The organism is Bacillus sp. DHT2 (assembly GCF_026241455.1).
Classification (GTDB): domain Bacteria; phylum Bacillota; class Bacilli; order Bacillales; family Bacillaceae_G; genus Bacillus_A; species Bacillus_A pseudomycoides.
Genome location: NZ_JAPHWH010000005.1, coordinates 57,672 through 173,014, shown reverse-complemented (window position 1 = coordinate 173,014; position 115,343 = coordinate 57,672). Strand labels below are relative to the sequence as shown.

111 protein-coding genes, 2 pseudogenes and 5 other annotated features (2 of these 118 cut by a window edge) are annotated in these 115,343 nt (G+C 36.9%); of the genes and pseudogenes, 91 read left to right on the top strand and 22 right to left on the bottom strand.

All coding sequences use genetic code 11. From position 1 onward, the window contains the following. The 7 genes from ystJ to ORL93_RS14295 form a co-directional block, all read left to right on the top strand. Positions 1–1,086 carry the 3' portion of an NADP-dependent malic enzyme gene (gene ystJ, locus ORL93_RS14325; RefSeq protein WP_162473037.1) on the top strand. It extends 123 nt beyond the left edge of the window, so only the last 1,086 of its 1,209 coding nucleotides appear in the window; the start codon falls outside the window, past its left edge; the stop codon is at positions 1,084–1,086. Positions 1,087–1,100: 14 nt separating this feature from the next. After that, the gene (locus ORL93_RS14320; RefSeq protein ID WP_018781622.1) at positions 1,101–1,745 is read left to right on the top strand and encodes a FadR/GntR family transcriptional regulator; all 645 of its coding nucleotides are present in this window, start codon (positions 1,101–1,103) and stop codon (positions 1,743–1,745) included. A 254-nt stretch (positions 1,746–1,999) separates the two neighbouring features. Further along, positions 2,000–2,869 (top strand): acetyl-CoA carboxylase, carboxyltransferase subunit beta, encoded by an 870-nt coding sequence (gene accD / locus ORL93_RS14315; RefSeq protein WP_006096170.1) that lies wholly within the window; start codon positions 2,000–2,002, stop codon positions 2,867–2,869. Further along, positions 2,857–3,831 (top strand): acetyl-CoA carboxylase carboxyl transferase subunit alpha, encoded by a 975-nt coding sequence (gene accA, locus ORL93_RS14310; RefSeq protein ID WP_018781623.1) that lies wholly within the window; start codon positions 2,857–2,859, stop codon positions 3,829–3,831. Before accD ends, accA begins: the two co-directional genes overlap by 13 nt. Before the next feature lie 128 nt (positions 3,832–3,959). After that, positions 3,960–4,919 (top strand): 6-phosphofructokinase, encoded by a 960-nt coding sequence (gene pfkA, locus ORL93_RS14305; RefSeq protein WP_006096172.1) that lies wholly within the window; start codon positions 3,960–3,962, stop codon positions 4,917–4,919. A gap of 53 nt (positions 4,920–4,972) precedes the next feature. Then, entirely contained in the window at positions 4,973–6,730 is a 1,758-nt protein-coding gene (gene pyk / locus ORL93_RS14300) for a pyruvate kinase (RefSeq protein ID WP_006096173.1), read from the top strand. A gap of 230 nt (positions 6,731–6,960) precedes the next feature. Then, the gene (locus ORL93_RS14295; protein ID WP_018781624.1) at positions 6,961–7,350 is read left to right on the top strand and encodes an FxsA family protein; all 390 of its coding nucleotides are present in this window, start codon (positions 6,961–6,963) and stop codon (positions 7,348–7,350) included. A 231-nt stretch (positions 7,351–7,581) separates the two neighbouring features. On the opposite strand, the gene ytvI is transcribed toward ORL93_RS14295, so the two are convergent. Continuing rightward, complete coding sequence (ytvI, locus tag ORL93_RS14290; protein ID WP_018764463.1) at positions 7,582–8,700, bottom strand: sporulation integral membrane protein YtvI; 1,119 nt, start codon at positions 8,698–8,700, stop codon at positions 7,582–7,584. A gap of 407 nt (positions 8,701–9,107) precedes the next feature. Here ytvI and ORL93_RS14285 point away from each other — a divergent pair, with 407 nt between their 5' ends. From ORL93_RS14285 to ORL93_RS14265, 5 genes are all read left to right on the top strand, one after another. Next, positions 9,108–9,569, top strand: coding sequence for a DUF441 domain-containing protein (locus tag ORL93_RS14285; protein WP_003200968.1), 462 nt, complete (start codon positions 9,108–9,110; stop codon positions 9,567–9,569). A 385-nt stretch (positions 9,570–9,954) separates the two neighbouring features. Beyond that, entirely contained in the window at positions 9,955–11,103 is a 1,149-nt protein-coding gene (gene citZ, locus ORL93_RS14280) for a citrate synthase (RefSeq protein WP_003200970.1), read from the top strand. Between the two features lie 161 nt (positions 11,104–11,264). After that, on the top strand, positions 11,265–12,557 hold the full coding sequence (icd, locus tag ORL93_RS14275; protein WP_018764461.1) for an NADP-dependent isocitrate dehydrogenase: 1,293 nt from the start codon (positions 11,265–11,267) through the stop codon (positions 12,555–12,557). A 20-nt stretch (positions 12,558–12,577) separates the two neighbouring features. Continuing rightward, positions 12,578–13,516, top strand: a complete 939-nt coding sequence (gene mdh, locus ORL93_RS14270) for a malate dehydrogenase (protein ID WP_003200975.1) — start codon at positions 12,578–12,580, stop codon at positions 13,514–13,516. 216 nt (positions 13,517–13,732) lie between these two features. Further along, positions 13,733–14,206 carry a MaoC/PaaZ C-terminal domain-containing protein gene (locus ORL93_RS14265; RefSeq protein WP_006096177.1) on the top strand — a complete coding sequence of 158 codons (474 nt, stop codon included), beginning with the start codon at positions 13,733–13,735 and terminating at the stop codon, positions 14,204–14,206. 246 nt (positions 14,207–14,452) lie between these two features. Here the strand turns inward: ORL93_RS14265 and ORL93_RS14260 are convergent, their stop codons facing one another. Together ORL93_RS14260 and ORL93_RS14255 are read right to left on the bottom strand one after the other, a co-directional pair. Beyond that, complete coding sequence (locus ORL93_RS14260; protein ID WP_003200980.1) at positions 14,453–14,593, bottom strand: hypothetical protein; 141 nt, start codon at positions 14,591–14,593, stop codon at positions 14,453–14,455. A 97-nt stretch (positions 14,594–14,690) separates the two neighbouring features. Continuing rightward, positions 14,691–15,014: a YnfA family protein gene (locus tag ORL93_RS14255; protein WP_006096178.1), complete on the bottom strand. Its 324-nt coding sequence runs from the start codon at positions 15,012–15,014 to the stop codon at positions 14,691–14,693. Positions 15,015–15,185: 171 nt separating this feature from the next. Here ORL93_RS14255 and ORL93_RS14250 point away from each other — a divergent pair, with 171 nt between their 5' ends. The 19 genes from ORL93_RS14250 (at position 15,186) to ORL93_RS14160 (ending at position 36,614) form a co-directional block, all read left to right on the top strand. After that, positions 15,186–15,902: a response regulator transcription factor gene (locus tag ORL93_RS14250; RefSeq protein WP_003200984.1), complete on the top strand. Its 717-nt coding sequence runs from the start codon at positions 15,186–15,188 to the stop codon at positions 15,900–15,902. Beyond that, positions 15,895–17,658, top strand: coding sequence for a two-component system histidine kinase PnpS (gene pnpS / locus ORL93_RS14245; RefSeq protein ID WP_018781625.1), 1,764 nt, complete (start codon positions 15,895–15,897; stop codon positions 17,656–17,658). The genes ORL93_RS14250 and pnpS overlap by 8 nt, the downstream gene beginning before the upstream one ends. Before the next feature lie 955 nt (positions 17,659–18,613). Further along, a complete protein-coding gene (polA, locus tag ORL93_RS14240) occupies positions 18,614–21,247 on the top strand; it encodes a DNA polymerase I (protein WP_265959150.1) in 2,634 nt (877 codons plus the stop codon). 12 nt (positions 21,248–21,259) lie between these two features. Then, positions 21,260–22,090, top strand: coding sequence for a DNA-formamidopyrimidine glycosylase (gene mutM, locus ORL93_RS14235; protein WP_097795339.1), 831 nt, complete (start codon positions 21,260–21,262; stop codon positions 22,088–22,090). Between the two features lie 83 nt (positions 22,091–22,173). Further along, positions 22,174–22,806 (top strand): sporulation membrane protein YtaF, encoded by a 633-nt coding sequence (ytaF, locus tag ORL93_RS14230; RefSeq protein ID WP_003200991.1) that lies wholly within the window; start codon positions 22,174–22,176, stop codon positions 22,804–22,806. 52 nt (positions 22,807–22,858) lie between these two features. After that, positions 22,859–23,461 carry a dephospho-CoA kinase gene (coaE, locus tag ORL93_RS14225; protein ID WP_097795340.1) on the top strand — a complete coding sequence of 201 codons (603 nt, stop codon included), beginning with the start codon at positions 22,859–22,861 and terminating at the stop codon, positions 23,459–23,461. A 109-nt stretch (positions 23,462–23,570) separates the two neighbouring features. Next, positions 23,571–24,599 carry a glyceraldehyde-3-phosphate dehydrogenase gene (locus tag ORL93_RS14220; protein WP_018764454.1) on the top strand — a complete coding sequence of 343 codons (1,029 nt, stop codon included), beginning with the start codon at positions 23,571–23,573 and terminating at the stop codon, positions 24,597–24,599. Positions 24,600–24,987: 388 nt separating this feature from the next. Then, positions 24,988–25,371, top strand: a complete 384-nt coding sequence (gene speD, locus ORL93_RS14215) for an adenosylmethionine decarboxylase (RefSeq protein WP_006096185.1) — start codon at positions 24,988–24,990, stop codon at positions 25,369–25,371. A gap of 264 nt (positions 25,372–25,635) precedes the next feature. Beyond that, positions 25,636–26,097 carry a transcriptional regulator NrdR gene (gene nrdR / locus ORL93_RS14210; RefSeq protein ID WP_016116577.1) on the top strand — a complete coding sequence of 154 codons (462 nt, stop codon included), beginning with the start codon at positions 25,636–25,638 and terminating at the stop codon, positions 26,095–26,097. Between the two features lie 115 nt (positions 26,098–26,212). Continuing rightward, a complete protein-coding gene (locus ORL93_RS14205) occupies positions 26,213–27,619 on the top strand; it encodes a replication initiation and membrane attachment family protein (protein WP_097795341.1) in 1,407 nt (468 codons plus the stop codon). Between the two features lie 33 nt (positions 27,620–27,652). Beyond that, entirely contained in the window at positions 27,653–28,591 is a 939-nt protein-coding gene (gene dnaI, locus ORL93_RS14200; RefSeq protein ID WP_003201005.1) for a primosomal protein DnaI, read from the top strand. Positions 28,592–28,823: 232 nt separating this feature from the next. Continuing rightward, entirely contained in the window at positions 28,824–29,705 is an 882-nt protein-coding gene (gene ytxC, locus ORL93_RS14195) for a putative sporulation protein YtxC (RefSeq protein WP_006096188.1), read from the top strand. A 31-nt stretch (positions 29,706–29,736) separates the two neighbouring features. Next, positions 29,737–29,965 (top strand) — a binding site (T-box leader). 47 nt (positions 29,966–30,012) lie between these two features. Beyond that, the gene (thrS, locus tag ORL93_RS14190) at positions 30,013–31,944 is read left to right on the top strand and encodes a threonine--tRNA ligase (protein WP_097795342.1); all 1,932 of its coding nucleotides are present in this window, start codon (positions 30,013–30,015) and stop codon (positions 31,942–31,944) included. A 206-nt stretch (positions 31,945–32,150) separates the two neighbouring features. Beyond that, positions 32,151–32,272 (top strand) — a sequence feature (ribosomal protein L20 leader region). Between the two features lie 61 nt (positions 32,273–32,333). After that, positions 32,334–32,837 (top strand): translation initiation factor IF-3, encoded by a 504-nt coding sequence (infC, locus tag ORL93_RS14185; protein WP_000973214.1) that lies wholly within the window; start codon positions 32,334–32,336, stop codon positions 32,835–32,837. A 21-nt stretch (positions 32,838–32,858) separates the two neighbouring features. Next, entirely contained in the window at positions 32,859–33,059 is a 201-nt protein-coding gene (gene rpmI / locus ORL93_RS14180; protein WP_001125945.1) for a 50S ribosomal protein L35, read from the top strand. A gap of 37 nt (positions 33,060–33,096) precedes the next feature. Then, on the top strand, positions 33,097–33,453 hold the full coding sequence (gene rplT / locus ORL93_RS14175; RefSeq protein WP_003201011.1) for a 50S ribosomal protein L20: 357 nt from the start codon (positions 33,097–33,099) through the stop codon (positions 33,451–33,453). 197 nt (positions 33,454–33,650) lie between these two features. Continuing rightward, positions 33,651–34,667, top strand: coding sequence for an alcohol dehydrogenase AdhP (gene adhP, locus ORL93_RS14170; protein WP_097795343.1), 1,017 nt, complete (start codon positions 33,651–33,653; stop codon positions 34,665–34,667). Positions 34,668–34,967: 300 nt separating this feature from the next. Then, positions 34,968–35,459 carry a dUTP diphosphatase gene (locus ORL93_RS14165; RefSeq protein WP_003200923.1) on the top strand — a complete coding sequence of 164 codons (492 nt, stop codon included), beginning with the start codon at positions 34,968–34,970 and terminating at the stop codon, positions 35,457–35,459. A 69-nt stretch (positions 35,460–35,528) separates the two neighbouring features. After that, on the top strand, positions 35,529–36,614 hold the full coding sequence (locus ORL93_RS14160) for a M42 family metallopeptidase (protein ID WP_016116571.1): 1,086 nt from the start codon (positions 35,529–35,531) through the stop codon (positions 36,612–36,614). A gap of 40 nt (positions 36,615–36,654) precedes the next feature. On the opposite strand, the gene ORL93_RS14155 is transcribed toward ORL93_RS14160, so the two are convergent. Further along, entirely contained in the window at positions 36,655–37,125 is a 471-nt protein-coding gene (locus tag ORL93_RS14155; protein WP_097795344.1) for a DUF2691 family protein, read from the bottom strand. A gap of 82 nt (positions 37,126–37,207) precedes the next feature. Further along, on the bottom strand, positions 37,208–37,825 hold the full coding sequence (locus tag ORL93_RS14150) for a TetR/AcrR family transcriptional regulator (RefSeq protein WP_006096191.1): 618 nt from the start codon (positions 37,823–37,825) through the stop codon (positions 37,208–37,210). A 295-nt stretch (positions 37,826–38,120) separates the two neighbouring features. Between ORL93_RS14150 and ORL93_RS14145 the strand changes: the two genes are divergently transcribed. Together ORL93_RS14145 and ORL93_RS14140 are read left to right on the top strand one after the other, a co-directional pair. Further along, the gene (locus ORL93_RS14145) at positions 38,121–38,774 is read left to right on the top strand and encodes an HlyD family secretion protein (RefSeq protein WP_018764448.1); all 654 of its coding nucleotides are present in this window, start codon (positions 38,121–38,123) and stop codon (positions 38,772–38,774) included. A 14-nt stretch (positions 38,775–38,788) separates the two neighbouring features. After that, complete coding sequence (locus ORL93_RS14140; protein ID WP_097795346.1) at positions 38,789–40,573, top strand: DHA2 family efflux MFS transporter permease subunit; 1,785 nt, start codon at positions 38,789–38,791, stop codon at positions 40,571–40,573. A gap of 37 nt (positions 40,574–40,610) precedes the next feature. Here ORL93_RS14140 and ORL93_RS14135 read toward each other — a convergent pair whose 3' ends face one another. From ORL93_RS14135 to ORL93_RS14125, 3 genes and pseudogenes are all read right to left on the bottom strand, one after another. Next, positions 40,611–40,976 carry a hypothetical protein gene (locus ORL93_RS14135; protein ID WP_033799148.1) on the bottom strand — a complete coding sequence of 122 codons (366 nt, stop codon included), beginning with the start codon at positions 40,974–40,976 and terminating at the stop codon, positions 40,611–40,613. A 51-nt stretch (positions 40,977–41,027) separates the two neighbouring features. After that, positions 41,028–41,278, bottom strand: a pseudogene (locus ORL93_RS14130) (CPBP family intramembrane glutamic endopeptidase); the annotation flags it as partial. A 167-nt stretch (positions 41,279–41,445) separates the two neighbouring features. Then, positions 41,446–42,159, bottom strand: a complete 714-nt coding sequence (locus ORL93_RS14125) for a CPBP family intramembrane glutamic endopeptidase (RefSeq protein ID WP_006096196.1) — start codon at positions 42,157–42,159, stop codon at positions 41,446–41,448. 123 nt (positions 42,160–42,282) lie between these two features. Here ORL93_RS14125 and ORL93_RS14120 point away from each other — a divergent pair, with 123 nt between their 5' ends. Both ORL93_RS14120 and ORL93_RS31280 read left to right on the top strand, forming a co-directional pair. Continuing rightward, the gene (locus tag ORL93_RS14120; protein ID WP_176549040.1) at positions 42,283–42,429 is read left to right on the top strand and encodes a hypothetical protein; all 147 of its coding nucleotides are present in this window, start codon (positions 42,283–42,285) and stop codon (positions 42,427–42,429) included. A gap of 17 nt (positions 42,430–42,446) precedes the next feature. Beyond that, positions 42,447–42,551, top strand: a pseudogene (locus tag ORL93_RS31280) (sigma-70 family RNA polymerase sigma factor); the annotation flags it as partial. 122 nt (positions 42,552–42,673) lie between these two features. Here the strand turns inward: ORL93_RS31280 and ORL93_RS14115 are convergent. Both ORL93_RS14115 and sspI read right to left on the bottom strand, forming a co-directional pair. Then, entirely contained in the window at positions 42,674–43,258 is a 585-nt protein-coding gene (locus ORL93_RS14115; protein WP_265959149.1) for an HD domain-containing protein, read from the bottom strand. Between the two features lie 227 nt (positions 43,259–43,485). Next, the gene (gene sspI, locus ORL93_RS14110; protein WP_017153966.1) at positions 43,486–43,695 is read right to left on the bottom strand and encodes a small acid-soluble spore protein SspI; all 210 of its coding nucleotides are present in this window, start codon (positions 43,693–43,695) and stop codon (positions 43,486–43,488) included. Positions 43,696–43,809: 114 nt separating this feature from the next. On the opposite strand from sspI, the gene ORL93_RS14105 reads away from it, so the two are divergent. The 3 genes from ORL93_RS14105 (at position 43,810) to pheT (ending at position 48,383) form a co-directional block, all read left to right on the top strand. Continuing rightward, positions 43,810–44,574, top strand: a complete 765-nt coding sequence (locus tag ORL93_RS14105; RefSeq protein ID WP_018764445.1) for a TrmH family RNA methyltransferase — start codon at positions 43,810–43,812, stop codon at positions 44,572–44,574. A gap of 63 nt (positions 44,575–44,637) precedes the next feature. Further along, positions 44,638–44,866: a binding site (T-box leader), on the top strand. Positions 44,867–44,909: 43 nt separating this feature from the next. Continuing rightward, a complete protein-coding gene (gene pheS / locus ORL93_RS14100; protein ID WP_003200942.1) occupies positions 44,910–45,944 on the top strand; it encodes a phenylalanine--tRNA ligase subunit alpha in 1,035 nt (344 codons plus the stop codon). An 18-nt stretch (positions 45,945–45,962) separates the two neighbouring features. Further along, positions 45,963–48,383 carry a phenylalanine--tRNA ligase subunit beta gene (gene pheT, locus ORL93_RS14095; RefSeq protein WP_097786647.1) on the top strand — a complete coding sequence of 807 codons (2,421 nt, stop codon included), beginning with the start codon at positions 45,963–45,965 and terminating at the stop codon, positions 48,381–48,383. Between the two features lie 86 nt (positions 48,384–48,469). Here the strand turns inward: pheT and ORL93_RS14090 are convergent, their stop codons facing one another. Then, a complete protein-coding gene (locus ORL93_RS14090; RefSeq protein ID WP_265959148.1) occupies positions 48,470–49,156 on the bottom strand; it encodes a hypothetical protein in 687 nt (228 codons plus the stop codon). A gap of 41 nt (positions 49,157–49,197) precedes the next feature. Then, positions 49,198–49,450: a binding site (T-box leader), on the top strand. Between the two features lie 52 nt (positions 49,451–49,502). Between ORL93_RS14090 and asnS the strand changes: the two genes are divergently transcribed. The 3 genes from asnS to ORL93_RS14075 all read left to right on the top strand — a co-directional run bounded on the left by asnS (position 49,503) and on the right by ORL93_RS14075 (position 52,248). Then, positions 49,503–50,894 (top strand): asparagine--tRNA ligase, encoded by a 1,392-nt coding sequence (asnS, locus tag ORL93_RS14085; RefSeq protein ID WP_097795348.1) that lies wholly within the window; start codon positions 49,503–49,505, stop codon positions 50,892–50,894. Positions 50,895–51,073: 179 nt separating this feature from the next. Beyond that, a complete protein-coding gene (locus tag ORL93_RS14080; protein ID WP_265959147.1) occupies positions 51,074–51,991 on the top strand; it encodes an SDR family oxidoreductase in 918 nt (305 codons plus the stop codon). A gap of 122 nt (positions 51,992–52,113) precedes the next feature. Next, complete coding sequence (locus ORL93_RS14075) at positions 52,114–52,248, top strand: YuzL family protein (RefSeq protein WP_006096204.1); 135 nt, start codon at positions 52,114–52,116, stop codon at positions 52,246–52,248. A gap of 92 nt (positions 52,249–52,340) precedes the next feature. Here ORL93_RS14075 and rnhC read toward each other — a convergent pair whose 3' ends face one another. Beyond that, positions 52,341–53,279, bottom strand: a complete 939-nt coding sequence (gene rnhC, locus ORL93_RS14070) for a ribonuclease HIII (protein WP_018781638.1) — start codon at positions 53,277–53,279, stop codon at positions 52,341–52,343. Between the two features lie 124 nt (positions 53,280–53,403). Between rnhC and zapA the strand changes: the two genes are divergently transcribed. The 8 genes from zapA (at position 53,404) to ORL93_RS14030 (ending at position 63,597) form a co-directional block, all read left to right on the top strand. Further along, positions 53,404–53,673: a cell division protein ZapA gene (gene zapA / locus ORL93_RS14065; RefSeq protein ID WP_000082702.1), complete on the top strand. Its 270-nt coding sequence runs from the start codon at positions 53,404–53,406 to the stop codon at positions 53,671–53,673. 1 nt (position 53,674) lies between these two features. Further along, complete coding sequence (locus tag ORL93_RS14060; protein WP_003200894.1) at positions 53,675–54,214, top strand: CvpA family protein; 540 nt, start codon at positions 53,675–53,677, stop codon at positions 54,212–54,214. A gap of 55 nt (positions 54,215–54,269) precedes the next feature. Further along, on the top strand, positions 54,270–55,988 hold the full coding sequence (gene polX / locus ORL93_RS14055) for a DNA polymerase/3'-5' exonuclease PolX (protein WP_097795350.1): 1,719 nt from the start codon (positions 54,270–54,272) through the stop codon (positions 55,986–55,988). A 21-nt stretch (positions 55,989–56,009) separates the two neighbouring features. Next, positions 56,010–58,370, top strand: a complete 2,361-nt coding sequence (locus ORL93_RS14050) for an endonuclease MutS2 (RefSeq protein ID WP_097795351.1) — start codon at positions 56,010–56,012, stop codon at positions 58,368–58,370. A 209-nt stretch (positions 58,371–58,579) separates the two neighbouring features. Continuing rightward, the gene (locus ORL93_RS14045; RefSeq protein ID WP_098018561.1) at positions 58,580–59,269 is read left to right on the top strand and encodes a 23S rRNA pseudouridine(2604) synthase RluF; all 690 of its coding nucleotides are present in this window, start codon (positions 58,580–58,582) and stop codon (positions 59,267–59,269) included. A 96-nt stretch (positions 59,270–59,365) separates the two neighbouring features. Further along, positions 59,366–59,617: a binding site (T-box leader), on the top strand. 120 nt (positions 59,618–59,737) lie between these two features. Then, positions 59,738–61,063 (top strand): branched-chain amino acid transport system II carrier protein BrnQ6, encoded by a 1,326-nt coding sequence (gene brnQ6 / locus ORL93_RS14040; protein ID WP_098018560.1) that lies wholly within the window; start codon positions 59,738–59,740, stop codon positions 61,061–61,063. A gap of 318 nt (positions 61,064–61,381) precedes the next feature. Next, the gene (locus ORL93_RS14035; RefSeq protein ID WP_006096209.1) at positions 61,382–61,969 is read left to right on the top strand and encodes a prolyl hydroxylase family protein; all 588 of its coding nucleotides are present in this window, start codon (positions 61,382–61,384) and stop codon (positions 61,967–61,969) included. 428 nt (positions 61,970–62,397) lie between these two features. Further along, on the top strand, positions 62,398–63,597 hold the full coding sequence (locus ORL93_RS14030) for a class I SAM-dependent rRNA methyltransferase (protein WP_265959146.1): 1,200 nt from the start codon (positions 62,398–62,400) through the stop codon (positions 63,595–63,597). A 93-nt stretch (positions 63,598–63,690) separates the two neighbouring features. Here the strand turns inward: ORL93_RS14030 and ORL93_RS14025 are convergent, their stop codons facing one another. Further along, complete coding sequence (locus ORL93_RS14025) at positions 63,691–63,885, bottom strand: YwbE family protein (protein ID WP_035431676.1); 195 nt, start codon at positions 63,883–63,885, stop codon at positions 63,691–63,693. Beyond that, positions 63,886–64,059 (bottom strand): hypothetical protein, encoded by a 174-nt coding sequence (locus ORL93_RS14020; RefSeq protein WP_006096212.1) that lies wholly within the window; start codon positions 64,057–64,059, stop codon positions 63,886–63,888. A 169-nt stretch (positions 64,060–64,228) separates the two neighbouring features. Between ORL93_RS14020 and ORL93_RS14015 the strand changes: the two genes are divergently transcribed. From ORL93_RS14015 to ORL93_RS13980, 8 genes are all read left to right on the top strand, one after another. Beyond that, entirely contained in the window at positions 64,229–64,921 is a 693-nt protein-coding gene (locus ORL93_RS14015; RefSeq protein ID WP_097795355.1) for a response regulator transcription factor, read from the top strand. Between the two features lies 1 nt (position 64,922). Further along, a complete protein-coding gene (locus ORL93_RS14010; protein WP_097795356.1) occupies positions 64,923–65,858 on the top strand; it encodes a sensor histidine kinase in 936 nt (311 codons plus the stop codon). Positions 65,859–66,112: 254 nt separating this feature from the next. Beyond that, positions 66,113–67,036, top strand: a complete 924-nt coding sequence (locus ORL93_RS14005; protein ID WP_026008453.1) for an ABC transporter ATP-binding protein — start codon at positions 66,113–66,115, stop codon at positions 67,034–67,036. After that, complete coding sequence (locus tag ORL93_RS14000) at positions 67,029–67,712, top strand: ABC transporter permease (RefSeq protein ID WP_098160688.1); 684 nt, start codon at positions 67,029–67,031, stop codon at positions 67,710–67,712. Before ORL93_RS14005 ends, ORL93_RS14000 begins: the two co-directional genes overlap by 8 nt. A 94-nt stretch (positions 67,713–67,806) precedes the next feature. Next, positions 67,807–68,511: an ABC transporter permease gene (locus ORL93_RS13995; protein ID WP_033797318.1), complete on the top strand. Its 705-nt coding sequence runs from the start codon at positions 67,807–67,809 to the stop codon at positions 68,509–68,511. A gap of 55 nt (positions 68,512–68,566) precedes the next feature. Beyond that, positions 68,567–68,908: a DUF4097 family beta strand repeat-containing protein gene (locus ORL93_RS13990; RefSeq protein ID WP_265959145.1), complete on the top strand. Its 342-nt coding sequence runs from the start codon at positions 68,567–68,569 to the stop codon at positions 68,906–68,908. Between the two features lie 23 nt (positions 68,909–68,931). Next, positions 68,932–69,288, top strand: a complete 357-nt coding sequence (locus ORL93_RS13985) for a hypothetical protein (RefSeq protein WP_078211640.1) — start codon at positions 68,932–68,934, stop codon at positions 69,286–69,288. A gap of 54 nt (positions 69,289–69,342) precedes the next feature. Next, a complete protein-coding gene (locus tag ORL93_RS13980) occupies positions 69,343–70,035 on the top strand; it encodes an ABC transporter permease (protein ID WP_265959144.1) in 693 nt (230 codons plus the stop codon). A gap of 66 nt (positions 70,036–70,101) precedes the next feature. Here the strand turns inward: ORL93_RS13980 and ORL93_RS13975 are convergent, their stop codons facing one another. Continuing rightward, entirely contained in the window at positions 70,102–70,605 is a 504-nt protein-coding gene (locus tag ORL93_RS13975; RefSeq protein WP_097795360.1) for a DinB family protein, read from the bottom strand. 122 nt (positions 70,606–70,727) lie between these two features. Between ORL93_RS13975 and ORL93_RS13970 the strand changes: the two genes are divergently transcribed. From ORL93_RS13970 to uvrC, 16 genes are all read left to right on the top strand, one after another. Further along, entirely contained in the window at positions 70,728–71,030 is a 303-nt protein-coding gene (locus ORL93_RS13970) for an RNA polymerase sigma factor (RefSeq protein WP_224795977.1), read from the top strand. Positions 71,031–71,275: 245 nt separating this feature from the next. Then, positions 71,276–72,961 carry a long-chain-fatty-acid--CoA ligase gene (locus ORL93_RS13965; RefSeq protein WP_141556354.1) on the top strand — a complete coding sequence of 562 codons (1,686 nt, stop codon included), beginning with the start codon at positions 71,276–71,278 and terminating at the stop codon, positions 72,959–72,961. A 115-nt stretch (positions 72,962–73,076) separates the two neighbouring features. Further along, positions 73,077–73,664, top strand: a complete 588-nt coding sequence (locus ORL93_RS13960; RefSeq protein ID WP_018764425.1) for a fatty acid metabolism transcriptional regulator FadR — start codon at positions 73,077–73,079, stop codon at positions 73,662–73,664. An 11-nt stretch (positions 73,665–73,675) separates the two neighbouring features. Next, positions 73,676–74,452 (top strand): enoyl-CoA hydratase, encoded by a 777-nt coding sequence (locus tag ORL93_RS13955; RefSeq protein ID WP_097795363.1) that lies wholly within the window; start codon positions 73,676–73,678, stop codon positions 74,450–74,452. 79 nt (positions 74,453–74,531) lie between these two features. Beyond that, positions 74,532–75,305, top strand: coding sequence for an electron transfer flavoprotein subunit beta (gene etfB, locus ORL93_RS13950; RefSeq protein ID WP_018764423.1), 774 nt, complete (start codon positions 74,532–74,534; stop codon positions 75,303–75,305). A gap of 36 nt (positions 75,306–75,341) precedes the next feature. After that, positions 75,342–76,319 (top strand): electron transfer flavoprotein subunit alpha, encoded by a 978-nt coding sequence (gene etfA, locus ORL93_RS13945; RefSeq protein ID WP_097795364.1) that lies wholly within the window; start codon positions 75,342–75,344, stop codon positions 76,317–76,319. 210 nt (positions 76,320–76,529) lie between these two features. Further along, a complete protein-coding gene (gene trxA, locus ORL93_RS13940; protein WP_097795365.1) occupies positions 76,530–76,844 on the top strand; it encodes a thioredoxin in 315 nt (104 codons plus the stop codon). A gap of 169 nt (positions 76,845–77,013) precedes the next feature. Continuing rightward, positions 77,014–78,186, top strand: a complete 1,173-nt coding sequence (locus tag ORL93_RS13935) for a hypothetical protein (RefSeq protein ID WP_097795366.1) — start codon at positions 77,014–77,016, stop codon at positions 78,184–78,186. Positions 78,187–78,273: 87 nt separating this feature from the next. After that, the gene (locus tag ORL93_RS13930) at positions 78,274–79,221 is read left to right on the top strand and encodes an SDR family NAD(P)-dependent oxidoreductase (RefSeq protein ID WP_265959192.1); all 948 of its coding nucleotides are present in this window, start codon (positions 78,274–78,276) and stop codon (positions 79,219–79,221) included. A 16-nt stretch (positions 79,222–79,237) separates the two neighbouring features. Next, on the top strand, positions 79,238–80,116 hold the full coding sequence (locus ORL93_RS13925; protein ID WP_097795368.1) for a lysylphosphatidylglycerol synthase transmembrane domain-containing protein: 879 nt from the start codon (positions 79,238–79,240) through the stop codon (positions 80,114–80,116). Then, positions 80,104–81,579 (top strand): alkaline phosphatase family protein, encoded by a 1,476-nt coding sequence (locus ORL93_RS13920; protein WP_097795369.1) that lies wholly within the window; start codon positions 80,104–80,106, stop codon positions 81,577–81,579. The genes ORL93_RS13925 and ORL93_RS13920 overlap by 13 nt, the downstream gene beginning before the upstream one ends. Next, entirely contained in the window at positions 81,576–82,322 is a 747-nt protein-coding gene (locus tag ORL93_RS13915; RefSeq protein ID WP_097795370.1) for a glycosyltransferase family 2 protein, read from the top strand. Before ORL93_RS13920 ends, ORL93_RS13915 begins: the two co-directional genes overlap by 4 nt. A gap of 64 nt (positions 82,323–82,386) precedes the next feature. Next, positions 82,387–83,148, top strand: coding sequence for a hypothetical protein (locus tag ORL93_RS13910; protein ID WP_097795371.1), 762 nt, complete (start codon positions 82,387–82,389; stop codon positions 83,146–83,148). An 18-nt stretch (positions 83,149–83,166) separates the two neighbouring features. After that, the gene (locus ORL93_RS13905) at positions 83,167–84,045 is read left to right on the top strand and encodes an FTR1 family iron permease (protein WP_265959142.1); all 879 of its coding nucleotides are present in this window, start codon (positions 83,167–83,169) and stop codon (positions 84,043–84,045) included. 73 nt (positions 84,046–84,118) lie between these two features. Next, positions 84,119–85,528 carry a hypothetical protein gene (locus tag ORL93_RS13900; protein ID WP_097795393.1) on the top strand — a complete coding sequence of 470 codons (1,410 nt, stop codon included), beginning with the start codon at positions 84,119–84,121 and terminating at the stop codon, positions 85,526–85,528. Between the two features lie 15 nt (positions 85,529–85,543). Beyond that, on the top strand, positions 85,544–87,328 hold the full coding sequence (gene uvrC, locus ORL93_RS13895) for an excinuclease ABC subunit C (protein WP_265959141.1): 1,785 nt from the start codon (positions 85,544–85,546) through the stop codon (positions 87,326–87,328). A gap of 312 nt (positions 87,329–87,640) precedes the next feature. Here uvrC and ORL93_RS13890 read toward each other — a convergent pair whose 3' ends face one another. Then, the gene (locus tag ORL93_RS13890; RefSeq protein WP_097795372.1) at positions 87,641–88,090 is read right to left on the bottom strand and encodes a YslB family protein; all 450 of its coding nucleotides are present in this window, start codon (positions 88,088–88,090) and stop codon (positions 87,641–87,643) included. Between the two features lie 312 nt (positions 88,091–88,402). Between ORL93_RS13890 and ORL93_RS13885 the strand changes: the two genes are divergently transcribed. The 4 genes from ORL93_RS13885 to ORL93_RS13870 all read left to right on the top strand — a co-directional run bounded on the left by ORL93_RS13885 (position 88,403) and on the right by ORL93_RS13870 (position 92,335). Further along, positions 88,403–89,029, top strand: a complete 627-nt coding sequence (locus ORL93_RS13885; protein ID WP_003200710.1) for a succinate dehydrogenase cytochrome b558 subunit — start codon at positions 88,403–88,405, stop codon at positions 89,027–89,029. A 13-nt stretch (positions 89,030–89,042) separates the two neighbouring features. After that, on the top strand, positions 89,043–90,836 hold the full coding sequence (sdhA, locus tag ORL93_RS13880) for a succinate dehydrogenase flavoprotein subunit (RefSeq protein WP_003200712.1): 1,794 nt from the start codon (positions 89,043–89,045) through the stop codon (positions 90,834–90,836). Next, positions 90,829–91,590: a succinate dehydrogenase iron-sulfur subunit gene (sdhB, locus tag ORL93_RS13875; RefSeq protein ID WP_016116528.1), complete on the top strand. Its 762-nt coding sequence runs from the start codon at positions 90,829–90,831 to the stop codon at positions 91,588–91,590. The genes sdhA and sdhB overlap by 8 nt, the downstream gene beginning before the upstream one ends. Before the next feature lie 298 nt (positions 91,591–91,888). After that, complete coding sequence (locus tag ORL93_RS13870; protein ID WP_097795373.1) at positions 91,889–92,335, top strand: acyl-CoA thioesterase; 447 nt, start codon at positions 91,889–91,891, stop codon at positions 92,333–92,335. 34 nt (positions 92,336–92,369) lie between these two features. Here ORL93_RS13870 and ORL93_RS13865 read toward each other — a convergent pair whose 3' ends face one another. After that, positions 92,370–93,149, bottom strand: coding sequence for a M15 family metallopeptidase (locus ORL93_RS13865; RefSeq protein ID WP_018781662.1), 780 nt, complete (start codon positions 93,147–93,149; stop codon positions 92,370–92,372). Between the two features lie 217 nt (positions 93,150–93,366). After that, positions 93,367–94,194, bottom strand: coding sequence for a 5'-nucleotidase, lipoprotein e(P4) family (locus ORL93_RS13860; protein WP_097795374.1), 828 nt, complete (start codon positions 94,192–94,194; stop codon positions 93,367–93,369). A 350-nt stretch (positions 94,195–94,544) separates the two neighbouring features. Here ORL93_RS13860 and ORL93_RS13855 point away from each other — a divergent pair, with 350 nt between their 5' ends. The 3 genes from ORL93_RS13855 (at position 94,545) to ORL93_RS13845 (ending at position 97,207) form a co-directional block, all read left to right on the top strand. After that, a complete protein-coding gene (locus ORL93_RS13855) occupies positions 94,545–95,429 on the top strand; it encodes an ABC transporter ATP-binding protein (protein ID WP_003208657.1) in 885 nt (294 codons plus the stop codon). A 2-nt stretch (positions 95,430–95,431) separates the two neighbouring features. Beyond that, a complete protein-coding gene (locus ORL93_RS13850; protein WP_003200723.1) occupies positions 95,432–96,658 on the top strand; it encodes an ABC transporter permease in 1,227 nt (408 codons plus the stop codon). A gap of 117 nt (positions 96,659–96,775) precedes the next feature. Continuing rightward, a complete protein-coding gene (locus ORL93_RS13845) occupies positions 96,776–97,207 on the top strand; it encodes an Rrf2 family transcriptional regulator (protein WP_016116523.1) in 432 nt (143 codons plus the stop codon). Positions 97,208–97,266: 59 nt separating this feature from the next. Here ORL93_RS13845 and ORL93_RS13840 read toward each other — a convergent pair whose 3' ends face one another. Next, a complete protein-coding gene (locus tag ORL93_RS13840) occupies positions 97,267–97,932 on the bottom strand; it encodes an aquaporin (protein WP_097795375.1) in 666 nt (221 codons plus the stop codon). Between the two features lie 184 nt (positions 97,933–98,116). Then, the gene (locus ORL93_RS13835; protein WP_003200735.1) at positions 98,117–99,082 is read right to left on the bottom strand and encodes a DMT family transporter; all 966 of its coding nucleotides are present in this window, start codon (positions 99,080–99,082) and stop codon (positions 98,117–98,119) included. Positions 99,083–99,187: 105 nt separating this feature from the next. On the opposite strand from ORL93_RS13835, the gene ORL93_RS13830 reads away from it, so the two are divergent. The 8 genes from ORL93_RS13830 to ORL93_RS13795 all read left to right on the top strand — a co-directional run bounded on the left by ORL93_RS13830 (position 99,188) and on the right by ORL93_RS13795 (position 110,912). Next, positions 99,188–99,760 carry a helix-turn-helix domain-containing protein gene (locus tag ORL93_RS13830; protein WP_018781667.1) on the top strand — a complete coding sequence of 191 codons (573 nt, stop codon included), beginning with the start codon at positions 99,188–99,190 and terminating at the stop codon, positions 99,758–99,760. Positions 99,761–99,875: 115 nt separating this feature from the next. Continuing rightward, positions 99,876–101,585 carry a sensor histidine kinase gene (locus ORL93_RS13825; RefSeq protein WP_050780586.1) on the top strand — a complete coding sequence of 570 codons (1,710 nt, stop codon included), beginning with the start codon at positions 99,876–99,878 and terminating at the stop codon, positions 101,583–101,585. Then, on the top strand, positions 101,582–102,748 hold the full coding sequence (locus ORL93_RS13820; RefSeq protein ID WP_097795376.1) for a response regulator transcription factor: 1,167 nt from the start codon (positions 101,582–101,584) through the stop codon (positions 102,746–102,748). Before ORL93_RS13825 ends, ORL93_RS13820 begins: the two co-directional genes overlap by 4 nt. 187 nt (positions 102,749–102,935) lie before the next feature. Next, positions 102,936–104,186, top strand: coding sequence for an ABC transporter substrate-binding protein (locus ORL93_RS13815; RefSeq protein WP_097795394.1), 1,251 nt, complete (start codon positions 102,936–102,938; stop codon positions 104,184–104,186). 22 nt (positions 104,187–104,208) lie between these two features. After that, on the top strand, positions 104,209–105,153 hold the full coding sequence (locus ORL93_RS13810; RefSeq protein WP_018764406.1) for a carbohydrate ABC transporter permease: 945 nt from the start codon (positions 104,209–104,211) through the stop codon (positions 105,151–105,153). A gap of 23 nt (positions 105,154–105,176) precedes the next feature. Further along, entirely contained in the window at positions 105,177–106,004 is an 828-nt protein-coding gene (locus tag ORL93_RS13805; RefSeq protein ID WP_255262490.1) for a carbohydrate ABC transporter permease, read from the top strand. A 49-nt stretch (positions 106,005–106,053) separates the two neighbouring features. Next, positions 106,054–109,140 (top strand): beta-galactosidase, LacZ type, encoded by a 3,087-nt coding sequence (lacZ, locus tag ORL93_RS13800; protein WP_265959140.1) that lies wholly within the window; start codon positions 106,054–106,056, stop codon positions 109,138–109,140. A 50-nt stretch (positions 109,141–109,190) separates the two neighbouring features. Then, on the top strand, positions 109,191–110,912 hold the full coding sequence (locus ORL93_RS13795; RefSeq protein ID WP_097795378.1) for an amylo-alpha-1,6-glucosidase: 1,722 nt from the start codon (positions 109,191–109,193) through the stop codon (positions 110,910–110,912). 32 nt (positions 110,913–110,944) lie between these two features. Here ORL93_RS13795 and ORL93_RS13790 read toward each other — a convergent pair whose 3' ends face one another. Together ORL93_RS13790 and ORL93_RS13785 are read right to left on the bottom strand one after the other, a co-directional pair. Beyond that, positions 110,945–111,130, bottom strand: a complete 186-nt coding sequence (locus ORL93_RS13790) for a PspC domain-containing protein (RefSeq protein ID WP_003200751.1) — start codon at positions 111,128–111,130, stop codon at positions 110,945–110,947. A gap of 203 nt (positions 111,131–111,333) precedes the next feature. Further along, positions 111,334–113,157 carry an APC family permease gene (locus ORL93_RS13785; RefSeq protein ID WP_098160679.1) on the bottom strand — a complete coding sequence of 608 codons (1,824 nt, stop codon included), beginning with the start codon at positions 113,155–113,157 and terminating at the stop codon, positions 111,334–111,336. 354 nt (positions 113,158–113,511) lie between these two features. On the opposite strand from ORL93_RS13785, the gene gerE reads away from it, so the two are divergent. From gerE to ORL93_RS13770, 3 genes are all read left to right on the top strand, one after another. Beyond that, positions 113,512–113,736, top strand: a complete 225-nt coding sequence (gene gerE, locus ORL93_RS13780; protein ID WP_000659494.1) for a spore germination transcription factor GerE — start codon at positions 113,512–113,514, stop codon at positions 113,734–113,736. 190 nt (positions 113,737–113,926) lie between these two features. Continuing rightward, a complete protein-coding gene (gene racE / locus ORL93_RS13775) occupies positions 113,927–114,742 on the top strand; it encodes a glutamate racemase (RefSeq protein ID WP_003208646.1) in 816 nt (271 codons plus the stop codon). Between the two features lie 151 nt (positions 114,743–114,893). Next, on the top strand, positions 114,894–115,343 hold the start of the coding sequence (locus ORL93_RS13770; RefSeq protein ID WP_097795379.1) for a GerMN domain-containing protein. It continues 597 nt past the right edge of the window; the window shows 450 of its 1,047 coding nt (coding positions 1–450); the start codon lies at positions 114,894–114,896; its stop codon lies beyond the right edge, outside the window.

Genomic DNA, 115,343 nt, shown 5'->3' with positions numbered 1-115,343 from the left:
AAAAGTAAGGTATATGAATATACAATGAAGGGAAACATGGTAGCAGTTGTGACGGACGGAACAGCTGTACTTGGTCTTGGTAATATCGGACCAGAAGCATCTCTTCCAGTAATGGAAGGTAAAGCTGTATTATTCAAAAGCTTTGCTGGCGTAGATGCATTCCCTATTGCTTTAAATACAAACGATGTAGATAAAATTGTTGAAACTGTAAAATTAATGGAGCCGACATTTGGCGGTGTAAACTTAGAGGATATTGCAGCACCCAACTGCTTTATCATTGAAGAACGTTTGAAAAAAGAAACAAATATTCCTGTATTCCATGATGATCAACACGGAACAGCTATCGTAACAGTAGCAGGTCTTGTAAACGCACTTAAGCTAGTTGGAAAGAAAATGTCTGACATTAAAGTTGTAGCAAATGGTGCAGGTGCAGCAGGTATTGCAATCATTAAACTTTTATATCGCTATGGTGTACGCGACATTATTATGTGTGACCGAAAAGGTGCGATTTATGAAGGTCGTCCTGTTGGTATGAATCCGGTGAAAGATGAAGTTGCAAAATATACGAATAAAAATCGTGTAGAAGGTTCATTAGCGGATGTTCTGCAAGGCGCGGATGTATTTATCGGTGTATCTGTAGCGGGTGCATTGACTGAGGAAATGGTTCGTACAATGAATGACGATGCAATTATTTTTGCAATGGCAAACCCAGTTCCAGAAATTATGCCGGAACTGGCAAAAGCAGCAGGAGCAGCTGTTGTTGGAACTGGTCGTTCTGACTTCCCGAACCAAGTAAATAATGTACTAGCGTTCCCTGGTATTTTCCGTGGTGCACTTGATGTACATGCTACGCAAATCAATGAAGAAATGAAAATGGCAGCTGTACAAGCCATTGCAGAGCTTGTAGCGGCAGATGAGCTAAATGCAGACTATATCATTCCAGCTCCGTTTGACGCGCGTGTAGCGCCTCAGGTGGCGGCTTATGTTGCAAAAGCTGCGATGGAGACAGGAGTAGCTCGCCGTCAAGTAGATCCAAATGAAATCGCTGAGAAAACAAAAAATTTAGCGTTGATTGGTAAAGAGTAAGCGAGGAATTTCTATTGACATCATCAAATACAAAAGTATATCTCGAAATTGTAAAGAAAATCCGTTCCATTATGGAAGAGGATGGTTTAGTCGCAGGTGATCGTTTACCATCTGAGCGCGAGTTAAGTGCGCGTTTAAACGTTGGGCGTTCATCTGTACGGGAAGCATTGCGAGCTTTAGAACTCGTAGGATTAATTGAAACAAGACGCGGTGAAGGAACGTTTATTCGAAACTTCTATGACAATGGTCTTGTTCAATTAATCGCACCATTTTTATTACAAGATGAGAAAACAATTCGTGATTTGTTACAGACGAAACGCTTGCTTGAAAAAGATGTTATTCGAATCGTATGTGATTTACCGAAAGAAACGTTTTCTAGTGTATTAGGTATGTTGAAACAAGTTCTTAAAAAGGACGAAAGTTCAATTCAGGAGTTTCATCAAATGTTTTTCAAAACACTTATTGAACGAGTGGACAATTATTTACTATATCGAATTTGGAGAATTGTAAATGATTACGTTGCGACTCTTTCTTATGAAATTTCACTAGAATCTATAGAAATCTATAGAAAGCTTTATGAAATGTTATACGCGAAAAAAGAAGAAGAGGCGCTAAAAATTTATGATGAACTAATGGAAAACATACAGTTTCACTCGTAATGTATAAAATTTGTCGAAATGACCATGACACGTTATGACAAACAATCTATCGCATAGCGGTTAAAGTTAAACGTAAAGAGAGAGGTTATGAGTGCGTGTTCAAAAAAAGAGGATAAAGAGAGCTGAGTAGCTATCTTGACTGGACTGTTTGAACATCCTCTATTAGACAGATTGAGAAGACAAGGCTAACATCGATCTTTGGTGTTAGCCACATTTTCTTCCTAACCTTAGCTCTCAACAAAGGGGGTCAAATTGTGCTAAGAGATTTATTCGTAAAAAAGAAAAAGTACGCTGCAATTCCTTCAGAACAAGTACGAAGAGATGTACCGGACGGTGTTATGACAAAATGTCCGAAATGTAAGAAAATCATGTATACAAAAGAGCTTCTTAAAAATTTAAAAGTATGTGTAAACTGTGGCTATCATCATCCTATGAATGCATGGGAACGCCTTGATAGTGTATTGGACGAAGGTTCATTTCGTGAGTATGACAAAGAGATGGTTTCGTTAAATCCACTTGGGTTCCCAAATTATGAAGAAAAATTAGAGAGTGATCGCAAGAAAACAGAATTAAATGAAGCAGTTGTGACAGGTGAAGGAACAATTGATGAAATGCTTGTTGTGATTGCAGTAATGGATTCTCGCTTTCGAATGGGCAGCATGGGCTCTGTTGTAGGAGAAAAAATTGCACGTGCAGTTGAAAAAGCATACGAATTACAAGTTCCATTTATTATCTTTACTGCATCGGGCGGTGCGCGTATGCAAGAAGGTATTTTAAGCTTAATGCAAATGGCAAAAACGAGCGTAGCTTTGAAAAAGCATAGCAATGCTGGAGGGTTATTTATTTCTGTTATGACTCATCCGACGACAGGTGGTGTTTCAGCGAGTTTCGCTTCACTTGGTGACTATAATCTTGCAGAGCCGGGTGCACTTATCGGTTTTGCTGGTAGACGTGTAATTGAACAAACAGTGCGTGAGAAGCTGCCAGAAGACTTTCAAACGGCAGAGTTCTTACTAGAGCACGGTCAATTGGATGCGGTTGTGCATCGCGATGATATGAGAGAGTCGCTCCGTAAGATTTTAGAAGTTCATCAAGGAGGGGAAACGGCTATATGGCAGAGCTAGAATTTGAAAAACCAGTTGTTGAGCTAAGAAATAAGATTCGAGAACTGAAAGACTATACGAAAAACACCCAGATGGACTTCAGCGAGGAGATTCGTATTTTGGAAGACAAGCTAGAAAATTTAGAGGAAGAAATATACGGCAATATGAAAGTATGGGACCGCGTTCAAATTGCTCGTCATGCAGAACGACCGACAACGCTCGATTATATTGAGCACTTATTTACTGATTTTTTTGAATGTCATGGAGATCGTCTATATGGCGATGATGCAGCGATTGTCGGCGGCATAGCGAAATATGATGGCATGCCTGTAACAGTAATTGGGCACCAGCGCGGGAAAGATACGAAAGAAAATATTCGTCGTAATTTTGGAATGCCTCATCCAGAAGGATATCGAAAGGCGCTACGTTTAATGAAGCAAGCGGAGAAATTTAATCGTCCAATCATCTGCTTCATTGATACGAAAGGTGCTTATCCTGGTAAGGCTGCTGAAGAACGTGGGCAAAGTGAAGCGATTGCACGTAATTTATTCGAAATGGCAGGGCTTACTGTACCTGTGGTTTGCGTTGTTATCGGTGAAGGTGGCAGTGGTGGTGCGTTAGGTCTTGGAGTAGGAGATTACATTCATATGCTAGAAAATTCCACTTATTCGGTTATTACACCAGAGGGAGCGGCAGCGATTCTTTGGAAAGATGCAGGAAAAGCGAAAGAAGCTGCAGAAGCGATGAAAATCACGGCGGCGGATTTGAAAGAATTAGGTGTAATTGACGAAATTATTCCAGAAGCACGCGGCGGTGCGCATCGTAATATTTTAAAGCAATCAGAAAATATTGACTTAATGTTGAAAAAAACATTCGGGCAATTAAACGGTATTTCGAAAGATGAATTAATCGAAAAACGTTATGAAAAATATATGAAAATTGGGCAAGTTTCGTTTTCAAACGCTTCCATTTGGATAAAATAAGAAAAGCGTGCGTTCCATTTCGCGAATGCACGTTTTTATTGTGAAAAGACACATCTTCTCCATTGTATTTTTATATTTCTTCATGTTATTTTATTATAAGGTAAATAATCTTTATGAGGTGAGTACAAATGAAACGTATTGGTGTATTAACAAGTGGTGGAGATTCACCTGGTATGAATGCTGCCATTCGTGCAGTTGTTCGTAAAGCGATTTTCCATGATGTAGAAGTATATGGTATCTACCATGGATACGCTGGATTAATTTCTGGTCACATTGAAAAATTAGAACTTGGTTCTGTTGGCGATATTATCCACCGCGGTGGTACAAAATTATATACAGCAAGATGTCCTGAGTTTAAAGACCCAGAAGTACGACTAAAAGGTATCGAGCAATTAAAGAAATTTGGCATTGAAGGACTTGTTGTTATTGGTGGAGACGGTTCTTACCAAGGTGCTAAAAAATTAACAGAGCAAGGATTCCCATGTGTCGGTGTACCAGGTACAATTGATAATGATATTCCTGGGACAGACTTCACAATTGGTTTCGATACAGCATTAAACACTGTTATTGATGCAATTGATAAAATTCGTGATACAGCTACATCTCATGAACGTACATATGTTATCGAAGTAATGGGGCGTCACGCTGGTGATATCGCATTATGGGCTGGTTTAGCAGATGGCGCAGAAACAATCTTAATTCCAGAAGAAGAGTATGACATGGAAGATGTTATTGCTCGTTTAAAACGTGGTAGTGAGCGTGGAAAGAAACATAGTATTATCGTTGTAGCAGAAGGTGTTGGAAGCGCGATTGACATCGGTAAACACATTGAAGAAGCAACAAACTTTGATACTCGTGTAACTGTATTAGGTCACGTACAACGTGGTGGATCACCAAGTGCACAAGATCGTGTATTAGCAAGCCGCCTTGGCGCAAGAGCAGTTGAACTGTTGATTGAAGGTAGAGGTGGACGCTGCGTTGGTATCCAAAATAACAAACTTGTTGATCATGACATTATCGAAGCGTTAGCTCAAAAGCATACGATTGATAAAGATATGTATCAATTATCTAAAGAATTATCCATCTAATTGGCGTAATATCGAATATTTGGGAACGGTTTCATAATTTTCGGAGGTGCAATATGCGTAAAACTAAAATTGTATGTACTATAGGTCCTGCTAGTGAAAGTATTGAGAAATTAGAGCAATTAATCGAAGCAGGTATGAACGTTGCTCGTTTAAACTTCTCTCATGGTAGCCATGAAGAGCACGGAGCACGTATCAAAAACATTCGTGAAGCTTCAAAGAAAACTGGTAAAACAGTTGCAATCTTACTTGATACAAAAGGTCCAGAAATCCGTACACATGACTTCGTAGACGGACAAGCTGAGCTTGTAACAGGTGCAGAAGTAGTTCTCTCTACTGAGCAAGTATTAGGAACTGCAGAAAAGTTCTCTGTATCTTATGCTGGTCTTTATGAGGATGTAGACCCAGGTTCTCGTATTCTAATCGATGACGGCCTTATCGAACTAGAAGTAATCGAGAAAGCTGACGGAAACATCCGTACAAAAGTATTGAACAGCGGAACTGTGAAAAATAAAAAAGGTGTTAACGTACCAAACGTAAGCATTAAGCTTCCTGGTATCACTGAAAAAGACGTAAAAGATATCGTCTTCGGTATCGAGCAAAAAGTTGATTTCATCGCGGCATCTTTCGTTCGTAAAGCAGCTGATGTGTTAGAAATCCGTGAACTGTTAGAAGCGCATAATGCACAATTCATTCAAATCGTACCAAAAATTGAAAACCAAGAAGGTATCGATAACATCGATTCTATCTTAGAAGTTTCTGACGGTTTAATGGTAGCTCGTGGTGACATGGGTGTAGAAATTCCACCAGAAGAAGTGCCGCTAGTACAAAAACGTCTAATCAAAAAATGTAACGTATTAGGTAAACCGGTTATTACTGCAACACAAATGTTAGATTCTATGCAACGTAACCCACGTCCAACTCGTGCGGAAGCAAGTGACGTAGCGAACGCAATCTTTGATGGTACAGATGCAATCATGCTTTCTGGTGAAACTGCAGCGGGACAATACCCGGTAGAAGCGGTAACAATGATGGCGAACATCGCAGTACGTGTTGAAAAATCATTGCAATATGAAGATATGTTCAAAAAGCGTATTAAAGAGTTCACTCCAACAATTACAGATGCAATTAGTCAATCTGTTGCACACACAGCGCTTGCTCTTGATGTAGCTGCAATCGTAGCTCCAACAGAAAGTGGATATACTGCAAAAATGATCTCTAAATATCGTCCAAAATCTCCAATCGTAGCTGTAACAACTGACGAGCAAGTGGGCCGTCGTCTTGCACTTGTTTGGGGTGTACAAGCGTTTATGGCTGAAAAACGTGCAGCATCTACTGATGAAATGTTAGATACTGCAATTCAAACAGGTATGGATGCAGGTCTAATCGGACTTGGAGATACAGTTGTAATTACTGCTGGCGTACCAGTTGCTGAAACTGGCACAACAAACTTAATGAAAATCCATGTTGTTGGTGAAGAAATCGCTAAAGGACAAGGGATTGGTCGCAAAGCTGCAAAAGGTAAAGTAGTTGTAGCAAAAACAGCTGCAGAAGCTGTAGCGAACGTAACAGAAGGTGACATCCTTGTTACAACAAGCACTGATAAAGATATGATTCCTGCAATTGAAAAAGCTGCAGCTCTAGTTGTAGAAGAAGGTGGCTTAACAAGCCATGCGGCTGTTGTAGGTGTATCAATCGGTATCCCAGTTATCGTTGGGGTAAACGGTGTAACAACGACTTTAAAAAATGGCCAAGAAGTAACAGTTGATGCAGCGCGCGGAATTGTTTATAATGGACATGCGGAAGTGCTATAAGAAGTAATATGGAGAGAAGGATCGGAGTCCTTCTCTTTTTTTTTGCAATTTAAATACAAAAACCATTCTGAAAAAAGAAATCTTCGGTAGTGGGAAAGGGATTTCATTTTTTGTTTGATGTTTTGTGGGTTGTTTTGAGGGTGTGAGGAAATCGAGAGAGTCTAATTAGGCTGTTGGGTAGCATGAGTATCTTACTTCCTGTAAATAGTATGATGAAGGAGGATGAGGGAATGAAGTGGCTTCTTTTTCTTTTAATTTTAATCCCTGCTGTTGAAATAACAGTATTAATTGGATCTAGTCATTTAATTGGTATGTGGCCGACGTTTGCTATGATCGTGTTTACAGGTATACTTGGCGCTTATTTAGCAAAACGACAAGGGCTTATAGTGTTGAAGGAGATTCAATTTCGGTTAAATAGAGGTGAAATGCCAGGAGATGCTGTATTAGATGGTATTTTTGTTTTTATAGGTGGACTTCTTCTTTTGACACCAGGATATGTGACGGATGTAATCGGGTTTATTTTTATATTTTCGGTAACACGACAGCCGTTTAAGTTCATGATGATTAAATGGTTAGAGCGGAAAATAAGAAGAAACACGACAATTATTGTACAAAAATAACACTTGAAACAGAAATGTTTTAAGTGTTATTTTTTTGTCGAAATATAAAGTGTATATTTATTCATTTGTAGAAAAAGGAAGAAAAGGGATTGATATTTATGTTGAAAATAGAATAAAAATACAAAGATATTCTCAGTCGTATTATTTTATGCAAAAAACAAGGGAATCCCCCATTTATTATAGGGAATTCCCTTGCTTATTTTATTGCGAACAACGACTATTGTGGGAAATTTATTTTAATGGTGTGCCTTTAATAAACTTCCATAAATCATGAAATACATGAGCTTTGTGCAATGTGTTTAATAATACTAATGTAACTGGGCCAATAATTAATCCTAAGAAACCATATAGCTTAAACCCAACGAATAACGCAATAAGTGTTGGTAATGGATCGAGTCCGATGTTGGAGGATAACACTTTCGGTTCCATAATTTGTCTTTGAACAATGACAACAATATATAAAATAAGTAGACCAATTGTGAAAGCTGTGTCCCCTGTGAAAAATACATATATAATCCAAGGAACAAAGACTGCTCCCGTTCCTAAATAAGGAAGTAAGTCTACAATTCCTGTAATGATTGCGATTGTGATGGCGTATGGTACGCGCAAAATTAATAGTCCAATTAGTACGATGACGGTGGTCATAGATACAAGTGTGAGTTGTGCTTTTACAAATCCAAATAATGCTTTTCGTAAATCAACAAAAATAGTCTTTCCGTATCCGTGTATGCGATTTGGAAGTAATCGCTTTACTTTATGAGCGAGTGTATGCCAATCAAAACTAATAAAGAAAGTCGCTAATAGGATGAAGACGAGGACTGTTAAAGTTGTTGGGAGTGCACTGATGAAATTTGTTAATCCACTTATAATGGCGGTTAACAGCTCTTTCATTTGCTTTGTTGCTTCCGTTCCTAGATTTTGAATGTTTTGTGTAATTGTATATTGTTGTGATTCACCAAGATGATTAAATTTAGAAATTAAATCATCATATAAAGGCATAATATTATTGAGTGCAAATTGCTGTGCATACTGTACAATTGCTGGAAACTTTTCTGTGACGATTTGTAGTAAGTAAGTTGTGGCGGAAATCGCTTCTGTCACAAGATATGTAACAAGTCCGACGATGGCACCGAACACGAGAATTAAGCTGACGAGTACCGCTAAGGCACGAGGGAATTGTAGTTTTTGATTGAGAAAATTTACGACTGGATTAATCAAATAAGCAAAAGCTAATGCGATGATAAAAGGGTATATAAGACCTGAAACATACAAAAGCGCATAAAACCCAATTGTTGTTGCTAAAATGACAAATATAAGTCGCAATACGATATACAGTGAGTTTCGATTCAAAGGTGCTTACCTCCCATTCCAAATTGTATTTATGTTATAGTGGAATGATGGATTTATCCTGCTATTCACGGGCAGTATGAATTACTTCAAGGTGCGAAGTAATCGGCGCGTAAAAGCTTGACGGTGAAGGCTAATCAATAGTAAATGTTTTCTCTGTACTGATTGACGAGAGCTTCACTTTACCTACTTTTTATTTTACCGGTTTCTTATAAGAAAAGAAAGAAGTGTGCTTTTCTTTCTCGGTAAATATAAAAACAACTTATTTTGGTCTCGTTTAGAGCGTTTAAGGTCTGCTGTATCATCTATATTGATTGATGAATACTCTTGCCTATATCGTGTATAACGATATGTTTAACAGCGATTTACTTTGTAAACAGGTTCATTATTTTCAGAAAGGAAGTGTAATCATGATTAGTCAATCAACGTTATTTTTATTCATACTACTTATTATTGGACTTATTGCTAAAAATCAATCGCTCACTGTAGCGGTTGGCGTTTTATTTTTATTAAAGTGGACGTTTCTAGGGGAGAAAATTCTTCCATATTTACAAACGAAAGGAATTAATCTTGGTGTAACGGTTATTACGATTGCGGTTCTTGTTCCGATCGCTACGGGTGAAATTGGATTTAAGCAGCTTGGTGAAGCAGCTAAATCGTATTATGCATGGATTGCGCTCGCTTCAGGGATAGCGGTTGCTTTGTTAGCGAAGGGTGGTGTGCAGTTATTAACGAACGATCCTCATATTACAACTGCGCTTGTATTTGGAACAATTATTGCAGTTGCATTATTTAATGGAGTTGCTGTAGGACCATTAATTGGAGCTGGAATTGCCTATGCTGTGATGAACATTATACAGATGTTTAAGTGAAAAATTTTATAGTAATATAAAATTTTTGAATTCTTTCCATTCACAAAAGTCAGATAATTGTTTATAATAGAATTAGAAAACATGTAAAGGCTACATAGCAACGAAGACTTACACCAGATAAAATAAAAACAACATAAAATAATTTTCTGCTGACATTGTTTTATGTTGTTTTTATCATAAACTCTTCGAAACTAGTTTTCCTCACCATCTATTGTTCTAAGCGTGAGGATTCGGAGAGAAACTCACGCTCATGCTTTGATAAAGCAATGGAACAACGAGATGGGAACATCACAACAAATTTGCATGATCGTGCATTTTGCTTGCCTAAAGAGTGAACGGGCGTTCATAATTTAGGAGGGAAGCAAACAGATATAAGGGAGCAAGGTTGGGAGAATTTTCAGGAAAAGGAGAGAATGTCATGACTGTTATTCGAGGATTAGAAGGGGTAGTAGCAACAACATCATCTGTGAGTTCTATTATTGATGATACATTAACGTATGTTGGGTATAATATTGATGATTTAGCGGAAAATGCTACGTTTGAAGAAGTGGTATATTTATTATGGCACCGTAAACTTCCTAATGAAGAGGAATTAAATGAGTTAAAAGAAACTCTATCTGAATATTCTAAAGTTCCAAGTGAGATTTTATCATATTTAAAACAAGTAGATTTAAAGATTGCACATCCGATGTCTGTTTTACGAACTGCGATTTCCATGTTATCATTATACGATGAGAGCGCTGAATTAATGGATGAGAAGTCCAATTATTTGAAAGCGGTTAAATTACAGGCTCAAGTAGGGACTCTGGTTGCAGCGTATGCAAGAATTCGTAAAGGTTTAGAAGTGGTTGAGCCACGAAAAGATTTATCATTAGCTGCAAACTTTATTTATATGTTAAATAACCGCGAACCAAATGAAGTGGAAATTGAAGCTTTTGATAAAGCTCTTGTACTTCATGCGGATCATGAATTAAATGCTTCTACATTTACAGCTCGCGTTTGCGTTGCGACACTTTCAGACGTATATTCTGGTATTACAGCAGCGATTGGTGCTTTAAAAGGACCTCTTCACGGCGGAGCGAATGAAAATGTAATGAAGATGTTAAAAGAAATTGGCGAAGAAGAAAATGTAGAATCCTATATTCATAACGCACTTCAAAATAAGGTGAAAATTATGGGATTTGGCCATCGCGTATATGAGCACGGTGATCCTCGCGCGAAACATTTACGTGAAATGTCTAAGAAATTATGCGTGCTTTTAGGGGAAGAGAAATGGTATAATATGTCTATCAAAATCGAAGACATTGTCACAAAAGAAAAAGGTCTTCCACCAAATGTCGATTTCTATTCTGCTTCTGTTTACCATTGTTTAGGAATTGATCATGATTTATTTACACCAATCTTTGCAATCAGTCGTATGTCAGGTTGGTTAGCTCATATTCTAGAACAATATGAAAATAACCGCTTAATTCGTCCGCGTGCTGATTATAATGGACCAACGCACCAACGCTATGTTCCATTAGCACAACGATAAGTTAAAAACACTATTTAGATAGTGGAAATACACTTTCAAAAATCTGATTTTTTCGCAAAGATATAATGATTAGAATATTTTAATTTGACTAACGGTTTGAACTGAGGGTTTTATTCCCTCAGTTTCACACATATGAAATTTCAAACATGGGGGTTATCACAGTGACGACAGGAGAAAAAATTACTGTAACGAATGGTGTTATGAATGTACCAAACAATCCGATTATTCCTTTTATTGAAGGTGATGGAATTGGACCAGATATTTGGGCGGCAGCATCTCGTGTATTAGAAGCAGCTGTTGAAAAAGCTTATGATGGTGAGAAGAAAATCGTTTGGAAAGAAGTGCTTGCAGGGGAAAAAGCATTCAACCAAACAGGTGAATGGTTACCAGAAGAGACGTTAAATGAAATTCGCGAATATTTAATCGCGATTAAAGGCCCACTTACAACGCCTGTTGGTGGCGGCATTCGTTCTCTAAACGTAGCGCTTCGTCAAGAGTTAGACTTATACGTATGTTTACGTCCAGTTCGTTATTTTGAAGGTGTTCCTTCACCTGTAAAACGTCCGGAAGATACTGATATGGTGATTTTCCGTGAAAATACAGAAGACATTTATGCTGGTATTGAATATGCACAAGGATCTCCAGAAGCACAAAAAGTGCTTGAGTTCTTAAAAGAAACAATGGGTGTAAACAAAATTCGCTTCCCAGAAACATCAGGGATTGGTATTAAACCAATTTCAGAAGAAGGAACAAAGCGTCTTGTTCGTGCTGCAATTCAATATGCAATTAACGAAAAACGCTCTTCTGTTACATTAGTTCATAAAGGAAACATTATGAAATTTACAGAAGGTGCTTTCAAAAACTGGGGTTATGAAGTTGCGGAACAAGAATTCGGCGATAAAGTATTCACTTGGTCTGAATATGACCGTATTGTTGAAAAAGATGGTAAAGATGCAGCGAATAAAGCGATGACAGAGGCTGAAGCAGCTGGTAAAATCATTGTTAAAGATTCTATTGCAGATATCTTCTTACAACAAATTTTAACACGTCCACGTGAGTTTGATGTTGTTGCAACAATGAACTTAAATGGTGATTATATTTCTGATGCACTTGCAGCACAAGTAGGTGGCATTGGTATTGCACCTGGTGCAAACATTAACTATGTTACTGGACATGCTATTTTTGAAGCGACACATGGTACAGCTCCAAAATATGCAGGTTTAGATAAAGTAAATCCATCTTCTGTTCTTCTTTCAGGAGTATTATTATTAGAGCATTTAGGATGGAATGAAGCTGCGAAATTAGTAACTGCTTCAGTAGAAAAAACAATTGCTTCAAAAGTGGTAACATATGACTTCGCACGTCTTATGGATGGCGCAACTGAAGTGAAATGTTCCGAATTTGCTGATGCCCTTATTAACAATATGGACTTAGCGGTAATCAAAAACGCATAATTCAAAGTGGGGGAGAAATTATGACAATCAAACGCAAAAAAGTATCAGTCATCGGTGCAGGATTTACCGGAGCAACAACAGCGTTTTTATTAGCTCAAAAAGAGCTTGCAGATGTTGTATTAGTGGACATTCCACAACTGGAGAATCCAACAAAAGGGAAAGCGTTAGATATGTTAGAAGCAAGCCCTGTACAAGGTTTTGATGCTAACATTATCGGCACATCTGATTACGTAGATACTGCTGATTCTGACGTTGTTGTTATTACAGCAGGAATTGCACGTAAACCAGGTATGAGCCGTGATGATTTAGTAGCAACAAACTCTAAAATTATGAAAAGTATTACGAAAGATATCGCAAAACATTCACCAAACGCAATTATTGTTGTGTTAACAAATCCAGTTGATGCAATGACATATTCTGTATTTAAAGAAGCTGGATTCCCGAAAGAGCGTGTTATCGGTCAATCTGGTGTATTAGATACAGCTCGTTTCCGTACATTCATCGCACAAGAATTAAATCTTTCTGTTAAAGACATTACAGGATTCGTTCTTGGTGGCCACGGTGATGACATGGTGCCTCTTGTACGTTATTCTTATGCGGGCGGTATTCCATTAGAAACATTAATTCCTGCAGAACGCTTAGAAGAAATCGTAGAACGTACGCGTAAAGGCGGCGGCGAAATTGTAAGTTTACTAGGAAACGGTAGTGCATACTACGCGCCAGCTGCTTCTTTAGTTGAAATGACTGAAGCGATTTTAAAAGATCAACGCCGCGTATTACCAGCTATCGCATACCTTGAAGGTGAATATGGCTATAGCGACCTTTACCTAGGTGTACCAGTAATTCTAGGTGGTAACGGAATTGAAAAAATTATTGAATTAGAACTTCGTGAAGAAGAAAAAGAAGCGTTAGATCGTTCGGTAGAATCTGTACGTAACGTTATGAAAGTTCTTATTTAATACAAAATATATGTTAGAAAAAGATTCGGGGTCCCGAATCTTTTTCTACTATTTAGAGGATTATTTTTTTAAAATAATATGAAAACGCTATCATTAATTGTGTCCTACAATGGGAACATAGACTTATAATATACATTGCCCTCATTATAGTAGCGCTTCGGATAATATATTGCTTTTGGTAGGATAATAAAATAAAAATTGGAGGGGGATTGTAACATGTTAAAGAAAAAAATTCAAATTGGTCGTCGAATGGATGAGATTACAGTAGGAGAAAAGTTATCTATCACTGAAAAAATTGAGGATAAAGATCTGTTATTGTATTTAGGATTAACAAATGATTCAAATCCATTATATATTCAGCATGATTACGCATCCCAAACTCCGTATGAAAAACCAATTGTACCAAGCATTATGTTAACGGGTATGATTACAACGGCAGTTACGAAATATTTACCAGGTCCAGGCAGTCATGTTGTTAGGAAGGACCTGACTTTTGTGAAGCCTGTACATCATTATGAAACTTTGCAAATTCATTTTGAAGTTGTAGCAGTTGCGGGGGAAGAGCATACGATTGATATGCGTGTATTCGCTTATGATGAAAAAGAAGAAGTGGTTGTGAAAGGTGTACTAACAGTAGCGCCGCCTTACAAATCAGCTTCTATTTTAGAAAAAGCATTGGATAATTTTTAATAATGAGTTAGTAAGAGTGTAATGAAAAATAGTGCTAACCTATTATATGCTAGGTTAGCACTATTTTTTTATCCCGCATTAACGGACAGTAACACTCCCACCTCAAAATTCAGCGAAAGCAAAGAAGTTAGGTGGGAGATGAACTGTCCGTAAAAGCCCGATTGGTGAGGGCTAATAATCAGTGGGGGACGAAGAAAACCCCCACTGATTAAAGTTTTACTTTATAGGATCGAATGTAAGTATAACTTAACTGAAAAACCCTTCTGCAAACCCTTCTGAGAAATCAGAGATGCCAGTTTGTAATGTTTCCCAGTTTGAAAAGCCGGCAGTAAAACCAACTACAAATAATAAAGCGAAGCCAGATAATACCCAATTTTTACGATTCATTTTGAATTCGCTCCTTAATAGTTTAATCTTTATATTAAAATTTAATTATATTGATTATTACATTTTAAGGAGATATAAGTCAAATGGATACCTGTTTTTAGCCACGTGGCCAAAGAATAATAAACACACCGACAAGGCAAACAGCTGCACCAGCCCAATCGAACAAATCAGGTGTTTTCTTATCAACCATCCATCCCCATAATAAACTCATGAGAATAAATACACCGCCATAAGCTGCGTATACACGTCCGAAACTAGAAAATACTTGGAATGTGGCAATTACACCATATAAACATAAAATGATTCCTCCTATTAGACCGAACCAGATGGAACCACCTTCTCGTATCCATTTCCAGATGAGATATCCACCACCAATTTCAGCTAGTCCGGCAAGAATGAAAATAACAGCTGCTTTAAACATGAATATGTACCATCGCTTTCTATTAGATATATTTTCCTATATAACTATAGCACAATCAAACTTAGTGAATGGACAATTCTATTGAGAGGGGGATTGTTTTCTAGTATGATGGAAATAGTGGGGAAATACTAGGATGAAGAAGGTTTCAAGTCTATAACTTGGAGGAAGAGAATGAGCAATCGAATTTTAGTTGTTGATGATGAGGAGTTTATTTTAACTTTAATTGAATTCAATTTGCAGCAAGCAGGATTTGAAGTGATAACAGCGATGGATGGTGAAGTTGCGCTTCATAAAGCAACAACGGAACGTCCAGATCTGATTATATTAGATTTAATGCTTCCAAAAATGGATGGTATGGAAGTGTGTAAAGAATTACGTTTGCAGCGTATTATGACACCTATTTTAATGCTAACAGCGAAAGATGATGAGTTTGATAAAGTGTTAGGTCTTGAGCTTGGGGCAGATGATTATATGACAAAGCCATTTAGCCCAAGGGAAGTTGTTGCACGTGTGAAGGCAATTTTACGTCGTACGAAATTGCAAGATGAACCAGTTTCAGAAGTGCAGGATGAAAATAGTATCAATATCTATGATTTAAGAATTTTACCTGAATTTTATGAGGCGTATTTCCAAGGAGAAAAGCTAGAACTAACGCCAAAAGAATTTGAGTTACTTGTATATTTAGCAAGGAATAAGGGTCGTGTATTAACACGTGATCAGTTACTAAGTGCTGTATGGAATTATGATTTTGCCGGCGATACAAGAATCGTCGATGTTCATATTAGTCATTTGCGGGATAAAATTGAAAAGAATACGAAAAAACCAGCGTACATTAAAACAATTCGTGGATTAGGTTATAAATTAGAGGAGCCAAAGGGGGATGAATAAATTTCGCTCGAGGCTTCTCTTTACATTTGTTTCTCTTATTATTCTTATTTTAGTTGGACTAGGAGTACTTTTGGAAACGGTGTTTGAGAATTACTACATCGATCATGCGAAAGACAGAACGGTAAAAGAGGCAAGATATGTTGCTTCATTAGTAGAGGCGGAAGGTATTGATCATGTTCTAAAAGCGCCAAACGTATTTGAGAAATTAGAAGAACAAGTGCCGGTTTCGGTTATATTTACTGATGAAGCGAAGAAAGTCAAATATAGTAAAGGTAAGCAACCTATATTCGACCAAGCGACAATTGAGGAACTTTCCTCTGAAACAGCAAAACAAAAAAATAGAGTGATTACGAAGGAAACAGATGATAAAAATGTATTCCATCATGCGGTGTTTGTTCAAGATGCAGAGGGGAAGCAAGGGTACATCATTCTAAAAAGTACAATTGCTCCTTTGAAAGATGTTCATCAAAAAACGTGGGGATTACTCATTGTAGGGTTTGTGATTGCTTGTCTTGTTGTTGTTTTTCTTGGTGTGAAAATTACAGGTCAATATATTCGTCCGATAGAGTCTGTTACGAAAGTAGCGATTGAATTGGCGAAGGGGAATTATAAAGCGCGTGCTTATGAAAGTCATTCAGATGAAACGGGGATGTTAAGTAAGGCAATCAATATTTTAGCGCGTAATTTACAAGAAATGACGCTAGAGCAAGAAATGCAACAAGATCGTTTACATACACTGATTGAAAATATGGGAAGCGGTATGATTTTAATTGATAGCCGTGGTTATATAAGTCTTGTAAACCGTTCGTATAAAGAAATATTTCATGTAACGGATGAAGAGTATTTAGATCGTTTGTATTATGAAGCATTTCTTCATGCAGAAATCATTGAACTTGTGGAAGAAATTTTTATGACAGAAGTGAAAGTACGCAAGCAAATGCTACTGCCACTTGGTATTGAAAGAAAGCACTTTGAAGTATATGGCGCACCAATTATTGGGACAAATCATGAATGGAAAGGGATTGTTCTCGTATTCCACGATATAACAGAGCTAAAGAAACTAGAGCAAATGCGAAAAGACTTTTTAGCAAATGTTTCACATGAATTAAAGACGCCAATTACTTCTATTAAGGGATTTTCTGAAACGTTACTTGATGGTGCGATGGAAAATCAGCAGTTTTGCGAGCATTTCCTGAACATTATTTTAAAGGAAAGCGAGCGTATGCAAGGCTTAATCGAAGACTTATTGGATCTATCAAAGATTGAACAACAAGGATTTAAGTTAAATATGGGTACTGTTGAGATGAAGGAATTGCTTGAAGAAATTAAAATGGTGCTAGAGAATAAATCACAAGATAAAGAAATTTCCTTACAAGTTGATGTGTTGAGACACGTTTCAGTGATAGGAGATCCGAGCCGATTAAAACAAATCTTTATCAATTTAGTTAATAATGCAATTGTATACACACCAGCCGGCGGGACGGTTTCTGTAGAGTTGTTAGAGGATGAACATAACGCTTATATACAGGTATCTGATACAGGAATTGGGATTAGTAAAGAAGAAATCCCACGTATTTTTGAACGTTTTTATCGTGTAGATAAAGCGAGAAGCAGAAATACAGGCGGTACAGGCCTTGGGTTATCGATTGTAAAACATTTAGTAGAAGCCCATCATGGGACAGTTACTGTAGAGAGTGAAGTAGGGGAAGGAACAACATTTACAGTTGCTTTACCGAAATCGGATTTGGAGAAGTAATGATAATGTGCAACCTTTATCCCGCCCGCTATTCGCGGGCAGTAAGACCCCCACCTCAAAGTTCAGCAAAAGCAAAGAAGGTAGGTGGAGTCGGGCTGCCCGTAAAAGCCTGATTGGTGAGGGCTAATAATCAGTGGGGTATGGAAAAACCACTAATTAAAGTTTCACTTTATTGGATGAGAGCTATATAAATCTATTTTGATTTTTCGATATATAAGTCGTTGATATGAAAAAGGTGACCTACACTCGTTTTTTCTTTCTGCTTTAACTTGGCATGGAGCAGGAAGAGGGTCTGACCGCTTCTATGCATGGCCGGATACTCTCTCTCGCCTAAAAAGAAAGGGTTTATGTCGGTTTCTTAATTTGGATTTATATAGTAAACGTTTGAACGGGATATATTTACATTATATTAACAATAGCTTCATTAAATATTAATAAAGTCCTGTTAATATAATACATGAAAACCCCTTCATCCAAGGAGTAATTTTGGACGAGAATAGGTGCTCTATTCTCGTCACTTCCCTTTTTGTGAAACTATAATATCTTTGTTTTTGAAATATCTCTATGTAACTTATATCCAAGTGTTATATCAATACGATAAGGTTATTTTAATTCATGAGATATTGTGACAGCATCTCCATTTTACATTAAATATATGTAGTAGGAAGAACCGTTATTTTTCTTCTCTCTCTTAGTCGTGTTAATATAGAGAGAAGGAAAAGACGGTTTTTTCTTTCTATATAAATCCATTTTGATTTTTCAATATATAAGTCACTGCTATGAAGAACAAAAGGTGACCTGCGCTCGTTTTCTCTTTTTGTTTTAACTTGGCATGGGGTGACCGCTTCTATGCATGGCTGGATGCTCTCTCCCTCCTAAAAAAAGGGGTTATGTCGGTTTTTTAATTTGGATTTATATATAAATCGTTTTAAATTTGTATGGGGAGGTTTCTAATTTGGAAAAAAAGGTCGTATTAGTCGATGGAAATAATATCGCGTATCGTGCTTTCTTTGCACTGCCGCTTTTAAATAACGACAAAGGTATACATACGAACGCAATTTATGGTTTTACGATGATGTTAATGAGAATATTAGAAGAAGAAAAACCAACACATATGCTTGTTGCGTTTGATGCGGGTAAAACAACATTTCGTCACAAAACATTTAGCGAATATAAAGGAGGTCGTCAAAAAACGCCACCGGAGCTATCAGAGCAATTCCCATTTATTCGTGAACTGTTAGATGCGTTTCACGTACCACGCTATGAGTTAGAGAACTATGAAGCAGATGACATTATGGGCACACTAGCGAAAGAAGCGAACGAACAAGGTGCTCACGTAAAAGTTATTTCTGGAGATAAAGATTTACTGCAGCTTGTTTCTGATACTACGCTTGTATGTATTCCGCGAAAAGGGATTACAGAAGTAGATGAATATACGAAAGAAGCGTTATTCGAAAAATATAGTTTATCACCAAAGCAAATTATTGATATGAAAGGTTTAATGGGAGATCAATCGGATAACATCCCAGGTGTACCGGGAGTTGGTGAGAAGACAGCAATCAAATTGTTAACGCAATTTGAAACAGTAGAAGCAGTATATGAGAACTTAGACAAGGTGAGCGGAAAAAAATTAAAAGAAAATCTAGAAATGAATAAAGAGCAAGCGTTTATGAGTAAAGAGCTTGCCACAATTATTACCGATGCACCAATTACAGTGCATGTAGATGATATCGAATACAAAGGATATGAAGCAAGTGACGTCATTCCAATGTTTGAGAATTTAGGATTTACTTCGCTATTAAATAAGCTCGGTGCGACTCCTGAAGAAACAGCTCCAGCTGAATTAGATGATATTTCATTTGATATTGCAGAAGAAGTGACAGAAGAAATGCTGCAGCAAGATAGTGCAATTATTGTGGAAGTACAAGAAGGCAATTATCATAAAGCTGATATTCAAGGGTTCGGTATTCAAAATGAAAATGGCTGTTATTTCATTCCGAGCGATGTTGCGCTAAAATCTGAAGCTTTTAAGAAGTGGCTTGCAGATGATGAAATGAGAAAGTATACGTTTGATGCGAAACGTGCCATTGTTGCACTTAAGTGGAAAGGTATAGAGATTCAAGGGATTGACTTTGATTTACTAATTGCCGCTTATTTACTTGATCCAGCAGATACAGATAAAGATTTCCGTGCCGTAGCGAAAATGAAAGAAACGCATGCTGTTAAATCTGATGAAGAAGTGTATGGAAAAGGTGCAAAACGTGCGGTTCCTGCGCAAGATATAGTCGCGGAGCACGTAGCTCGAAAAGTACATGTATTATACGATGTGCAAAAAACATTTGTAGAAGAACTACAAAAAAATGAACAATATGAACTATTTACTGAGCTTGAAATGCCGCTTGCTCGTGTGTTAGCTGAAATGGAAGTGAAAGGTGTTACGGTTGATACAGAGCGCTTACGTAGTATGGGAGATGAGCTTGCTGGAAGGCTTAAGGAAATGGAACAAGAAATTTATGAGCTTGCAGGAACGGAATTTAATATTAATTCTCCAAAGCAGCTTGGCGTGATTCTATTTGAGAATTTAAACCTACCGGTTATTAAAAAGACGAAAACAGGATATTCTACGTCAGCTGATGTGCTGGACAAGTTAATGGAGCATCATGAAATTATCCCTAAAATTTTACACTATCGTCAATTAGGAAAATTAAATTCGACATATATTGAAGGATTATTAAAAGTTGTTCATGAAGATTCATCTAAAATTCATACTCGTTTTAATCAAGTGTTAACGCAAACGGGCCGATTAAGTTCTACAGACCCAAACTTGCAAAATATCCCGATCCGTTTAGAAGAAGGAAGAAAGATTCGTCAGGCGTTCATTCCTTCAAAAGAAGGCTGGGTTATGTATGCAGCCGATTATTCACAAATTGAACTGCGTGTCTTGGCGCATATTGCAAAAGACAAAGGGTTAGTAGAAGCGTTCCAGCATGATATGGATATTCATACGAAAACTGCAATAGACGTGTTTGGCGTTGGAAAAGATGAAGTAACATCGAATATGAGACGTCAAGCAAAAGCGGTTAACTTCGGAATTGTGTATGGTATTAGTGACTATGGGCTTTCACAAAACTTAGGAATCACACGAAAAGCAGCAGGGGAATTTATTGAAAAGTATTTCGCAAGCTTCCTTGGTGTAAAAGAATATATGGATGAGATTGTACAAGAAGCGAAGCAAAAAGGATACGTTTCTACATTATTAAATCGTCGCCGTTATATTCCGGAAATTACGAGTCGTAATTTTAATTTGCGCAGCTTTGCGGAGCGTACTGCGATGAATACACCAATTCAAGGTAGTGCGGCAGATATTATTAAAAAAGCGATGATTATTATGGCGGATCGCTTAGAAGAAGAAGGCTTACAAGCGCGTCTTCTTCTGCAAGTACACGATGAATTGATCTTTGAAGTGCCAAAAGAAGAAGTAGAAAAATTAGAAAAGCTTGTACCTGAAGTGATGGAGCATGCGATTGAACTTGCTGTTCCTCTAAAAGTTGATTATTCTTCTGGTCCAACTTGGTATGACGCAAAATAAGGAAGTGATTGAATGCCTGAACTACCAGAGGTTGAAAATGTTAGAAGGACACTTGAAAACCTTGTAACGGGAAAAACAATTCAAGATGTGATCGTAACGTATCCAAAATTAGTAAAGCGACCAGATGACGCAGAGCTCTTTAAAGAAATGTTACGAGGTGAAAAGATTGAACGGATTGAGCGAAGAGGTAAGTTTTTACTTCTATATGTAACAAAGTATGTTATTGTTTCACATTTGCGTATGGAAGGGAAATATTTGCTTCATAAAGATGATGAGCCGGTAGATAAACATACGCATGTGCGTTTCCAGTTTACAGATGGTACAGAGTTACACTATAAAGATGTAAGAAAGTTCGGCACGATGCATCTCTTTAAAAAAGGTGAAGAATTTGACCAAATGCCACTTGCTGATTTAGGGCCTGAGCCATTTGACGTTGAACTGACAGTAGGGTATTTGCAAGAAAGATTGCAAAAGACAAACCGTAAAATAAAAGTTGTATTGCTCGATCAACGTCTTTTAGTCGGGCTTGGTAATATATATGTAGATGAAGTTTTATTCCGTTCCGGGATTCACCCGGAACGAGAAGCTTCATCTTTAACGAAAGCTGAAATTGAAAAGATTCATGCGGCGACCGTTGCAACATTAGCGGAGGCTGTTGAGCGCGGTGGAAGTACAATCAGAACGTATATCAATTCGCAAGGACAAATTGGCTCGTTCCAAGAGCTTCTAAATGTGTATGGAAGAAAAGGTGAACCATGCGTAACTTGTGGGAACGTGATTGAAAAGACAGTTGTTGGTGGACGAGGAACGCATTATTGTCCTATGTGCCAGCCAAAAAGCTAAGAAAGATATCGTTTTCTAATAACATCGGATAGGCATTTGTCATATACATACAGCAAAGCTATGTATAGGGAAGGAGCTTACCGATGTATCATTATTTCTCTCTTATTTTATTAGCTTTTACATTAAGTTTAGATAGCTGTAGTGTAGGGCTTACTTATGGTTTGCGGAGCGTACGGATTCCGTTAAAATCGATACTCATCATTGGAATGTGTTCAGCGGCTGTTATGCTTGTGTCGATGGGAATTGGACATATGATTGCTAAGGTGTTTTCTCCGGTGATTGCAACGCGCATTGGCGGAATCGTTTTAGTGGCTATTGGAGCGTGGGTGTTGTATCAGTTTTTTCGGAGTGATAAAAAAGACGAACCGCAGCAAGAAGAGAAAGTTTGGAAGTTAGAAATTGCTTCGCTTGGGTTAGTCATTCAAATTTTACGGAAACCGACTGTTGCCGATTTTGATAAATCAGGCACGATTTCTGGTGGGGAAGCCTTGCTTTTAGGTATCGCTCTTTCAGTAGACTCGTTTGGAGCAGGGATTGGTGCATCCTTACTAGGATATACACCCGCCATGATGGCAGTGTTAGTTGCCGTTATGAGTTCTCTGTTTTTATTTATCGGAATGAGGCTAGGAACGGTTTTATCGAATATGCGATGGTTACAAAAATTTACGTTCCTACCTGGGATTTTACTTATTATTATTGGAATTTGGAAAATGTAAGTGGGAGCGTGAAACATAAGTTTCACGCTTTTATTTGTGAGGAGGAAATAGAATGACAATTGTTATAGGTTTAACAGGAGGTATTGCAAGTGGAAAAAGTACTGTTTCACAAATGTTTCGTGAACTGCAAATACCTGTAATTGACGCGGATATTATTGCAAGAGAAGTTGTAGAACAAGGTAAAGAAGCATATAAAGAAATTGTAGACGTATTCGGTGAAGAAATATTACAAGCAGATGGCGAACTTGATCGTCAAAAGCTTGGGAGTATTGTATTTCATAATGAAGAAAAACGATTGCGCTTAAATAAAATTGTTCATCCAGCTGTCCGCAAAGAAATGAATGTGCAGAAGGACATGTACATAAAGGAAGGAGTGCAAGCGGTTGTGTTAGATATTCCGCTTCTATTTGAGAGTAAGTTAACAGCACTTGTTGATCAGATTGTAGTTGTAGCTGTATCACCTAGTATGCAATTAGAACGTTTAATGAAGCGAAATGGCTTTACAGAAGAGGATGCGAAAGCACGTATTGATTCGCAAATGCCTTTAGCGGAGAAAGCAACATTAGCTAATAAAGTTATTTATAATGATGGCACAATTGCTGAGACAAAAGCGCAATTACAGCTCATTTTAAAAGAATGGAACATTATTAACTAAAAAATTGTGAAATTAGTGAAAATGCTTAGTGACATATCTTCTTTTTGTGTTATACTATTATTGGGATTGGAGATAAATAGTATAACGCATTCAAGGGGGATAACATATTATGACTCGTGTGGCAATTAATGGATTTGGACGTATTGGGAGAATGGTATTTCGTCAAGCGATAAAAGAAAGCGCATTCGAAATTGTAGCGATTAACGCAAGCTATCCACCAGAAACATTAGCACATTTAATCAAGTATGATACAGTTCATGGCAAGTTTGACGGAACAGTGGAAGCATTTGAAGATCATTTATTAGTGGATGGGAAAATGATTCGCCTTCTAAACAACCGCGATCCAAAAGAATTGCCTTGGAAAGAACTGGATGTTGAAATTGTAATTGAAGCAACTGGTAAATTTAATGCGAAAGAAAAAGCAATTCTTCACGTAGAAGCTGGAGCGAAAAAGGTTATTTTAACAGCACCTGGTAAAAATGAAGATGTAACAATTGTAGTTGGTGTAAACGAAGAACAATTAGATATTACAAACCATACTGTGATTTCAAATGCATCTTGTACAACAAACTGTTTAGCGCCTGTTGTTAAGGTGTTAGATGAGCAATTTGGAATTGAAAACGGTTTAATGACAACTGTTCATGCTTATACAAATGACCAAAAAAATATTGATAACCCACATAAAGATTTACGAAGAGCGCGTGCTTGTGGACAGTCTATTATTCCTACAACAACAGGCGCTGCGAAAGCTCTAGCGAAAGTTCTTCCACATTTAAACGGAAAACTTCATGGGATGGCACTTCGTGTTCCGACACCAAACGTGTCTCTTGTTGACTTAGTAGTAGATGTAAAACGTGATGTAACAGTTGAGGAAATTAATGAAGCGTTTAAAACTGTTGCAAACGGTCCATTGAAAGGGATTATTGAGTTCAGTGAGGAACCTTTAGTTTCGATTGACTTTAATACAAATACACACTCAGCTATCATTGATAGTTTATCTACAATGGTAATGGGCGAACGTAAAGTGAAAGTACTTGCTTGGTATGATAACGAGTGGGGTTACTCTCGCCGCGTTGTAGATCTTGTGAAGTTAGTTGGCGCTGAATTAACAAAACAAGAAAGTGTGCAACACATTTAATGATACAAGGAAGGCAAGCGATTGCTTGTCTTCTTTTTTATGCTTTTTTCTGAAAAGGAAAAAAATTATATGAGTATATTTTTATAAATGGTACATATAAAAAAACATTGTGATTACTGCATTTGTGAATCAATTATTTTTTTGGGGGAAAAGTAAAGAAGAGAATATGACAAAAAATCGAAAAAACTGTTGTTGCAAAATGAAAATAAACAAAGTATACTAACACTCGTAAACTTAAGAGCTGAGGTACGTAGTTACTACTTAAAGGGTTAGGACCTCTCTGGACTAACTTTCCCCCGTGGTAGTAGAGCAAGCCAAATTGCAAATTAGTTTTCAATTCGAACAGTTAGATTAAATTTTTATGAGGGGGAACTGTAGAATGGATACTATGGACACGATGGGTCGTCACGTAATTGCTGAACTGTGGGATTGCGATTTCGACAAGCTTAATGATATGCCGTTTATTGAACAATTATTTGTGGATGCAGCACTAAGAGCTGGTGCTGAAGTACGTGAGGTTGCTTTTCATAAATTTGCGCCACAGGGTGTAAGTGGAGTTGTAATCATTTCGGAGTCACATTTAACAATTCATAGCTTTCCAGAGCACGGCTATGCAAGTATTGATGTTTATACTTGCGGGGATCGTATTGATCCAAATGTTGCTGCAGAGTATATTGCAGAAGGTTTAAATGCGAAAACGCGAGAGAGCATCGAGCTTCCTCGAGGCACAGGTAGCTTCGAAATTAAGCATAGAGAAACAAAAGCTCTTTAAAAAAGAACATAATTGATTTAAAATGTAAAGAGGTGTATAATGCACCTCTTTTTAGTTTATATAAATTTGAAATTGTAAAATGGTAGACTGTTTTTGACGAATGCTTGCTATAAAGTAAATTTTTAAAAAGTAATGTATTATTGAACGTGAATAGTAGGATAAGGTAGTGAGCAAATACAAATAGGTTATATAATATTGTATATATATTTTCACATGTAGATGAAGTAAAAAGAATGAAGATTAAATTGCAAGGGAGTGAATGAGTTGCGTTGTCCAGCCTGTTTTCATAATGGTACAAGAGTATTGGATTCACGTCCGGTAGATGAGGGACGCTCCATTCGAAGAAGAAGAGAGTGTGAAAGTTGTTTAAATCGATTTACGACATTTGAACGAGTAGAAGAACCACCTCTTATTGTTGTAAAAAAAGAGGGAACACGAGAAGAGTTTAATAAAGAAAAGATTTTGCGTGGATTAATTAAAGCGTGTGAAAAAAGACCTGTATCGTTAAAACAATTAGAAGAAGTAACACAAAATGTGGAGCGTGAACTTCGTAATTTAGGAATATCAGAAGTGAAAAGTGATATGATCGGTGAAATCGTAATGGAGGCACTTCGAGATATTGATGATGTTGCTTATGTACGATTTGCCTCCGTATATCGTCAATTTAAAGATTTAAATGTATTTATTGAAGAATTAAAAGATATACTGCAAAAAGAACGAGAATAAAGTGAAACTTTGAGCCCGCAAATAGTGGTGAAAAAGAGCTAGAAGCGAAAGCTATTAGCTCTTTTTCACTAAGGAATTATATACGTAGAATGGAAGAAAGAAAGGAATTGCAAGGATGGAAAAACAGTCATGGATGGAGCTATTGCCAATTGATCGTTATAAAGTAAGTGCGACAGGGTTGCTGCATAGTTACGATCGGAAGGTATTAACGATGTTATATCAACCATTAGTGGGTAGCAAGGCTTTTAGCTTATACATGACGCTGTGGGGAGAGCTAGAGCAGGATCGTGTATTTGGAAAAGAGAATACACACCACTCTCTTATGGTGACAATGCAAATGCAGCTTCCTGGAGTATATGAAGAACGGATGAAATTAGAAGCAATTGGGCTTTTAAACGTATATATAAAAAAAGAAAAAGATATTCGAATGTTTATATACGAATTGCAGCCGCCGTTATCACCAAAACAATTTTTTGATGATATTGTCCTGAGCATCTTTTTGTATAATCGATTAAGCCGTGCGAAATATAATCAAGTTAAACAATATTTTTTAGAAGAAGAGTTTGATTTTGCTTCTTATGAAAATGTTACACATTCCTTTAATGATGTATTTGGGTCTTTTAATCCAGGGCAATTTGAACATGCGCAAGAGGAACTTCGAATTCCAAGTAGCGCAGTTATGCCGGGCAATGAAAAAGGAACTGCCCCACAACTTTGGAACGATTTCTTTGATTTTTCTTTATTTGTAGAAGGGTTATCGACTCTTGTGCCGCGAAAAGCGATTACGGACCAAGTGCGTGAATGTGTTGTTACACTCTCTTACGTGTATGGTGTGGATGTGCTGTCGATGCAAAATATTGTGCTTGGTGCAATGACAGAATTGCAAACGATTGATATGGAAAGGCTTCGGAAAGGAGCGCGTGATTGGTATCAATTTGAAAATGGTCAAGCGCTTCCAGTGTTAAGTGAACGAGTACAGCCTCATGCTGCACGTACGATGAAAGAGAAAGAGCCGTCTACGCAAGAAGAGATGCTCATTAAACAGCTAGAAGAAATTTCTCCAAAACAATTGTTAAAAGAAATTTCAGGCGGGGCAGAAGCAACGAAAGCAGATTTGCAAATTGTAGAAGAAGTAATGATGAATCAAAAACTAACGCCAGGTGTGGTCAATGTACTTATTTATTATGTGATGCTGCGTTCGGATATGAAGCTTGCCAAAACATATGTTGAGAAAATTGCGGGGCACTGGGCACGAAAAAAAGTAGGTACGGTATCAGAAGCGATGGCATTGGCGAAAGAAGAGAATCGTCAATATCAAGAATGGGCTGAAACGAAGAAAAAGGGTCATACTTCGAAGAAAACAGTGCGGAAAGAAATGGTGCCCGATTGGTTGAAAGAACAATCCAAGGAACAACCAGAAGAACAGCCTAAGGAACTTACGAATGTGGCGAAAAAATCGAGCAAGTTAGAAGAAGAACGAAAGAGATTGGAAGAAGAGTTGAAAAAATATAAGCGTGATTAATAGAAGAGAATGAACGCTCTTTGAGGTGAGAGAATGGAGCATATTCAAAATTCATTTGCAAAGTTGATGCAAAATGAGAATTTTAAAAATAGATACGAAGTGTTAAAGGCGGAAGTGATGGCACATCCGCGTGTGAAAGAGTTTATTGAAGAACATAAAGGTGAAGTGACGACTTCCATGATAGAGCGAAGTCTTGTGAAACTGTATGAATACATTGGGCAAAGTGTTGGATGTGCAGATTGTCCGAACTTAGAATCATGTAAAAATATGATTCAAGGATATGAGCCGAAACTGATTATTCAAGGTAAGATGATTGATATTCAATATGATCGCTGCGTAAGAAAAGTGGCTTATGATGAGCGGAAGAAATATGAAAAATTAGTTCAAAGTGTCTATATGCCAAGTGATATTTTACAGGCTTCTATGGAAAATTTAGATCCATCAGATTTAGAACCGCGAATTGAGGCGATTCGTGCAGCAAATGAATTTTTAAGTGCATACGAACCTGGAAAAAAAGTACAAGCGTTATATTTCTACGGTAAATTTGGTGTAGGGAAAACGTATCTCTTAGGAGCGATTGCGAATGAATTAGCCTTAAAAAAAATAAGTTCAATGATCGTATACTTACCAGAATTTTTACGAGAAATTAAAAGTTCACTGCAAAATAATACGATAGGTGAAAAAATTGATGCGGTGAAGCGTGTACAAGTATTAATGTTAGATGATATTGGGGCGGAAGCAATGTCAAGCTTTGTGCGTGATGATGTGCTTGGTGCTATACTGCAGTTCCGTATGCTTGAAAACTTACCGACGTTCTTTACGTCTAATTTTGACTTTAAACAGCTAGAACATCATTTAACCTACACACAGCGTGGAGAAGCAGAAGAAATGAAAGCGGCGCGTATTATGGAGCGTATTAAGTATTTGGCGAAGCCAGTTCCAATTGGTGGGAAAAATCGTCGTCATACGTAAAGAGTGAGCATACTGCTTGCTCTTTTTTTATGTTTCTTCAGTATATGTTTGAAATTTCATACGAGCTTGTATCATTTTTTTTCTAGTCCCTTAATATATATAAAATTAGCAAGGATTGTAGAGTGAAGCGGAAGCAGGTATTGCTACTTAGCGCCTAGCTTTCGTGAACTGGACTCTTACGGGGGCTTGAGAGAAAGTAACTCCGTAGAGCGGGATAAAAGGGGGGACAGGAGTGATTGAAATCTGCTTCGAAGAAAAAAATGATGCTGCGCACGTATATCAACAACTGATAAAGAGAACGGAAAAGCTATATAAAGAAACAAGTGTTTATTTATATGAACAAAAGGTAACGATTCATATACCAATATGCGAATCGAATTATATTGAGAAAGTTTTAACACCAGTACTTCTTTATTTTATTGTTAATATAAAACAAAACGAATGGCTTCGTACTATTTTAAAAGAGAAATTTTTTTATGAAGAACAAGAAGAGTGCCATCAAATTTTACATATGGCACATGCTATCTTAAATGGAAAGCGAAAAGGGATTGCCCGTGATCTAACACGTAATAAGATTGAAGTCCGTATTATGTCTTCTTTAAAAGGATGGCTCTGTGACCCACTTTCTTTTTCTTTTTCATCTTATATTCGTTTTCGCCTCCGCGCATATAGGGAGATGGTACACCGACTTGCGGAAGTGGCGATCGATGAATATAAAATGGAGCAAGAATATCAAGTGTTTGTAGAAATGCTAAGGCAACAAGTGAGCAGCCGAAAATCACGTTTACCGTGTCTACATCTTGTATTTGATGAAAGTTTTATTTTTTATGATGAAAAAGGAATACGTTTAAAACAAGAAAAATTGGTTCAATATATAGAAGAGGATTTACTAAATAAGCAGGGCGTATATATTGACACGAAGGTAATTGCACCGCTTCTTTCTATTGCGCCGAGAATGATTTATTTGTACACGAAAGAGCAAGATCACAATATGATTGTTACCCTTCAAAATGTATTTCAAGAACGAGTTCAGTTATGTGCACTGCATGAATTTGAACACAACGTGAAAAATTTAAAAAATAAAGGGAACACCCTTGATTTTCTAAGTTTTTGAGCATATAATTACCTACATAAATGAAATATATTGAAATGTTACGATGAGGACATGAGTGATTTACTACGATTTTCAGAGAGGGAAGCCTTAGGGTGTGAGCTTCCTAGTACGGGTTTATTACTTACCACCTCTAAACTTTAGCAGTGAACACTTTTTCTAGTAATTGCTAACGGCCAACACCGTTATGTTGAACTTGAGCAATTGACAGTTTAGTTAATTGGAACAAGGGTGGAACCACGAATTCAACACTCGTCCCTTTTTACGGGATGAGTGTTTTTTATTTTGAGAAAAAAAGGAGTGACCAGTGATGGCAGATGTAGTTAAAATTACTTTCCCTGATGGAGCTGTGAAGGAGTTTCCAAAAGGAACAACAACTGAAGAAATCGCAGCTTCTATTAGCCCAGGCTTAAAGAAAAAAGCTGTGGCTGGAAAATTAAATGATGAGATGATCGATCTTCGTACACCAATTGAAGAAGATGGTGCAGTTTCAATCATTACATTAGATTCTGAAGATGGCTTATACATTTTACGCCACTCAACAGCCCATCTTTTAGCACAAGCGTTAAAACGTTTATATAAAGATGTAAAACTTGGTATTGGTCCAGTAATCGAAAATGGTTTCTACTACGATATCGATATGGAAGAAGCAATTACAGTTGAGGACTTCCCAAAAATCGAAAAAGAGATGCAAAAGATTGTGAACGAGAATTTAGAAATCGTTCGTCATGAAGTGCCACGTGCGGAAGCGCTTCGCCGTTATGAAGAAATTGGCGATGAGCTAAAATTAGAATTGATTAACGATCTTCCAGAAGATGCGATTATTTCAATTTATGAACAAGGCGAATTCTACGACCTTTGCCGTGGGGTTCACCTTCCATCTACAGGGAAAATTAAAATGTTTAAATTGTTAAGTGTTGCAGGTGCTTACTGGCGTGGCGATAGCAATAATAAAATGCTACAGCGTATTTACGGTACTGCATTCGTGAAGAAAGCAGAATTAGATGAGCATTTACGTATGCTTGAAGAAGCGAAAGAGCGTGACCACCGTAAATTAGGTAAAGAGTTGAAATTATTTACAAATAGCCAAAAAGTAGGACAAGGGTTACCGCTTTGGTTACCAAAAGGTGCAACAATCCGTCGTATTATTGAGCGTTACATTGTTGATAAAGAAGCGAGCTTAGGATATGACCACGTATATACTCCAGTATTAGGAAGCAGAGAGCTTTATGAAACTTCTGGTCACTGGAATCACTACCGAGACGGCATGTTCCCATCAATGGAAATGGATAATGAGGAATTAGTACTTCGTCCAATGAACTGCCCTCACCATATGATGGTGTATAAAAACGATATCCACAGCTATCGTGAATTACCAATTCGTATTGCAGAGCTTGGAACAATGCACCGCTATGAAATGTCGGGTGCACTATCTGGATTACAACGTGTACGTGGAATGACTTTAAATGATGCGCACATTTTCGTTCGTCCAGATCAAATTAAAGAAGAATTAAAACGCGTTGTAAACTTAACTTTAGAAGTATATAAAGACTTCGGTTTAGAAAATTATTCATTCCGCTTATCTTATCGTGATCCAGAAGATACTAAAAAGTATTATGCTGACGATGAAATGTGGGAAAAAGCACAATCTATGTTAAAAGAAGCTATGGATGAAATGGGTCTTGAGTACTATGAAGCTGAAGGTGAAGCTGCATTCTACGGTCCAAAACTTGACGTTCAAGTTCGTACTGCACTTGGAAAAGACGAAACACTTTCAACTGTACAATTAGACTTCTTACTTCCGGAGCGCTTTGAATTAACTTACGTTGGGGAAGATGGTAAACCTCATCGTCCAGTTGTTATTCACCGCGGTGTTGTATCAACTATGGAACGTTTCGTTGCTTTCTTAATCGAAGAGTACAAAGGTGCATTCCCAACATGGTTAGCGCCAGTTCAAGCACAAGTAATCCCAGTTTCTCCGCAAGTACATTTAGACTACGCGAAGAAAGTACAGGAAGACTTGCAACGTGCTGGTATCCGTGTGGAAGTGGATACTCGTGAAGAGAAAATCGGTTATAAAATCCGTGAAGCACAAATGCAAAAAATTCCGTATATGCTTGTAGTAGGTGACAATGAAGTTGCTGAAAACGGCGTAAACGTACGTAAATACGGTGAACAAAAATCAGAAACAATCGCATTAGATGCGTTTGTTGATATGATTAAAGTTGAAGGGAAACGCTAAGGAAAAGGCGCGGCATGCCGCGCCTTTGTTTTATGGGTAAGGGGAACAAAAATTAGAAATAATAACCAAACAAGACTTATCATAAAAAAGTATTGCATGTATTCGTGTTGTTTGTTACAATATTTCTTGTTGTTAGTAAAACGCGTCTTCTTGACAGACGTTATATCCTATGGTAAACTCATCAAGGATAATAGAATATTGTTTTGTAGAACAAGTAGAAGCACCCGCTTCTCACCTGATTGACGCATACGCAGTTAGCAGGTAAATGTCTTTCTTACTTAAGATTGTACAAGTGTGGGTGTCCGTATGCCCACACTTTTTTGTTTGGGTTCTATGACTACAAACGTATTCTAAGAAAACCTTGGAGGTGGCTTACTATTAGCAAGGATATGATGATTAACGAGCAAATTCGTGCACGTGAAGTACGTTTAGTTGGTGCGAATGGTGATCAACTTGGCATCAAGTCTCGTAATGACGCTTTAGACTTAGCTGCAAATCTTAATCTTGATTTAGTATTGGTTGCTCCAAATGCGAAACCGCCAGTATGCCGCATTATGGACTACGGTAAATTCCGCTTTGAGCAACAAAAGAAAGAAAAAGAACAGCGCAAAAATCAAAAAGTAATTAGCATGAAAGAAGTTCGTTTAAGTCCAACAATTGATGAACACGACTTTAACACAAAACTTCGTAATGCTATCAAGTTTTTAGAGAAAGGCGACAAGGTTAAAGCGTCAATTCGCTTTAAAGGACGTGCCATTACTCATAAAGAAATCGGTCAACGTGTTTTAGATCGCTTCTCAGAAGCTTGTGCTGAAGTTAGTACAATCGAATCTAAGCCTAAAATGGAAGGACGTAGTATGTTCTTAGTTTTAGCACCGAAAAACGATAAGTAATAGATAGAGGAGGAAATACCTATGCCTAAACAAAAAACTCATCGCGGCGCTGCAAAGCGTTTCAAAAAGACTGGATCTGGTAAACTTAAGCGTTCACACGCTTACACAAGCCATTTATTCGCTAACAAATCTACGAAAGCTAAACGTAAACTACGTAAAGCTGGTGTAGTAAGCGCTGGTGACTTCAAACGCATTCGTCAAATGCTTGACAATTTAAAATAAGTTCGGCTGATATATAGAACAAATAGGAGGTAATATTATGCCAAGAGTAAAAGGTGGTACAGTTACTCGTCAACGTCGTAAAAAAGTTATAAAATTAGCAAAAGGTTACTACGGTTCTAAAAATACATTATTTAAGGTTGCTAACCAACAGGTTATGAAATCTTTACTATATGCATTCCGTGACCGTCGTCAAAAGAAACGTGACTTCCGTAAATTATGGATCACTCGTATCAACGCAGCTGCTCGTATTAACGGTCTTTCTTACAGCCGTTTAATGCACGGTTTAAAAGTTGCTGGTATCGAAGTTAACCGCAAGATGCTTGCTGACTTAGCTGTTCATGACGAAAAAGCTTTCGCTGAATTAGCAACAGTTGCAAAAAACAACTTAAACTAATTGTTCAAAAACCTTAGAAGAATTTTCTTCTGAGGTTTTTTTATTGTTTGGAGCTACTTTTATAATTAATATAATTGTTCAATAATTTGTGATATATTTCGCAAATTATTGTCATAATTCAACTGCCTCTCGTTTCTTCTATTATATTAAGATGAACTTGTAAGAACTTTTTGTATCTATAACTAGGAGGCGTTTACATGAAAGCAGCAGTTGTAAATGAGTTCAAAGAGAAGTTAGAAGTGAAAGAAGTTCCAAAACCAAAAGCTGAACTTGGTGAAGTTCTTGTACATATTGAAGCATGCGGCGTTTGCCATACAGATTTACATGCGGCGTACGGTGATTGGCCGGTAAAACCGAAACTCCCATTAATTCCAGGACATGAAGGTGTTGGAGTTATTGAAGAAGTAGGGGAAGGTGTTACTCACGTGAAAGTTGGTGACCGGGTTGGAGTACCATGGCTATATTCAGCGTGTGGTCATTGTGAATATTGTTTATCTGGCCGTGAAACGCTTTGCTTAGATCAACATAATGCAGGTTACTCAGTTGATGGTGGTTATGCAGAGTATTGCGTTGCAGCAGCTGATTATGTTGTGAAAGTACCGGATAACTTAGAGTTCGTTGATGCAGCACCGCTATTTTGTGCCGGTGTTACAACATATAAAGCATTAAAAGTATCAGAAGCAAAACCTGGCGATTGGGTTGCGATTTTTGGTATCGGTGGCCTTGGGCATTTAGCCGTTCAATATGCAAAAGCAATGGGGTTACATGTTGTTGCTGTTGATACCGTAGATGATAAATTAGAGCTCGCCAAAGAACTTGGTGCAGATTTAGCTGTGAATCCACTTAAAGAAGATGCGGCAGCGTGGATATTCGAGAGAGTAAAAGGTGTGCATGCATCTATTTGTACAGCCGTATCAAAGCCGGCATTTGATCAAGCGTACCGTTCTGTTAGACGAGGTGGCGCGTGTGTAGCAGTAGGGTTACCACCAGAAATGATGGAAGTACCAATCTTTGATACCGTCTTAAATGGCGTGAAAATTATTGGCTCTATCGTAGGGACAAGAAAAGACTTACAAGAAACATTGCAATTTGCCGCAGAAGGAAAAGTAAAAGCAATTATAGAAACACGTCATCTTGATGAAATTAATGAGATTTTTAGTGAAATGGAAGAAGGAAAGATTAATGGACGTGTTGTACTTGATATGACAAAATAAGTATAAAAGCTATAACAATATAGAAGAATATGCAGTAAAAAAGTCGGAGGTTTCCTCTGGCTTTTTTATTGTCGTTTAAAGGCATCTTTCCTAGTAGAAACGACACTGCTATAATGGAAAGATGATATGGAAGTTTCATCATATGTAGATGATGTCTGAAACGTATTGATGATTTAGGGACAAGCTATTTTATAAGGGGCTAGGAAGCTAATTAGATAATAAAGGGTAGGATTTTTAAAGCTTACAATAAATATGAGATGAAACAACATTGTTTTTATGCGATGTTGGAGGAGGAATAGAATGGATTTACTACAGCTATTTAAATTACAAAAAGAGTTAGATGATCGTATTGTGAAAGAGCATGATTTACAACCGAAGAAATTATTAAAAGAAAAAATGCTAGCACTCCTTGTTGAAATTGGAGAACTTGCAAATGAAACACGTTGTTTTAAATATTGGAGCAAAAAACCAGCAGCTGAACGTGAAGTTATACTTGAAGAATATGTAGATGGCCTGCACTTTATTTTATCGATTGGAATTGACCTAGGAATTGATAAAAACTTCCTATTTTATAAATGTGCTCAAACGAACAAAACACAAGTTGAAATTTTCTTAGACACGTATGCGAAAGTAATTCGTTTTACGGACCAACCGTCTATTACAAATTATATTGAACTATTTACAAGCTACCTTCGTTTAGGACAAGCTCTTGAGTTTGGTCAAGAAGAAATTGAAAAAGCATATTTAGATAAAAACGAAGTCAATCATCAGCGTCAAACACAAGGGTATTGATTTGTTTTTTGAATATTTCAATTTACTTTTGTATAATGAAGTGAATGAAGAAAAAGGAGGGTGTTGGCAATGACAAAATTAGATTCGACATTGACAATGCTAAAAGAATTAACAGATGCACGCGGGATTGCAGGTAATGAGCGCGAACCACGTGAAGTTATGAAAAAATATATCGAACCATTTGCAGATGAACTTTCTACAGATAATTTAGGAAGTTTAGTTGCGAAAAAAGTTGGGGAAGAAAACGGTCCGAAAATTATGGTAGCTGGCCACTTAGATGAAGTTGGCTTTATGATTACGCAAATTGATGACAAAGGTTTCCTTCGTTTTCAAACAGTTGGTGGCTGGTGGTCACAAGTTATGCTTGCGCAGCGCGTAACAATTGTAACACGTAAAGGTGATGTAACAGGTGTAATTGGTTCAAAACCACCACACATTTTACCAGCAGAAGCTCGTAAAAAACCGGTTGAAATTAAGGACATGTTCATTGATATCGGTGCTTCTAGCAAAGAAGAAGCAATGGAATGGGGCGTACGACCAGGGGATCAAGTTGTACCATACTTTGAATTCCAAGTGATGAAAAATGAAAAGATGCTACTTGCAAAAGCATGGGATAATCGCATTGGCTGTGCTATTGCAATTGACGTGTTAAAACAATTAAAAGATGAAAAGCATCCAAACGTTGTATACGGCGTTGGAACTGTTCAAGAAGAAGTAGGTCTTCGCGGTGCGAAAACATCTGCACATTATATTAAACCAGATATCGCATTTGCTGTAGATGTTGGTATTGCCGGCGACACACCAGGAGTAACAGAAAAAGAAGCGCAAAGTAAAATGGGCGATGGACCACAAATCATTTTATATGATGCATCAGTCATTGGACATACTGGGCTTCGCAATTTCGTAGTTGATGTGGCGGATGAATTAGATATCCCTTATCAATATGATTCTGTAGCTGGTGGCGGGACTGACGCAGGTGCAATTCATATTTCTGTCAATGGTATTCCATCTATGGCGATTACGATTGCAACTCGTTATATTCACTCTCATGCAGCAATGTTACATCGTGATGATTATGAGAATGCAGTGAAGTTAATTGTAGAAGTTATCAAACGTCTTGATAAAGAGGCTGTACATAATATCACATTTAATTAATAAGAAAAAGCGAGGGGAGTTCCCTTCGCTTTTTTATGTTTTACCATGCAGTTATTCTTGTTCTTGTATCATTTTCATCAGTAATAAATTGTATATTTTCAAATCCGAAGACTTCTGCGTTCTTATAAAGTAATTCGAGTTTTTCTTTATCTTTGCAGTAAATAACGGTATAACAGCTGTCTACTACGAAAAGAACGAGTTCACACTCACTTTCAACGAATTCTTCATAAGTTTCAATTTCTGAAACTTTGCCTTTCGGATATGCTTGTAAATCAGCGAAAATAATACAATAGACATTGTTTTCTAGTAGCTTTTTAAGATCAGCACCTTCCATTATTTTATTATCTGTTTCAAAAAGGTCTTTATCTATATCTAACTCATTATTAACCACTAAATAAGACTCTACGGGGATAACCCTCCAACTGAAAGTGGAAATGTCTATTGGTTTTAATACATCTCCAAGAAAAGAACCGAATTTATTTGGTATTTGAAAACTTATTCCTCTCTTCATAAAATAATACTCCCTCTGATAATTTTGTAAATATTACTAAATACTATATGAAAGATCTTTAATGCGTTATAAATATATCTTGTTAAAAAGGTCTCTCTAGTCCAGCAGCAGTATGCGCTCCTAAAATAATCAACCTTGTAAGCTGCATCGCCATAAAGTGCGGCGTATAAATCATCCCTCTTTTTAACCACGACATAATCATACCGATATGCGCACCTGTTACATAGCTAATGAGAATATCACGAGGAACCATAAGTTCGTCATCATCTGGCTGTGAAATAGAAAGACTTAATGTTAAATGTGTTTGAATGGTTTTCATCATTTTATAAGAATAGTTTCCAGCTGCTTTGTCTCCGAGCATTACGTTATAAAAGGTTGCATTCTCAGCGATGTGTTCAAATAGGGCTAGAAAAATTGGATTAGGTGAATCGAATGTAAGCTGAAAATCTTCTTTTGTTTGCTTTTTTGGTTTAATCACTTCTGATAAAGATGCTAACATCTCCTCTATACTCTTATCCAATAAATCGTATTTATCATGATAATGGCTATAAAAGGTAGCACGATTGACAGGAGCACGTTCAGCGATATGTTGCACTGTGACATTTTCAAATCCTTTTTCGCCTACTAAAGCGACAAAAGCATCCTGTATTAATTGTCTCGTTCGTTTCACACGCGGATCGTTTGTATTTTTAATAGACATTTTATTTCTCCTTGCTGAATTTTAATCACTTAAACAACAAATAGATAGCAAAGTGTTGGATAACCAACACATATGCTCGCATTGTCGGTTGTAGATTCAAAATAATTATTTATAATTATAAACGATATTCCTTTAGAAAACAGCACCGCGAGCATGCAGGTAAAGATTGTGTTGCATAGCAAAGGGTGTGATTTTTTTGTTTAATGGTTAATATAATTAACCATTAAACAGTATAAACAAAAGGGGTAGAAATAGTTTAGAAAAAAATTATATGCGATATAAGGAGAGGAAAGCAATGAATCAGTTTCGAAGAATGGTGATTATTAATATTATCACATTAATTGTATTAGTTGGCGGCGGTATTGGCGGTTATTACTACTATAATCAAGCTGAAAACTATTTAAAAACAGATAATGCGAAAATCGATGGGAAAGTGATCCCAATCGCATCACCAGTAGCAGGGAAATTAGCAGAATGGAAAGCCGAAGTAGGTAAGAGCTACAATGAAAACGATAAATTAGGTGCTGTTACTGTATCAGGACAAAATGGTGAGCAAACAATCGACGTAACAATTCCTAAAAATGCAACAGTTGTTCAATCCAATGCAACAACAAATGCGTTTGTCGGAGCAGGTAGTCCAATTGCATATGCATACGATATGAACGATTTATGGGTAACAGCAAACATTGAAGAAACAGACATTGATAGTGTACAAAAAGGTCAAGAAGTAGACGTATATGTAGATGCATATCCTGATACAACGTTAACAGGAAAAGTAGAACAAGTTGGATTAACAACAGCAAATACGTTCTCTATGTTACCATCAAGCAATGCAACAGCAAATTATACGAAAGTAACACAAGTTGTACCAGTTAAAGTTTCTTTAGATCATAGCAAATCAGTAAATATTGTTCCTGGAATGAATGTGACAGTTCGTATTCATAAGTAAGGGGGGAAGATAAAATGTCCTCAGGTTTAATTGTAGGATATGCATTATTTTGTATCATCGTCTTCTTCCTTGTAAATCGTCTTTTAAGAAAGAAAAAAACGAACGCGGGAGAAGAACAAGTCCCAGCCGTAAGTAAGATAGAAACAACGCAATCAGAACAACCAGAACCAGAACCTTCCAATGTAGTAGAATTAGAAACGACAAAAAAAGAAGTAGTAGAACAAGAAATACAGAAAATGACAAAAGAAGTACCGAAAAAGCAATTGCCGGTAGAGAATGTCAATGTAAAAGCAGTTGTAGCGGTACTAATTCTCGGTATGTTCGTTTCCATTTTAAACCAAACAATCATTAATGTTGCATTGCCTCCATTAATGAATGAGTTCAATGTATCAACTTCAACAGCGCAATGGTTAATTACAGGATTTATGCTCGTGAACGGGATTTTAGTACCAATTAGCGCTTTCTTAGTTTCTCGGTTTACGTATCGAAAATTGTTTGTAGCAGCTATGTTATTCTTTACAGTCGGCTCTATTATTTGTGCGTTATCTGGAAACTTCACAATGATGATGACAGGGCGTGTAATTCAAGCGGTAGGCGCTGGTATTTTAATGCCAGTTGGTATGAATATTTTCATGACTTTGTTCCCGCCGCATAAGCGCGGAGCTGCAATGGGATTACTTGGGGTAGCGATGATTTTAGCACCGGCTATCGGACCAACTGTAACAGGATGGGTGATTGAAAATTATAGCTGGAACTTAATGTTCTATGCGATGTTTGCCATTGGTTTAATCATCATATTATTATCTTTAAAATTCTTTACACTAGCTCAGCCAGTTTCTAAAACAAAGTTAGATATGTTTGGTGTTATTAGTTCAAGTATTGGACTTGGTAGCTTACTGTATGGATTTAGTGAAGCTGGAAACAACAGCTGGAGCAGTGCCGAAGTTGTTATTTCACTTATTATTGGTGTAATTGGTTTAGCGGTGTTCATTTGGAGAGAGATGACGACGGATAACAAAATGCTGGATTTACAAGTGTTTAAATATCCAACGTTTACTTTTACATTATTAATTAACGCGATTGTAACAATGGCATTATTCGGAGGTATGTTATTACTTCCTGTATACCTGCAAAACATTCGTGGCTTTACGCCAATTGAATCAGGTCTCCTGCTTCTTCCAGGATCATTAATTATGGGGATTATGGGACCGATCGCAGGGAAACTATTTGATAAGTATGGCATTCGTCCATTAGCAGTAGTTGGATTAGCGATTACGACATATGCAACGTATGAGTTTACGCAGCTAACAATGGATACACCATATAGCGTCATTATGACGGATTATATTATACGTTCATTTGGTATGTCATTCATTATGATGCCAATTATGACAGCAGGTATGAACGCACTGCCGATGAAATTAATTTCTCACGGTACAGCAACACAAAATACATCTAGACAAGTAGCAGGTTCAATTGGTACAGCAATCTTAATTACAATTATGACGCAGCAAACAACAGCTCACGTAGCGGATTACGGAAATATGCTAACAAAAACAAACCCAATTTTAGTGGATAAAGTACACGGAATGGGACAAAGTTTAGCAGCGGTTGCCGGATCAGCACAAGCTGGGGATGCGATGAGCTCACAACTATTATTCGGACAAATTTCGAAGCTGTCTGCGATTAATGGTATTAATGATGCTTTCTTAATTGCAACAATATTAGCGGGTATTGCCTGGGTATTATCATTATTCTTGCCATCAGGTAATAAGCCGAACCGAAAAGCAGGGAATTAATTTCTCTGCTTTTTCTATGTTCTTATATTTTAAAAAACTACATCGGCAGAGACATCAATTGATAGAAGATAGCTCCCAGTACTCCTGCCGAACAAATGATAATCCCCATATTGCGAATGCTCTTAATTTGATTACGTATCCCGCTTATACTTGCCAATAAGCCAGCTAAAGCGAAAAGAATCCAGTACAGGACAGTTGGAATTGGTAAGATCTTATCGCTATCAATCCCCATTCCCCAGAAAATAAAAGGCATAGCGACGAATGAGAAACAAATAATCCCCATTGTAATAACAAGTAGCTTTCGATACCTGACTCCTGCTATAACTAAATAAATTCCACCAACTATTCCACATGATACAAGTACGGGCATAAAGAAAACCCACAGAAAGCTTAACATTTGCATATTATAAATTCCTCCTAATTTGTAAGTTATATTTTACAATAAAAGGTTTATTTAATAAAAGAAAGAAGAAGTATTGATAATGATATGAAGTAACATAGCTGGAATGATAGATTTTGTTTATATAACAATGCGGCAAATAGTCCAGTAATAAATGCACTCACCATCACACCAACTGAATATGTATGAGCGATGCCAAATAATAGACTGGATAAAAGCGCAGCTGGCCAAAATGTAAACTCCTCTTCAAAGAAACGTAAAAGCAATCCCCTGCATACAAGTTCCTCATAAATAGGTCCAATGATCTAACTGTGTACGTATTTGCAAAGTTATACTCCTTTTTCATTTAATAGATTAAAGTTTCAATTTATCACGTTATTTGTGGGCAGTAAGACTCCCCGCCTCAAGATTCAGAGAGAAACAAGGGAGATAGGTGGGGGATGAGGAACCCCCCACTGATTAAAGTTTCACTTTATAAAAACGCAAGCGTATTATTCATAATATGAAATAGCATGGCTGGAAGGATGGAATTTGTTCGTTTGCATAAAATCGCCATCAATAGCCCCATAAGGAAAGTAATAAGCATTACACCAAGTGAGTATGTATGAGCGACTCCGAAAATTAAGCTCGTCCCAATTGCAGCAATCCAAAATGGAAAACGTTCTGAGAAGAAACGAAGGATGATACCTCGGAAAATAATTTCTTCAAAAATAGGAATGAAAATTGCAGATCCAATAATTAATAAAATTCGATATTGCTTTAGAACATCCAAGTTTAAAGCGGATGCTTGTTGCGCTGTTGCATCGGGAAATAGATGTGTTGAGATTAGTGAATTCAAGACGATATTTAAGGCGAAGAAAAGAGTTAGGTATACGTAAGTACTTACCTTTTTGAGTGCCCTGAAATTGAAAGCAGATGATAATAGCTTTTTCACCGGTTCATACTTATAGATGAATAACAATAAAACGAGCAGTTGTAATAAAGTGCTTGCAGTATTTCCAAGTGACTCATATAGAGCAATTGTCTTTTTATTTGTAATGCCTTCACTATAAATCGTAAGCGGGAGTAATATAAATAAGCCGCTTAGTAGTCCTGTTCCAAAAAAGGCAAATAAGGAAGAACCAAAAAATTGTAACCAGGACATAGATTGTTTTGGACCGTATGTAAGTTGTGTAGTCGATTGCATATATCGAATCTCCTCTTTATATTTATATATAAAAATTATACACATTTAGTTTCAGTATGTCATTGTCTAATATTACATAATAATCAGATATCTAAAGTTGGAAATGAATGATTAAGAAACAAAATGGAAAAGTACGATATTTCGTTATTGATTGATAGGGTGGACTCATCAAAGGTATTTATTCAAAAGCATTTAATTTCTTTAGACGACGCACATGAAGAATGTATGGATGATATACAGTTAGTTATTCGGGGGAACATTGAAAAATAGAATATAGTCTGATATAAATTGTTTTTACACCCACAGTCACATCAGGTGAAGAGGGAGAGAAGAAAATAGATTACCGAAAAGTGTTAAATAAGGAAGTGTTTGAAGTTGTTGTAAAATCATAAAAGAGGTATCGCTATGTAGCGGTGCCTCTTTTTATAATTCAATTTATGATTATCCTAATTCCATTCACTTATATGTGTGATGGATGTTGTATGGATTGCCAATCCGGTATATTAAAAATATATTACTGTTTAACAAATTCGCTCTGTTCTTTTCTTTTATTTACAGAAATACGAGCAAGGGACGCTGGTTGTTGTTTTTGTAATTCACGCTCTACCATTCGATCTAATCGCTGAATTGCTTTCAATGCTTTTCCATAAGAGATTGTTCGATAGTGATGTGCTCCACCTGGTTCTTCATCGGCTTCGTCCGCCCACTTAATAATATTTTGTAACGGTGTTCTTTCAAGCGTTTGTGCTAGTAAAAAGGAATCTGTGTGCAAGAGAATCGCAACAGAAATTTCCTTTGCTTGTTTTGGATGTTCTCCTAATCGAATTAGTAATTTATGAGCTCGTTCCGCTCCTTTAATCGCATGTATATCATTCTTTTTATACAATTCATAGTCCCATTCTCCGCCTGTGTACCATGTATGATGTCCTATATCATGAAGAAAACCAGCCTTTGTTGCAGCATCGACTGAGGCGTGATGCTTTTTTGCTAAGTGAAACGCATGGTAAGCGACGGCGATCGCGTGAACCATTCCGGAACGGTTTATATATTTTTGTTTGATATGATGTTGGAAAATTTGTTCAAGCGTGATACGGCGCATAAAACATTCACTCCTTTTATTCGTTGATGTGTATGATGGAAACAAAAAGATAGACATAAATATATTTTGGATATTTTACTCCATCATGCCTGTGTTAGTAAAGTAGAAATGTTTAGGAGAAGAGGAATTTGAGAAAGGAACAGTTTCTAAGAATAGAAGAATTGAGAGGGGGATTCATCATGAAAATAAAAATCACCCTAGCTCAAGCTAAGGTGACTTCCTATTCCTTATTTTTTTAACCCTTGCTCAAGTGTCTCTAACATCTCATGCTTTCCATTTTCGTCGGCATTTTGCCAAATCACTTCAAATAAAACACCAAGACCTGGAAGCATTTTTTCTTCACCACTTTGAATTGCTTCTACAATTGTTTCTTGTAATTCGCCTTGTGTATTTCCTGCAACGTTTGCTAAGACAGCGCCGCGTAAATTAAAGTTCATCACTTTCACCTCTTCTTCTGAATTGAAACTGACGTTAGTTTTTGTTCTTTTTTATGTAAATATGTATAAAAAATAGGCTATAATGAGAAGACAAGAAGAGAGGGAATGCATAGAATGAAAAACATTGATTCAGTACAAAATCCGCGCGTAAAGCAGTGGAAAAAGCTGCAGACGAAAAAAGAGCGCGATAAAAAAGGTTTATTCTTTGTAGAAGGATTTCATTTAGTAGAGGAAGCTTTAAAAGCAGGAGTTATAACAGAACTTATCGTCTCAGATCAGACAGATCTTCCGAAAGATTGGACGGTTACTGATGTTGAAATGTATATTGTGCCGGAAGCAATTGTAAAGGTACTTCGTGAAACAGAAACGACGCAAGGTGTATTTGCTGTTTGTGAGAAGCATGAGAAAGAAATCGCTCTTACAGATGGGAAATTTCTATTATTAGATGGCCTACAAGACCCAGGTAATTTAGGAACAATTATTCGTACAGCAGATGCAGCTGGTATTCATGCCGTTGTGCTTGGAGAAGGATGCGTGGATGCTTATAATAGTAAAGTGCTCCGCTCTACACAAGGTTCGATCTTCCATTTACCGATTGTGAAAGGAAACTTAGAAGAATGGGTAGATAAGTTAAAAGAAAAGAACGTTCCTGTATACGGAACATCTCTTGAAAACGGAATTCCATATGGTGAAGTAACGCCGACAGGAAGTTTTGCATTAATTGTAGGAAACGAAGGAAATGGTGTACGCCTAGAAATTCTTACAAAATGTAATCAAAACTTGTATATTCCGATTTATGGCGGGGCAGAATCATTAAATGTTGCGGTTGCTGCTGGAATTTTAACGTATTATTTACAAAGCCCAGTTGCGAATCGATAAAAAACTTCTTATAATAAATTGAAGTACATGTTCATGATGAACATATAATAAAAGTGAAATAATGAAAAGACGTTGATAGAGAAGAGTAGCTTGCAAAATCGCCATATAGGGAGAGAGTGCCGTAGACTGAAAGCATTCTTATGGTAGACGGAAGTGAATTCACCTCTGGAGTTGACGCCAGGACCATTGATATGTAAAGGCGTTCCGGTCTAACAAGCCGTTATAACTAATTGAGTGGGCAGACTTGTTCTGTCAATTTAGGGTGGTACCGCGAATTTACCTCGTCCCTTTTTGGGAGCGAGGTTTTTTTATTTTTAAAATTAGGAGGGTTCCAAATGGAAGCACGTTTAAAAGAGCTAAAGCAAAAAGCGTTAGAGCTGATTGAAGAAGCGAAAGAGCTAAAGGGCTTAAACGATGTACGCGTAGCGTATTTAGGAAAAAAAGGTCCGATTACAGAAGTATTACGCGGCATGGGGAAATTATCTCCAGAAGAGCGTCCACGTATGGGAGCATTAGTAAATGAAGTACGTGAAGCAATTCAAACGCGTTTAGAAGACAAAATTAACAATATCGAAAAAGCAGTAATTGAAGCGAAATTAGCATCTGAAACAATTGATGTTACATTACCAGGCCGTCCTGTAGAAACAGGTTGTCATCATCCGTTAACAGCGGTTGTTGAACAAATTGAAGATGTATTTATCGGTATGGGGTATGAAGTAGCTGAAGGAACAGAAGTAGAGAAAGACTACTACAATTTCGAAGCATTAAACTTACCAAAAGATCACCCAGCGCGTGATATGCAAGATACATTTTACATTACAGAAGAAACATTGCTACGCACACATACATCTTCTGTGCAAGCAAGAACAATGGAAAATAATAAAGAAAAAGGTCCAATTAAAATTATTTGTCCTGGTAAAGTGTATCGCCGTGATGATGACGATGCGACGCATTCACATCAGTTCATGCAAATTGAAGGTCTTGTAATTGACAAGAATATTCGTATGAGTGATTTAAAAGGTACATTGCAAGTATTCGTGAAAAAGATGTTCGGTGAAGACCGTGAAATTCGTCTTCGTCCAAGTTTCTTCCCATTCACAGAACCATCTGTTGAGATGGATATTTCTTGTATGATGTGTCACGGAAAAGGTTGCGGCACTTGTAAAGGAACAGGATGGATTGAAATTTTAGGTGCAGGTATGGTTCATCCAAACGTACTTGAAATGGCTGGCTATGATTCAAAAGAATATCAAGGTTTCGCATTCGGTATGGGTGCAGAGCGTATCGCTATGTTAAAATACGGCGTTGATGACATTCGCCATTTCTATACAAATGATGTACGTTTCTTACAACAATTCAAACGAGCGTAAGGGAAGGAGAGGATAAATATGTTCGTATCATATCGTTGGTTACAAGAATATGTAGATATTAAAGATGTAACGGCACAAGAACTAGCAGATAAAATCACGAAAAGTGGTATCGAAGTAGAAGGCGTTGAAGTATTAAATAAAGGTGTAAAAGGTGTTGTGGTTGGTCACGTATTAGAATGTGAAAAACACCCAGAAGCTGATAAATTAAGCAAATGTCTAATCGACATCGGTGAAGAAGAACCAGTACAAATCATTTGCGGTGCTCCTAACATTGCAAAAGGTTTAAAAGTACCAGTTGCGAAAGTTGGCGCGGTTCTTCCTGGTAACTTCAAAATTAAAAAAGCAAAACTACGCGGCGAAGCTTCTCACGGTATGGTTTGTGCCCTACAAGAGCTTGGTATTGATGGTAAATTAGTTGCGAAAGATTATGCAGATGGTATCTTCATCTTCCCAAGTGACGCTGAAGTTGGTGCAGATGCACTTGAAATCTTAAACTTACATGATGAAGTACTCGAGCTTGGTTTAACACCAAATCGTGCTGATTGCTTAAACATGTTAGGTGTTGCATATGAAGTAGCTGCTATTTATGGCCGCGAAGTGAAACTACCAGCCGCTGACTTACAAGAGGTAGAAGAAAAAACTTCTGACTATATTTCTGTGAGTGTAGAAGCAACAGAGCAAAATCCATTATATATCGCAAAAATGGTGAAAAACGTAAAGGTAGGTCCATCACCAATGTGGATGCAAACGCGCCTTATGGCAGCGGGTATTCGTCCAATTAGCAACGTAGTTGATATTACAAACTACATTTTAATTGAATATGGTCAACCATTACATGCATTTGACTATGATAAATTAGGTTCAAAAGAAATCATTGTTCGTCTTGCAAAAGAAGGCGAAAAGATTCAAACATTAGACGATCAAGAGCGTACACTACAAGAGCATCACCTTGTTATTACAAACGGTACAAAAGCATTGGCTGTTGCTGGTGTAATGGGTGGGGCTGAATCTGAAGTTGACAACGATACAGTAAACGTTCTGATCGAGTCTGCATACTTTGCAGGGCAAACAGTGCGCCGCACATCAAAAGATTTAGGTCTTCGTAGTGAATCAAGTGCACGTTTTGAAAAAGGAATTGATCCAACACGTACATTTGAAGCAATTCAACATGCAGCAGCTTTAATGGCGAAATATGCTGGTGGTGAAGCACTTGAAGGTGTAGTAGAAGTTGATAACTTACAAGTACAAGAGCGTACAGTATCTGTTACAGCTGAAAAAGTAAACCGTGTATTAGGTACAGACATCTCTGCAAGTGAAATGGGTACAATCTTTACAAACTTGAAATTCCCATTTACAGAAGTAGAAGGAACATTCCATGTAAACGTACCAGTACGTCGTCCTGATATTACAATTGCAGAAGACTTAGTAGAAGAAGTAGGTCGTCTGTACGGCTACGATCATATTCCAGTTACACTACCAACTGGTACAATGACACGTGGTAAATTAACAGTAGCGCAAGCAAAACGTCGTAAAGTACGTCGTTACTTAGAAGGTGCTGGCTTATATGAAGCGATTACGTATTCATTAACAAGCGCTGATAAAGCAAAACAATATATGGTTGAGCCGAACGAAAAAGCTCCTGTTAATCTTGCACTTCCAATGAGTGAAGAGCGCAGCCAACTTCGTTTAAGCTTAGTACCACAATTGTTAGAAGCAGTTTCATATAACAACGCTCGTAAAAACGACAGTGTTGCATTATATGAAGTAGGTTCTATCTTCCTACCAACAGCAGAAGGCGAGCTTCCGAAAGAAGAACAACATCTTGCTGGTGTTATGACAGGTCTTGCACTTCATCATGCATGGCAAGGTGAGAAGAAAGTTGTTGATTTCTTCGTTGCAAAAGGTGTATTAGAAGGATTGTTCGACGTACTTGGCGTTTCAAACAATATCACATACCTACCAACAAAACGTGAAGGTATGCACCCAGGCCGTACAGCTGATATCTTACTAGACGAAGAAGTGATAGGTTTCATCGGTCAGTTACACCCAGAAGCACAAAAACAATTAGATGTGAAAGATACGTTCGTATTCGAATTGTCTCTAGTAAAAGTATTTGCTGCTGATACAGAAGAAACTTACTACTCAGCAATTCCACGTTTCCCATCTATGACACGTGATATGGCAGTTGTAGTAAATACGGAAGTAAAAGCTGGCGAAATGAAGCAAGTAATTGCAGAAGCAGGTGGAGAACTTCTAAAAGAAGTAACACTATTCGACTTATACGAAGGTGAAAAAATGGAAGAAGGCAAGAAATCACTTGCATTCTCTATGAACTACTTCGACCCAGAGCGTACATTAACAGATGAAGAAGTGACAGAAGCACATAGCCGTGTATTAGCGGTGGTAGAAGAGAAATTTGGTGCGGAGTTACGTAAATAATAAAAAAGCAGCCATTTGGCTGCTTTTTTATTATTTTTTTCACTTGCGCAACTTGTTCAAATTCCGCTGATGGAATCTTCATTTCATCACACGCAAGGTGAAGGGGTGGTTACTTCTCCGAAGAAAGGAACCCCATTTACTGTACCTGAAGCTATAAGGGTTATATCTCCAGGTCCAAAAGAAGTGACGGTAGTGTGGAAGAATCCATCTGCTTCTGTAAAAACTGTAGTTGGAGAGACAGTTGCTGCACCTTGTATTGTGAAAGAAACTGGTATTCCTGCAAATCCAATGCCATTCACTAACAAACGACCTGGTACAACAACGGGAACGTTACAATCTGCACTTGTAAATCCTAGTCCAATAGCTACTTCAGTACCAGTTACTCCTAGTCTTCTAATGCAGACTTTGACGATCTCTTTTTCTTGGAATTTAAAAGCAACTCGCAAGTCGTTTATAAATCCAAAATTTTGTTCTTGGGCAGAAACTTGTCCAAGAATTGCTACACCCGTGACTTCGAAAAGGTCTCCTTCATTGGCATCTTCGCGGTCAATAACACATTGAAAAGGGATATCGTCGAAAACTTGAAAACCCGGTACTAGAGTGCCATTTTCTAAAACAGCAGTGTAAGTTAAAGTTTTATGAACTACCCCACAGATTACAACTTTTTCTGGGATTACGCTTTCAATATCCGCTTCAACCGTTTGTGTGAAGATAACGGTATTTGCAAGTGCTGGGGGGACAAGCTGTGTGGTGCGCTCAACAACAACTTGCATCTTTCCCTCGAATGTAGTACATTAATTTTAGTTTAACAAAATGAAAGACGATGATAAGGAAAAGTAGTATATACTATAATCCATAGCGAGTCAGGGACGGTGAGAGCCTGATGAGGCGGTATATATGAAGAACACCTTGGAGTTGCTAACCGAAATTGAAGCTTATATTCAAGAGTAGACTTAGACGGGAAGCCGGCCTGTTACAAACCGGGAAGTATGTACATACATACGAGTTAAAGTTGGTCTTTATGACAAATTGGGTGGTACCGCGAAGTTTAACCTTTCGTCCCTTTATGGATGAAAGGTTTTTTTGTATTCAAATATATCAGCAAAGGAGAATTTCACTATGGAAAACACATTAGTAAAAAGTCTGTATAGAGATACAGATAAATACGCAGATCAAACAGTACAAGTATCAGGTTGGATTCGTAACTTACGTGATTCAAAAGCATTTGGTTTCATCGAATTAAACGATGGTAGCTTCTTCAAAAGCGTTCAAATCGTTTTCGATACAGAATTAGATAACTTCAAAGAAATTGCAAAACTTCCACTTAGCTCTTCAGTTAAAGTAGAAGGTAAGCTAGTTGCAACCCCTGGAGCGAAGCAACCATTTGAAATTAAAGCAGAAAAAATTGACATCGAGGGCTTATCAGATTCTGATTACCCACTTCAAAAGAAGCGTCACACGTTTGAATACTTACGTACAATCGCTCATTTACGTCCAAGAACAAATGCATTCTCTGCAACATTCCGCGTGCGTTCTATCGCAGCGTTTGCGATCCACCAGTTCTTCCAAGAGCGTGGATTCGTACATGTTCACACACCAATTATTACTGGTAGTGATACAGAAGGTGCAGGCGAAATGTTCCGCGTAACAACGCAAGATATGAACAACTTACCAAAAGGTGAAGACGGACAAGTTGATGAATCAAAAGACTTCTTCGGTAAAGAAACAAACTTAACAGTAAGTGGACAACTTAATGCTGAAGCTTATGCATTAGCATTCCGCGATGTATACACATTCGGACCTACATTCCGTGCGGAAAACTCAAACACAACTCGCCACGCAGCTGAGTTCTGGATGGTTGAGCCTGAGATTGCATTCGCTGAACTTGAAGATGTAATGGATCTTACAGAAGATATGCTGAAATATGCAATGAAATATGTACTAGAGCATGCACCAGAAGAGATGGAATTCTTCAACAGCTTTGTTGATAAAACAGTTCTAGAGCGCATGAACAACGTAATTAACTCTGACTTCGGCCGTATCACATATACAGAAGCAATTAAAGTGCTTCAAGAGTCAGGTGCAGACTTCAAATATCCAGTAGAATGGGGTATTGATTTACAAACAGAGCACGAAAGATACTTGTCAGAAGAAATCTTCAAACGCCCTGTATTCGTAACTGACTATCCGAAAGACATTAAAGCATTCTACATGCGTATGAATGATGACGGTAAAACAGTAGCTGCTACTGACCTTCTAGTTCCTGGCATCGGCGAATTAATCGGCGGTAGCCAACGTGAAGAAAGAATGGATGTTTTAGTAGATAGAATTAAAGAATTAGGCATGAATGAAGAAGACTATTGGTGGTACTTAGAACTTAGAAAATATGGCGGTACAAAACACGCTGGATTCGGTCTAGGTTTCGAACGTTTCCTAATGTACATCACTGGTATGGCGAACATCCGTGACGTAATTCCATTCCCAAGAACTCCAGGTTCTTCGGAGTTTTAAGATAAAAAAGCGAGAGCAATTGCTCTCGCTTTTTTATTTAGAAGAGGATGTAACCAGAGCTCAAATCTATAAAGTATTTTGAGATAGGATAAAAAATATTGTTCATAGTTCCCTTTTCATTTCATATATAGTAAAACGAATGAAACAATTATGAAAATCGTGAGAGGGGTTTTGTGGTGATGGGGGGAATTACCAGTCGTTTAGAGTGGACGGTGCGTGACAAGTATGTAGTAATCACTGGCGCGACAAGTGGTATTGGGCTAGCGGCAGCTAAGGTACTTGCGGAGCGTGGTGCCAAGCTAGGAATCATTGCACGTAATGAAGCAAAAGTAAATGATATTGTGACTCAAATTAAGGGTTTAGCGGATGGGAATACAGTGGTAGACGTATTTCTAGCTGATATGGCTTCCCAGCGGTCTATACGCCAAGTAGCTACTGATATTTTAGAAAAGTGCCCTAGAATAGATATATTAGTTAATAATGCGGGTGTTTTATTTCAAACACGGCAACTTACGGAGGACGGTTTGGAGATGACCTGGGCGGTTAACCATTTAGGTCCATTTCTACTTACTAATTTGCTGCTTGACCGTTTAAAGGAAAGTGCCCCTGCTCGCGTCATTACTACCGCATCTCATGGTCATAAAATGGCTAAAAAGGGAATTGATTTCAGTGATTTAGATGCAGAACAATTTTATCGTGGTGTTAAGAAATTAATGGGTGGTCCTACGATGCGTTATGGGCAAACAAAACTGGCTAACATTTTATTCACTTCTGAGTTGGCACGGCGGCTAGAGGGAACAGGTGTCACAGCTTACTGCTTCGACCCGGGACTGGTGGCCACGAATTTCAATCAGGATAATGGTTTTGTAGCTCGCTTAACTATGGCAGCAATGAAACCTTTCTCTCGTACTCCTGAAGAGGGCGCTGAAACTTTAGTGTGGCTGGCAGAAGCAATCGATGTTACCAAACATAGTGGCGGTTACTATGCCGATAGGCAAGTGAAAACACCATCTGAGGTTGCATTGGATATGGATGCCGCAAAGCGTCTATGGGATATTAGTGAAGAACAGACTCGTTCCTCAGGAAAGTACACTTAGCGTTAATAGAAATGAAAGTGGAAGAGCGATTTTCTATTGCTTGAGTAAGCGGTGTATATTCTGATTGTTAGGCTGCATAGTTTCTCACCTCTAAGCAAAAAGTAACGTTGGGGGTGAACAAAATGGGTAAAAAAGTAAAAAAAGATCCTTCTAGAGCAGGTCTTGGTTCTCCGCAAGTTGAAGGTCAAGGAACTACAACATACGAAACGGGTTCCTTTAAAGTACCTTCATCAAATAAGAGGCAAAAACGAAGCTAAACATATAAATAAGAGTAGTCATGTCGACTACTCTTATTTATATGTTTTTATTTTGTTTAGTTCATTTATATATTGTCGATACTAAAAAATAGCTATTTTTTCAACAAACGAAATGCTTTTTCCGTATTTGCAAAGTGAAGCTTTACAAACTCAGGAAGGTGTTCTTTTCCTAGTTTTTGAATCAATTTAGCTGCGGCAATATCAACTTGCTTGCCCGCTCCTTTCGGAAGTGGCATACCTGCTTTTTTACTTAGTTCATCAAACTGTTTTACGAATGAGTAACGAGCTAAAATGGAAGCTGCGGCAACTGCTAAATGGACACTTTCGCCTTTGGTTGCAAAATACACGTTTTCACGCTGTACTTCTTTTTGTTTTGTTAAGTATTTATAATATGTATCAGGTTGTGTAAATTGGTCAATTAGGATGCCTTCTGGCTTTGTCGGCGCAATCTTTTTTAGTAAATTTGTAAGAGCTTTATTGTGTAAGAGCGCTTTTAGTTTACCTTGATTGTTCCCTTTTTCGAACAGTTCGTTATATTTTTCATTATGCAAAACGAGAGAGCTGTAAGGAACAACGCTAAGTAGTTGCTTTGCAATTTCAGCAATTTGCGCATCGTTTAAATTTTTAGAGTCTTTTACACCAAGTTCTTTTAACAATGGAATTTGCTTTGCATCTACATATACAGCAACAACTGTCATCGGTCCGAAGTAATCTCCAGTACCTACTTCATCGGATCCTGCTATAGACATTGTTCCAATGGAAGAAGGCGGAGCATAGCGGTGTGAATTTGCTGTTTTCTTAACAGAAGATTTAGGTGCTTGAGAAACATTTTGCCAACGTGCAGCTTCTTCCTGAGCACGAATACCTTGAAACATTACTTTACCTGATTTATAGGCTGTAATTGTACAAGATGGGACTTTTGCCATAAAGACACCGCCTTGCGGAACTTTTGGGCTAATAGCTTGTTTATACTGCTGTTTCATGTCTTCAATTGCTCTAGAACTTGTTTGGATTACGATAGAATTTGACAAAGTAGTCGCTCCTTTTTTTATATTGTTATTTTTATCATATCGGATTGTTCTTTCTGTTTCCATATTATGATGGTTCATGGTATGATAAACTTTAGGATTCTGTACGTGATTGGAGGCCGGTGAGTTGTCACAACAAAAGGGAAATAAAAGTCGAATTAATGTAGAAATCTATGGTCAACAATATTCAGTTGTTGGCGATGAAAGTACAAGTCATATCCGCATGGTAGCAGCGATTGTGGATGATAAAATGCGCGAACTCAATGCCAAGAATCCTTCGCTTGATACGAGTAGACTAGCGGTATTGACGGCGGTAAACGTCATACACGATTACATAAAATTAAAAGATGAACATGAAAAATTGAAAGAAAGTATGACAAAAAAAGGAATGGAATAACATGATTGATATTATTATCATTTTACTGCTTGTTATGGGATTTTTCCTTGGTTTAAAAAGAGGATTTGTCCTGCAACTTGTAAAGTTAACAAGCTTTATTATCGCATACCTTGTTGCATACTGGTACTGCAAAGATTTAGCACCAACGTTTGAGAAATTTATTCCATATCCATTTGATAAGAATGTATCTGTTCCAGAATGGATTGATGCGAATAATATCGAAGCAGTATTCTATCAAGCAATTGCGTTCATTGTATTATTTATTATTACAAGAATCGCACTTTCATTGCTTGGGAATTTGCTGAATATGTTTACAGAAATCCCAGTTATAAAACAGGTGAATGCGTTTGCTGGGGCACTTCTTGGCTTTTTAGAAGTGTACATTATTTTGTTTGTCTTAATTATTATTGGAACAATTCTTCCGATTGAACAAGTACAAACGCCACTGCAAAAATCATCAATCAGCAAAATAATTGTAGACGATACACCGATTCTTTCTGAAAAGGTGAAGGAACTATGGCAGACAGGTAGCAAAGTATAACTTCTCTTTTCTCTGAAAGAGAAGTTTTTTTCTATGAAAGAAAGGCGGGGCAAGAATGAAAGTAAATAAAAAACAAGTGATTAAATTACTGGAGACAATCGGCCTTTTTATGGAACTTAAGGGCGCAAATCCATTTAAAATATCCGCATTTCGTAAAGCGGCAGCAGCATTAGAAAGCGATGATCGTAGTCTTTCTGAAATTGAAGATTTCACAAAGATTCCGGGCATTGGAAAAGGAACAGCGGCAGTTATTCAAGAATATATGGAAGCGGGAACTTCAGAAGTATTGCAGGAACTTGAAAAAGAAGTGCCGAGCAGCCTATTACCATTATTAAAATTACCGGGGCTTGGTGGCAAGAAAGTAGCAAAGTTGTACAAAGAGCTTGGCATTATTGATATGGAAACATTGCAAAGGGCTTGTGAAGAAAATAAAGTACAGGTATTAGCAGGGTTCGGTAAGAAAACGGAAGAGAAAATATTAGAAGCGATTGCTCAAGTTGGATCTCGTCCAGAGCGTTTACCGATTGCAATGGTCCTACCTATTGCCGGGGAAATAGAAGAGAAATTGTCGAATATCCAGGAAATTGTTCGATTCTCTCGCGCTGGTAGTTTACGACGCGTTCGCGAAACAGTGAAAGATTTAGATTTCATCATCGCAACGACAGAGCCAGCAGCGGTACGTGAACATTTATTACAGTTTGATAATATGATTGAAGTCATTGCAAGTGGTGATACAAAAGTATCCGTTCGTCTTCAATATGAATATGATATTTCGATTGATTTCCGTCTTGTAAAACCTGAGGAATTTATTACAACTCTTCATCATTTCACAGGTTCAAAAGATCATAACGTAAGAATGCGCCAAATTGCGAAAGATAAAGGTGAAAAGATTAGTGAGTACGGTGTGGAAAACTTAGAAACGGGTGAAGTGAAGACGTTTGAAACAGAAGAAGCATTTTTTGCTCATTTTGGATTGCCGTTCATTCCACCAGAAGTACGTGAAGATGGAAAAGAGGTCGAATTAATTAAAGAATATCCGAATTTAATTCAGTTCTCTGACATACAAGGTGATTTACATATGCATACAACATGGAGCGACGGTGCTTTTTCCATTGAAGAAATGGTACAAGCGTGCCGAGGGCGTGGGTATAAATTTATGGCAATTACTGATCACTCGCAATATTTGAAAGTAGCAAATGGTTTAACGAAAGAGCGTCTTCGTGAACAAGGAAAAGAGATTGAGCGCATTAACGAAAAATACCCGGATATCACAATTTTACGCGGAATCGAAATGGACATTTTACCAGATGCAACGCTAGATTTTGATGATGAAGTATTAGCAGAACTTGATTATGTAATTGGTGCAATCCACTCTAGTTTCTCACAAGACCGTGAAACGATTATGAAACGTTTGCGCACAGCAATTGAAAATAAGCATGTTACAATGATTGCCCACCCAACAGGTCGTCTCCTTGGACGACGCGAAGGGTATGATGTAGATACAGATTTACTCATTGAACTTGCGAAAGAAACAGATACAGTTTTAGAGTTAAATGCGAATCCGAACCGATTAGATTTAAGCGCAAAATTACTAAAGCAAGCGCAAGATGCTGGTGTGAAAGTAGCAATTAATACCGATGCTCATACACTTGAAATGTTAGAAGATATGGAAACAGGTGTAGCGGCAGCACGTAAAGGCTGGATTCAAAAAGATACCGTGATTAACACATGGGATATTAAACGTTTATTAGATTTTATTAAACGGAATAAGTAACACAAGGGGGACAGGCAACTTATGTTAGAACGAACGTTGCGTGTATTAGAATATAACAAAGTAAAAGAACAATTACTTGAGCATGTTGCTTCTTCACTTGGTCGTGATAAAGTGAAGAGCCTTGTGCCAAGTACAGATTTTGAAGAAATTGTAGAAATGCAAGAGACAACGGATGAAGCAGCAAAAGTCATTCGCTTAAAAGGACATGTGCCGCTCGGTGGGATTTTTGATATTCGTCCAAATGTAAAACGTGCGAAAATTGGAAGTATGTTAAGTCCACATGAACTTCTTGATATTGCAAGTACGATGTATGGTAGCCGCCAAATGAAGCGATTTATTGAAGATATGGTTGATAATGGCGTAGAGCTTCCAATCTTAGAAACCTATGTGGCGCAAATTGTGTCTCTATATGATTTAGAAAAGAAAATTACAAGCTGCATTGGTGATGGTGGCGAAGTAGTTGATAGTGCCAGTGATAAACTGCGCGGTATTCGTAACCAAATCCGTACTGCGGAAAGCCGCATTCGTGAGAAACTTGAAAATATGACGCGATCTTCTAATGCACAGAAGATGCTATCAGATGCAATCGTAACAATTCGTAATGATCGCTATGTAATTCCTGTGAAGCAAGAATACCGCGGTGTTTATGGTGGTATTGTTCATGACCAATCGGCATCTGGACAAACGTTATTTATTGAGCCACAAGTCATTGTGGAACTAAATAACGCATTGCAAGAAGCACGCGTGAAAGAAAAACAAGAAGTAGAGCGCATCTTAATGATGTTAACAGAAGAAGTAGCACTAGAAGCAGATACTGTATTAGCAAACGTAGAGGTTATTGCGAATCTTGATTTCATTTTTGCGAAAGCATTTTATGCAAAGCGAATCAAAGCTACAAAACCAATTGTAAATAATGAACGCTATATGAATTTAAGACAAGCACGTCATCCGCTTATCGACCCGGAAATCATTGTGCCAAACGATATTATGCTTGGTAAAGACTTCACAACAATCGTTATTACAGGTCCGAATACAGGTGGTAAGACAGTTACATTAAAAACAGTCGGTATCTGTGTATTAATGGCGCAATCTGGCCTTCATATTCCAGTATTAGACGAATCTGAGATTTGTGTGTTTAAAAACATTTTTGCTGATATCGGTGATGAACAATCGATTGAACAAAGCTTAAGTACGTTCTCCTCACATATGGTGAACATTGTAGATATTTTAGAAAAAGCTGACTTTGAAAGCTTAGTATTATTCGATGAATTAGGTGCCGGAACAGACCCACAAGAAGGGGCTGCGCTTGCCATTTCAATCTTAGATGAAGTATATAACCGCGGAGCGCGCGTTGTCGCAACAACGCATTATCCAGAGCTAAAAGCATATGGTTACAATCGTGAACAAGTTATTAACGCAAGTGTTGAGTTTGATGTAAATACATTAAGCCCAACGTATAAATTATTAATCGGTGTACCAGGACGCAGTAACGCTTTTGAAATTTCCAAACGCCTTGGATTATCTGATCGCGTGATTGACCGTGCTCGTAATCATATTGGTACAGATACGAATAAAATCGAAAATATGATTGCGAAGCTAGAAGAAAGTCAAAAAAATGCAGAGCGCGAATGGAACGAAGCAGAAGAGCATCGTAAACAATCTGAAAAACTTCATCGTGAATTACAGCGTCAAATCATTGAATTTAACGATGAGCGTGATGAAAGATTATTAAAAGCGCAAAAAGAGGGCGAAGAAAAAGTAGAAGCTGCGAAAAAAGAAGCAGAAGGTATCATTCATGAACTTCGTCAACTGCGTAAAGCGCAGCTTGCAAGCGTGAAAGATCATGAGCTCATTGAAGCGAAAAGTCGTCTAGAAGGGGCAGCGCCAGAGCTTGTGAAAAAACAAAGAGTAAAAGTGAAAAACACAGCGCCAAAACAACAATTGCGAGCAGGCGACGAAGTGAAAGTATTAACATTCGGTCAAAAAGGACAGCTGCTGAAAAAAGTAAGCGATAATGAGTGGAACGTCCAAATTGGTATTCTGAAGATGAAAGTGAAAGAATCCGATATGGAGTACATTAATACGCCACAACCGGTTGAGAAGAAAGCAGTGGCGACTGTTAAGGGAAGAGACTATCACGTTTCCTTAGAGCTTGACCTTCGTGGCGAGCGTTTTGAAAATGCGATGATGCGCGTTGAAAAATATTTAGATGATGCACAGCTTGCAAACTATCCACGTGTATCCATCATTCACGGAAAAGGAACAGGAGCACTTCGCCAAGGTGTACAAGACTACTTGAAAAAACATCGCGGCGTGAAAAACTACCGTTACGGTGACATGGGCGAGGGAGGCCTAGGCGTAACAGTTGTCGAATTAAAATAACACAAAACCAAGCAAAAGGGGAAACCATTATATGTTTATGGACAAACTTGCAAAAGTATTGTTAGCTTGTTGTGGAATATTTTTGGTGATTGGGGTTATTTATTTAGTGGTTTTTGCGAAGTAAGGGAGCGTCAATCTCGGCATCAGTATACCGCCTGAGATTGATGCTTTTTCTTTTCGGATAATCTATAAGAAAAAAGGAATATGACATGAAAATTAACCAATTTATAAGCGAAGCATTATCCTGCTCAAGGCGAGAAACAGACCGCCTTATTAAAGCGGACCTCGTGGCAATTAACGGTGAAGTGTGTACGCACGGTACGATTGTTACGGAGAATGATATTGTAACGATTGATGGCAAAACGATTGAAAAAGAGGACAAAGAAAAAATCTACATTGCCTTCCATAAACCAGTTGGCATTACTTGCACAGCTGCGGATCATATTGACGGGAATATCATCGAGTATATCAATCATCCCGAAAGAATCTTTCCAGTTGGCCGCTTAGATAAAGCGTCGGAAGGATTGATTTTGTTAACGAATGATGGAAGGATTGCCAATCAAATTTTACACGGAGATCATGAGCATGAAAAAGAATATATTGTAACGGTCGATAAGCCATTTACAGATTGGTTTATTGACGGAATGTCCCGTGGCGTGAAGATTAAAGATGGAATAACGAAGCAGTGTAAAGTGACACGAGTAAATAGTTCTACATTTCGAATTATTTTAACGCAAGGAATGAACAGACAAATTCGTCGAATGAGCCGTGCTTTTGGATATACAGTAACAAAACTGAAGCGCATACGAATTATGAATATTAAGCTTGATGGATTAGAGGATGGAGAGTGGCGGAATGTCACAGTGCAAGAGTTACAGGAATTATTGAAGCAGTTATAGTTGTTTTTCTGTGTTTATTTTTAAAAAAATAAAACTATTGATTTTTTTAAAAATAGCCCATATAATAAAAAACAACAATATTCGACAATATATTTTATAAAAGTAATGATGAGGACACGAGTTATTTTTTACGATTCTCAGAGAGGGGAGCCTTAGGCTGTGAGCTTCCTAATACGAAAAGATACACTTACCACCTCTAAACTTCAAGAGTGAACGGCATGATGCATTGTAATTCTTGACGGATAAAACCGTTATCAATTTACACGAGCTATAAAATGAGTTTATTTCGTTATACATTCATTTTATTAGAATAAGGGTGGAACCACGATTTCAACACTCGTCCCTTTGTTAGGGACGGGTGTTTTTTGCGTTCTTTTATAGGGGAAGTAGGATTGAAAGAGGAAATGTAACGGGTTTTTTATTTCTGAATATTTTGTCTATTTATTGATTTTTAGGAGGTAAATGAAAATGAAATCATCTTTAAAGTTATCTGAGATGTTTGCAATAAGTTTAATGTTATTTGCACTATTCTTCGGCGCAGGTAATATGATTTTCCCACCAGCGTTAGGACAAGGTGCTGGAACAGATGTATGGATTGCGTTGTTTGGTTTTATCATTACAGGGGTAGGACTTCCTTTACTAGGGGTTATTGTCATTGCTTTAAAAGGAGATATCAATGAATTAGCAGGTCGCGTGCATCCGTTATTTGCACTTGTTTTTACAGTTGCGATTTATTTATGTTTAGGTGTATTTGTCAGCGTTCCGCGTACAGGAACGGTTGCTTATGAGATGGGAGTCTCTCCATTTTTATCAAGTTCAGTAGCGAGCCAAGCATATCCACTTGTTATCTTTACATTCATTTTCTTTGCAGTTACTTTCTATTTAGCATTAAACCCTTCAAAATTAGTAGGGCGCATCGGAAAAGTATTAACACCAATTTTATTAGCTGTCATTGCAATTATTGTTATTAAAGCACTTATTACACCAATTGGAGAGTTCGGTGCACCGACAGAAACATACAAAGATCCACTGTTTAAAGGATTTATTGATGGATATTTAACATTAGACGGATTAGCAGCACTTGTTTTCGGAAATGTGGTTATCAATGCTCTAAAAGGAAAAGGGATTACAAATAAGAAAAGTATTGCGAAAGTAACAATCTTTGCAGGAATTATTGCAGCACTTGGCTTACTTATCGTTTACTTAGCACTCGCTTACCTTGGGGCTTCTAGTGTATCGCTTGGAATGGGAGAAAACGGCGGTGTGATTTTAACAAACGTTGTTCATCATTTATTTGGAAATTACGGCACACTACTACTTGGGATAGCAATTGCGGCTGCATGTTTAACAACTTCTGTTGGGATTGTCGCAGCTTGTGGAGAGTTTTTCTCAGCACTACTACCAAAGCTGTCTTATCAAAAAGTTGTTTTTATCTTCTGCGTGTTAGCATTTATGGTAGCAAACCTAGGTTTAACACAATTAAATGCATTAGCATTACCAATCTTAATAGCAATCTATCCAATTGGAATCGTATTAATCATATTATCGCTAATTGAAAATTACCTTCGTATCCCGTTGGCAATGTATGTGGGTGGTATTATAGGAGCATTTGTTATTAGCTTTTTCGATGGATTAAATAATGCACACATTCAAATTGCAGCATTAGCGCCGATTTTAGAAAAAGTTCCGTTTTATAGTGTAGGGATTGGATGGTTAATTCCAGGAATGATCGGTATGTTTGTTGGGTATGTTGTTTCGGCTTTTCAGAAGCGAGAAGTTGTTGTAGGGAAATAAGGTAAAGAGGCTTTCTTTGAAAGAAAGTCTCTTTTTTTTGTAGAAAAGCTTATATATATAGAAAGTGAGATGTTGGGAAATGTACCCCGCATTACTGCCTGTAAAAGCCCGATTGGTGAGGGCCAATAATCAGTGGAGGATGAAGAAAATCCCCACTGATTAAAGTTTCACTTTATCTAAATCTATTGTTCATTGATGAAGGAGTTTTCAAGCTAAAAAAGACTGTCATTTTATTAATCCTTGTTTGTAACACCTATTCAGTTTCACCCACATAATATAATATCGTCGTTCAATAAAGTTTGAGGAGGAATATACCTTATGAATAAAAAGCCAATTGTTCTCCATGATGAGCCTTTTGTAGCCCAGTATGAACAAATAATTACACCAGCAGAATGCCAAGAGTTAATCGAACTATCTAAAAAGCACATCCAACCCGCACAAGCCTATGGACATACAGGGGAACGGAAATCAGATTTCACTTGGCTTCCACACTATTCACATGGACTTGTTAGTCAAGTATCTGAACTTATTGCTACTGCTATGCCCTTGCCGCTTAATCACGCTGAGCCATTACAAGCAGCGAGATATGAAGTTGGGGGGAAATTTGATGCTCATATTGATTGTTATGGTACCTGGCACGAAGATGGGAGGAACCGAGTTGAACAAGGGGGACAACGACTTTATACAGCTATTCTTTATTTGAATACAGTTAATGCAGGTGGAGAAACTTTTTTTCCCTCTCTGAATCTTACAGTTACTCCAAGCGAAGGGAAATTATTAGTTTTTGAAAATTGTAAAAGAGGGACAAATGAACCACATCCCCTTTCATTGCATGAAGGTTGTGCGGTACATGAAGGAGAAAAATGGATTGCTACATTATGGTTTCGTGAAAAACCACAATATTAAAAATCTATTATTTGGTTTTTGAGAGAAATGAAAGTTTTTGTTTATTCTTGTTTATGTACAGGGTTTTTCCGTTGGACAGTGCTCTAAGACTGATCTTTAGATAAGAGTCTCATCTTTTACATCGTATAAAGTGAAACTTTAATCAGTGGGGATTTTCTTCATCCTCCACTGATTATTGGCCCTCACCAATCGGGCTTTTACGGGCAGTTGATCTCCCACCTAACTTCTTTGCTTTTGCCGAATTTTGAGATGGGAGTCTTACTGCCCGCAAATAGCGGGATAAATATATAACAGTCGTTCTAGGCAACGAGCTGGTTGTACTCGCAAAGCAATAATATGGTATAGTGAAACGAGGCTGTTTTTTCAGTCTCGTTTTTTAAATGCTTCCTATAGAATAGAAAGCATTCAAATGGAAAGGAAGACATTACATGCGATCAGAAGTAACTGTAAAGATAAAACCGAAATTTATAAAAGAAATTAAAAGTGGCTATCCACTTATTTTAAAAGATGCAATTCAAAACTTAAATGATATACGTGAAGAGGGGGCAATCATCAAAATTGTTGATGAGAAGAACCAATTTCTTGGTAAAGGATATTACGGAAAGCAAAATAAAGGATATGGCTGGATTTTAACAAGAAAAGAGCAGGAGCACATTGACCAAGCTTTCTTTGAAAGAAAAATCAAATCAGCGTTACATAAGAGAAAAGGTTTTTACAAATCGAATGACACGACTGCATTCCGCACTGTAAATGGTGAAGGTGATGGCCTTGGTGGTTTAATCATCGATTATTACGATGGCTATTATGTAATTAGCTGGTATAGTGAAGGGATTTATTCTTTTAAAGATGAAATCATTGGGGCTCTTCAAAAAGTAGCAAACTTTAAAGGAATCTACCAGAAGAAGCGTTTTGATACAAAAGGAAAGTATATGGAAGACGATGATTTTGTTGCTGGAGAGCGCGGCGAGTTCCCAATCATCGTGAAAGAGAACGGTGTAAACTTTGCCGTGTATTTAAATGATGGTGCGATGGTTGGCGTATTCTTAGATCAGCGTAACGTTCGAAAACAAATTCGTGACACGTACGCAAAGGGGAAAACAGTGTTAAATATGTTCTCTTACACAGGTGCTTTTTCTGTATTCGCAGCACTTGGCGGAGCGACAAAAACAACAAGTGTTGATCTTGCGAATCGTAGTTTAAGTAAAACAATTGAACAATTTAGCGTGAACGGTATTGACTACGAAGCGCAAGATATTATCGTAGAAGATGTATTCCATTATTTTAAATACGCGGCGAAAAAACAAATGAAATTTGATATGGTTGTACTAGATCCACCAAGCTTTGCACGATCTAAAAAATATACATTTAGTGCAGCAAAAGACTATAAAAATCTATTAAAAGAAACAATCTCCATTACAGAAAACAACGGTATTATCGTTGCTTCTACAAACTGCAGTACATTTGATATGAAAAAATTTAAAGGCTTTATTGATACAGCGTTCAAAGAAATGAATGGCAAATATAAAATATTAGAAGAACATTCTTTGCCAGAAGATTTCCGTACGATTGACCAATTTAAAGAAGGCGACTATTTAAAGGTTGTTTTTATTGAAAAAATTAAAGGATAATTAAAACATATCAGCATTTTGACAAAGGATATCGACTTACAGATAAAAAACGATATAAGAAAAGGAGCTCAATTTCAAAATGAGCTCCTTTTTCTATTGAACAATATGCTGCACTCTGCCAACTTGTCCGTCTTGTAAGCGCACTTTAATGCCGTGTGGGTGAGATGGTGAGTTTGTTAAAATATCCTTTACAATCCCTCGTGTTAGCTTTCCAGTGCGTTGATCTTGTTTTAACACAATATCAACTTCAAGACCTGGTGAAATGTTAGCTCGTTTTTGCCCGTTCATTTACACACCTGTACGTCTACGTTGGTTGTTCGTTTTCTTCGTTTGTTGGTTTTGTAGTTTTTTCGTTGCTTGACTTTGATTTGCAGTATTTGCTCCGTTTCCATTTCCTTGCTTTTTCTTTGCAAGTTGTTCGCGCATTAAATCAGCTAAGCTTACTTTTTTATTTTCTGACATGGTAAAACTCCTTTATATTAGGTTAATTGTAAACAATAGTTGTGAGTTCCATCATAACATTGTTATGAAAAGAAATGAAGTCGGATTGAATTTTCATATAATTCTTTTCACCTTTATTGACTTCAGTTACAATTAAATTGTTAATGTTTGTAAAAAAGGGGGTAGAAGCATGTCACATCGTATTTTGTTAGTGGAAGATGATAGCTCTATTCAAGAAATGGTCGAGAAATATTTAACTAAAGAGGACTTTCAAATAACAATTGCATCTGATGGAGAAGAAGGAGTTCTCACATTTCTAAAAGGCTCATTTGATTTAATCATTCTCGATATCATGATGCCAAAGCTAGACGGATTAGAAGTTGTGAGAATCATTCGCGAAAAAAGTGCTGTGCCGATTTTAATGATGTCCGCAAAAGATACGGATGTGGATAAGGCGGTCGGTTTAGGACTTGGAGCAGATGACTACATCTGTAAACCATTTTCTATGATTGAACTGGCAGCTCGGGTAAAGGCAAGCATTCGAAGATCTACAAAGTATTCAGCCACGGAGCAGAAAGAAGAAACGATTGAGATTGGTGATTTAAAAATTGATCTGATTAATTTCACTGTGCAAAAAAAAGAAAAACAGCTAAAACTGACTTTGAAAGAATTTGAGATTTTAAAACTATTTGTGAAGAATCAAAATCGTGTATTTACAAAAGCACAAATCTATAACCTGATTTGGAATGAAGAATATTATGGTGATGATAACGTGATTAATGTTCACATGAGACGGTTGCGTGAAAAGATTGAAGATGATCCTTCTAATCCAGAATATATTAAAACATTATGGGGCATTGGCTATAAGTTGGAAGTGATGTAGTATGATCTCTATTTTAACGATCGTTATCTTCATATTATTAGGTGTTATTTATTTTCAATATAGAATACAGAAAAGTAAAAGTGCAAATGTACGCTATACATATGAAAAGTTACAGGATATTGTAAAGCAGCAAACAGGTGAGAAATTATTAGTTGTGACGGATGATAAAGAACTGCAAAAATTATTAGTAGCAATTAATCATTTATTAGATGCGAAACAAAAAACGAATGCTGATCATGCGAAGGTTGAAATTTCGATGAGAAAGATGCTTTCTAACATTTCACATGACTTAAAAACACCGCTCACTGTTATTCTTGGGTATACAGAAATGTTAAATGTGGATAAAACGATAAGTAAAGAAGAACGACAAGTATTGCTAGAAAAGGTACATTTGAAAACTTTGGAAGTAATGGAACTTATTCATAAATTTTTTGATTTGGCGAAATTAGAATCTGGAGATAAAGCAGTCGAAATGACAAAGGTGAATATGAATGAAGTATGCCGAGAAAAGATTTTAACGTTTTATGATTTAGTAACGACCAAAGGATTTGAGGTGCATATTGATATACCGGAGAAAAATGTATATGCACTTGGAAATACAGAAGTATTGGGTAGGGTGTTGAATAATTTAATATCCAATGCAATTGCGTATGGATATGATGGGAAAACACTTGGTATTACATTAAGAGATGATGATAAGTGCGTGTATGTTGATGTGTGGGACCGTGGTAAAGGAATTGATGAATCGCATATTGATAAAGTATTTGAACGCATGTATACGTTAGAAGATTCAAGGAACCGATTGTATCAAGGCAGCGGTCTTGGGCTTACGATTACAAAACGACTTGTGGAAGCGTTAGGAGGAGAAATTCATCTTTCTAGTACGCCATATAAGAAAACGGTATTTACAATTGTACTGAAAAAAATAGAGTTTTAGCTTGTAGAAAAGAGTATTCTACAAGCTTTTTTTTGAACGTAAGGAATTTGTAAGGAATGGGTAAGAAAAAAGAGATTTTCATTGTCTATGATATAAAGTGAAACTTCCATTAGTGGGGAGGCTTTATCCCCCACTGATGGTTAGTTGAACCAATCGGGCATTTACGGGCAGTTTTATCTTCCTTCGAGTTAGGGGAATCTTACTGCCCGTTAATGCGGGGGAAGTATGAAGTGGAAGCGAAAGGGGAAAATGATATGTCCTATGTATTAAAAACAAATCAGTTAACAAAAGTATTTGAGGGGAAAGAAGTAATTTCTGGGGTTAATATGCATGTGAAAAAAGGGGAGATCTACGGTTTTTTAGGGCCAAACGGTGCTGGTAAAACAACGATTATGAAGATGATTACAAATTTAATAAAACCAACGAGTGGGGATATTGAAATTTTCGGTGAGAAATTAACAGATACATCTTATGATGTGTTAAAACGTATGGGAACAATTATTGAATACCCTATTTTTTATGACAAGTTAACAGCTAAGGAAAATTTATATCTTCATTGCGAATATATGGGTTACTACGACAAGAAGGGGATCCAGCATGCATTAGACCTTGTCAATTTACATAACGTGGAGAATAAAAAGGTAAAAGATTTTTCATTAGGGATGAAACAAAGGTTAGGAATTGCCAGAGCGATTCTGACAAAGCCAGAGCTATTAATTTTAGATGAACCAATTAATGGTTTAGATCCAATTGGGATTAGAGAATTGCGTGATCTATTTAAAATGCTTTGTAAAGAATATGGAATTACTTTATTAGTATCTAGTCATATTTTAGGTGAAATGGAGCAAATGGCAGATACAATAGGGGTTATTCAAAATGGGAAATTGATAAAAGAAGTTTCAATGAACAGTATTAATGGTAAGCAAACGGAGTATATTGAAATTCACGTTCAAGATGTAAAACGAGCAGCGTATGTTTTAGAAAACAAACTACGTATAACAAATTACAAAATTCTGAGTGAGAATATCATTCGCGTGTACGAAATGACAGAGACGCAACAAGCGATTTCTAAAGCGCTCATCATGAATGACGTAGAAATTGAAAGTATAAACAAAAAGCATAGTTCATTAGAAGAATATTTCTTGAATCTCGTGAATGGAGAGGGGATCCATGCTTAATTTAATGAGACTTGAGCTTATGAAATTTAAGTTGTGGCCGGTTATTAGAGGCGCACTCATCGCAATTTGTATTCTTTCTATATGTATTTCGTTGATATTATGGGATGAAGCAGGAGTATATGGATATAATCAAACGTTTGCAATAATTGACACGTTTTCACGAGGAGTGTTTATGATTTTCGGAGCAAGTCTAATTGCGAGATTTATTATTCAAGAGTTTCAAGAAAAGACGATGACAGTGATGTTTATGTATCCAATCAATCGTAAAAAGATGATGTTTGCAAAAATGTTTATTATCATTTGTTTTACTCTTTGCTTTATTGTGATTTCAGCTATTATCATTTTTAGCGTTGTTTATGTATTCAATTTGTATAAGCCAATTATTACAGGAACATTAACCGTATCAATCTTACTCCAAAATGCATTAAAGCTATTCATGAATGCATTAGCAGCAACGGGAATTAGTTTAATCCCAATATACTTTGGAATGAGAAAATATTCTGTGCGTACAACGTTTGTATCAGCGATAGTGATTGTAGCTATGTTAAATTCAGGTAGGGGGACTGAAAGTACATTGTTCGATTTTGTTGCTATTCCCATTATATTAGCTTGTATTGGTTTGTTGATTGCCTATATGGCAATAAGAAAGATTGAACAGGTAGATTTGTTTAAATAGGCGAGTTTAAAGAATAGGAAATAGAAGATAGAAACGAAAAAGTATAACCCATTAGAAACATATTTTTAAAATCTAATGATTAGAGGAGAACAACATGCTTAAACTTATGAAACTAGAATGGAAAAAACATCGCTTATCTCGTTATTTTAAAGGAGTAGCAATTTGCATTGTAGCAATTTTCGTTGCTGTCGGTCTTATGGCATGGGGTTCTAGAGCTGAGAGTGAGCAAATGTTTCTAGATTATGCAGGATTTATGTCTTTAACAAATATTTTTATTAGAACAACATTTATGATTTTTTCAGCTGTCATTTTATCACGTTTAGTAATTGATGAATACAAAAGTAAAACGATGCAATTATTGTTTACCTATCCGTTACAACGAAAAAAACTCATGCAAGCGAAGTTAGCAATTGTTTTTGGATTTTGTTTTTGCAGCATAATCATTGCTACTTTTATCATCAATATGTTAATTTTCTTCTTAAATCCAATAATAGGATTCTTTGAAACACCTGTTAGTGTAGGTGAAATCATTGCTACAGTTCCAGCTACTTTTATTAGCGCATTTATGATGGCTGGAGTAAGTCTCATTCCTTTATATTTTGGCATGAGAAAAAAATCAACTCCTACAACGATTACCTCGTCTATATTAATAGGATTATTGATTAACTCCACTGTTTCTAATGGGGGAGGACAGCTTAGTTTGTTTGACTTCATTATAGTACCGATTGTGCTCTGTCTATTAGGTCTTGCAATTGGCTACCTTTCTTATCATAAAGTGGATAAAATAGATGTGGCTTAAATAAAAATACAATCTTGAATGAGATGTGGGCTTAAAATGAACTGGGGAATAAAACATGAAGAAAACGATATTAGCGTCTATTTTAATAATTGTAGTTGCAGGAGTAGTTTTTAGTCTCAAGGAAGTAGGGACAAAGAGTTTTGAAAAAGAAAATTTTTTTGCAGTAGATAGTGTAGAAGAAATAGAAATAAATAACGAAAATTGGGATGTTGCGTTCAAAAGTGCGGAATCAAGCAAAGTAACAATCGCAGTTGAGGGAAAACAGGAAGATAAGAAGAATGATCCTGTAACAATGAAGAAGGATGGAAAGAAAATTGTAGTGAATCAGAAAGAGCGAAAGGAAGGTTTTGCGGGAGGATTCAGTTTTGGAAAGAAAGGTACTATATATATCAAATAATAATCAGAAGAGGTGAATATATCATGCAGAAAAAACCAACTCGTTCCGTCAGTGACGTATTTGCTATGCTGTTTTTTTACTGTACGACGGGACTATTAAGCGTTATTGTTGTTCCAGTTTTGGCAACGATTGCGTACGGTTTCGGTTTTTGCACTGTACTTATATTTATTGCAGGTATTATTCGTTCCCTTGGAGCTACATGGGTACAAATGGATATTGGCCCTGGTTTATCAATCCCTCAGGAGTGGAGCATGGTTTTGGCTCTGGGCATAGGTGGAATCGTGGGAAGTATCGCCTATTTTAGTTGGAAGTATCTCCGTATTTATTTGAATTTTCTATCTAGAAGTTATCGTAAAGTATTACCAGTGAATAAACAATAAAATCGAGCAGGAGGATTTATTTAATAAAACATATGAACTAGGGAGGGAAATAACATGCTGCAACTAATAAAGCTAGAAATAAAGAAAAGTAAGCTCGGCTGGTATATAAAAGGTGCGATTATCGCAAATATAGTGATGGTTGCGATGTTGTTTTTTGTAAGCTATGTGTCACAAATTGAAGGGGATGTAGAATTAGGAAACCCTCAAGGTATTCTTTTAATGGCGAGTGCAATGGTAAGAGGGACGTTTATTGTCTTTGCAGGAGTATTAATTGCGAAATTAGTAATTGAAGAATATAAAAATAAAACAATATTGCTCATGTTTTCGTATCCGATTAATCGAAAAAAAATCATTGCAAGTAAGTTATTAATTACCGCAATACTAACATTCATAACAATCTTATTATCTAACATTTTTATAGTAGGTGTCTTCTTTACAGTAAATAGCTATATTTTAGTTATTCCGAATACAATAACGATAGATGAGTTGATTCAAGAAGGTATAAAAGTGATTCCTTTTTCCATTGCAGCCGCAGGAGCAGGGTTAATTCCATTGTATTTTGGTATGCGTAAATATTCTGTTCCAACGACGATTGTTTCTTCCTTAATTGTTGTGATGATTGCATGTCAAAGTCAGCCAGAGTTCTCATTAGCAACCTTTTTTCCACTTCAATTAGCCCTTGCGGCTATTGGCATTATGATTGCTTATTATGGAATTCGAAATATTGAGAATGAAGATGCGCTGTAAAGTTTCACATGAAACAAGTTACATAAAAAAGACAAGGTGCTGAATCACCTTGTCTTTTTTATGTCATTACATTTTCGGAGCTTCCATCCCAGCAGCTGTCCACTCTTCCTTAGCTGGCCCATAAATACCTGGAACCTTTAATCCAGCTTGGCGCATTAAAACAGTCATTTGACCGCGGTGATGGTTTTGATGGTTAATGAGAGTCATTAAAAATATAGAATTCGGCATTGGGCGTCCAAAGAAGTCATTGATTGTTGCTAAATCTTTATCAGTCCACTGTGTTTGAAGTGCTTCCACAAAATCCGTATTTACTTTACGGTAACCTTCCGCAATCATCTTCGCGGAAGTTGGAACAGGATAATCTTTTGTTTCGCCCTCAAATTGCAAGCCTGTCCCTGATAGCATCACAGGAATCGCAGTGACGATATGCCAAGCAACTCTACCTAAAGTCCAATGACCAGGTGCAATCTCTTGGGTCAACGATTCATCTGTTAATGCATCCAATACCTTTTGCGTAGAATCAGCCTCGTATTTCCACGTTTTTAGAAAGCCTTCAATTGTTTGATACATGCTATCCCTCCTATGGTTACATTCATATGGTAAATTCGTGAAAGGAGGAGGTTTTTCCTTTCACGAATTAGTTATATTGTTAACATAAGATGAAAGCATCCAAAACGGGGGAATTTAAAGTATTGAGTGTAAAAGAACCAGCATATTTTAAAACGTGGATTACGAAAATATTAATTAATAAGTGTAACGATATGGTACAGAAAAATAAAGTTTTATATGTGGAAGATTACGGAGAAGTGGGTAGTGGGCACGCAGTAAAAGAAAATATGGAACAAAAGCTAGAATTTGAAAATATGCTTAGTCATTTAAGTTTAGAGTATCGACTCGTGATTGTACTCTACTATGTGAATAAATTCAAAACAAAGGAAATTGCGGAGATTTTAAATGAAAAAGAAGGAACTATAAAATCAAGACAAAAGATATAAGCCGAAAGAGAAAAAAGTTGTATGTAATAAATATTAGAATGTACATCTTGGCTCCTCCTATACAATTAGAATAGATGCAAAAGATCTTGTAGGAGGGCTAGTACATATATGAGGTTATAAATGAATAGTTACACAAGAGTCAGAATATTATGATTGTAACACGATTATGGCTATAATATAATGAAAATAATCATCATGAATGGACATTCATTTTATTTGTGTAAGAACAGGAAGGAGGAATGGGAATGGAGAAACCTTGGTTACAAAATTATCCAAAGGAAATTCCGCATACAATTTCTAATGATATGCAGCCGCTCCATGTATATTTACAGCAGATGTCTTCTCGGTACCCAGAAAAGAAAGCGCTTCATTTTTTAGGGAAAGATATTACATTTGCAGTGTTAGAGCGTAAGGTGAGACAATTTGCAAATTACCTTAAAAGGCTTGGTGTGAAAAAAGGTGACCGAGTTGCGATTATGTTACCAAATTGTCCGCAAGCTGTGATTGGATATTATGGTACGTTACTTGTAGGTGGTATAGTGGTACAAACAAATCCCCTTTATACAGAGAGGGAGTTAGAATATCAGCTCCATGATTCCGGGGCGAAAGTTATTCTTTGTGTTGACCTAGTTTTTCCGAAAGTCACCAATGTTCAATCTGCTACAAAGGTGGAGCACGTTATTGTAACCCGCATTGCTGACTTTTTGCCATTTCCAAAAAATTTACTCTATCCAGTTGTACAAAAGAAGCAAAGCAACCTGGTTGTAACAGTAACGGAAAGTGATACGATTCATGTTTGGAAATCGGTAGAAAAAGAAAGTGATGAAATGGTAGAAGTGCCGTGTGATCCTGAAAATGATTTAGCACTCTTACAATATACTGGAGGTACGACAGGTTTTCCGAAAGGAGTTATGTTAACACACAAAAACCTTGTATCGAATACACTAATGGGTGTGCATTGGCTATATAACTGTACAGAGGGAGAGGAAGTCATTCTCGGTGTTCTTCCATTTTTTCATGTGTATGGAATGACTGCTGTAATGAATTTGGCTATTATGCAAGGGTATAAAATGGTATTGATTCCGAAGTTTGATATGAAAATGGTGTTTGAAGCGATTAAAAAACATAAAGTTACACTATTTCCAGGAGCTCCAACAATTTATATTGCCCTTTTAAATAGTCCTCTACTTCGGGAATATGATATTTCTTCGATTCGGGCTTGTATTAGTGGCTCTGCCCCACTTCCAGTAGAGGTACAAGAGAAATTTGAAAAGATTACAGGCGGTAAGCTGGTAGAAGGATATGGACTCACAGAATCATCTCCAGTTACACACGGCAATTTTTTATGGGAAAAACGTGTGCCGGGAAGTATTGGTGTTCCGTGGCCAGATACAGATGCACGCATTATGTCACTTGAAACAGGAGAATATTTGCCACCCGGTGAGATTGGTGAAATTGTAGTGAAGGGCCCGCAAGTGATGAAAGGATACTGGAATAAGCCTGAGGAAACAGCAGCGGTATTACAGGACGGGTGGTTACACACAGGTGATATTGGGTATATGGATGAAGATGGTTTTTTCTATGTGAAAGATCGCAAGAAAGACATGATTGTTGCCAGCGGATTCAATGTTTATCCGCGCGAAGTGGAAGAAGTATTATATGAGCATGAAAAAGTGCAGGAAGTGGTTACGATTGGTGTTCCAGATCCGTATCGCGGGGAGACTGTGAAAGCTTTTGTTGTGCTAAAAGAAGGAGAAGTTTGTTCTGAAGAAGAGTTAGATCAATTTGCTCGTAAATATTTGGCTGCTTATAAAGTCCCAAAAGTATATGAGTTTCGGAGCGAGTTACCAAAAACAACAGTAGGGAAGATTTTACGACGTGTCCTTATAGATGAAGAACAGAAGAAGAAAGAGGATGAGAAGACGGGCTAAGGGCCCTTTCTTTTTGAAAATATAGGATATAGGATTGACATTTTTTTAAATAGTCAGTATTATATGAAATATGAATGACTACTCATTCAGTCATCTTCTTGAAGGGGACAGTAAAGTGAAAAAAAATCGACCAAAATATAACCAAATTATTGATGCAGCGGTTATTGTAATTGCAGAAAATGGATACCATCAAGCGCAAGTTTCTAAAATTGCAAAGCAAGCTGGTGTTGCTGATGGAACTATTTATTTATATTTTAAAAATAAAGAAGATATATTAATATCCTTATTCCAAGAGAAGATGGGAGAATTTATAGAAAAAATTCGCCAAAAAACAGCAGGAATTGAAAGCGCTGTAGCGAAGTTATTTATGTTGGTAGAAACGCACTTCTTGCTGTTGTCACAAAATGATCCTCTTGCTATTGTCACGCAACTAGAGCTTCGTCAATCCAACCAAGAGTTACGCCTCAAAATAAATGAAGTATTAAAAGGATACTTACAAGTTATCGATGAGATTTTGGAAACAGGTATAAGACAAGGAGAATTCCAAGCGGATTTAAATGTTCGCGTAGCAAGACAAATGATCTTCGGAACAGTAGATGAAGTTGTGACCAATTGGGTAATGAGCGATCATAAATATGATTTGGTCGCACTTTCAAAAACGGTACATGGGCTGCTTATTTCAGCTTGTGGTTATCGTCAATAATGGGAGGGATCATGTTGAAATTCCTATCTGTAACAGTAGAAGACCATATTGCGGTGGCAACGTTAAATCATCCGCCAGCTAATGCGATGTCTTCACAAGTTATGCATGACGTTACTGAGCTAATTGATCAAGTCGAAAAGGATGAAAATATCCGCGTTGTTGTTCTTCATGGTGAAGGCCGCTTCTTTTCAGCAGGAGCAGATATTAAAGAGTTTACTTCTGTTGAGGAAGCGAAACAGGCAACAGAGTTGGCACAGCTTGGACAAGTTACGTTTGAGCGTGTCGAAAAGTGCTCAAAACCAATCATTGCGGCAATTCATGGAGCGGCACTTGGCGGTGGCCTTGAATTCGCTATGTCTTGCCACATGCGCTTTGCAACTGAAAGTGCAAAGCTTGGTTTACCAGAGCTAACGCTTGGACTTATTCCTGGCTTTGCAGGTACACAGCGTTTGCCACGCTATGTTGGTAAAGCGAAGGCTTGTGAAATGATGCTAACAAGTACACCAATTACAGGTGCACAGGCATTAGAATGGGGACTTGTTAACGGCGTGTTCTCAGAAGAAACACTTTTAGAAGAGACTCTCAAAATCGCAAAACAAATTGCTGGCAAAAGCCCAGCGACAACTCGTGCTGTGTTAGAGCTATTACAAACAACAAAATCATCTCATTATTATGAAGGTGTACAGCGTGAGGCACGAATATTTGGTGAAGTGTTTACGGGTGAAGATGGAAGAGAAGGTGTAGCGGCATTTTTAGAAAAACGCAAACCTTCATTTAGTGGTAGGTAGTTCAAATTATTTTTTTAATATAAATTACCAGAATATTAAAATTGATAGAATCTTTCTGAAAAACAAGGGGGTAAATGGAATGAACATCTACGTACTCATGAAACGAACATTTGATACAGAAGAAAAAATCGTAATTAAAAACGGTGCAATTTATGATGGCGAAGCGGAATTCATCATCAACCCTTACGATGAATATGCGATTGAAGAAGCAATTCAAGTAAGAGATGCACAAGGCGGTGAAATTACGGTTGTAACAGTTGGCGGAGAAGATAGTGAAAAAGAACTTCGCACTGCGCTAGCGATGGGCTGTGATAAAGCGGTATTAATCAATATTGAAGATGATGTTGAGAATGGTGACCAATTTACAACAGCGAAAGTGCTTGCTGAATATTTAAAAGATAAAGAAGTAGATTTAATTTTAGGTGGAAACGTAGCGATTGATGGTGCGTCTGGACAAGTTGGACCACGCGTAGCGGAAGCGCTAAATATTCCATATGTAACAACAATTACGAAGCTTGAAATTAATGGCACAAGCGTGAAAATTGAGCGCGATGTCGAAGGTGATACTGAAGTGATTGAAACATCACTACCACTTTTAGCAACAGCGCAACAAGGTTTAAATGAACCGCGTTATCCATCGCTTCCAGGTATTATGAAAGCGAAGAAAAAACCGCTTGAAGAACTAGAATTAGATGATTTAGATTTAGAGGAAGATGATGTGGAAGCAAAAACAAAAACAATCGAAATCTATTTACCTCCTAAGAAAGATGCAGGAAAAGTGTTACAAGGCGAGCTGCAAGATCAAGTAAAAGAACTTGTATCGTTGCTCCATACAGAAGCGAAAGTAATCTAATAAAATACGAAATTATATATGCAGGAGGGAAAATCTATGGCTCGTAAAGTATTAGTAATGGGTGAAGTTCGTGACGGATCACTACGTAACGTTTCTTTTGAAGCAGTAGCAGCAGCGAAAACAATCGCAGAAGGCGGTGAAGTGGTTGGCCTTCTAGTTGGAGAGAGCGTTGCATCTTTTGCAAATGAATTGATTCATTACGGTGCAGATCGCGTTGTGACAGTTGAAAATGATAAATTAAAATCATATACATCCGATGGTTATGCACAAGCATTTTTAGCTGTGTATGGTGAAGAGAAGCCAGAAGGTATTGTCTTTGGACATACAGCACTCGGTAAAGATTTATCACCAAAGTTAGCTGCTAAGCTTGAAGCTGGCCTTGTTTCTGATGTAACTGCATTAGAAGTTGCAGGTGGAAATGTTGTCTTCACACGCCCAATTTATTCTGGTAAAGCGTTTGAGAAGAAGGTTGTAACAGATGGTATTCTATTTGCGACAATTCGTCCAAATAACATTACGCCACTTGAAAAAGATGAAGCGCGTACAGGTGATGTATCTTCTATTACAGTTGATGTAAAAGATTTACGTACAATCATTCAAGATGTTGTGCGTAAAACAGCAGAAGGTGTAGATCTTTCAGAAGCGAAAGTTATTATTGCTGGTGGACGCGGAGTGAAAAGTGAAGACGGTTTTAAACCGTTAAAAGAATTAGCAGATGTATTAGGTGGTGCTGTTGGTGCATCACGTGGTGCTTGTGACGCAGAGTATTGCGATTACTCATTACAAATTGGACAAACAGGTAAAGTTGTTACGCCAGACTTATATATTGCATGCGGTATTTCTGGCGCAATTCAGCATTTAGCTGGTATGTCTAACTCAAAAGTAATCGTTGCAATTAATAAAGATCCAGAAGCAAGTATTTTCAAAGTAGCTGATTATGGTATTGTTGGCGACTTATTTGAAGTGGTTCCTTTATTAACAGAAGAGTTTAAAAAGTTAAAAGTACATTCTTAATTTGAGTGACCCTTGGGTTCCAAGTGAAATACCCCTATATATAGAAAAACGAGAGGTCCCCTGCCTCTCGTTTTTTAGCATATACCATAGATTTTTTGTATAGTATAAAGGTACATTTTTTTGTTACAATACATAACGATACATAATATTCGCCACGTATATAACTTAATGATATACTTTTGGTAGAATATACTTGAAGGAGGAAACAAAATGGCAATTGTAAACGCAACTGACCAAAACTTCGCAGCTGAAACAAGCGAAGGTATTGTATTATTAGATTTCTGGGCACCATGGTGTGGGCCTTGTAAAATGATCGCTCCTGTATTAGAGGAAATCGATGCAGAATTAGGCGGAAAAGTAAAAGTAGTAAAAGTAGACGTTGATGAAAACCAAGAAACTGCTCGTAGTTTTGAAGTAATGAGCATTCCATCTCTTTTCGTGTTAAAAGATGGTAAAGTGGTTGACCAAGCGTTAGGATACAAACCAAAAGAAGCGTTAGTAGAATTAGTTTCTAAACACTTCTAATTCAAAAGTCCAGCATAAATGCTGGGCTTTTTTTTATTGGTTGAAATTACCTGCTAATAATATGACAACGAATATGATTTTTTTGTTGACACTTATCGTAAGCGCTTTTATAATCAATTTGATAATAATGAAAATCACTATCACTTGAGGGCGTAGGGGGAAGCAATCCATGACATTAAAGTTAAAAGTATTATCTGCAGCAGCAGTAGCATCTCTTCTTTTTGCAGGTTGTGCGAAAGAGGAACCAAAAAAATCTGAAGCACAAGATAAAAAGACAGAACAATCCGCTAAAAAAGAAGAAACAAAACAACAAGAAGTAGATTTTGTACAAGCTTACAAAGATGGAGTAGCTGAACTTGAAAAAGCGAAAGATGGTAAAGAGGTTGACTTTGATAAAGTAACAAAGTTATATAAAGATAAATTACAATCTCTTGTTCAAAAGCGTGATGGTGAATTTAATGAACAAATCGACCAAACAATTACAGCTGCACTAGAAGCTGGGAAAAAGAAAGAAATGGAACCTATGGTTGTAAAGCAACTATTTGATAAATTAATGCAAAAAGAGTTTTTCCAATCGATGCGCCATGAATTTAAAGAAATTGATACAAACTGGGGCAAAAAAGATGTTGTGAAAAAAGAGATGGATGAAGCTCTAGCTTTTTATAAAGGTGTAGAAGGTACAGTTGGAAAGCGTGATACAGCATACGGTACACAAATGGCTTCTCAAATTAAAGGCGGCTTTGATGAAATGCAAGCAGCCATTGACAAAGGTGACAAACTTGCATTTGCGCTTGGTAAACAAGTTGTAGATAAAACGTTAATGAAAACATTCTATTTTGCAACAGGTGCTCTGCCAAACGGTTATGCTACAAAAATGGTAGAAGAAGCAAAGAAAGATGAGAAAAATGCAAAGGTTGAGCAAGCAGAAGGATGGGCATTTTATCAAGCCATCTACCCATATATGAAAAAAGCAGCTCCTGAAGATGCGGACTTTATCTTAAAGCAATTTGATTTAAAAACAGATGTGAAAACAGTTGATGCAAAAGCAGTAAATCAAGCATTTGTACGTGGATTCGCAAAAGTTGCATTAGGTGAGTATAAAGAAAGCCAAGAAAACTTTGGAAAAGACAAAGGTCCGGTTACAGCATTAGAGGGTGCATTGTTCATTAATATTATCGAAAATGATTTAAAAACAGTACTTGGTGAACAGGAAACAGTAGAGTTAACAAAAACAGCACAGTCTTATTTAGAAGCAGTAAAAGCGAAGAAGAAAGAAGATGCTGATAAATTGTTACCACAACTTGAGTCTGCCTTAAATAAAGCTGTTGAAACAGCGAAATAGTCTGCTGATACGTATGTCTTTTTTGAAGAAACCTTGTCTTGACAAGGTTTCTTCTTTTACATGATGTGATAGAGGGTAGTGAAACGAATGAAAGTATTAATTACTGGAGGAGCAGGTTTTATTGGAAGCCACCTTGCTTTGAAACTGTTAGCACAGGGAAAGCAAGTTGTACTACTCGATAATTTCCACTCCTACTACGCAAAATCAAGAAAACAGTTCCAGCTTGAGCAAGTCCAGCGCTGTGGAAATGTTCTATTTTATGAGTGCGATATTTTGCACAAGGAAGATGTGAAAGCTGTTATGCAGCAAGAGAAGATTGATGCAGTTATTCATTTAGCTGGATTTCCTGGTGTGAGGCCGTCACTTGAAATGCCAGGTGCTTATGTTGATATTAATATAAAAGGGACAAGCAACGTATTAACATGTGCAGGAGAAGAAAATGTAAAACATGTTATCGTAGCATCCTCTTCTTCTGTGTATGGAGAGCAAATGGGAATGCCTTTGAAGGAGGAAATGGCGAACGGCCGTGTCTTATCTCCTTATGCAGCATCAAAATACGGAGCAGAATCACTTTGCCATGCTTATCGATATATGTATGGATTTCAAATGAATATTTTACGTTTCTTTACTGTATATGGTCCGTGGGGGCGTCCTGATATGGCAATAGCAAGCTTTACCCGAAAATTGCTGAATGGAGAAGAAATTATTGTATATGGAAAAGGAACAGGCCGAGATTACACATATATTGATGATATTACAGAAGGAATTGCTCTTACGTTAGAGTCGAATAGAAGTGATGTATACAATCTAGGGTCGAATGCACCAATTTTAATGACAGAATTGCTTACGCAGTTAGAAAAACATTTCCCATTAATGCGTGTAAGGAGAGAAGGGCATCGTAAAGGAGATGTGACATCGACGTGGGCTGATATTTCGAAAGCGAAAGAACAGCTTGGATATGAACCTCGTGTATCATTTGCAGAAGGGTTGGAACGAACAATTGCTTGGGCGAAACAATATCCGGATACTGTTTAATCTTTGTGGTATTTTTTTGTTATGTGTTTTTTTTGTCATATCGTGGAAATCGTTTGAAGCGTCTTCTTTGTGGAGACAACTATATGGATTATGGAAACATCCTTATACGGTAGTGCTTCTTATCATGATATATGGTGTTGCATTTTTCTTTCGTGCCTATGCTTGGCAATTGTATCTTCATCATCGTATTACAATGAAAGAAGCTTTATATGGGTTGTTTTATAGTTTGTTTATTAATCATGTTTCTCCATTGAAAGTAGGAGATGCTGTTCGGATTGCAATTATTACAAAAGAAAAAAAAGTGACCTTAGGGGAAGGGGCACAATCAGTTGTTGTGCTCCGTATATTAGATTTGCTTATCCTTGGTATATTTGGAGCCGTAGGGATGTTTATAATGTGGGGAGATATTTTGCTGAATGCTCCCGTTATCCTCGCTTGTATATGTACTGGAATTGGTATGTTGTTTCTTATGCATAAGAAAGCACCGCAATTTGTAGAGAGTCAGTGGAAGCAATTAAAGGCAGTTTTGTTTACAGTACAAGGGATCATTATTATCTTACTGATTGTAATAAGCTGGATTTGTGAAGCTTTTGTTATATATGAAATCGCGAGTTCTCTTACATTTATACAAGCGATTTGGGTCAATAGTGTGACCATCGCGGGGCAAGTATTTCAATTAACGCCAGGCGGTATTGGGACATATGAAACGGTAATGACGTTTGCGTTAAGAGCGCTTGGGGTAGGATCAGTAGAGGCGTATGAATGGTCATTAATGAGTCATGGATTTAAGTTTATATTTTCTTATGGTGTGGGCGCACTTTTACTCGTTTTATATCCCATGGAATTGCGTTCACTTGTTAGTCAGAAGGGAGAAAACATCCGGTGGAAGAAGTAAAAAAGGCATCAAAATTTGAAAAGGTAGCAGCCCGCTGCTGGAACTTGCTGAATGAAGGGAAACCATTTACACCGATTTTTGTATTCGGTACATTTTTATTGTTTTCTATCTCACAGTTTGGACAAACTGGTTTTATTTCAGTATTTGTTAGCAGTTTTGTCCTCGTTGTACCTTTATTTGTTTTATATTATTTGTTTGATTTTCCATTGTTTTTACGAAACTATTTATGGTTTCCGTTTGTCGCCTATTTAATTGTATTTAAGATGGTTCATTTACCATTATTCTTTTTTGCATTAGGATTATATTTCTTCTTTACAATTTTATTTTGGGGAACGTTATATTATCATTTGCGGATTGGGACATCATGGTTGAACTTTACACGATTTTGGAAGCTTGTTTTGAAAAATAGTGATTCTACAAGTGGGAATGCACAGGAACAAATGCCAAAGTTTTTACTATTACTTTCGCTTTGGTATTACTACTACGAGTTCTTCCAAGAGGGTGGTACATTTAGTGGTGTAGATTGGAAAACGCTTCTTATATTTTACAGTGCTCTTCTCGTATATACACTTATATTACATCGTAATTTATTTGATTGGCAGCCGAAAGCAATTCCTACTTATACGAAGAATATGCCTGAAAATCAAAAGGCATTAAATGAAAAAGTAGTCGTGATTGTGATTGACGGTATGCGAAAAGATCGTTTTGAGGCGGCGCATACACCATATTTAGATTCACTTCGAAAACAAGGGACAGAGTTTTTAAATATGGAAACTGTATATCCGGCTCGTACAGTGGTATGTTTCTCATCTATGTTTACAGGAACGTATTCATTTGAGCATGGTATTAAATCGAATATGGTTTGGAAGCATGGAGTGAACGTAGAGAGTATTTTTGATTCTCTTCGTAAAGTAGATAAAACAGGGAAAATGTTAGCAGTTGCGCATTTAGTCGACGCGTTTGGCGATGATGTGGAAACATTTACGGCTGTAATGAAAAATGATGTTGTCGACTCGAAAATTATGGAGAAAGCAAGAAAAATTATGGATGAACAAGATCCAGATTTATTTATCGTCCAGCTTATTTCTACAGATCAAACAGGGCATAGTCGCGGCGTATTATATGATGAATATTTACAAAAAATTCATGAAGCAGATCAGCATGTGAAGCAGTTTATCGAGCATTTAGAGAAAACAGGCAAAGCAGAAAATACGACATTTATCATTTGCGCAGATCATGGACAAGCGGATGGAATTGGTGGTCACGGTCATTTAGATGAGGGCGAGCGGTTTGTACCATTCTTTATGTGTGGTCCTCATATCGCTCAAGGAATAAAAGTAGAAGAGAAGAAGAGTCTTGTTTCTATGGCACCTACAATTGCTTACTTATTAGGAGCGCCGTATCCATCTCATAGTCGTGGTCCTGTATTAGTAGAAGCGTTAAAGGAGCAGGAAAAGGAATGAAAGTAATTGTTTTTATACCAGCCCTAAATGAAGAGGATTCTATTGCACATGTCATTCAAAAGGTGCCGCGTCATTTTCATCCAAATGTAACGGTAGAAGTACTTGTCATCGATGATGGCTCAACTGATAGAACAGTAGCTGTTGCAAAAGAGGCGGGGGCTGATCACATCGTTTCATTTGCAAAAAACGGAGGACTTGGTGCAGCTGTTCGAGCTGGTTTGCAGGAGAGCTATCACCTTGGGGCTGACATTAGTGTAATGATAGATGCTGATGACGAATACCCAGCTGATGAAATCCCGAATGTACTTGAGCCTATCTTTGCTGGAGAAGCAGATTATACGATGGGTTCTCGTTTTCGAGGAACAATTCGAGGGATGAAATTACATCGACGTCTTGGGAATTACTGCTTTACGATGTTGCAATGTTTGTTACTGCGGAAATGGATTCGCGATGGGCAATCAGGCATGCGTGCCTTTTCTAGACAAGCCATGGAGCATGGGGAAATTATTCACGATTATAACTATGCCCAAGTCATTACTTTGAATTTAGTACGAAAAGGATTTCGAGTACAAGAAGTACCGATTACGTATAAAGTACGAAAAACAGGGGAGTCTTTCATATCTTTTCGTAAGTATATGACGCGGGTGTTTCCAGCGATTTGGAAAGAAATGACACGTCCGGTAGAAAAAGTTACGATTGACTATGCTGCACATGTATTAACAGAGGATAAGAAGTGTTCGTAGCGAGCATTTCTTATCTTGATAATAAAAATGATAATAATTATCATTAATCTCGGGAGGAACGTTCATGAAAAAAATCATTACATCATTATTTGTTGTTATTTTCTTAACATTCTCAATTCAAACGAGTGCATTTGCTTATTCGTATGGAAATCCGAACGAAGAAAAAGTTGCAGAGGCATATAAGCAAATGATTGCAAAGCTAGATGAAAATCCGGCAAATTTTAAAGAAGCGAAAAAAGCATATGAGAATGTGCAAGAAGAAATTGATCAACATATGGGAAAAGAACCTTCTAAAGCAATGATGAAGGACTTTGATAAACAAAATAAAGAAGATATCATTGCTGATATGCAAAAAATTCTTGCGCTTAATATTAATCGCCGTTTAACAAATGTTGATGAAAAATTTACAGACTATGATACAAGCAAACGTTTATTAGCTAAAGCATTTGCTACATATGAAGCGTTATCGCCAGTTGTTGGTGAGCGCAATAAAGAGTTGGATACAAAGCTAAAGGATGAATTTAATAAAGCATTAGAATCATTAGGAAACCCAGGATTATTTGGGGTAGGTCAAAAAGAAGCAAATCAAGATGCTTTCAAGAAAAGTAAAGATGTTATTTTAACAAGTTTACAAAAAGAGTTTAAAATTAAAGACTTTAAAGTGGGACACTTCAGTGCGAATAGTCAAGAAGATAAAGTAGCTTCTGATAAAACAGAAAAAGCAGAGTGGACAGATTTAAGTAGCTTGAAAAACTGGGCTCCAATTGTAGTTATTGTACTTATACTTGTTGGGGTCATTGTATATGCTGTAAGAAAACGTAAGTAAGGATGAGGGGGAAGAACGATGCAACTTCAGGCATTTCTCATTACATTTCGTGAAGTATTAGAAGCGTTGCTTATTGTTGGGATTATTACGACATATTTAAAGCGTACAGATAGTAAGCAATTTGTGAAATATGTTTGGCTAGGAGCAGGGCTTGCGGTTGTAGCAAGTTATATTGTCGCTCTTGTCTTTCAAGTTGTATTTACTGGTTTTGCTGCTATGGGCAGCGAAATGTATTTGAAAATATCCATTATTTTCGTTTCTGCCATTCTACTTACACAAATGGTATTTTGGATGGCAGAACATAGTAAAAATATGAAAGCCAATATGGAAAGTAAAATGAGTCAGTATATTACGGCTGGAAACATAATTGGAATGGTCGTACACTCCTTTCTTGTTGTACTTCGAGAAGGTGTTGAAACAGTGTTTTTCTTCGCAGCTATTACAGGCGGGAATATTGGAGAAGCGATGAAGGGCTGGGGAGCTATTTCAGGCCTACTCGTTGCAGTTGTTGTTAGCTACTTATTCTTTAAAGGAACGATGCGCATTTCACTTAAAGTATTCTTTAAAGTAACGGGCGCATTTATCGTCTTAATTGCAGCGGGTCTTCTTGTACAAGGCATTTCTATGCTCCAAGATTTAAAAATACTCGGCAGCGTTATGCCGCATGTATATGATATTACATGGCTACTACCAGAGCATCCAATTGATTACGCTCACTATTTGCGTGATCATGGTACTGCACCACTTCTTTCCGGGGATATCGGTATTTTCTTAAAAGCATTTTTAGGATATTCATCGATGCCATCTCTTGAAGAAGTACTTGTGTATATCGGATATTTTGTTGTATTGTACATGTTAATCATCTTTAAAAAACCTGTTAAAAAAAGCAAACAATAGTCGAAGAAGATAAGTCAGTAAGCTAAAAGTACAAGGAGTTTTCCTTGTGCTTTTTTTGCAGAAAGGAAATAAGATGAAACAAATATTACGTATATGGGCAGTTATTCTATTTACTAGCGCGATTTGTATTCGGTTTTTCTATGCGAGTCCGTTTGCGGCAACGTGGGACGAAGTCGATTTTACGCTTGCATTAAAGCAATATGACATATTAGCAATGCAGCCACATTTCCCGGGCTATCCTTTTTTTATTTTAGGGGGAATGATAACGCATCTTTTTATAGAAAACCCTGTGCAATCGTTAGGGATTTTTAACGCCATTATGGCACTTAGCGCAGCTTTTCCGATGTACTGGATTGCGCGTCATTATGTAAGTAGAACGAGCGCTCTTATTGTTGTAGCTGTTTTACAAACGAGCGGCTATTTCTCTATTTTAGTAACGCAGCCTATGTCAGAAGGTGCAGCATTAGCAATCGTATGGTGGTATATATGGAGTATTGAACGTGCCTTTCGTACAAAGCGTTTTCAAACTCAATTTTGGCCCGTTCTCTTCTTTGCGCTATTAATGGGCATACGCTTATCATACGCGCCGTTTGGAATTGTGCTTATTTTGTTATTATGGCAACAATGGCATGAAGAAAAATGGCGGTTTATAATCTTATTTTGTACAACTGTCCTTTCACAGTTAGTTTGGGTCAGTGCTCTTATTTGGAACATTGGTGGAATAACGGGGTTGTGGAAAATCTCTTTCGGATTTGTAGAAGGCCATTTTACTGAATGGGGCGGAGCAGTTACAGAAACGAGTGAACCACTTATTTCACGTTTCTACCGTTTACTTTCTGAAAACATCATCTTTGCAGGAATAGGCATGCACTCGTATTATCTGGTAGGTTTCTTTCTTTCCTTTTTGTTTCTATTTGTTTTACAATGGAAGAACATACGTTGCTATCCAAAGGTTATAATTGCTCTTGGAAGTTTCTATTTTCTTTGGAATTTACTTGGACAAAATATTGATAAACCGCGCCATTCTTATCCGATTGTAGTGATGTTCCTTTGCGTATTTGCTATCTCGTGGTTAAAAAGACATCGTGGTATTGTATTGCTGTTATTTGCTACAAGCCAACTTATAGTAAGTATACCGCTTATGAAAGAACAACAGGTGGAGGTACCGGCAACGTATCAGCTGGCATCATATTTAGAGGGAAAACAGCAGTCATTTATTGTATACACGTGGGAAGAGACGAGGGTTATGGAATACTTGCAGATGCCGTATGAACATAAACGTTTTTACACATATGACTATTTTTTACAGGATAAAAAATATCATAAAAATGATACGATATACGTTACAAATCATCTTATTGAAGGATTTGAAAAGCAAGGGATTGATATAAAAGGACAACTGGAACAAGTAGCTGTTTTTCGTTCTAATCCATTATTTGATCCTGTGTATCATAAAATAGTCTTATATAGGTGGAAAAAGTAAGAGAGGAGAAAGCGAGTGCACGAGCATTTAAAAGAAAAATTATCAATTTTACCAGATCAACCAGGCTGTTACTTAATGAAAGATAAGCAAGGAACGGTTATATATGTCGGGAAGGCAAAGGTGTTAAAAAATCGTGTGCGCTCGTATTTTACTGGTTCACATGATGGGAAGACACTCCGTCTTGTCGGAGAAATTGTTGATTTTGAATATATTGTTACCTCCTCGAATCTAGAGGCACTTATTTTAGAATTAAATTTAATCAAAAAATATGATCCAAAATATAATATCCAATTAAAAGATGATAAAACATATCCATTTATTAAAATTACAGCTGAAAAACAGCCACGTTTGCTCATTACGAGAAATGTAAAAAAGGATAAAGGAAAGTATTTTGGTCCGTATCCAAATGCGCAATCAGCTCATGAAACAAAAAAACTATTAGATCGCATGTATCCGCTTCGGAAATGTACAAATATACCAGATAAAGTTTGTTTATATTATCATATGGGACAATGCTTAGCACCTTGTGTACAAGAGGTAACGGATGAACAGAATCAAGAAATTGTAGATGGAATTGTTAAGTTTTTGAATGGTGGACATAAAGAAGTTCGTTCAGAATTAGAAGCGAAAATGTATGAAGCATCGGAAAAATTAGAGTTTGAACGTGCAAAAGAATTACGTGATCAAATTTCTCATATAGATGCGATTATGGAAAAGCAGAAGATGATTATGAGTGACTTAGTTGACCGCGATGTGTTTGGTTATGCGGTGGATAAAGGCTGGATGTGCGTGCAAGTTTTCTTTGTCCGAAAAGGTAAGTTAATCGAGCGCGATGTCTCTATGTTCCCAATTTATGATGAGCCGGAAGAAGGGTTTTTAACATTTATCGGTCAATTTTATGAACAAAACAATCATTTTAAACCAAAGGAAATTGTAGTGCCAGGCAGTATTGATCCTGAATTAGTAGAGCGTTTTTTAGAAGTGGATGTAACGCAGCCAAAACGAGGAAAGAAAAAAGACCTCGTTGAATTAGCAAACAAGAATGCGAAGATCGCTTTAGGGGAGAAGTTTTATTTAATTGAACGTGATGAAGAGCGAACAATTAAGGCTGTTGAAAATTTAGGTAAGCAGCTTGACATTGAAACACCATATCGTATTGAAGCATTTGATAACTCAAATATTCAAGGGACGAATCCAGTTTCAGCAATGATTGTCTTTATTGATGGAAAACCAGCGAAAAAAGAGTATCGAAAATATAAGATAAAGACAGTTCAAGGGCCAGATGATTATGAATCGATGCGAGAGGTTGTACGCCGGCGGTATACGCGTGCTTTAAAAGAGAATTTGCCACTACCTGATTTAATTGTGATTGATGGCGGGAAAGGACATCTTGCAGCTGCTAGTGATGTGCTTGAAAATGAACTTGGCTTATATATTCCGATGGCTGGACTTGTTAAGGATGATAAACACCGTACATCGCATTTAATGATTGGTGATCCTCCTGAGCCTGTTATGCTTGAAAGAAATAGCCAAGAATTTTATTTATTGCAGCGTATTCAAGACGAGGTACACCGATTTGCAATTACATTTCACCGTCAGCTTCACGGGAAATCAGTGATTCAATCTACTTTAGATGGGATTCCTGGAGTTGGTGAAAAGCGAAAAAAAGTATTGTTAAAACATTTTGGCTCCCTAAAAAAGATGAAAGAAGCTTCTGTGACGGAATTTGTCGAAGCGGGAATGCCACAAAATGTTGCAGAAACCATTTATTCCTATTTAACAGATAAGAAGACGTTGTAGTTTACAATGTCTTCTATTTTTTGATATAATTTCAGAAGATTAAAAATTATTAAAAATGAATGAATATGCAATATAAATCCATTTTGATTTTTCGACATATAAGCTGTAGCTATGAAAACAAAAACAGTTCTTCACACATTTCCTCCTTTTGTTTTCACACGGTAGGGGGAGAAAAAAGGCACTGACCGCTTCTATGCATGGCCGGATACTCTCTCCCACCTAAAAAGAAATGGTTTATGTCGTTTTTTTAATTTGGATTTATATAGAAAAGTCAACTAAACCTATATGTCTAGTTGACTGTTAATGTAGATTCTACACTTCGATAGGATCTTTTACGTCCCATTTTACAAGAAATGTGATAGAATCCGAACGTTTTTTTTGCTCTTCATATGACTCTGCAACAACATTTCGTTGCTTTTGAATTTGTTCTGCAACAAATCCAGTTTCTAATTGGTAAGAAGAATGTCTATTTTGCTTTTGACGCTCTGTAATGAGCGGGCTTGTTAGCTGAAAATGCATTTCACGGCGTTTATGCTCGATGATGTTCAAGCGACCCCAGCCAGCTTTTTCAAAAAAATAAATGACTTCTTCAATCGTCTCTAGCGGATATTTTCGTGCTAGGTTTCTGCCGGCCCAGTATAAGATGTCATCTAATTCTTTACCAATTAGGTCAGGTAGTACTTCTTCCCGCAGCAGTTCATAAGCGAAAGCGTTCAATGAAACATCTTCTAAAGATGCTATATCAATTGTATTTTTGCTCAAAATATTCCCCTCTTTCTATAGGGATTATTATATAACATTTCCCATTTATAAAAACAGCACTTTCTTTAGGAAAATCTAAATATATAGAAAGAAAAAAGGAAGTGGCAAATTATATGCAAATTATGTACAAATTATGTATACGTTTTCTTGACGCTTCGACAAAAATAGGAGTAAAATGAATTTGGTATCAAATTATGCTGAAATATTTCGAATAATTTTTTCAGTTTTTCTTATAGCAATAGTGAAAAAACATTATTGTTATAAACTAATACTGAAAGCAGCAGTTAAACACTCAAGGGGGGTAATGGGGACATGAAAGGCCGCGAGTATACGTTTCGCAAGTGGCACTCATTAATGGGGGTCATTCCGGTTGGTGTCTTTTTGACGCAACATTTAGTAGTAAACAATTTTGCAACAAGAGGGGCAGAGGCTTTTAACAAAGCTGCTCATTTTATGGAGCTCCTTCCATTCCGGTATGCGCTAGAAATTTTCGTCATCTTTTTACCGATACTGTACCATGCTATATATGGATTATATATTGCATTTACAGCTAAGAACAATGCGACATCTTATAGTTATTTCCGTAACTGGATGTTCGTCTTCCAACGAATTTCAGGTGTCGTTACGCTTATTTTCTTATCTTGGCACGTTTGGGAAACACGTATTCAGGCAGCAATGGGTAAGCAGGTAAATTATGACATGATGGCAGATATTTTAAGCAACCCAGTTATGTTTGGTTTCTACTTAGTTGGGGTTGTATCAACAATTTTCCACTTTGCGAATGGATTATGGACATTCTGCATTAGCTGGGGAATTACAGTATCGCCACGTTCACAACGTATCTCTACTTATGTAACATTAGCTATTTTCTTAGGTTTATCTTATGTAGGTGTGAGTGCATTATTAGCGTTCATCGATCCACAGCTAGCAAATCAGTAAGGAGTGGGAGAGCATGAAAGGGAAACTTATAGTAGTCGGTGGTGGCTTAGCCGGCTTAATGGCAACGATTAAGGCAGCAGAAGCAGGAGTAAACGTGGAACTGTTCTCTTTAGTACCAGTAAAACGTTCGCATTCTGTATGTGCACAGGGTGGCATGAACGGTGCTGTAAATACGAAAGGTGAAGGGGATTCTCCATGGATTCACTTTGACGATACAATCTATGGTGGTGACTTCTTAGCGAACCAGCCGCCAGTTAAAGCAATGTGTGAAGCAGCGCCTGGTATTATTCATTTAATGGACCGTATGGGTGTTATGTTTAACCGTACAGAAGAAGGACTTCTTGATTTCCGTCGTTTCGGGGGAACACAACATCACCGTACAGCATTCGCTGGTGCAACAACTGGCCAACAATTATTGTACGCATTAGATGAGCAAGTACGCCGTCATGAAGTAGCAGGACTTGTAACGAAATATGAAGGTTGGGATTTCTTACGTGCTGTTGTGGATGACGAAGGCGTATGTCGCGGAATCGTCGCACAAGACTTACAATCTATGGAGATTAAGAGTTTCCAAGCTGATGCCGTAATTATGGCAACAGGGGGCCCTGGTATCATCTTCGGAAAATCAACAAACTCTATTATTAATACAGGTACAGCAGCATCTGCTGTATATCAACAAGGTGCATATTATGCGAATGGTGAGTTCATTCAAATTCACCCAACAGCAATTCCTGGGGACGATAAGTTACGTCTAATGAGTGAATCTGCACGTGGTGAAGGTGGACGCGTTTGGACGTATAAAGACGGTAAGCCATGGTACTTCTTAGAAGAGAAATATCCTGCATATGGAAACCTTGTGCCTCGTGATATCGCAACGCGTGAAATTTTTGACGTGTGTGTCGAGCAAAAACTAGGTATTAACGGTGAAAACATGGTATATCTAGATCTTTCTCATAAAGATCCGAAAGAACTAGATATTAAACTTGGTGGAATTATTGAAATCTATGAAAAGTTCACAGGTGATGATCCTCGTAAACTACCGATGAAAATCTTCCCTGCTGTTCATTATTCAATGGGCGGACTATGGGTTGATTATAAGCAAATGACAAGTATTCCAGGGTTATTTGCAGCAGGTGAGTGTGATTACTCTATGCACGGTGGTAACCGATTAGGTGCTAACTCGTTACTTTCAGCGATTTATGGCGGTATGGTAGCGGGACCAAATGCGATTGAATATATGAAAGGTCTTTCAAAATCATCTGATGCTGTTTCATCTACTTTATACGAGCAAAATGAATTAATCGAAACAGAGAAATTTAACAATATTTTAACGTTAGATGGTAATGAAAATGCATATGTTCTTCATAAAGAGCTTGGAGAATGGATGACGGATAACGTTACAGTAGTTCGTGAAAATAAAAAGTTATTAGAAACAGATGCGAAAATTCAAGAGTTAATGGAACGTTATAAACGCATTAACATTAACGATACAGCAAAATGGAGTAACCAAGGTGCTTCGTTTACACGCCAACTGGCAAATATGTTTGAATTAGCTCGTGTTATTACAATTGGTGCGTATAACCGTAATGAAAGCCGCGGTGCGCATTATAAACCAGAATTCCCAAATCGTGATGATGCGAACTTCTTAAAAACTACAATGGCGAAGTTTGAAGGAGAAGGAAATGCACCGGCATTCCATTACGAAGACGTTGATGTTTCATTAATCAAACCACGTAAACGTGATTATTCTTCAAAACATGATGTAGCTGCTAAGGGTGAAGAGAAGGGGGATAAACAACATGTCTGAGAAAACAATCCGCCTCATCATTACGAGACAAGATGGACCAGATGCACAATCGTTTGATCAGGAATTTGAAATTCCATATCGCCCAAATATGAATATTATTTCGGCTCTTATGGAAATTCGTCGTAATCCTGTTGATGCAAAAGGAAATCATACGACTCCTGTTGCATGGGATATGAACTGTTTAGAAGAAGTATGTGGTGCTTGTTCAATGGTAATTAACGGTAAACCACGTCAATCATGTACAGCGCTTATCGATAAATTAGAACAACCCGTTCGTATAAAACCGATGAAGACATTCCCGGTAGTACGTGATTTACAAGTTGATCGTAGTCGTATGTTTGATGCTTTGAAACGTGTTAAGGCTTGGGTTCCAATCGATGGTACGTATGATTTAGGACCAGGACCAAGAATGCCAGAGAAAAAGCGTCAATGGGCATATGAGCTTTCAAAATGTATGACATGTGGTGTTTGCTTAGAATCGTGTCCGAACGTAAACAGTAAATCTGACTTTATCGGACCAGCGCCGCTTTCACAAGCACGTTTATTTAACTCACATCCAACTGGTGAAATGCATAAAGCAGAGCGCTTACGTGCAATTATGGGTGATGGTGGCCTTGCGAACTGTGGTAACTCGCAAAACTGCGTACAATCATGTCCAAAAGGTATCCCGTTAACAACTTCAATTGCAGCATTAAACCGTGATACAACAATTCAGTCGTTTAAAGATTTCTTTGGTAGCGACAATAACTATTAATTTATATTGCCTCTTCGAATCGAAGAGGCAATATTTATATAAATACAAATGGAAAAACCGAGATGAAATTCTTCTTTTTGGGTGGGAGAGAGGATCCGATCATGCATAGAAACGGTAGCCCTATTCTGAGTGAAAACAAAGGGAGAAAATGAGTGTAGGTCATCTGTTGTTTTCCATAGCCGCGACTGATAGGTTGGAAAATCAAAATGGATATATGGTTTTTTATCGTTTTAATTTTTTGTTTATTCCGAAAGTTGTTGTGTAACTTATGAGAATGAGAGAAAAAGGAGAGAAAAACATGAAGAAGATTTCCTATATTGAAAACTTTGCTAGCTGGGAAAAAGATTTTTCATTTTATATTCCTGTGAAAGTTCGTTTTTGTGAAACAGATATGTTTGGACACATGAATAATGGTGTTGCTTTTACATATTTTGAAGAAGCACGTATTGAATTTTTTAAAGAGCTTGGTTTTATGCAAGAATGGACACATGAAGCATCAGAAACAATGATTGTTGTTGCTGACTTACAATGTGATTTTTTAAAACAAATTTTCTTCGATGAACATTTAAAGGTATATGTAAAAGCTGAAACAATTGGGAATTCTTCTTTGGATTTACACTATATGGTGAAAAATGAAGCGGGAGAAGTTTGTTTAGTAGGGCGCGGGGCAATGGTGCAAGCCTCAAAGAAAACGGGAAAAGGGGCACCTTGGCTTGAAGAATGGAAGCAAAAGCTACTGCAATAATGAATGCAAAAAAATAAGAGAGCGCTATGCTCTCTTATTTTTTTGCATCCATTGCTTCTTCTAATGTTAAGTGATGTTTATGTAAGTATGTAGCATATGGATTACCAACATAGCGAATATGCCATGGTTCGTATGCGTATTCCGTCGTATCTGTTTTATCCTCTAAATAACGAATAATGAATCCAAATTCATGGGCATGTGCTGCAACCCATTTACCTTCTTCTGTTTCACCGAAAATAGGCTCTAATTGATAATTTGCTGATTTAGAACTAATATCCATTGTAAGGCCTGTTTGATGTTCACTTGTTCCAGGGATTGCGCTTACCGAATCTGCTTCAGCTTGTCCTTGTCGTTTTATGTACATATTATGTAATGATTGTTGTCGTTTATAAGAACGGTATCCTGATACAGCAGTAAGCTCTAGTCCTTGTTCTTTTGCTGCATGGAACATTTTTTCGAGAGCTGCACCAGCATCTTTACGAAGTAATGTTTTCTCTTTATCTTTTGGATATGCAAATGGAACGTCTGGTCTTATAAGATCGTCTGGTGTATAGCCATCTGGTAATTTACGATGTTTATTTACTAATACAAGAGGTGAATCTGGATTTGTAACAAGAGAGAAATTCTCATCTATTTTTTTAGCAGTATGAGTTGCTTTTGGGAATGTTGGAATCTCTTCTTTTGGATGTTCAATATGTTTTTGTGTTTCGACAGCTTTCGCTTCATTTTGTAATGGTGATTTTGAGCTGAAATAAGCGAAGGATGTAATACCGATTACAATCGTAGTGGCAGAAATAACAATTACCTTTTTCATAACGCTGTGTAATCTCAGTCCTTTCTTATAATTTTTCTAGTATGTTAATTATAAGTCTAGTTTCTATAAAAAGAAATATAAGAGTCGTAACGTAATAGAATTGCAAAGAAAATGTCAAAAAATGTTTGATTTTGTTGAATTATATATGTAACATTCAGATATATGTATGATTAGATTAGGATAAAATAGTAAAAGGATGGCATAGGCCATCCTTTTACTATTTTACTTCGAATGATTTTAAGTTATCACGACGAATTTTATCTTTTTCTGCATCAGATTTTTTGAAGTTGTAATCATATAGAGAACCTTCCCAATCACCGTACATTGGATTAGGGAAAATGATGAATTTCTCGCCAAATTGTGCTTTTGTTTCTTCAACTGTTTGATTGCGATCTTTTACAGATTTCCCATCAAATCCAGTGAAGTCAGATAAGTTATCACCGAAGAATAGGACGATATCGTGTGATTGTGAAACAAGTTCACGACGTTTTTCTTTCCCTTTTTCTTTCGGATCTTGTAGTAAAATATGTTCTTTCGTTGCTTGCGGAGCACCAACGCGCTCAAGATTTTTAATTGTTGCATCTAATTGATTTGTTTTACGGTTTGAAATGTAGTAGATATCTACACCTTTAGACTCCGTATATTTTAAGAAGTCAATTGCACCAGGAAGAGCTTCCGCTTCTGCTTTATTAATCCACTCATCCCATTTATAAGGATAGCCCTTTCCTTCTTTCACAGTCATCGCTTGGTGAGGGCTGTTATCTAAAACGGTTTCATCTAAATCTAGTACAATTGCTGGTTTTTTACTTGTCCCTTTTGCAAGAGCAGCATCGAGTTTTAATTGTCCGATGTTATAGCCTTGATAATACAAAGCTTTTGTTTCACCAGCTGTTTGATACCATAGATCAGCCATTAGCTGTTGATCTGTTAATTTTACTTTTTCTTCTTTTGCTACAGTTTTTTCAGCTGTTCCTGAACATGCTACAAGTGATGTAGAAAGAACTGCTACAGATAATAATGTGGTAATGCCTCTTTTCATTTTCATATGTATCCTCCTTGATGTAACTAAATTCTTTAATATTATATATTAAAATATAATATTTTTTATACCTTTTTTATGAACTTTTGTATATTGTCTTTTGTATATATAGTAGTGTGCCCTATATTAGAAAGATGAACAAAATGATAATGAGTTATTTGACTTACTTTATTGTCAAAATGACAATTATAATTGACAAACTCCGTTCTGTTATTTACAATTTTAACTAAATGAAACAAATGATGGATTAGAGATGATGGTACATATAAGAGAATGAAATATAATACTATATTTTATTTCAAACAATCATAGTCTTTAAGAGAGTACGAATGATATTAAAGGGGAGGCTTTATACTTTGAGTTTACAAATTCAAAACTTAACAAAAACATTTGGAGAATCAAAGGCAGTTAACGGTTTGCAAATCTCGTTACCAAAAGGTGAAGTGTTAGGTTTACTTGGCCGAAATGGTGCAGGGAAAACAACGACAATTAAAATGCTTCTTGGGTTATTAACGCCTAATGAAGGTTCTATTACGTGGGATGGAAAAACATTTGGTAATAGTGGGGTAACAATTGGATATTTGCCAGAGGAAAGAGGATTATATACAAAAAGTAGGGTAATAGATCAACTGCGATATTTTGGTAGATTAGAAGGAATGACGAAGAAAGAAGTCGATCTTGCAATCGATCACTGGTTAGAACGATTAGCAATCCCAGAATATAAATTTAAAACGGCAGGAGAGCTTTCAAAAGGGAATCAACAAAAAATCCAATTAATTGCGGCCCTTCTTCATAATCCAGAACTACTTATTTTAGATGAACCATTTAGCGGACTTGATCCAGTTAATGCTGGAATGCTAGCTAGTATTATTGAAGAACAAGTACAGAGCGGAAAGACGATTATTTTATCAAGTCATCGTATGGAACAAGTAGAGGCTTTTTGCCAACATGTATGTATTTTGAAAAAAGGTGAAGCAGTCGTAGAAGGACAGCTAAGTGATATTAAGAAAGAATACGGTTTTCGTAATTTAACTATTGAAGATACAGCAGAGAATGAAAAGGGATTAGAAGCTATACATGTTCCGTATGAAAAACAACAAGGCCTTCTTTATGTAAAAGTACAAGACGATGCAGAAGCTCTAAAGATTTTGCAACAATTGCAAGAGCAAGGTGTAAGCTTAAGGCAATTTAAAATGCTAGAGCCGACGCTAAACGAAATATTTGTAGAAAGGGCGAAATAACAATGCGTAAATTTTCTCATGTATTTTCATTTTATTTCAGGGAAGCATTTTTTTCTAAAAAATCATTGATTACGAGTGCGATTTTATTTTTAGTTGTGTTTGGAATCTTTGCATTTAACCATTTCACTTCTGATGGAGATAAAAGTAAGGAGAAAGATAAGATTGCAGTTGTAGTAGAAAGTTCTACATATAAAATACAAAAAGAAGAGTTAAATAAGTTATTGCCATCAGCAAAAATAACGGTTGGTTCAAAGGGTGATTTTGATAAATTCCATAAACAAGTAGAAGAAGGAGATTTAGATGGTTTATTCCATGTGAAAGAAAAGAATGGAGTTCCAGAGGTTACGTATATGTTTAATGGGTTCCCTAGTGAAACAACTTCTACAATTATGGCTAGTTATTTAAAGGAGCAATATACGGCAGTAACGGTTGCTAAACATAATGTTTCACCGGAAATTGCACAACAATTGCAAACAGAAATTTCCGTGAAACAAGAAGCGATAAAAGATCGTTCTGCCTCTTTCGGAATTGCATATTTCTTTACATTCGCTTTGTATATGTTCATTGTTGCGTTCGGAAGCACAATTGCGATGAATATTGCTTCTGAAAAAGCTTCTCGCGTTATGGAAGTCATGATTCCGAAAGTAAAACCTCTTACTATGATGTATGCAAAAATTTTGGCAGTTGTTTCAACGGCGTTATTACAACTTGTTATATTGGCATGTGGTTACCTTGTTCCTTGTGTACTAGGCTGGGTAGATTTAGAAAGTGGTTCATTATTTGGATTGCCAATTGATTTTACAAAGCTAGATGCACAAGTTATCAGTATGTTCCTAATTTATTTTGTTACAGGATATTTCCTTTATGCGATGATGTATGCAGCTGCTGGTGCGGTTGTTTCTAAGACTGAGGATTTACAAGGTGTAATGTTCCCGGTGTCGATTTTAATAATGGCAGCATTATTCATTAGTATGAAATCATTAAGTGATCCAAATAGTACTATTGTTGTTGTAAGTTCGTATGTTCCGTTCTTTACACCGATGGTCACATTCTCGCGCATTGTAGCTGGTGAGGCGGGGATGTTAGAAATTACGATAACACTTGCGATTCTTTTGGCGACGATTGGTATATTAAGTGCTGTTACGAGTCGTATTTATGTAAATGGTGTAATGAATTACTCAGACAAAGTGAAATTTAAAGATTTAGCGAAATTTATTAAACGTCAATAATAGGAAAAAGCATGATTTTCTTGTGAAATCATGCTTTTTCTTTATGTATAAATTAAAAATAGTATATAATAATAAGAGTTGTCTTTTAATAGAATGAATAAAAAGGAGGGTGTGCAGATGGGAATTAGTAGCCGTTTTACAGTAGGTGTTCATATGTTAACGTTACTTGCGATAGATCGAAACTCTCGCTGTACCTCTGAATGGATTGCTGGCAGTGTGAATACAAACCCAGTTGTGATTCGCCGCATTACAGGAATGTTAAAAAGAGCAGGTCTAGTGGATGTACAAGCAGGGAAAGGTGGTACATCACTTGCTCGTGATTTAGATGAGATTACATTACTTGATGTATATAAAGCAGTGGAAGTAGTAGAAGAAGGACATCTATTTTCTTTCCATGAGAATCCAAATATTGAATGTCCAGTAGGTGCGAATATTCAATCGGTATTAGAAATTATATTAATGCAAGCGCAAGAAGCGATGGAAAGCGTACTTGCGAATGTAACAGTTCAGCAACTTGTTACAAATTTACAATCAAAAATTAAAAAGTAAAAAAAGCGAGCCTCGTATAAGTGGGCTCGCTTCTTTTACTTTCAGAAAGATCGAAGATTCTATTTTTCAGTATTTAATACAAATTTCCCTACAATGGCAGCAACGATACCACCAAGAATTGGTGCAACAATAAATACCCACAATTGAGATACAGCTTCTCCGCCAGCAAATAAAGCTGGTGCTAGGCTACGTGCAGGGTTAACAGAAGTGCCTGTTAATGGAATACCTAATAAGTGAACTAATACCAGTGTAAAGCCAATTACTAATCCAGCTAATTGTGCGTTTCCCTTTTTACCTGTTACTACAATAATTACTAAAATAAAGACGAATGTTAAAACAAATTCAACTAAGAAAGATCCTGACAAACCAAAATTTCCAAAAGCATTTTGTCCTAAGTTATCTAAAGACATATTAGAAGATTTTAAAATTGTCACTAATGTTGCAGTTCCTAATAAACCACCTAAAACTTGAGCTAATAAATAGTAGCTAAGTTCCATAGCATTCATTCGTTTGTTTACAAACATGGCAATTGATACTGCCGGGTTTACATGACATCCAGAAATTGTTCCAATGCTATATGCCATAGCAACAATTGATAATCCGAAAGCCATTGCAATTCCTAAAGTTCCAATTCCTTCAATTCCGCCGCCTAAAACAGCTGTTCCAGTTCCAAATAATACAAGTACAAAAGTACCAATAAATTCAGCGATTCCTTTTTTTAACATAATTTTCCTCCTCATGTACACATGAATCGTAGTATAGCATAAAATTAGGTGCTTTTAAGTATAAATGGAAAATGAAATATTATTCTGATAAAAAAATAGGGAAGGATTATACAATTTTGATCAAATAAAAAACATGATTCTCAAAGAATAATCATGTTTTTTATTTATGCAGTGTTTTCATTTGTTATGCTGTTTTCTTTCGTTTAGTAACTGGAATAGATCGATTCAAAATGCTATTTGTGATCATTCCAGCTATAATGATAATCATCCCAATAAGTGAGAGTCCGATAGGGAATGAACCATTTAAGAAAAGCATTTCACCAAGAACAGTAAATACCATAGTTCCGGCTTGCGTTGCTTCTACAGCACCTAATAAGGAAAGGTTATCTTTCGCTAAATCTGTTGCAAAGAAAAATGTCATTGTGGCGATAACACCAGAACATAATGCTAATAAAAATCCTTGAAGCATTTGACCGGATGTTGGAATGCCTGTTGCCCCAAAACCATATATTGCAAGAATAATTGCTATAGGCAGGCTGCCGATTGCCATTCCTAATACACGCTGGAAAGTATCAAGGCGTCCTCCTACAACTTCCATCATTTTTCGATTGCCGAATGGATATAAGAAAGCTGCAAGAACAACAGGAAGAAAACCAGATATAAATTGAGTGGCTGTAATATGCCCAGCTTCTGTTGCTTGCATACAAATTACACCAATTAAAATGAAAAGTGATACGTATAAACTGCGAAGTGGGATTTTTCCGCGTACGCGTTTTGTACCTGTTTTTGTTTCAATCGTAATAAAAAATAATGGCGATAGTAGCAAGCCAGCGAGTATTGTAACTTGCCAAGTTCCTGCAACAAGCCAAGCTGGAGAAAAGACAGCAGCAAAGCTTAATAAAGAATAAAAGCCGATCCCTGCTAAAGATCCCCATCCTAGCCATGCAAAGGGATGTTTTCGCATTTCTGACCATAAGGGCCAAAGGTTTTTGCGAAATAAAACGATAAGGAATAAAATAGGGAGAGCGAATAAAAAGCGAAAAGAAGCAGTCCAAGCCCAGCTTGTTCCAGATACATTCATTGCTCTGTTAATAATGAATGTTGCAGAGAAAAAGGCGGATGATAAAATACCTAATAATATTGCGCGCATGATACGTAAGCGCTCCTTTCGAGATTCGAAACATTTATGTATATTATAATATACTTAAAATTAATTAAAGTAAACTATTTTATACTTAGAGGTGATTTTGTTACTATGAAAGAAAAAGAGGATATGCAAACAAAAGAAGTCATTCAGCAAGTTGGTCAGTTATTAAGACAAATTCGTAATGAACAAAAACTGAGTTTAGAAGAATTGGCGCAAAAAACAGGGGTTAGTAAATTAACATTAGGAAAAATCGAAAGAGGTGAAACGAATCCAACATTAGCCGTCATTTGGAAAATTACGAAGGGGCTGTCAATTCCATTGTCGAGGTTAATGGTAGTTGGAGAACCAGTAGCGATTGCTCGCTGTGGAGAAGGATTTGCGGTAGACGTAGGACAGGCATGGCGGTTAGAGACAATGTTCCGGTATACGAAAGAAACGGGCATGGAGATGCATCGTGCTTGTTTAAGACCGCAAAGTATGTATGAGCCAGAGTCTCACCATGAAGGGGCGATTGAACTTGTTACAGTTATGAAAGGACAAGTTGTTATTCAAGTTGAAAATGATGTATATGAATTAAATGAATTTGATTCGATTCAGTTTGAAGCGAATAAGAAGCATAGTTATAAAAATGCTGGAGATGAAATAGCTGTTTTGCATTTAACGATGAAGTATTCTTCTTAGCTATAAAAAAGAGCGCTTGCAATAAAGCGCTCTTTTTTTATAGATTTTAACTGTATTTTTGATAAAATACAGTTAAGTTGGAATATTCTGAAAAATAAACTGAGTAGGATAAGGGATGAGGCGAATGACGAAATTTAGATTATGGAGATTGGTGCAACAAATTCGAACAAGCCTTCGTTTAAAGTTATTAACATGTTTTTTAGTGGTCGCACTTATTCCGCTCATGTTGTTTAGTTGGATGTCATATGAAAAGTCATCCAATCTTGTAAATGAACAGTTTGGGGATTATGGAAAGTTTGCTATATCGCAGCTTCAAACTCAAATTGAATTAACATTAAGCCATATGCATTTAATTGCTAGTGATATTCAAGAATATTTATCAGACCCGACATTAATTGTTTTAAAAAAAGAAGCACCGAAATCGTATTCGGAATTTATTATTGAGAAAAATTTTGAAAGGTTTTTAGAAGCGCATAAAACAGCACAAACGAAGGGGATCTTTTTAATTACACCTAGCGGTTATTATTATGGAGATCGGTATTTAGATGTGCAGAAACTAAAACAAGAAAAATTTTGGGAAGAACAAGGGAATTTATCACAAGGGTATTGGAATGGGATCTATGTTCCGAATCATTACTCTGCACTTGATAAAAGCAAAGTAATTGGATTACTTGTTCCAGTTAAAACATCATTCGGTAGCTTGAAAGATAGCCGAATATTAGTGGAAACAGATGCGACGGATTTATTTAAGTTTATTGATTCATTAGAAACAGATTTGCATGCATTGATTACCATTCGTGATGAAAAAAAACAGGTGATTTATACGACGGATGAAAATTATAAAAAAAACAAGGATGATATCATTTGGGAAAAGCCAATTCCATCAAATAAATGGAGTCTAGAAATTATTATTCCAGAAAAAGAATTTTATCAATCTTCTACAATTATTTTGTTTGTTACATTAATTGGAATTGTTGTATCACTGTGCTTAGCTTTTATGCTGGCATTTTTAATCTCGGCTAAGTTAACGGAAAATATCACGAATTTGGATCATGCAATATCTCAAGTAAGTAAAGGAGATTTTTATACAAATATACCAGTAAATTCACAAGATGAAGTAGGGAGTTTAACTGTGAATTTTAATAAAATGGTTGTTAAAATTAAATCATTAGTAGAAGAAATATATCAGAAAGAAAAGTTGAAAAAAGAAGCTGAGCTCAAGGCAATTCATTATCAAATTAATCCGCACTTGCTATTTAATACATTAAATTCTATTCAATGGAAAGCAAAGCTTCAGGGGGCAAGTGATGTAAGTGAAATGATTTATCATCTTGTTGCTGTGTTAGAAGGGAATTTAAATTTTGCGAATGATCTTGTCACACTCCAAAGTGAACTAACCATTATTGAGCACTATTTAAAGGTACAGGAGATTCGATTTGGAAATCATTTTTCTTATACGCAAAATGTCTCGTCTTCTATGAAAGGGGAACATATTCCAAGAATGTCGCTTCAGCCTATATTTGAAAACATATTTTTTCATGCTTTCGACGATGGACATGGAGCTATTACATTATCTGCATTTGAAAAGGATAATGGTGACTTATGTATACATATTACCGATGATGGTCGTGGTATTTCTGATAGGCGGAAACGGGATTTATTACAAGAGCCGTCTGCAGAACAAAGAGGGGGGCTTGGATTATATAATATCGATCAAAAATTCAAATTACATTTTGGGCTAGAGTACGGATTAACGATTCAATCAGAAGAAAAGAAAGGAACTATAGTTCAGATTCTTTGGCCAAAGGGAGGGATACAGAAGTGAAACGTATTAAAGTGCTCATTGCGGATGACGAGACGATTGTTCGAAGGGGATTGAAGATGGCGGTAGATTGGTCGGCGTATAATATGGAAGTAGTAGCGGATGTGCCAAATGGTGAGAGAGGATGGGAGGAGTTTGTACAGCATGAGCCAGAAGTGGTTATTACAGATATTGTTATGCCTGTTGTAAATGGAATTGAGTTTGTGAAAAAGATTAAACAACATGCTCCGAAAACAAAGGTATTATTATTAAGTTGTCATCGTGATTTTGAATATGCGCAAGAAGGAATTAAACTGGGGGTTTCAGGTTATTTATTGAAAACATCGTTTCATGATGAGGAGCTGGATCAATATTTACGAGCATTTCAAAAAGAGTTAATGATTCATAGGGAAGCGGAAGGGATTGAACAGCAAAAATTCCTCTTTTACGAAGATTTTTTTCAATGGTTATGTGGTTTTCAAAATCAGTTTCAAGAAGTACTTGTGGATTTATTTCGTAATGAATGGAAATGGATGAACGATGGGTATTATGCTTGTTTTATAAGATCGGAATCGAGATTACATCTCATATTACAAGATATTGATCAAAAGATACCAAGTCCACATGTGAAGATCTTATGTGGAAAGGAGCAATGTTTCTTATTTCTTAATGAAAACTATAAGGAAATGATGGAGCAAATGTTTATGGATGTAAAGAGTACATACGAAGAGCTATATTGGATTACATCAGGGGAGCTGTTCAGTATAGAGCAATGGATCGATTCGGTTAAATCGATGAAGCAATTTGCAGAACTTGAGATTAAGTATAAAGTAACGATTAACAATTGGCCAAAAACAATTAAAGAGGCTATTTTGTATACAATGAATCATTTATCAGAGCCAATTGTTGTTTCAGAAGTGGCAGAGATGGTGGGGTTAAGCAGGAGCCATTTTAGTATGCTTTTTAAAAAGATAATAGGTGAAAGTTTTCATTCTTTTACAGAACGAAGAAAACTTGAACTTGCCATGCAAATGCTTCAAACAACCTCACTTACGATTCAAGAGGTAGCGGAGCATATTGGTATTTCAAATAGTAAATATTTTAGTAAATGGTTTAAAAAGTGTACAGGAACAACGCCATCAGAATATCGAGACAAACAATGTGAAACTTTATATAAAACAAATTGACACCATACTTTTATTGAACGAACAATTTGATAACAAAAATCGAACAAATCGATGTTTTTAACCGCTTTCATAAAAGGTAAAATGAAAGCGGTTGAATTATTTATTCTGAAAAATCAGAAATAAAAAAGCTTTTTGGAGAAGGGGAGTGTGTGCAGTGAGAAAAATGGTACATGTATGTCTTAGTTTTATGCTCGTACTTATTGTTTTTTTAGCTGGTTGTAGCTCAAATGAGACTACAAGTAAAAAATCATCAAAGGATGATGAAAAGAAACAAACATCAAATGATGGAACAGTTTTGCGATTTGCAACTTGGGATGCTGGAAAGAATTTAAAGATTCAGCAGCAAATTGCAAAGAAATTTGAAGAGAAGAATCCGGGAGTAAAAGTACAGGTGGAGGCTTATGGTGATGGTTTTGATCAAAAGCTCGCAGCATCTTTCGGGGCGAAAAACCCACCGGATGTTATGTATATGTGGAATTTCCCAGCTTACTATAAATCTCTTGAGCCTTTAGATGAACTGGCAAAGAAAGATCCAGATATGAAATTAGATGACTTTTATCAAGGGCTATTTAACTACTCTAGTATTGACGGGAAATTATATGGTATGCCAGCAGGGTTTACAACGCGGGTTATATATTACAATAAAAAGTTATTTGATAAAGCGAATATTCCATACCCGAAAGATGGATGGACTTGGGATGAGTTTGTAGGCACTGCGAAAAAGTTAACAGATGCAAGCAATAAACAATATGGCTTTGCTTTACGACCTGAACCAGATACGTATGATTTACAAGGGTTTATTTGGAGTAACGGTAGTAGTTTTGTAAGTGAAGATGGAAAACAAATAAAAGGACATATGAACAGTCCAGAAACAATTGAAGTTATGAAATCTTTCCAAAGTATGCTAAAGGATAAAACGGCTGTATTAGTAGGTGGAAAAAATCAACAGAGCGGTGATGATATTTTTAAAGCTGGGAAGTTAGCGATGTGGGAGAGTGGAATTTGGCCATTAGAAGGATTTAAAGATGCAAAAATTGATTTTGGTACAGTAGAACCTCCTGCATTTAAAGGGAAACCAGTGAAGGGACTTGTTGGTACATCAGCTGTTTCAATTGCAAAAGATGCAAAGCATAAAGAGTTAGCTTGGGAGTTTGTTAAGTTTTATTCTTCACCAGAAGCAATTAAAATGCGAACTTCTGATTTGCCAGTTCGAATTAGTGTTGTAAAAGAATTGAAGAAAGAGGAAGATGCGAATGTTAAACCGTTCTACACAATGCTAGAACGTTCAACAAATACACCAGCATTTTTACTTAACCCAAAATGGGATGAAGTAAACCGGAATTTATCAGCGGCAATAAATGCAATTATGCTTGGGCAAGATCCAGAGCAATTATTAAATAAAGCTGTTCAAGATTCAGAGAAATATATGGATAAATAATTGTAAAAGCAAAGAGGTGTGGATGTTGAAATATGGAGTATCTATAGAAAGTGAAACGAATATAGCCATTAGGAAAAAGAAAATGAAATGGGAGAAACTCGTTCCTTATGCATTTATATTTCCATGGGTATTTGGCTTTGTAGCATTTACCCTTGGTCCTCTTTTATTTTCATTATTTATTAGTTTTTTTGACTGGCCGCTTATTGGAGAAGTTCAATTTGTTGGACTAAAAAACTATCAAGATATGTTTCTAAATGACCCGATGTTTTGGGACTCGTTATGGGTTACGGTGAAATTTGCAGCATTATTTGTTCCATTTAATTTAATTATTGCCCTATTTTTAGCGATTTTGCTAAATCAAAAGGTAAAAGGATATGCGTTTTTTCGAACATTTTTCTATTTGCCAAGCGTTATTTCTGGTGTGGCTTTAGCGATGATTTGGGCATGGGTGTATAACGGAGAGTATGGTATTTTGAATTATTTTCTATCGCTTGTTGGTATAAAAGGACCAAATTGGTTAAGTGATCCGAACTGGTCGCTAATTGCGATGGTAATTGCTAGTTTATGGGGACAAGGTACGCTTATGCTCATTTTTTTAGCAGGATTGAAAAATATCCCGCAAAACTTGTATGAGGCTGCTTCCATTGATGGAGCTGGAAAAGTGCAACAATTTTTCAAAATTACATTGCCGATGTTAACGCCGACGATTTTATTTAATTTAATTACAACAATTATCGGTGCGTTTCAACAATTAACATTAGCACTTGTATTAACCGGCGGAGGTCCATTAAAGTCCACCTATTTTTACGCGATGTATGTATATGAAAATGCATTTAAGTATTTTAAAATGGGCTACTCATCAGCGAATGCTTGGTTTATGTTTTTAATCATTTTAGGGTTAACATTACTTGTTTTTAAATCATCAGCAGCGTGGGTTTATTACGAAAATGAGATGAAGTCAAAGTAGAAAATGAATAAGGAGGATGCAGTGTGAGAACGAAGAAGCGCATACATCGAGTTGTAGTGTACGCACTATTAATAGGTTTTTCCATTTTATTTTTATTGCCCTTCTTTTGGATGATTACAACATCTGTGAAATCACCAGAAGAATTATATTTATATCCACCAAAGTGGATTCCATCTGAGTTTAAATTTAGTAATTTTGCAAAGGCGTGGACGAGTCAACCATTTAATACTTTTTTATGGAATTCAATTGTTGTAACAGTATTTTCAACAATCGGACAGTTAATATCATCTTCTTTAGTAGCATACGGTTTTGCACGTTTTAAATTTAAAGGACGGGATATTTTGTTCATGATTGTGCTAGCGACGATGATGATTCCGTGGGAAGTAACGATGATTCCGCTTTATATGGAATTTAATGCTCTCGGCTGGATTAATACGTTAAAATCTTTAATTATTCCATCTTGGTTTGGCGGTGCGTTTTTTATCTTTTTAATGAGACAATTTATTATGTCTGTTCCAAAGGAGCTAGATGAGGCTGCAAGGATGGATGGTGCGAACGCTTTTCAAGTTTACTACCGTATTTATTTACCGATTATGAAACCGATTTTAATTCTTGTTGCTGTTTTTAATATTTTAGGATGTTGGAACGATTATCTAGGACCGCTTATTTTCTTAAATGACCAAAGCAAATATACATTAACGCTAGGCTTAGCACAGTTTAAAGGTATGTTTGGCGTTGATATGGAAGGGATTATGGCGGTGACATTGTTAATTAGTATTGTACCTCTTGCACTCTTCTTTTTCGCACAACGCTATATTGTGGAAGAGTCGGGGCATACGGGCCTTAAATAATAGAGCGTAGAAATGATGTGACAAAGTGAATGCAAAAAGGAGGATCGATATGGGATATAACATGTTAGAGGACTTAGAAAATGTTCAAGTAACAGGGCGGAATCGCATGGAGGGAAGAGCACATTTTATTCCATTTCAAACTGAACAAGCGGCTCTATCTTTTACGCGTGAAAGCTCTTCTTATTACAAATTGCTGAATGGAATGTGGAAGTTTTTGTACTTAGAATCCCCAAAGCAACTTCCAGAGAATTTTTTCATAAGTGAATTTGATTGTAGTGAATGGGATACGATTCATGTACCTGGGCATTGGCAATTGCAAGGATACGGAAAGCCGCATTATACCGATTTATATTATCCGTTTCCGGTTCAGCCACCCCATGTTCCATTTGAAAATCAAGTGGGTTGTTATAAAAATGAATTTTATATACCAGAAAGTTGGAACGGAGGATGTATTCGTATTCGATTTGAAGGTGTGGATAGTGCCTTTCATTTATGGATAAATGGAGAAGAAGTGGGATATAGCCAAGGAAGTCGTTTGACGGCAGAGTTTGAGATTACATCGTTTGTTCATGCCGGAAAGAATACGATGACAGTATGTGTGTATAGATGGTGTGATGGATCATATATAGAAGATCAAGATATGTGGTGGCTAAGTGGTATTTTTCGTGATGTGTACATTGTGCATGAACCTGCTGTACATATTTATGATATGACGTTATGTACAACGCTTGATGAAAATTATGAAAATGGTGTATTACAACTAAGTACAAAGATTTGCAACGAACAATTACTGAATAAAAATTATGTACTAGAGTATAAGTTTTGTAATAAGAATGGGGAAGTATTAGATCAACATACATCGTATTTGGACTTACAGGGGAAAAGGGTTATAGATGATACACATTCGTTTTCTGTCAAAAAGCCGCAGAAATGGTCCGCAGAAGACCCGTATTTGTATATTGTATTGTTCACGATTCGAAACGAAAATAGTGAAGTTGTAGAAGTGATTTCACAGAAGATCGGTTTCCGGATGATTGAGATGAAGGATAGAAATCTTCTTGTCAATGGTATTCCCATTATATTTAAAGGGGTGAATCGTCACGATCACGACCCGGATACAGGAAGATATGTCACATATGAAACAATGAAACAAGATGTAATGCTTATGAAACAGCATAATATTAATGCGGTGCGAACAGCACATTATCCGAATGATCCACGTTTTTATGATCTATGCGATGAATATGGTTTATATGTAATTGATGAGGCTGATTTGGAATGCCATGGATTTGAGTTAATTGGTAATGCAAACGTATTAAGTGATGATCCTGAATGGGAAAATGCTTATGTAGATCGTGTGGAACGTATGGTGCGTCGAGATCGCAATCATTCTTCAATTATTATGTGGTCACTCGGAAATGAATCTGGGTTCGGTTGTAATTTTATTGCAATGGCGAATAAGTGTAGGGAATTGGACCAATCAAGAATCATTCATTACGAAGGGGATCGAGAAACGAAAGTCGCTGATATTTTTAGTACAATGTATTCTTCAGTCGAAAAGATTATTGGTTATGCAGAAGAAGAAAAGTGGGAAAAACCTCATATTTTATGTGAGTATGCTCATGCGATGGGAAATGGACCAGGCGGATTAAAAGAATATTGGGAAGCGATTTATAGTCATAAAAGATTACAAGGTGGCTTTGTTTGGGAATGGATTGATCACGGATTACGTCAAGTGAATGAAAATGGAGAAGAGTACTTTGCATATGGAGGTAACTTTGGAGATACTCCGCATAATAGTAATTTCTGCATTGATGGACTACTCTTGCCAGATCGAACGCCATCGCCAGCTTTGTTGCAATATAAGAAAATAATTGAACCTATTAAAGTAGGAGAGATAGACATACGAAGTGGTAGGATTTCGATACAAAATATATATGATTTTCGTTCATTGAAAGGCTATCGTGTGCAGTGGACTGTCAAAAAAGAAGGAAAAGTAATTGCGAGTGATTCTATAGATGCCCCGCCTTTGTTACCGAAAGAGAGTTGTGAGATTCAGTTGCTCTTTAAAGATGAAATAGCCCTTCACACAGAGGAGGATTGCTATGTAACAGTATCGATTGTATTAGGAGCAGATACAAATTGGGGAGTAGCAGGACATGAAATAGCTTGGGAACAATTTTGTATTCCAGCTCTGAAAAAGATAAGAAGAAAAAGAGATTCGAAGTTATATGAGCCAGTAACTTTACATGAAACAAAGGAGGAAATTCGTGTTGCTGGTGAAAGTTTTGCAATTTCTTTTCACCCTGTAACAGGGCGTATAAAAGACTGGACCTTTAAAGGGCAATCACTTATGGAAGAAGGGCCTGAATTAAATATTTGGCGGGCAACAATTGATAATGATATGTATGTAGTTGAAAAATGGAAAGAACAATATGTACACCTTGTGAAACATGACGTAGCGAGTATAGAAGCTGTACAACTTGAAAATGGAAATGTTGAAGTTGTTGTGAAAGGATTTATTTCCCCGCTTGTCGTGAATTGGAAAATTGCTTTTACTTATACGTATGAAATTGAAAGAAGCGGAGCTATGAAAATAGAGACAAAGTTAAATCCAAGCGGTACTTTACCAGAGATGCTTCCGCGAATTGGGCTCGAAATGCGTCTGCCAAAACAATATCAAAATGTAAGTTGGTTTGGACGTGGACCAGGAGAATCATATGTGGATAGTAAAGAAGCCAACAAAATAGATTTGTATGAAATGACTGTAAAAGATTTATTTTTCCCGTATGTTTTTCCGCAAGAGACGGGAAATCGAACAGATGTAAAGTGGGTTTCGTTATATGATCAATATCATGTTGGATTTGTTGCGCATAGTACGCAAGATTTTAATTTTAGCGCCTTGCCTTACACGACAGAAGATTTAGAGAAAGCAGAGCATTTATATGAATTACAAGAAAGGGAGTTTGTTACATTCCATCTAGATTATAAGCAAAATGGTTTAGGAAGCGCGAGTTGTGGGCCAGCTCAGCTTCCGGAGTATCAGTTGAAGCCGGAGCCGTGCCAGTTTGAAGTGTACATTGTTCCTTTTAATGGGGATCATAAACGAGCTTTTGAGATCGTAAAAGAATCTTAAATTACAAGAGAGCCCTTCTATTGCTAGGGCTCTTTCCTAGGGGGATATAAATGTTTGATTTACAACAAGTTCCATTTAGTCGGTACGGTTCTTTTTTAGTTATTTCTTTAAACTATGATAACGGATTATTGATTCGAAACATTCGCGGTGGTGACGACGATTTTGGTGAAGTGTTTAAAATAGAGGTATTAAATCGGAAAGGAGAGGTTTTACCGTGTGAAACAAAGATGTCGCCATCTTTACTAACGCTCCAAACTGTAGAAGGTGATGTGAAGATTTGTTTCTCTCATTCTGATACAATTCGTTTTTATTCGGATCGATTGCAGCTACGTTTTATTGGGATTACAAGTTCGTATGATTACTGTATTCCAAGTGCACAAGGTGGATGGGAAATTAATAGCTTTTCAAAAGAAATGAGATTTCATTTATCTGCTATAGAAGGGGTTATGCATATGGATGCCCCGTTTGAAGAACTTCGTTGTAAACATATTATTGTTGATATTTATGCGCAAGATGAAGAATCAGGGATTGATGTGGAACTAACGGAATACAAAACAGTATTGCAGAAGCCGAAGGAGACTAAGACATTCGCGGAGGCGGTGGATGCTGCTGAAGCGGATTTTGTAAATTGGTTACGTCATACATTGGCTGTCCCGAAAGACTTATTGAAAGGAAGAGAGTTAGCGGCTTATATTACATGGTCTTGTATGGTAGAAGCGGAAGGGTATTTACCGAGAAAAGCGATGTATATGTCAAAAAACTGGATGACAAATATATGGAGTTGGGATCATTGTTTTAATGCGATGGCATTAGCGATGCATCAGCCGACAGTGGCGTGGGATCAATTTATGATTTTTTTTGATAAGCAAGATGAGTGCGGTGTATTACCGGATTATATTAACGATAAAAGTGGGCTATGGAATTGCTGTAAACCACCTATTCATGGGTGGACGCTGAAATGGATGATGGAACATACAGATTTTATAACAGAAGAGCATTTACAAGAAGTGTATGAACCGTTATGCAAATGGACGGATTGGTGGTTTACATATCGAGATGATGATGGGGATGGGGTTCCTCAATATAATCATGGGAATGATAGCGGTTGGGATAATAGTACGATTTTTCACCGTGGTGCCCCTATTGAGAGTCCGGACTTAAGCTCATTTCTTATTTTACAAATGGAGGTATTATCGGAGATCGCAGAGAAGCTTGGATTTGAAGAAGAAGCAAAGCGATGGGAAGCGCGAGCAAATACAACGCTCAATCGTATGATTCAACATTGTTGGAGAGAAAAGCGTTTTATTGCCCCGCAATCTGGGAATCATTCATATGAAGTATCAGATAGTCTTGTGTTATATATTCCTCTCATTTTAGGAAAAAGGTTACCTGAAGAAATCATTGAAAGCTTACTTGCAGAATTGAAAAAAGAAAATCACTTTTTGACAAAGTATGGTTTTGCAACAGAGAGTATAAGGAGTCCATATTATCGTGATGATGGATATTGGCGCGGGCCAATTTGGGCACCGACAACATTTATTATGACTGAGGCTTTACAAGCAGTTGGCAAAAATGAATTTGCAAAGGATATTGCTGTTCGTTTTTGTAGGATGGCAAATAAAAGTGGGATGGCTGAAAATTTTCATGTACAAACCGGGCAAGGATTGCGTGATTTAGCGTTTACATGGACTTCTAGTGTGTTTCTTATTTTAGCAAATAAGTATTTGTTAACACAAAAAGAAAGTATGCTCTATCAAAAAGTGACAAGATGAAAGAAAGGCACCGATTGGGCACCGGTGCCTTTTTAGTAAGAACGTGGCATAAGCAACAAACAAACAAGATAGACTAAAAAACCTGTTCCGAAGCATAGAATCGCAATAACCCAAAGTATGCGAATCATACTAACGCTTATATCAAAATATTCTCCTAAACCACCGCATACACCAAATAAAACTTTATCAGTTTCAGATCTACGTAACTTTTTTTCCATTATAAACCCCTCTCCTTTTTAATCACCATTTTGTTTCTTTTATGTATTGGTGATTCTTTATACTTTTATCTTACATGGAAAAGAATATGTAAACTATCGAATTATATTACATTTTTCTGAAAGAAGATTACAGTTTTGTAAGGCAGTTGTACACATAAAAGAAAGGAGAGGATAGCCTCCTTTCTTTTATGTGTATATTGCTTTTATTTTCGGAAACGGTAAGGAACCGTTGTGACTATAACATTTTTCTTATATAGAAGATAGACACGTAGTAATACACTCGATTGGTTGTGTAAAAAGTTATGCCAGTTCTTTTTTGTAATAAATTGCGGAATTAAAACGGTAACGAAACGATTCTTTTCTTGCGCCTTATGCTGAATAATTGTAATTAATTTTGCGATAGGACGCATTAAGCTTCGGTAAGATGAGATAAAGGTAACGAGACGAATATTCGGTTGCCATTCTTTCCATTTTTCCTGCATACGTAGTTCGCTTTCTTTATCAAAAGCTACATACACAGCGATAACTTGATCGCTAATTGTTTCTGCGTAATTGATGGATTGTTCGACTACTTTTGTAATACCAGCGATGGGAACAATTACGACGTTACCAGTTACTTTTTCAGGAATTTCATTAAAATTGATGCGCAACTGTTCTCCTACTGCAACATAGTGATTGTGGATGCGATGAAAGATGAAAACAATGATAGGTAAAAAGATAAGAATGGACCATACTTGCGCAAATTTTGTAATGAAAAAAATGAGAAGCACAGTTAATGAAATAAGAGCGCCTAATAAGTTTGTTAGTAACTTAGGCATCCATCCTTTTGGCTTTTCTCGTAACCATTTTATAATCATACCTGTTTGTGACAATGTAAAAGGAATGAATACCCCGACAGCATACAACGGGATTAATTGTTCGGTTTTACCTTGGAATGCAACGATTAAAAGCATGGAACTAATACCTAACGTAATGATTCCATTTGAATACCCTAAGCGATCTCCACGCATTAAATACATACGCGGCATATATTTATCTGATGCTAAATTAAATGCTAAAAGTGGAAATGCTGAAAAACCTGTGTTTGCAGCTAGTACTAAAATAAGCGCAGTTGTTCCTTGAATAAAGTAGTATACAAAATTCCTTCCAAATATATTTGAAGCAATTTGGGACACGACAGTGTCATTATGTTTCGGAGCAATTCCATACCAATAGGCTAAAAATGTAATACCCGTAAATAAAATAGCAAGAATCGTCCCCATGATAACTAATGTTTTTGCTGCATTTTTTGCAGCCGGTTCTTTAAAATTTGGAATTGCATTGGAAATTGCTTCTACCCCTGTTAAAGCGGAACAACCAGATGAAAAAGCCTTCAACAAGAAGAAGAGTGTAATGCCAGGCACGACTGTTCCAATCGGTGTATGTAAATGAGCGGGAGCTTGCCCAGAAAAAATTTTAAAAACACCAGCAATAATTAAAATAACAAGTGCAAAGGCAAAGAGATAGACAGGATAAGCTAGAATCGATGCTGACTCCGTTACGCCTCTTAGATTCAAAATTGTAATAAATAAAACAAGTATGACCGCGATTGGAACGGTGTATGTGTGCAAAGCCGGAAAAGCAGATGTAATAGCATCGGTTCCAGCTGAAACACTTACAGCTACAGTAAGGATATAATCAACAAGTAATGATCCTCCTGCAATAAGCCCAGCATTTGTGCCTAAGTTTGTTTTGGAAACAACATAAGCACCTCCGCCATGCGGATAAGAAAAAATAATTTGTCGGTATGATAAAATGAGCGCTGTCAATAAGATTAAAACGCCAATTGCGATCGGGATGGAATACCAGAAAGCAATCGCTCCAAATGCAGCTAATACAATTAAAATTTGTTCTGTTCCGTAAGCGACAGAAGAAAGGGCGTCAGAAGAAAGGATCGCGAGTGCCTTTAGTTTATTTAATTTTTGTTCCCCGAGTGCTGTTGACTTAAGTGGTCTACCGATTAAAAATCGTTTGAAGGCCGAAAACATAATGACACCACCAATACATAAAATTTTGCGTGCAAAGCGGATTGGTATGAACACATACATCCCTGTTTGGTAGTATTGGCTGTTTATTGATGAATCTTTCTGAAAAGAAAGAGGTAATAAATGGAGTTTGGGGATTTTCGCGCTTATTATTTAATAATTTTTTTGATGAATAGCGATTATTGTTTGAAAAAGATTTTTTGGAAGTTCTTACATATATATAAATCATAAATAACGTGCCGAAATTAGCCCATTTTCATTCACCACCTGCACATTTTGTTCATACAATATCTTGACTAAATAAACACCCAACTTACACATATACAGCTCTGGCTTAAGCAAGGAGGGTTATACCAGTTGAAGGAAAAAGCATATCAATCTAAACCGTTACTCACAAAGAGAGAGAGAGAAGTCTTTGAATTATTGGTTCAAGATAAAACGACGAAAGAAATTGCAAGTGAACTATTTATTAGTGAAAAAACTGTACGCAACCACATATCAAATGCAATGCAAAAGCTAGGGGTTAAAGGACGTTCGCAAGCGGTTGTTGAGCTTCTTCGTATGGGGGAACTCGAATTATAATAGGTGAAGCCGACTTTTTATAAAAGGTCGGCTATTTTTCTGTCTTGCAAATTGCGAAGAAAAGGAGCAAAATAAAAAAGTCCTGGTCTATACAGGTACATATTTGGAAATCTATTAACAGGTATATTTTGGATCTGTAAAAATCTAAAGTATGTAAGATATAATGATATGCAAAAAAATAAGATGATGAATGAGAAAACGGGTGATTATGTTGAATAGAGCAATTGGTGTCATTGATTCGGGAGTAGGGGGATTAACGGTAGCGAAAGAGTTAATTCGTCAGCTGCCAAAAGAGCGTATTATATATTTAGGAGATACAGCACGTTGTCCTTATGGCCCGCGTTCTCGCGAGGAAGTGCGTCAATTCACATGGGAAATGACAGAGTATTTATTAGCACTTGATATTAAAATGCTAGTTATTGCTTGTAATACTGCAACTGCGGTTGTACTTGAAGAGATGCAAAAACAATTAAAAATTCCAGTAGTGGGTGTGATTCATCCTGGTTCGCGTACAGCTTTAAAAGTGACGAATACGTACCATGTTGGTATTATTGGAACAATTGGAACGGTGAAAAGTGGTGCGTATGAAGATGCGTTAAAGTCCATTAATAACCGCGTTATGGTAGAAAGCTTAGCGTGTCCGCCATTTGTTGAACTTGTTGAAAGTGGAAACTTTGAGAGTGAGATGGCGTATGAGGTTGTTAGAGAAACGTTGCAACCACTGAAAAATACTGAAATTGATACGCTGATTTTAGGATGTACACATTATCCGATTCTAGGCCCAGTTATTAAGCGAGTAATGGGAGATAAGGTGCAGTTAATTAGTTCTGGGGATGAAACAGCTCGTGAAGTAAGTACGATACTATATCATAGTAAAATGTTAAATGAAGGGGAAGAACAAAGCGACCATCTTTTCTTAACCACAGGAAAAATAGATTTATTCAAAGAAATTGCTTCTAAATGGTTTGGACAGCCGATTGAAAATGTAAAACATATTAATTTGTAAACAAGTTAATAATAGATTTGTATAAAAAACTTCTGAGAAATCAGGAGTTTTTTTGTTTAGTAAATTGTAAGATAAGTTGTTATTGCTTGTTCTAAAATGATAAAGAGCTCGTATACATATAGTACAAACTTAGATTTTAGGGGGAAATGGTATGCCTAAATCCACTTTTAAATGGCTTGTTTGTGTTACAGTAAGCGCAGCTTTATTATCAGGATGCGGTTTGTTAAATCAGGAGAAAGAAACGGAACAAATTGATCCACCGAAAAAAGTTACGTATACAGATGGTGAGAAGAAAGAGACTGCTACAAAAGAAAAACAAGGGCAAACGAAGAAATATGATTTATACCTCGTTGATAAAAATGGTTATGTTGTACCGCAAACATTTGATTTACCTGCGCCCAAAGGGAATGCAGTTGTGAAGCAAACATTGGAATATCTTGTGAAGGATGGTCCTGTAACAAATATGTTGCCAAATGGATTTCAAGCGGTTCTTCCAGCGAATACAACGCTGTCAGTTGATGTGAAAAAAGATGGGACAGCAGTTGTTGATTTCTCAAAGGAAATAAAAAATTATAAAAAAGAAGAAGAGCGTCAAATCGTG

What these genes read in the sequence shown, in the direction of transcription:
- ORL93_RS14025 (WP_035431676.1), bottom strand. Translation starts at nt 63,885, where the DNA reads ATGAACGGGCAAAAACGAGCTAACATTTCACCAGGTCTTGAAGTTGAT.
- ORL93_RS13790 (WP_003200751.1), bottom strand. Translation starts at nt 111,130, where the DNA reads ATGGAAAAAAAGTTACGTAGATCTGAAACTGATAAAGTTTTATTTGGT.
- ORL93_RS13840 (WP_097795375.1), bottom strand. Translation starts at nt 97,932, where the DNA reads ATGTTAAAAAAAGGAATCGCTGAATTTATTGGTACTTTTGTACTTGTA.
- ORL93_RS13785 (WP_098160679.1), bottom strand. Translation starts at nt 113,157, where the DNA reads ATGTTTTCGGCCTTCAAACGATTTTTAATCGGTAGACCACTTAAGTCA.
- ORL93_RS14030 (WP_265959146.1), top strand. Translation starts at nt 62,398, where the DNA reads ATGCGATCAGAAGTAACTGTAAAGATAAAACCGAAATTTATAAAAGAA.
- ORL93_RS14125 (WP_006096196.1), bottom strand. Translation starts at nt 42,159, where the DNA reads ATGCAATCGACTACACAACTTACATACGGTCCAAAACAATCTATGTCC.
- ORL93_RS14140 (WP_097795346.1), top strand. Translation starts at nt 38,789, where the DNA reads ATGTCCTCAGGTTTAATTGTAGGATATGCATTATTTTGTATCATCGTC.
- ORL93_RS13915 (WP_097795370.1), top strand. Translation starts at nt 81,576, where the DNA reads ATGAAAGTAATTGTTTTTATACCAGCCCTAAATGAAGAGGATTCTATT.
- ORL93_RS14155 (WP_097795344.1), bottom strand. Translation starts at nt 37,125, where the DNA reads ATGAAGAGAGGAATAAGTTTTCAAATACCAAATAAATTCGGTTCTTTT.
- etfA (WP_097795364.1), top strand. Translation starts at nt 75,342, where the DNA reads ATGGCTCGTAAAGTATTAGTAATGGGTGAAGTTCGTGACGGATCACTA.
- ORL93_RS14075 (WP_006096204.1), top strand. Translation starts at nt 52,114, where the DNA reads ATGGGTAAAAAAGTAAAAAAAGATCCTTCTAGAGCAGGTCTTGGTTCT.
- ORL93_RS14220 (WP_018764454.1), top strand. Translation starts at nt 23,571, where the DNA reads ATGACTCGTGTGGCAATTAATGGATTTGGACGTATTGGGAGAATGGTA.
- ORL93_RS14285 (WP_003200968.1), top strand. Translation starts at nt 9,108, where the DNA reads ATGATTAGTCAATCAACGTTATTTTTATTCATACTACTTATTATTGGA.
- ORL93_RS13815 (WP_097795394.1), top strand. Translation starts at nt 102,936, where the DNA reads ATGCTCGTACTTATTGTTTTTTTAGCTGGTTGTAGCTCAAATGAGACT.
- infC (WP_000973214.1), top strand. Translation starts at nt 32,334, where the DNA reads ATGATGATTAACGAGCAAATTCGTGCACGTGAAGTACGTTTAGTTGGT.
- ORL93_RS14020 (WP_006096212.1), bottom strand. Translation starts at nt 64,059, where the DNA reads ATGTCAGAAAATAAAAAAGTAAGCTTAGCTGATTTAATGCGCGAACAA.
- racE (WP_003208646.1), top strand. Translation starts at nt 113,927, where the DNA reads ATGAGAAAACGGGTGATTATGTTGAATAGAGCAATTGGTGTCATTGAT.
- ORL93_RS13995 (WP_033797318.1), top strand. Translation starts at nt 67,807, where the DNA reads ATGCTTAAACTTATGAAACTAGAATGGAAAAAACATCGCTTATCTCGT.
- ORL93_RS14205 (WP_097795341.1), top strand. Translation starts at nt 26,213, where the DNA reads ATGGAAAAACAGTCATGGATGGAGCTATTGCCAATTGATCGTTATAAA.
- ORL93_RS13935 (WP_097795366.1), top strand. Translation starts at nt 77,014, where the DNA reads ATGACATTAAAGTTAAAAGTATTATCTGCAGCAGCAGTAGCATCTCTT.
- pyk (WP_006096173.1), top strand. Translation starts at nt 4,973, where the DNA reads ATGCGTAAAACTAAAATTGTATGTACTATAGGTCCTGCTAGTGAAAGT.
- ORL93_RS14090 (WP_265959148.1), bottom strand. Translation starts at nt 49,156, where the DNA reads ATGCAAGTTGTTGTTGAGCGCACCACACAGCTTGTCCCCCCAGCACTT.
- mdh (WP_003200975.1), top strand. Translation starts at nt 12,578, where the DNA reads ATGACAATCAAACGCAAAAAAGTATCAGTCATCGGTGCAGGATTTACC.
- ORL93_RS13845 (WP_016116523.1), top strand. Translation starts at nt 96,776, where the DNA reads ATGGGAATTAGTAGCCGTTTTACAGTAGGTGTTCATATGTTAACGTTA.
- ORL93_RS13980 (WP_265959144.1), top strand. Translation starts at nt 69,343, where the DNA reads ATGCTGCAACTAATAAAGCTAGAAATAAAGAAAAGTAAGCTCGGCTGG.
- sspI (WP_017153966.1), bottom strand. Translation starts at nt 43,695, where the DNA reads ATGAACTTTAATTTACGCGGCGCTGTCTTAGCAAACGTTGCAGGAAAT.
- ORL93_RS13910 (WP_097795371.1), top strand. Translation starts at nt 82,387, where the DNA reads ATGAAAAAAATCATTACATCATTATTTGTTGTTATTTTCTTAACATTC.
- ORL93_RS14105 (WP_018764445.1), top strand. Translation starts at nt 43,810, where the DNA reads ATGAAAAACATTGATTCAGTACAAAATCCGCGCGTAAAGCAGTGGAAA.
- ORL93_RS14050 (WP_097795351.1), top strand. Translation starts at nt 56,010, where the DNA reads ATGTTAGAACGAACGTTGCGTGTATTAGAATATAACAAAGTAAAAGAA.
- ORL93_RS14045 (WP_098018561.1), top strand. Translation starts at nt 58,580, where the DNA reads ATGAAAATTAACCAATTTATAAGCGAAGCATTATCCTGCTCAAGGCGA.
- ORL93_RS13825 (WP_050780586.1), top strand. Translation starts at nt 99,876, where the DNA reads ATGAGGCGAATGACGAAATTTAGATTATGGAGATTGGTGCAACAAATT.
- rpmI (WP_001125945.1), top strand. Translation starts at nt 32,859, where the DNA reads ATGCCTAAACAAAAAACTCATCGCGGCGCTGCAAAGCGTTTCAAAAAG.
- ORL93_RS14135 (WP_033799148.1), bottom strand. Translation starts at nt 40,976, where the DNA reads ATGCAAATGTTAAGCTTTCTGTGGGTTTTCTTTATGCCCGTACTTGTA.
- ORL93_RS13865 (WP_018781662.1), bottom strand. Translation starts at nt 93,149, where the DNA reads ATGAAAAAGGTAATTGTTATTTCTGCCACTACGATTGTAATCGGTATT.
- ORL93_RS14060 (WP_003200894.1), top strand. Translation starts at nt 53,675, where the DNA reads ATGATTGATATTATTATCATTTTACTGCTTGTTATGGGATTTTTCCTT.
- coaE (WP_097795340.1), top strand. Translation starts at nt 22,859, where the DNA reads ATGACAATTGTTATAGGTTTAACAGGAGGTATTGCAAGTGGAAAAAGT.
- pnpS (WP_018781625.1), top strand. Translation starts at nt 15,895, where the DNA reads ATGAATAAATTTCGCTCGAGGCTTCTCTTTACATTTGTTTCTCTTATT.
- ORL93_RS13955 (WP_097795363.1), top strand. Translation starts at nt 73,676, where the DNA reads ATGTTGAAATTCCTATCTGTAACAGTAGAAGACCATATTGCGGTGGCA.
- ORL93_RS14000 (WP_098160688.1), top strand. Translation starts at nt 67,029, where the DNA reads ATGCTTAATTTAATGAGACTTGAGCTTATGAAATTTAAGTTGTGGCCG.
- ORL93_RS13870 (WP_097795373.1), top strand. Translation starts at nt 91,889, where the DNA reads ATGAAGAAGATTTCCTATATTGAAAACTTTGCTAGCTGGGAAAAAGAT.
- ORL93_RS14145 (WP_018764448.1), top strand. Translation starts at nt 38,121, where the DNA reads ATGAATCAGTTTCGAAGAATGGTGATTATTAATATTATCACATTAATT.
- ORL93_RS13990 (WP_265959145.1), top strand. Translation starts at nt 68,567, where the DNA reads ATGAAGAAAACGATATTAGCGTCTATTTTAATAATTGTAGTTGCAGGA.
- ORL93_RS14165 (WP_003200923.1), top strand. Translation starts at nt 34,968, where the DNA reads ATGGATTTACTACAGCTATTTAAATTACAAAAAGAGTTAGATGATCGT.
- ORL93_RS13930 (WP_265959192.1), top strand. Translation starts at nt 78,274, where the DNA reads ATGAAAGTATTAATTACTGGAGGAGCAGGTTTTATTGGAAGCCACCTT.
- ORL93_RS14115 (WP_265959149.1), bottom strand. Translation starts at nt 43,258, where the DNA reads ATGCGCCGTATCACGCTTGAACAAATTTTCCAACATCATATCAAACAA.
- ORL93_RS14295 (WP_018781624.1), top strand. Translation starts at nt 6,961, where the DNA reads ATGAAGTGGCTTCTTTTTCTTTTAATTTTAATCCCTGCTGTTGAAATA.
- accA (WP_018781623.1), top strand. Translation starts at nt 2,857, where the DNA reads ATGGCAGAGCTAGAATTTGAAAAACCAGTTGTTGAGCTAAGAAATAAG.
- ORL93_RS13975 (WP_097795360.1), bottom strand. Translation starts at nt 70,605, where the DNA reads ATGTATCAAACAATTGAAGGCTTTCTAAAAACGTGGAAATACGAGGCT.
- etfB (WP_018764423.1), top strand. Translation starts at nt 74,532, where the DNA reads ATGAACATCTACGTACTCATGAAACGAACATTTGATACAGAAGAAAAA.
- ORL93_RS14080 (WP_265959147.1), top strand. Translation starts at nt 51,074, where the DNA reads ATGGGGGGAATTACCAGTCGTTTAGAGTGGACGGTGCGTGACAAGTAT.
- lacZ (WP_265959140.1), top strand. Translation starts at nt 106,054, where the DNA reads ATGGGATATAACATGTTAGAGGACTTAGAAAATGTTCAAGTAACAGGG.
- rplT (WP_003201011.1), top strand. Translation starts at nt 33,097, where the DNA reads ATGCCAAGAGTAAAAGGTGGTACAGTTACTCGTCAACGTCGTAAAAAA.
- ORL93_RS13885 (WP_003200710.1), top strand. Translation starts at nt 88,403, where the DNA reads ATGAAAGGCCGCGAGTATACGTTTCGCAAGTGGCACTCATTAATGGGG.
- ORL93_RS14005 (WP_026008453.1), top strand. Translation starts at nt 66,113, where the DNA reads ATGTCCTATGTATTAAAAACAAATCAGTTAACAAAAGTATTTGAGGGG.
- ORL93_RS14260 (WP_003200980.1), bottom strand. Translation starts at nt 14,593, where the DNA reads ATGAATCGTAAAAATTGGGTATTATCTGGCTTCGCTTTATTATTTGTA.
- ORL93_RS13900 (WP_097795393.1), top strand. Translation starts at nt 84,119, where the DNA reads ATGAAACAAATATTACGTATATGGGCAGTTATTCTATTTACTAGCGCG.
- ORL93_RS13830 (WP_018781667.1), top strand. Translation starts at nt 99,188, where the DNA reads ATGAAAGAAAAAGAGGATATGCAAACAAAAGAAGTCATTCAGCAAGTT.
- ORL93_RS13850 (WP_003200723.1), top strand. Translation starts at nt 95,432, where the DNA reads ATGCGTAAATTTTCTCATGTATTTTCATTTTATTTCAGGGAAGCATTT.
- ORL93_RS13795 (WP_097795378.1), top strand. Translation starts at nt 109,191, where the DNA reads ATGTTTGATTTACAACAAGTTCCATTTAGTCGGTACGGTTCTTTTTTA.
- ORL93_RS13810 (WP_018764406.1), top strand. Translation starts at nt 104,209, where the DNA reads ATGTTGAAATATGGAGTATCTATAGAAAGTGAAACGAATATAGCCATT.
- ORL93_RS13985 (WP_078211640.1), top strand. Translation starts at nt 68,932, where the DNA reads ATGCAGAAAAAACCAACTCGTTCCGTCAGTGACGTATTTGCTATGCTG.
- sdhA (WP_003200712.1), top strand. Translation starts at nt 89,043, where the DNA reads ATGAAAGGGAAACTTATAGTAGTCGGTGGTGGCTTAGCCGGCTTAATG.
- ORL93_RS14015 (WP_097795355.1), top strand. Translation starts at nt 64,229, where the DNA reads ATGTCACATCGTATTTTGTTAGTGGAAGATGATAGCTCTATTCAAGAA.
- ORL93_RS14035 (WP_006096209.1), top strand. Translation starts at nt 61,382, where the DNA reads ATGAATAAAAAGCCAATTGTTCTCCATGATGAGCCTTTTGTAGCCCAG.
- ORL93_RS14250 (WP_003200984.1), top strand. Translation starts at nt 15,186, where the DNA reads ATGAGCAATCGAATTTTAGTTGTTGATGATGAGGAGTTTATTTTAACT.
- ORL93_RS14160 (WP_016116571.1), top strand. Translation starts at nt 35,529, where the DNA reads ATGACAAAATTAGATTCGACATTGACAATGCTAAAAGAATTAACAGAT.
- speD (WP_006096185.1), top strand. Translation starts at nt 24,988, where the DNA reads ATGGACACGATGGGTCGTCACGTAATTGCTGAACTGTGGGATTGCGAT.
- ORL93_RS13905 (WP_265959142.1), top strand. Translation starts at nt 83,167, where the DNA reads ATGCAACTTCAGGCATTTCTCATTACATTTCGTGAAGTATTAGAAGCG.
- ORL93_RS14150 (WP_006096191.1), bottom strand. Translation starts at nt 37,825, where the DNA reads ATGTCTATTAAAAATACAAACGATCCGCGTGTGAAACGAACGAGACAA.
- ORL93_RS14010 (WP_097795356.1), top strand. Translation starts at nt 64,923, where the DNA reads ATGATCTCTATTTTAACGATCGTTATCTTCATATTATTAGGTGTTATT.
- pfkA (WP_006096172.1), top strand. Translation starts at nt 3,960, where the DNA reads ATGAAACGTATTGGTGTATTAACAAGTGGTGGAGATTCACCTGGTATG.
- sdhB (WP_016116528.1), top strand. Translation starts at nt 90,829, where the DNA reads ATGTCTGAGAAAACAATCCGCCTCATCATTACGAGACAAGATGGACCA.
- ytaF (WP_003200991.1), top strand. Translation starts at nt 22,174, where the DNA reads ATGTATCATTATTTCTCTCTTATTTTATTAGCTTTTACATTAAGTTTA.
- ORL93_RS13835 (WP_003200735.1), bottom strand. Translation starts at nt 99,082, where the DNA reads ATGCGCGCAATATTATTAGGTATTTTATCATCCGCCTTTTTCTCTGCA.
- polX (WP_097795350.1), top strand. Translation starts at nt 54,270, where the DNA reads ATGAAAGTAAATAAAAAACAAGTGATTAAATTACTGGAGACAATCGGC.
- thrS (WP_097795342.1), top strand. Translation starts at nt 30,013, where the DNA reads ATGGCAGATGTAGTTAAAATTACTTTCCCTGATGGAGCTGTGAAGGAG.
- asnS (WP_097795348.1), top strand. Translation starts at nt 49,503, where the DNA reads ATGGAAAACACATTAGTAAAAAGTCTGTATAGAGATACAGATAAATAC.
- dnaI (WP_003201005.1), top strand. Translation starts at nt 27,653, where the DNA reads ATGGAGCATATTCAAAATTCATTTGCAAAGTTGATGCAAAATGAGAAT.
- mutM (WP_097795339.1), top strand. Translation starts at nt 21,260, where the DNA reads ATGCCTGAACTACCAGAGGTTGAAAATGTTAGAAGGACACTTGAAAAC.
- ORL93_RS14265 (WP_006096177.1), top strand. Translation starts at nt 13,733, where the DNA reads ATGTTAAAGAAAAAAATTCAAATTGGTCGTCGAATGGATGAGATTACA.
- adhP (WP_097795343.1), top strand. Translation starts at nt 33,651, where the DNA reads ATGAAAGCAGCAGTTGTAAATGAGTTCAAAGAGAAGTTAGAAGTGAAA.
- ORL93_RS14255 (WP_006096178.1), bottom strand. Translation starts at nt 15,014, where the DNA reads ATGTTTAAAGCAGCTGTTATTTTCATTCTTGCCGGACTAGCTGAAATT.
- brnQ6 (WP_098018560.1), top strand. Translation starts at nt 59,738, where the DNA reads ATGAAATCATCTTTAAAGTTATCTGAGATGTTTGCAATAAGTTTAATG.
- pheT (WP_097786647.1), top strand. Translation starts at nt 45,963, where the DNA reads ATGTTCGTATCATATCGTTGGTTACAAGAATATGTAGATATTAAAGAT.
- ORL93_RS13860 (WP_097795374.1), bottom strand. Translation starts at nt 94,194, where the DNA reads ATGAAAATGAAAAGAGGCATTACCACATTATTATCTGTAGCAGTTCTT.
- trxA (WP_097795365.1), top strand. Translation starts at nt 76,530, where the DNA reads ATGGCAATTGTAAACGCAACTGACCAAAACTTCGCAGCTGAAACAAGC.
- pheS (WP_003200942.1), top strand. Translation starts at nt 44,910, where the DNA reads ATGGAAGCACGTTTAAAAGAGCTAAAGCAAAAAGCGTTAGAGCTGATT.
- ORL93_RS14120 (WP_176549040.1), top strand. Translation starts at nt 42,283, where the DNA reads ATGGAAAAGTACGATATTTCGTTATTGATTGATAGGGTGGACTCATCA.
- ORL93_RS13965 (WP_141556354.1), top strand. Translation starts at nt 71,276, where the DNA reads ATGGAGAAACCTTGGTTACAAAATTATCCAAAGGAAATTCCGCATACA.